The organism is Antrihabitans auranticaus (assembly GCF_016481275.1).
Taxonomy (GTDB): Bacteria; Actinomycetota; Actinomycetes; order Mycobacteriales; family Mycobacteriaceae; genus Antrihabitans.
This window is the reverse complement of record NZ_JAEMNW010000003.1, coordinates 683472-798814: the sequence shown is the minus strand read 5'-3', so window position 1 is coordinate 798814 and position 115343 is coordinate 683472. Positions and strand designations below refer to the sequence as shown.

The 115343-nt window shown below is 64.8% G+C and carries 103 protein-coding genes and 2 pseudogenes (2 of these 105 cut by a window edge); 51 read left to right on the top strand and 54 right to left on the bottom strand.

From position 1 onward, the window contains the following. The 3 genes from JGU72_RS17935 to JGU72_RS17925 all read left to right on the top strand — a co-directional run. Nucleotides 1–1159, top strand: the 3' portion of a protein-coding gene (locus tag JGU72_RS17935; protein WP_199685277.1) for a fumarate reductase/succinate dehydrogenase flavoprotein subunit. The gene continues 779 nt to the left of window position 1, outside the view; 1159 of the gene's 1938 nt are visible here — the last part of the coding sequence; the start codon falls outside the window, past its left edge; its stop codon occupies nt 1157–1159. Then, the gene (locus JGU72_RS17930; protein WP_199685276.1) at nt 1156–1902 is read left to right on the top strand and encodes a succinate dehydrogenase/fumarate reductase iron-sulfur subunit; all 747 of its coding nucleotides are present in this window, start codon (nt 1156–1158) and stop codon (nt 1900–1902) included. Before JGU72_RS17935 ends, JGU72_RS17930 begins: the two co-directional genes overlap by 4 nt. Before the next feature lie 66 nt (nt 1903–1968). Continuing rightward, a complete protein-coding gene (locus tag JGU72_RS17925; protein WP_199685275.1) occupies nt 1969–2190 on the top strand; it encodes a hypothetical protein in 222 nt (73 codons plus the stop codon). A 12-nt stretch (nt 2191–2202) separates the two neighbouring features. On the opposite strand, the gene JGU72_RS17920 is transcribed toward JGU72_RS17925, so the two are convergent. Further along, nucleotides 2203–2403 (bottom strand): hypothetical protein, encoded by a 201-nt coding sequence (locus JGU72_RS17920; RefSeq protein WP_199685415.1) that lies wholly within the window; start codon nt 2401–2403, stop codon nt 2203–2205. A gap of 158 nt (nt 2404–2561) precedes the next feature. Here JGU72_RS17920 and JGU72_RS17915 point away from each other — a divergent pair, with 158 nt between their 5' ends. The 4 genes from JGU72_RS17915 (at nt 2562) to fabG (ending at nt 8341) form a co-directional block, all read left to right on the top strand. Next, entirely contained in the window at nt 2562–4109 is a 1548-nt protein-coding gene (locus JGU72_RS17915) for a DHA2 family efflux MFS transporter permease subunit (RefSeq protein WP_199685274.1), read from the top strand. Between the two features lie 82 nt (nt 4110–4191). Then, a complete protein-coding gene (treS, locus tag JGU72_RS17910) occupies nt 4192–6063 on the top strand; it encodes a maltose alpha-D-glucosyltransferase (RefSeq protein ID WP_199685273.1) in 1872 nt (623 codons plus the stop codon). Further along, nucleotides 6060–7424, top strand: coding sequence for a maltokinase N-terminal cap-like domain-containing protein (locus JGU72_RS17905; RefSeq protein WP_199685272.1), 1365 nt, complete (start codon nt 6060–6062; stop codon nt 7422–7424). The genes treS and JGU72_RS17905 overlap by 4 nt, the downstream gene beginning before the upstream one ends. Nucleotides 7425–7591: 167 nt before the next feature. Then, complete coding sequence (gene fabG / locus JGU72_RS17900; RefSeq protein WP_199685271.1) at nt 7592–8341, top strand: 3-oxoacyl-ACP reductase FabG; 750 nt, start codon at nt 7592–7594, stop codon at nt 8339–8341. 115 nt (nt 8342–8456) lie between these two features. Here the strand turns inward: fabG and JGU72_RS17895 are convergent, their stop codons facing one another. The 4 genes from JGU72_RS17895 to JGU72_RS17880 form a co-directional block, all read right to left on the bottom strand. Further along, nucleotides 8457–9380, bottom strand: coding sequence for a DNA-3-methyladenine glycosylase family protein (locus JGU72_RS17895; protein WP_199685407.1), 924 nt, complete (start codon nt 9378–9380; stop codon nt 8457–8459). A 69-nt stretch (nt 9381–9449) separates the two neighbouring features. Then, entirely contained in the window at nt 9450–9812 is a 363-nt protein-coding gene (locus JGU72_RS17890; protein WP_199685270.1) for a glyoxalase, read from the bottom strand. A gap of 35 nt (nt 9813–9847) precedes the next feature. Continuing rightward, the gene (locus JGU72_RS17885; RefSeq protein ID WP_199685269.1) at nt 9848–10843 is read right to left on the bottom strand and encodes a pirin family protein; all 996 of its coding nucleotides are present in this window, start codon (nt 10841–10843) and stop codon (nt 9848–9850) included. Nucleotides 10844–11054: 211 nt separating this feature from the next. Then, nucleotides 11055–13856 carry an FAD-binding and (Fe-S)-binding domain-containing protein gene (locus tag JGU72_RS17880; RefSeq protein WP_199685268.1) on the bottom strand — a complete coding sequence of 934 codons (2802 nt, stop codon included), beginning with the start codon at nt 13854–13856 and terminating at the stop codon, nt 11055–11057. Nucleotides 13857–13972: 116 nt separating this feature from the next. Between JGU72_RS17880 and JGU72_RS17875 the strand changes: the two genes are divergently transcribed. Continuing rightward, the gene (locus JGU72_RS17875) at nt 13973–15868 is read left to right on the top strand and encodes an ABC transporter ATP-binding protein (protein WP_199685267.1); all 1896 of its coding nucleotides are present in this window, start codon (nt 13973–13975) and stop codon (nt 15866–15868) included. A 1-nt stretch (nt 15869) separates the two neighbouring features. On the opposite strand, the gene lon is transcribed toward JGU72_RS17875, so the two are convergent. Next, entirely contained in the window at nt 15870–18194 is a 2325-nt protein-coding gene (gene lon / locus JGU72_RS17870; protein WP_199685266.1) for an endopeptidase La, read from the bottom strand. A gap of 227 nt (nt 18195–18421) precedes the next feature. Between lon and JGU72_RS17865 the strand changes: the two genes are divergently transcribed. Beyond that, a complete protein-coding gene (locus JGU72_RS17865; RefSeq protein WP_199685265.1) occupies nt 18422–18853 on the top strand; it encodes a hypothetical protein in 432 nt (143 codons plus the stop codon). A gap of 4 nt (nt 18854–18857) precedes the next feature. On the opposite strand, the gene JGU72_RS17860 is transcribed toward JGU72_RS17865, so the two are convergent. Then, complete coding sequence (locus tag JGU72_RS17860) at nt 18858–19502, bottom strand: superoxide dismutase family protein (RefSeq protein ID WP_199685264.1); 645 nt, start codon at nt 19500–19502, stop codon at nt 18858–18860. Between the two features lie 59 nt (nt 19503–19561). On the opposite strand from JGU72_RS17860, the gene JGU72_RS17855 reads away from it, so the two are divergent. Both JGU72_RS17855 and JGU72_RS17850 read left to right on the top strand, forming a co-directional pair. Continuing rightward, nucleotides 19562–20530, top strand: coding sequence for a squalene cyclase (locus tag JGU72_RS17855; protein ID WP_199685263.1), 969 nt, complete (start codon nt 19562–19564; stop codon nt 20528–20530). Then, on the top strand, nt 20527–21966 hold the full coding sequence (locus JGU72_RS17850) for a short-chain fatty acid transporter (protein WP_307828494.1): 1440 nt from the start codon (nt 20527–20529) through the stop codon (nt 21964–21966). Before JGU72_RS17855 ends, JGU72_RS17850 begins: the two co-directional genes overlap by 4 nt. A 9-nt stretch (nt 21967–21975) precedes the next feature. Here the strand turns inward: JGU72_RS17850 and JGU72_RS17845 are convergent, their stop codons facing one another. After that, nucleotides 21976–22434, bottom strand: a complete 459-nt coding sequence (locus JGU72_RS17845; RefSeq protein WP_199685261.1) for an SRPBCC family protein — start codon at nt 22432–22434, stop codon at nt 21976–21978. Between the two features lie 59 nt (nt 22435–22493). Between JGU72_RS17845 and JGU72_RS17840 the strand changes: the two genes are divergently transcribed. Next, nucleotides 22494–22706: a helix-hairpin-helix domain-containing protein gene (locus JGU72_RS17840; RefSeq protein WP_199685260.1), complete on the top strand. Its 213-nt coding sequence runs from the start codon at nt 22494–22496 to the stop codon at nt 22704–22706. On the opposite strand, the gene JGU72_RS17835 is transcribed toward JGU72_RS17840, so the two are convergent. Further along, complete coding sequence (locus JGU72_RS17835; protein WP_199685259.1) at nt 22703–23521, bottom strand: transglutaminase-like domain-containing protein; 819 nt, start codon at nt 23519–23521, stop codon at nt 22703–22705. The two genes, JGU72_RS17840 and JGU72_RS17835, sit on opposite strands and share 4 nt — an antisense overlap. Nucleotides 23522–23692: 171 nt before the next feature. After that, nucleotides 23693–24427 (bottom strand): maleylpyruvate isomerase family mycothiol-dependent enzyme, encoded by a 735-nt coding sequence (locus JGU72_RS17830; RefSeq protein WP_199685258.1) that lies wholly within the window; start codon nt 24425–24427, stop codon nt 23693–23695. A gap of 70 nt (nt 24428–24497) precedes the next feature. Between JGU72_RS17830 and JGU72_RS17825 the strand changes: the two genes are divergently transcribed. The 4 genes from JGU72_RS17825 to JGU72_RS17810 are packed head-to-tail and all read left to right on the top strand — an operon-like array spanning nt 24498 to nt 26551. Next, nucleotides 24498–24992: an RNA polymerase sigma factor gene (locus JGU72_RS17825; protein ID WP_199685257.1), complete on the top strand. Its 495-nt coding sequence runs from the start codon at nt 24498–24500 to the stop codon at nt 24990–24992. Continuing rightward, the gene (locus JGU72_RS17820) at nt 24985–25572 is read left to right on the top strand and encodes a hypothetical protein (RefSeq protein WP_199685256.1); all 588 of its coding nucleotides are present in this window, start codon (nt 24985–24987) and stop codon (nt 25570–25572) included. The genes JGU72_RS17825 and JGU72_RS17820 overlap by 8 nt, the downstream gene beginning before the upstream one ends. 2 nt (nt 25573–25574) lie before the next feature. Beyond that, nucleotides 25575–26015, top strand: a complete 441-nt coding sequence (locus tag JGU72_RS17815) for a hypothetical protein (protein WP_199685255.1) — start codon at nt 25575–25577, stop codon at nt 26013–26015. Beyond that, entirely contained in the window at nt 26012–26551 is a 540-nt protein-coding gene (locus JGU72_RS17810) for a carboxymuconolactone decarboxylase family protein (protein ID WP_199685254.1), read from the top strand. Before JGU72_RS17815 ends, JGU72_RS17810 begins: the two co-directional genes overlap by 4 nt. 24 nt (nt 26552–26575) lie before the next feature. Here the strand turns inward: JGU72_RS17810 and JGU72_RS17805 are convergent, their stop codons facing one another. Then, on the bottom strand, nt 26576–27667 hold the full coding sequence (locus JGU72_RS17805; protein WP_199685253.1) for an NAD(P)H-dependent amine dehydrogenase family protein: 1092 nt from the start codon (nt 27665–27667) through the stop codon (nt 26576–26578). A 71-nt stretch (nt 27668–27738) separates the two neighbouring features. On the opposite strand from JGU72_RS17805, the gene JGU72_RS17800 reads away from it, so the two are divergent. The 12 genes from JGU72_RS17800 to JGU72_RS17745 all read left to right on the top strand — a co-directional run bounded on the left by JGU72_RS17800 (nt 27739) and on the right by JGU72_RS17745 (nt 42967). Further along, nucleotides 27739–28476, top strand: a complete 738-nt coding sequence (locus JGU72_RS17800; protein ID WP_199685252.1) for an SDR family oxidoreductase — start codon at nt 27739–27741, stop codon at nt 28474–28476. Between the two features lie 166 nt (nt 28477–28642). Continuing rightward, nucleotides 28643–29449 carry a TIGR03084 family metal-binding protein gene (locus tag JGU72_RS17795; protein ID WP_199685251.1) on the top strand — a complete coding sequence of 269 codons (807 nt, stop codon included), beginning with the start codon at nt 28643–28645 and terminating at the stop codon, nt 29447–29449. Then, nucleotides 29446–31161 carry an acyclic terpene utilization AtuA family protein gene (locus tag JGU72_RS17790; protein WP_199685250.1) on the top strand — a complete coding sequence of 572 codons (1716 nt, stop codon included), beginning with the start codon at nt 29446–29448 and terminating at the stop codon, nt 31159–31161. Before JGU72_RS17795 ends, JGU72_RS17790 begins: the two co-directional genes overlap by 4 nt. Next, a complete protein-coding gene (locus JGU72_RS17785) occupies nt 31158–32303 on the top strand; it encodes an acyl-CoA dehydrogenase family protein (protein WP_199685249.1) in 1146 nt (381 codons plus the stop codon). The genes JGU72_RS17790 and JGU72_RS17785 overlap by 4 nt, the downstream gene beginning before the upstream one ends. Continuing rightward, nucleotides 32300–33898: an acyl-CoA carboxylase subunit beta gene (locus JGU72_RS17780; protein ID WP_199685248.1), complete on the top strand. Its 1599-nt coding sequence runs from the start codon at nt 32300–32302 to the stop codon at nt 33896–33898. Before JGU72_RS17785 ends, JGU72_RS17780 begins: the two co-directional genes overlap by 4 nt. Nucleotides 33899–33992: 94 nt before the next feature. Next, a complete protein-coding gene (locus tag JGU72_RS17775; RefSeq protein ID WP_199685406.1) occupies nt 33993–35969 on the top strand; it encodes an acetyl/propionyl/methylcrotonyl-CoA carboxylase subunit alpha in 1977 nt (658 codons plus the stop codon). Continuing rightward, nucleotides 35966–37126, top strand: coding sequence for an acyl-CoA dehydrogenase family protein (locus JGU72_RS17770; protein ID WP_199685247.1), 1161 nt, complete (start codon nt 35966–35968; stop codon nt 37124–37126). Before JGU72_RS17775 ends, JGU72_RS17770 begins: the two co-directional genes overlap by 4 nt. Next, a complete protein-coding gene (locus JGU72_RS17765) occupies nt 37126–37896 on the top strand; it encodes an enoyl-CoA hydratase family protein (protein ID WP_199685246.1) in 771 nt (256 codons plus the stop codon). Before JGU72_RS17770 ends, JGU72_RS17765 begins: the two co-directional genes overlap by 1 nt. Before the next feature lie 31 nt (nt 37897–37927). Beyond that, nucleotides 37928–38542 carry a TetR/AcrR family transcriptional regulator gene (locus tag JGU72_RS17760; protein ID WP_199685405.1) on the top strand — a complete coding sequence of 205 codons (615 nt, stop codon included), beginning with the start codon at nt 37928–37930 and terminating at the stop codon, nt 38540–38542. Between the two features lie 130 nt (nt 38543–38672). Further along, nucleotides 38673–40985, top strand: coding sequence for a putative bifunctional diguanylate cyclase/phosphodiesterase (locus tag JGU72_RS17755; RefSeq protein WP_199685245.1), 2313 nt, complete (start codon nt 38673–38675; stop codon nt 40983–40985). Between the two features lie 70 nt (nt 40986–41055). Next, nucleotides 41056–42285, top strand: a complete 1230-nt coding sequence (locus tag JGU72_RS17750; RefSeq protein ID WP_199685244.1) for a tryptophan 2,3-dioxygenase — start codon at nt 41056–41058, stop codon at nt 42283–42285. 301 nt (nt 42286–42586) lie between these two features. After that, a complete protein-coding gene (locus JGU72_RS17745; protein WP_199685243.1) occupies nt 42587–42967 on the top strand; it encodes a nitroreductase family deazaflavin-dependent oxidoreductase in 381 nt (126 codons plus the stop codon). Here JGU72_RS17745 and JGU72_RS17740 read toward each other — a convergent pair. Further along, nucleotides 42954–43577: a TetR/AcrR family transcriptional regulator gene (locus JGU72_RS17740; RefSeq protein WP_199685242.1), complete on the bottom strand. Its 624-nt coding sequence runs from the start codon at nt 43575–43577 to the stop codon at nt 42954–42956. The two genes, JGU72_RS17745 and JGU72_RS17740, sit on opposite strands and share 14 nt — an antisense overlap. Nucleotides 43578–43661: 84 nt before the next feature. Here JGU72_RS17740 and JGU72_RS17735 point away from each other — a divergent pair, with 84 nt between their 5' ends. Next, nucleotides 43662–45146 (top strand): flavin-containing monooxygenase, encoded by a 1485-nt coding sequence (locus JGU72_RS17735; protein WP_199685241.1) that lies wholly within the window; start codon nt 43662–43664, stop codon nt 45144–45146. Here the strand turns inward: JGU72_RS17735 and JGU72_RS17730 are convergent. Next, entirely contained in the window at nt 45143–46492 is a 1350-nt protein-coding gene (locus JGU72_RS17730; protein WP_199685240.1) for a TIGR01777 family oxidoreductase, read from the bottom strand. The two genes, JGU72_RS17735 and JGU72_RS17730, sit on opposite strands and share 4 nt — an antisense overlap. A 43-nt stretch (nt 46493–46535) precedes the next feature. Here JGU72_RS17730 and JGU72_RS17725 point away from each other — a divergent pair, with 43 nt between their 5' ends. Beyond that, on the top strand, nt 46536–47096 hold the full coding sequence (locus JGU72_RS17725) for a dihydrofolate reductase family protein (protein WP_199685239.1): 561 nt from the start codon (nt 46536–46538) through the stop codon (nt 47094–47096). Here JGU72_RS17725 and JGU72_RS17720 read toward each other — a convergent pair. Beyond that, complete coding sequence (locus JGU72_RS17720; RefSeq protein WP_374101123.1) at nt 47077–48276, bottom strand: metallophosphoesterase; 1200 nt, start codon at nt 48274–48276, stop codon at nt 47077–47079. The genes JGU72_RS17725 and JGU72_RS17720 overlap by 20 nt on opposite strands. Nucleotides 48277–48366: 90 nt before the next feature. Between JGU72_RS17720 and JGU72_RS17715 the strand changes: the two genes are divergently transcribed. After that, nucleotides 48367–49074 (top strand): Clp protease N-terminal domain-containing protein, encoded by a 708-nt coding sequence (locus JGU72_RS17715; RefSeq protein WP_199685238.1) that lies wholly within the window; start codon nt 48367–48369, stop codon nt 49072–49074. Nucleotides 49075–49077: 3 nt separating this feature from the next. Here JGU72_RS17715 and JGU72_RS17710 read toward each other — a convergent pair whose 3' ends face one another. After that, the gene (locus JGU72_RS17710) at nt 49078–49614 is read right to left on the bottom strand and encodes a dihydrofolate reductase family protein (protein WP_199685237.1); all 537 of its coding nucleotides are present in this window, start codon (nt 49612–49614) and stop codon (nt 49078–49080) included. A 40-nt stretch (nt 49615–49654) separates the two neighbouring features. Further along, a complete protein-coding gene (locus JGU72_RS31270; RefSeq protein WP_199685236.1) occupies nt 49655–50326 on the bottom strand; it encodes a winged helix-turn-helix transcriptional regulator in 672 nt (223 codons plus the stop codon). Nucleotides 50327–50443: 117 nt separating this feature from the next. Between JGU72_RS31270 and JGU72_RS17700 the strand changes: the two genes are divergently transcribed. Next, nucleotides 50444–51589, top strand: a complete 1146-nt coding sequence (locus JGU72_RS17700; protein ID WP_199685235.1) for an acyl-CoA dehydrogenase family protein — start codon at nt 50444–50446, stop codon at nt 51587–51589. A 4-nt stretch (nt 51590–51593) separates the two neighbouring features. Here the strand turns inward: JGU72_RS17700 and JGU72_RS17695 are convergent, their stop codons facing one another. Then, the gene (locus JGU72_RS17695; RefSeq protein WP_199685234.1) at nt 51594–51986 is read right to left on the bottom strand and encodes a hypothetical protein; all 393 of its coding nucleotides are present in this window, start codon (nt 51984–51986) and stop codon (nt 51594–51596) included. A gap of 101 nt (nt 51987–52087) precedes the next feature. Beyond that, a complete protein-coding gene (gene pip / locus JGU72_RS17690; protein WP_307828493.1) occupies nt 52088–53041 on the bottom strand; it encodes a prolyl aminopeptidase in 954 nt (317 codons plus the stop codon). A 52-nt stretch (nt 53042–53093) separates the two neighbouring features. Here pip and JGU72_RS17685 point away from each other — a divergent pair, with 52 nt between their 5' ends. Next, entirely contained in the window at nt 53094–53600 is a 507-nt protein-coding gene (locus JGU72_RS17685; protein ID WP_199685232.1) for a pyridoxamine 5'-phosphate oxidase family protein, read from the top strand. Here JGU72_RS17685 and JGU72_RS17680 read toward each other — a convergent pair. The 9 genes and pseudogenes from JGU72_RS17680 to JGU72_RS30760 form a co-directional block, all read right to left on the bottom strand. Then, entirely contained in the window at nt 53576–54085 is a 510-nt protein-coding gene (locus JGU72_RS17680) for a pyridoxamine 5'-phosphate oxidase family protein (protein ID WP_199685231.1), read from the bottom strand. The genes JGU72_RS17685 and JGU72_RS17680 overlap by 25 nt on opposite strands. After that, the gene (locus tag JGU72_RS17675; RefSeq protein WP_199685230.1) at nt 54075–54224 is read right to left on the bottom strand and encodes a hypothetical protein; all 150 of its coding nucleotides are present in this window, start codon (nt 54222–54224) and stop codon (nt 54075–54077) included. Before JGU72_RS17675 ends, JGU72_RS17680 begins: the two co-directional genes overlap by 11 nt. Nucleotides 54225–54364: 140 nt before the next feature. After that, complete coding sequence (gene recD / locus JGU72_RS17670) at nt 54365–56161, bottom strand: exodeoxyribonuclease V subunit alpha (protein WP_199685229.1); 1797 nt, start codon at nt 56159–56161, stop codon at nt 54365–54367. Continuing rightward, the gene (locus JGU72_RS17665; protein ID WP_199685228.1) at nt 56158–59394 is read right to left on the bottom strand and encodes a UvrD-helicase domain-containing protein; all 3237 of its coding nucleotides are present in this window, start codon (nt 59392–59394) and stop codon (nt 56158–56160) included. Before JGU72_RS17665 ends, recD begins: the two co-directional genes overlap by 4 nt. Further along, nucleotides 59391–62654, bottom strand: a complete 3264-nt coding sequence (gene recC / locus JGU72_RS17660) for an exodeoxyribonuclease V subunit gamma (RefSeq protein WP_199685227.1) — start codon at nt 62652–62654, stop codon at nt 59391–59393. The genes JGU72_RS17665 and recC overlap by 4 nt, the downstream gene beginning before the upstream one ends. Nucleotides 62655–62686: 32 nt before the next feature. Beyond that, nucleotides 62687–63406, bottom strand: coding sequence for an energy-coupling factor ABC transporter ATP-binding protein (locus tag JGU72_RS17655; protein ID WP_199685403.1), 720 nt, complete (start codon nt 63404–63406; stop codon nt 62687–62689). Beyond that, on the bottom strand, nt 63406–64167 hold the full coding sequence (gene cbiQ, locus JGU72_RS17650; RefSeq protein ID WP_199685226.1) for a cobalt ECF transporter T component CbiQ: 762 nt from the start codon (nt 64165–64167) through the stop codon (nt 63406–63408). Before cbiQ ends, JGU72_RS17655 begins: the two co-directional genes overlap by 1 nt. Then, a pseudogene (locus JGU72_RS30765) lies at nt 64164–64475 on the bottom strand (PDGLE domain-containing protein); the annotation flags it as partial. The gene cbiQ and the pseudogene JGU72_RS30765, both read right to left, overlap by 4 nt. 30 nt (nt 64476–64505) lie before the next feature. Beyond that, a pseudogene (locus JGU72_RS30760) lies at nt 64506–65147 on the bottom strand (energy-coupling factor ABC transporter permease); the annotation flags it as partial. A gap of 369 nt (nt 65148–65516) precedes the next feature. On the opposite strand from JGU72_RS30760, the gene JGU72_RS31265 reads away from it, so the two are divergent. Then, nucleotides 65517–69440: an nSTAND1 domain-containing NTPase gene (locus JGU72_RS31265; protein ID WP_199685225.1), complete on the top strand. Its 3924-nt coding sequence runs from the start codon at nt 65517–65519 to the stop codon at nt 69438–69440. Between the two features lie 6 nt (nt 69441–69446). Here the strand turns inward: JGU72_RS31265 and JGU72_RS17635 are convergent, their stop codons facing one another. Then, complete coding sequence (locus JGU72_RS17635) at nt 69447–70721, bottom strand: DUF445 domain-containing protein (protein ID WP_199685224.1); 1275 nt, start codon at nt 70719–70721, stop codon at nt 69447–69449. Nucleotides 70722–70777: 56 nt separating this feature from the next. Between JGU72_RS17635 and lhgO the strand changes: the two genes are divergently transcribed. Both lhgO and JGU72_RS17625 read left to right on the top strand, forming a co-directional pair. After that, entirely contained in the window at nt 70778–71971 is a 1194-nt protein-coding gene (gene lhgO / locus JGU72_RS17630) for an L-2-hydroxyglutarate oxidase (RefSeq protein ID WP_199685223.1), read from the top strand. 320 nt (nt 71972–72291) lie between these two features. Continuing rightward, nucleotides 72292–72810 (top strand): ribonuclease H family protein, encoded by a 519-nt coding sequence (locus JGU72_RS17625; protein ID WP_199685222.1) that lies wholly within the window; start codon nt 72292–72294, stop codon nt 72808–72810. 19 nt (nt 72811–72829) lie between these two features. On the opposite strand, the gene JGU72_RS17620 is transcribed toward JGU72_RS17625, so the two are convergent. The 12 genes from JGU72_RS17620 to JGU72_RS17565 form a co-directional block, all read right to left on the bottom strand. Continuing rightward, nucleotides 72830–73747 (bottom strand): hypothetical protein, encoded by a 918-nt coding sequence (locus JGU72_RS17620; protein WP_199685221.1) that lies wholly within the window; start codon nt 73745–73747, stop codon nt 72830–72832. A gap of 119 nt (nt 73748–73866) precedes the next feature. Then, complete coding sequence (locus JGU72_RS17615) at nt 73867–74421, bottom strand: hypothetical protein (RefSeq protein ID WP_199685220.1); 555 nt, start codon at nt 74419–74421, stop codon at nt 73867–73869. Further along, nucleotides 74421–74951, bottom strand: coding sequence for a hypothetical protein (locus tag JGU72_RS17610; RefSeq protein ID WP_199685219.1), 531 nt, complete (start codon nt 74949–74951; stop codon nt 74421–74423). The genes JGU72_RS17615 and JGU72_RS17610 overlap by 1 nt, the downstream gene beginning before the upstream one ends. A 95-nt stretch (nt 74952–75046) precedes the next feature. After that, nucleotides 75047–76210, bottom strand: a complete 1164-nt coding sequence (locus JGU72_RS17605) for an MlaD family protein (RefSeq protein ID WP_307828492.1) — start codon at nt 76208–76210, stop codon at nt 75047–75049. Between the two features lie 13 nt (nt 76211–76223). Then, complete coding sequence (locus tag JGU72_RS17600; RefSeq protein ID WP_199685217.1) at nt 76224–77306, bottom strand: MCE family protein; 1083 nt, start codon at nt 77304–77306, stop codon at nt 76224–76226. Next, entirely contained in the window at nt 77303–78391 is a 1089-nt protein-coding gene (locus JGU72_RS17595) for an MCE family protein (protein ID WP_199685216.1), read from the bottom strand. Before JGU72_RS17595 ends, JGU72_RS17600 begins: the two co-directional genes overlap by 4 nt. Next, on the bottom strand, nt 78388–79461 hold the full coding sequence (locus JGU72_RS17590) for an MlaD family protein (protein WP_199685215.1): 1074 nt from the start codon (nt 79459–79461) through the stop codon (nt 78388–78390). The genes JGU72_RS17595 and JGU72_RS17590 overlap by 4 nt, the downstream gene beginning before the upstream one ends. Further along, nucleotides 79461–80507: an MCE family protein gene (locus JGU72_RS17585; protein ID WP_199685214.1), complete on the bottom strand. Its 1047-nt coding sequence runs from the start codon at nt 80505–80507 to the stop codon at nt 79461–79463. Before JGU72_RS17585 ends, JGU72_RS17590 begins: the two co-directional genes overlap by 1 nt. Beyond that, nucleotides 80507–81922, bottom strand: a complete 1416-nt coding sequence (locus JGU72_RS17580) for an MlaD family protein (RefSeq protein WP_199685213.1) — start codon at nt 81920–81922, stop codon at nt 80507–80509. The genes JGU72_RS17585 and JGU72_RS17580 overlap by 1 nt, the downstream gene beginning before the upstream one ends. 10 nt (nt 81923–81932) lie before the next feature. Continuing rightward, complete coding sequence (locus JGU72_RS17575) at nt 81933–82796, bottom strand: ABC transporter permease (protein ID WP_199685212.1); 864 nt, start codon at nt 82794–82796, stop codon at nt 81933–81935. 1 nt (nt 82797) lies between these two features. Continuing rightward, a complete protein-coding gene (locus JGU72_RS17570; RefSeq protein WP_307828491.1) occupies nt 82798–83658 on the bottom strand; it encodes an MlaE family ABC transporter permease in 861 nt (286 codons plus the stop codon). Between the two features lie 204 nt (nt 83659–83862). Then, entirely contained in the window at nt 83863–84873 is a 1011-nt protein-coding gene (locus JGU72_RS17565; RefSeq protein ID WP_199685211.1) for an adenylate/guanylate cyclase domain-containing protein, read from the bottom strand. Between the two features lie 100 nt (nt 84874–84973). Here JGU72_RS17565 and JGU72_RS17560 point away from each other — a divergent pair, with 100 nt between their 5' ends. Both JGU72_RS17560 and JGU72_RS17555 read left to right on the top strand, forming a co-directional pair. Beyond that, nucleotides 84974–85711, top strand: coding sequence for an NfeD family protein (locus JGU72_RS17560; protein WP_199685210.1), 738 nt, complete (start codon nt 84974–84976; stop codon nt 85709–85711). A 62-nt stretch (nt 85712–85773) separates the two neighbouring features. Beyond that, on the top strand, nt 85774–86430 hold the full coding sequence (locus JGU72_RS17555; RefSeq protein WP_199685209.1) for a chymotrypsin family serine protease: 657 nt from the start codon (nt 85774–85776) through the stop codon (nt 86428–86430). A gap of 75 nt (nt 86431–86505) precedes the next feature. Here JGU72_RS17555 and ilvD read toward each other — a convergent pair whose 3' ends face one another. Continuing rightward, nucleotides 86506–88209, bottom strand: coding sequence for a dihydroxy-acid dehydratase (ilvD, locus tag JGU72_RS17550; RefSeq protein WP_199685208.1), 1704 nt, complete (start codon nt 88207–88209; stop codon nt 86506–86508). After that, nucleotides 88206–89687, bottom strand: coding sequence for an MFS transporter (locus JGU72_RS17545; RefSeq protein ID WP_307828490.1), 1482 nt, complete (start codon nt 89685–89687; stop codon nt 88206–88208). The genes ilvD and JGU72_RS17545 overlap by 4 nt, the downstream gene beginning before the upstream one ends. Nucleotides 89688–89830: 143 nt before the next feature. On the opposite strand from JGU72_RS17545, the gene JGU72_RS17540 reads away from it, so the two are divergent. The 3 genes from JGU72_RS17540 to JGU72_RS17530 all read left to right on the top strand — a co-directional run bounded on the left by JGU72_RS17540 (nt 89831) and on the right by JGU72_RS17530 (nt 92051). Then, a complete protein-coding gene (locus JGU72_RS17540; RefSeq protein WP_199685207.1) occupies nt 89831–90202 on the top strand; it encodes a glyoxalase superfamily protein in 372 nt (123 codons plus the stop codon). Between the two features lie 152 nt (nt 90203–90354). Further along, complete coding sequence (locus JGU72_RS17535; protein WP_307828489.1) at nt 90355–90855, top strand: DUF6764 family protein; 501 nt, start codon at nt 90355–90357, stop codon at nt 90853–90855. 311 nt (nt 90856–91166) lie between these two features. Continuing rightward, a complete protein-coding gene (locus JGU72_RS17530) occupies nt 91167–92051 on the top strand; it encodes a L,D-transpeptidase (RefSeq protein WP_199685205.1) in 885 nt (294 codons plus the stop codon). 76 nt (nt 92052–92127) lie between these two features. On the opposite strand, the gene JGU72_RS17525 is transcribed toward JGU72_RS17530, so the two are convergent. From JGU72_RS17525 to JGU72_RS17510, 4 genes are all read right to left on the bottom strand, one after another. After that, complete coding sequence (locus JGU72_RS17525; RefSeq protein WP_307828488.1) at nt 92128–94104, bottom strand: M13 family metallopeptidase; 1977 nt, start codon at nt 94102–94104, stop codon at nt 92128–92130. A gap of 51 nt (nt 94105–94155) precedes the next feature. Beyond that, on the bottom strand, nt 94156–94926 hold the full coding sequence (locus JGU72_RS17520; RefSeq protein ID WP_199685204.1) for a pirin family protein: 771 nt from the start codon (nt 94924–94926) through the stop codon (nt 94156–94158). A 153-nt stretch (nt 94927–95079) separates the two neighbouring features. Next, the gene (locus JGU72_RS17515; protein WP_199685203.1) at nt 95080–96051 is read right to left on the bottom strand and encodes a pirin family protein; all 972 of its coding nucleotides are present in this window, start codon (nt 96049–96051) and stop codon (nt 95080–95082) included. A 107-nt stretch (nt 96052–96158) separates the two neighbouring features. After that, nucleotides 96159–96734, bottom strand: coding sequence for a dihydrofolate reductase family protein (locus JGU72_RS17510; RefSeq protein WP_199685202.1), 576 nt, complete (start codon nt 96732–96734; stop codon nt 96159–96161). A 78-nt stretch (nt 96735–96812) separates the two neighbouring features. On the opposite strand from JGU72_RS17510, the gene JGU72_RS17505 reads away from it, so the two are divergent. Continuing rightward, complete coding sequence (locus JGU72_RS17505; protein WP_199685201.1) at nt 96813–97403, top strand: TetR/AcrR family transcriptional regulator; 591 nt, start codon at nt 96813–96815, stop codon at nt 97401–97403. Between the two features lie 10 nt (nt 97404–97413). Beyond that, entirely contained in the window at nt 97414–98151 is a 738-nt protein-coding gene (locus JGU72_RS17500; RefSeq protein ID WP_199685200.1) for a lysophospholipid acyltransferase family protein, read from the top strand. Here JGU72_RS17500 and JGU72_RS17495 read toward each other — a convergent pair. Next, on the bottom strand, nt 98148–98462 hold the full coding sequence (locus tag JGU72_RS17495) for a GNAT family N-acetyltransferase (RefSeq protein ID WP_199685199.1): 315 nt from the start codon (nt 98460–98462) through the stop codon (nt 98148–98150). The two genes, JGU72_RS17500 and JGU72_RS17495, sit on opposite strands and share 4 nt — an antisense overlap. A gap of 75 nt (nt 98463–98537) precedes the next feature. Between JGU72_RS17495 and JGU72_RS17490 the strand changes: the two genes are divergently transcribed. Next, nucleotides 98538–99644 carry a glycerate kinase gene (locus tag JGU72_RS17490; protein WP_199685198.1) on the top strand — a complete coding sequence of 369 codons (1107 nt, stop codon included), beginning with the start codon at nt 98538–98540 and terminating at the stop codon, nt 99642–99644. On the opposite strand, the gene aroQ is transcribed toward JGU72_RS17490, so the two are convergent. Next, nucleotides 99637–100077, bottom strand: coding sequence for a type II 3-dehydroquinate dehydratase (gene aroQ, locus JGU72_RS17485; RefSeq protein ID WP_199685197.1), 441 nt, complete (start codon nt 100075–100077; stop codon nt 99637–99639). The genes JGU72_RS17490 and aroQ overlap by 8 nt on opposite strands. 79 nt (nt 100078–100156) lie before the next feature. Here aroQ and JGU72_RS17480 point away from each other — a divergent pair, with 79 nt between their 5' ends. After that, a complete protein-coding gene (locus JGU72_RS17480) occupies nt 100157–100567 on the top strand; it encodes a VOC family protein (protein WP_199685196.1) in 411 nt (136 codons plus the stop codon). On the opposite strand, the gene JGU72_RS17475 is transcribed toward JGU72_RS17480, so the two are convergent. Together JGU72_RS17475 and JGU72_RS17470 are read right to left on the bottom strand one after the other, a co-directional pair. After that, nucleotides 100509–102119 (bottom strand): ABC-F family ATP-binding cassette domain-containing protein, encoded by a 1611-nt coding sequence (locus JGU72_RS17475; RefSeq protein ID WP_199685195.1) that lies wholly within the window; start codon nt 102117–102119, stop codon nt 100509–100511. The genes JGU72_RS17480 and JGU72_RS17475 overlap by 59 nt on opposite strands. 204 nt (nt 102120–102323) lie before the next feature. Beyond that, a complete protein-coding gene (locus JGU72_RS17470; protein WP_199685194.1) occupies nt 102324–102875 on the bottom strand; it encodes a hypothetical protein in 552 nt (183 codons plus the stop codon). Nucleotides 102876–102961: 86 nt separating this feature from the next. Between JGU72_RS17470 and JGU72_RS17465 the strand changes: the two genes are divergently transcribed. Beyond that, nucleotides 102962–104260, top strand: a complete 1299-nt coding sequence (locus tag JGU72_RS17465) for an MFS transporter (RefSeq protein ID WP_199685193.1) — start codon at nt 102962–102964, stop codon at nt 104258–104260. Here the strand turns inward: JGU72_RS17465 and JGU72_RS17460 are convergent, their stop codons facing one another. Continuing rightward, a complete protein-coding gene (locus tag JGU72_RS17460) occupies nt 104261–104833 on the bottom strand; it encodes a pullulanase (protein ID WP_199685192.1) in 573 nt (190 codons plus the stop codon). A 170-nt stretch (nt 104834–105003) separates the two neighbouring features. Between JGU72_RS17460 and JGU72_RS17455 the strand changes: the two genes are divergently transcribed. After that, nucleotides 105004–105804 carry a hypothetical protein gene (locus JGU72_RS17455; RefSeq protein WP_199685191.1) on the top strand — a complete coding sequence of 267 codons (801 nt, stop codon included), beginning with the start codon at nt 105004–105006 and terminating at the stop codon, nt 105802–105804. Here JGU72_RS17455 and JGU72_RS17450 read toward each other — a convergent pair. Both JGU72_RS17450 and JGU72_RS17445 read right to left on the bottom strand, forming a co-directional pair. Further along, entirely contained in the window at nt 105791–106354 is a 564-nt protein-coding gene (locus tag JGU72_RS17450) for a hypothetical protein (protein WP_199685190.1), read from the bottom strand. The two genes, JGU72_RS17455 and JGU72_RS17450, sit on opposite strands and share 14 nt — an antisense overlap. Before the next feature lie 33 nt (nt 106355–106387). Further along, the gene (locus JGU72_RS17445) at nt 106388–107863 is read right to left on the bottom strand and encodes a CCA tRNA nucleotidyltransferase (protein ID WP_199685189.1); all 1476 of its coding nucleotides are present in this window, start codon (nt 107861–107863) and stop codon (nt 106388–106390) included. A gap of 74 nt (nt 107864–107937) precedes the next feature. Here JGU72_RS17445 and JGU72_RS17440 point away from each other — a divergent pair, with 74 nt between their 5' ends. After that, a complete protein-coding gene (locus JGU72_RS17440) occupies nt 107938–108531 on the top strand; it encodes an NUDIX hydrolase (RefSeq protein WP_199685188.1) in 594 nt (197 codons plus the stop codon). Next, a complete protein-coding gene (locus tag JGU72_RS17435; RefSeq protein ID WP_199685187.1) occupies nt 108528–110900 on the top strand; it encodes a DUF6049 family protein in 2373 nt (790 codons plus the stop codon). The genes JGU72_RS17440 and JGU72_RS17435 overlap by 4 nt, the downstream gene beginning before the upstream one ends. 48 nt (nt 110901–110948) lie before the next feature. Here the strand turns inward: JGU72_RS17435 and JGU72_RS30750 are convergent, their stop codons facing one another. Then, nucleotides 110949–111170, bottom strand: a complete 222-nt coding sequence (locus tag JGU72_RS30750; protein WP_233532680.1) for a hypothetical protein — start codon at nt 111168–111170, stop codon at nt 110949–110951. A 53-nt stretch (nt 111171–111223) separates the two neighbouring features. Here JGU72_RS30750 and murJ point away from each other — a divergent pair, with 53 nt between their 5' ends. Next, complete coding sequence (murJ, locus tag JGU72_RS17430) at nt 111224–114952, top strand: murein biosynthesis integral membrane protein MurJ (protein WP_233532657.1); 3729 nt, start codon at nt 111224–111226, stop codon at nt 114950–114952. 254 nt (nt 114953–115206) lie between these two features. After that, nucleotides 115207–115343, top strand: the start of a protein-coding gene (sigM, locus tag JGU72_RS17425; protein WP_199685185.1) for an RNA polymerase sigma factor SigM. It continues 415 nt past the right edge of the window; 137 of the gene's 552 nt are visible here — the first part of the coding sequence; it begins with the start codon at nt 115207–115209; its stop codon lies beyond the right edge, outside the window.

The following is a 115343-nucleotide window of genomic DNA, read 5'->3' as shown; positions in this document are numbered from 1 at the left end:
GGGCATTCTCGTCACCGAGGGTGTGCGTGGTGACGGTGGCGTCCTCAAGAACACCGAGGGCAAGCGGTTCATGTTCGAGTACATCCCGCCGGTGTTCAAAGGCCAGTACGCCGAGACGGAGGAGGAGGCGGACCAGTGGCTGAAGGACAACGACAGCGCTCGTCGCACCCCCGACCTGCTGCCGCGTGACGAGGTCGCCCGCGCCATCAACGAAGAAGTGAAGGCTGGGCGCGGCACACCCCACGGCGGAGTGTTCCTCGATATCGCGTCCCGAATGCCGGCGGACGAAATCGTGCGCCGCCTGCCCTCGATGCACCACCAGTTCAAAGAGCTCGCGGACGTCGACATCACCAAGGAGCCAATGGAAGTCGGCCCGACGTGCCACTACGTCATGGGCGGTATCGAGGTCGACCCGGACACCGCGGCCGCCAGCGTCCCGGGCATTTTCGCGGCGGGCGAATGTTCGGGCGGTATGCACGGATCGAACCGCCTCGGCGGGAACTCGCTGTCGGACCTCCTCGTGTTCGGGCGGCGCGCAGGTCTGGGAGCGTCCTCCTACGTCGAATCGCTGGATTCGCGCCCCGAGGTGTCCCAAGCGGCCATCGACGACGCAGCGAAGAACGCGCTAGCCCCGTTCGACCCGCCTGCAGACGGCTCGACCGAAAACCCGTACACGCTCCACATGGACCTGCAGCAATCGATGAACGACCTCGTCGGCATCATCCGCAAGCCATCCGAAGTCGAGGAGGCGATCGCGCATCTCGGCGAGCTTCGCGAGCGTTTCTCGCGCGCGACGGTCGAAGGTCACCGCCAGTTCAACCCGGGGTGGCACCTCGCAATCGATCTGCGGAACATGCTGCTGGTCAGCGAATGCGTCGCGAAGGCCGCGCTGCTGCGGACGGAGAGCCGCGGCGGCCATACGCGCGATGACCATCCCGGCCTCGACGCGGACTGGCGCAAGACACTTCTGGTGTGCTCGATCGACGAATCGGCGGGCGACAAGCTCGTACCCGGCGTCACCGTCACACCGAAGGAACAGCTCGAGATGCGTCCAGAGTTGCTGGCGCTCTTCGAGATCGACGAATTGCACAAGTACTACACCGATGGCGAACTCGCCGGTCATCCTGGCGCGGCCAAAGCGGAGGGGAGTGCCTCATGAGCTACGACGCGAAGTTTCGAGTCTGGCGCGGCGATCTCGACGGTGGTGAATTGCAGGACTACACAGTCGAAGTCAACGAGGGTGAGGTCGTTCTCGACATCATCCATCGGCTACAGGCAACTCAGACGCCCGATCTTGCCGTCCGATGGAACTGCAAGGCCGGCAAGTGCGGCTCGTGTTCCGCCGAGGTGAACGGTCGGCCGAAGCTGCTCTGCATGACGCGCATGTCGACGTTCACGGAGGAGGAGGTCATCACGGTCACGCCGATGCGGACGTTCCCCGTGATCCGAGACCTGGTCACCGACGTGTCGTTCAACTACACAAAAGCACGTGAAATTCCGTCCTTCACACCACCTCCCGACCTGAAGCCGGGCGAGTACCGGATGGCGCAGATCGACGTCGAGCGGTCGCAGGAATTCCGCAAGTGCATCGAATGCTTCCTGTGCCAGAACACCTGCCATGTGGTGCGTGACCACGAGGAGAACAAGGAATCTTTCGCGGGTCCGCGGTATCTGATGCGGATCGCGGAACTCGAGATGCACCCGCTCGACGTCGCCGACCGTCGCGATCTGGCGCAGGAAGAGCACGGCCTCGGCCTGTGCAACATCACCAAGTGCTGCACCGAGGTTTGCCCCGAGCACATCAAGATCACCGATAACGCCCTGATCCCGATGAAGGAGCGCGTCGCCGACAAAAAGTACGACCCGCTTGTCTGGTTGGGCAACAAGCTTTTCCGTCGCTAAAAGCCGTTTGACCTGCGCTCGTTCGGGGTATCCACGATTCACTCGAACGAGCGACAGGAGACCGAAATGTACGCGAGAAGCCGCGGTACCAGTATTGCGGCGGTGATTGTGTTGGTGTGGCTGATTATCGGCGCAATTGCCGCAGGACAGCGGGGGTACTACAACAACTCCGCCGAAGACTGCGCTGGCGTCGGAACTATCGCCGTGACGATCATTGCCGGACCGTTGAACTATGTCGGCGCGAACCCGAAGGTTAGCGACTGCGACCTGCCCGAGCCCAGCCAGTAACGGCGACGGCGGCTACAGCAGCGCCACGACCGCGCTCGCTGCTGCGAGCAGAACCAAGCCCACAATCACGGCCGATACGACGGAGCCAGTCAACAGGGCGACGCCGAGTGCCGCGGTCGCGCACAGCATTGCAACGATCAACCACTCGATCCAATCGGATCCGAGCAGCGAGAACTTGTACTTTGTGCGTCGCGGCTTCACTGCGCGGTCCATATGTCCGGCGTACCCCTCAGTGGAGAAACCAAACTACACATACATACTGAACGGTCTGCTGCGTGCTCGCAAATGTCCGAAATTTGCGGGTGGGTAGCGCTGTTCGCCCCGGGCACAAGGGGCTAGCGCACATCGGGCGAACCTGCCACGCTTAAGCGGTGACTCAGTCTCCGCATAGCGCTGCTGTACCGGCCATCGATCCTGACGACGACAAGCTCGACGCGCGGGTCTTCAAAATCGCCGGTGTTGTGGTGCTGAGCGCGATCATGTCGATCCTCGATCTGACCGTGGTCTCGGTGGCGATCCCGACGTTCAAGGACGTCTTCGACACGAGCTACCCGATCGCCGCGTGGACGATGACGGGTTACACGCTGGCCCTCGCGACCGTCATTCCGCTGACAGGTTGGGCGGCCGACCGGTTCGGCACGAAACGGCTGTTCATCCTCGCGCTGATTCTGTTCGTTGCCGGCTCGGTGCTGTGCAGCTTCGCCTGGGACATAACGTCACTCGTCGGATTCCGCGTCTTGCAGGGACTCGGCGGCGGCATGCTGATGCCGCTGGGCATGACGATCATGACCCACGCGGCCGGTCCACAACGGATCGGTCGAGTCATGGCTGTACTCGGCGTGCCGATGCTGCTCGGACCGATCAGTGGTCCGATTCTCGGCGGCTGGCTGCTCGAGGCCGCCAGCTGGCACTGGATCTTCCTCATCAACGTCCCGATCGGTGCCATCGCTCTGATCGCCGCGTTCGTGGTGCTCCCGTCCGACGATCCGTCGCCGTCGGAATCGTTCGACTTCCTCGGCATGCTGCTGCTGTCGCCGGGCTTGGCGCTGTTGCTGTTCGGCGTGTCCTCGATACCGCAGATGGGAACGATCGCGTCTGCGCGCGTCCTGGTGCCCGCAATTATCGGTGCGTTGCTGGTCATTGCGTTCGTACCCCATGCCCTGCGAACCACGCACCCTTTGATCGACCTCCACTTGTTCAAGAACCGCGGGCTGACGGTCGCAGTCGTATCGATGACGCTGTTCGCAATTGCGTTCTTCGGAGCAGGCCTGCTCTTCCCGAGCTACTTCTTGCAGGTCCGTGGGGAGTCGACGCTGCACGCCGGTTTGCTGCTCGCTCCGCAGGGTTTCGGCGCGATGCTCACAATGCCGATCGCCGGCAAACTCGTCGACAAGATAGGTCCCGGCAAGATAGTCATGACGGGCATTACCCTGATTGCCATAGGGATGCTGGCGTTCACACAAGTGGGCACCGAAACCTCGTACCTGCTCCTGTGTGGCTCCCTGTTCGTCATGGGACTCGGTATGGGCGCAACGATGATGCCGATCATGACGGCGGCGTTGCAGACCCTCACCCACCATGAGGTCGCGCGTGGATCGACCCTGATGAACATCGTCAACCAGATCGCAGGTTCCATCGGCACGGCGACGATGTCGGTCCTCCTGACCAACCAGATCAAGGAAAACCCGTACTCCGATCTCGCGACCTTGTCGTGGACGCAGCCGGATATCGCAAAACTGCTGAGCCCGGCTCAGATTGCGGACGGCCTCCACCACGCGGCGGACGCCTTCGGCAACACGTTCATGGTCGCGGTCGTGCTGATCGTGCTCACGTTGATTCCCGCATTCATGTTGCCGCGAAGCAAACATGTCGTGACGGCAGAACAGGGCGCGGAAGCCGCGAAAACGATGGTGCACTGACGCCTCGGGCGGACGTGGGCTCTAGGTCGCGCTAGGGTCGAGGGAGTACGGACCGACTGCCGAGCCGACCGCCGAGGTGCACATGCCCCTTGAAGATTTGTCGAAATCGCAGTACGAACCGCTCGGGCTGCACCGAGTTCCACCCGCGATAGCCCATGCCGATCACACGGCGGACGGCCATCTGGTGGAGGCGCAGGCCGAGGACTTCGCACATGCGAAACCACTACAGGTGGAACCTGATTGGTATAAAACTGCCGTGTTCTACGAGGTGCTGGTCAGGTCGTTTTCCGACCACAGCAACGACGGGACGGGCGACCTCAAAGGTTTGACCGACAAGCTCGACTACCTCGCGTGGCTGGGGGTGGATTGCCTGTGGCTGCCGCCGTTCTGCGACTCGCCGCTCCGGGACGGCGGCTACGACGTGCGCGACTTCCGCACGGTGTTGCCGGCGTACGGCACGGTCGACGATTTCGTCGAACTTGTCGAGCAGGCGCACCGGCGAGGAATTCGCGTCATCACAGACCTCGTCATGAACCACACGTCGGACACCCACGCGTGGTTCCAGGAGTCGCGCAGCGATCCGGACGGTCCGTACGGCGACTACTACGTCTGGGCCGACGACGACACCGGCTATCCCGACGCGCGCATCATCTTCGTCGATACCGAAACGTCGAACTGGACATGGGATCCGGTTCGCGGCCAATACTTCTGGCACCGCTTTTTCTCGCACCAACCCGACCTCAACTACGACAATCCCGAAGTCGCGGAAGCGATGATCGACGTGCTCCGCTTCTGGCTCGACCTGGGAATCGACGGCTTTCGCCTCGACGCTGTGCCATATCTCTATGCACGCGAGGGCACCAATTGCGAGAACCTGCCGGAGACTCACGCCTTCCTCAAACGCTGCCGCAGCGTGATCGACGAGGACTACCCCGGCCGCGTGTTGCTGGCAGAAGCGAATCAGTGGCCCGCCGACGTCGTCGAATACTTCGGCGAGGACACGGGCGACGAGTGCCACATGGCATTTCATTTCCCGTTGATGCCGCGCATATTCATGGCGGTCCGGCGGCAGAACCGGATACCGATCTCGGAGATCCTTGCGCAGACACCTCCCATACCGAGTTCGTCGCAATGGGGCATCTTCTTGCGTAACCACGACGAGTTGACGCTCGAAATGGTGACCGACGAAGAGCGCGACTACATGTACTCCGAGTACGCCAAAGATCCGCGGATGAAGGCCAACATCGGCATTCGGCGCAGGCTGGCACCACTGCTCGAAAACGACCGGAACCAACTGGAACTTTTCACTGCGCTGCTACTCAGCCTGCCGGGATCGCCGATGCTCTACTACGGCGACGAAATCGGCATGGGAGACAACATCTGGCTCGGCGACCGGGACTCGGTCCGTACACCGATGCAATGGACGCCCGACCGCAACGCCGGCTTCTCGCGCGCCGATCCGGCCCGCATGTACCTGCCCGTCGTCATGGATCCGACCTACGGATACCAGGCGGTCAACGTCGAAGCTCAGATGAACTCGACCAACACACTGTTGCACTGGACGCGCCGAATGATCCACGTACGCAAGCAACATCGTGCGTTCGGACTGGGTACGTTCACCGAACTGGGGAACAACAATCCGTCGGTGCTGTCGTTCCTGCGTGAACTTGCGCCGGAACCATCACACCGCCGCAACAGCGACGTCATCCTGTGCGTCAACAATCTCTCTCGGTTTCCCCAGGCTGCGCTGCTCGACCTGTCCGCCTTCGCAGGCCGAATACCCGTCGAGCTCACCGGCTCGGTTCCATTCCCGAAAATCGGCGCGGACGAGTACATGCTCACCCTGCCCGGCCACGGCTTCTTTTGGTTTGCACTGCAACCGGACCCGCATGCCGACGGTAACAGAAGCGGCTATCCCGGCAGCAGCGAACACGACCCGGGGGTGCGGACATGATCGCCGGCCTGCCTTCGGACGCCGACCTGGAAAGCTTGCTGGTTGGTTGGTTGCCGGCGCAACGCTGGTTCTCCGCGAAGAATCGAACGATTAGTGGTGCTCGAATACTGTTGCGACAGAATATGATCGATGACGACGGGTTCGTCGCAGAGCACACAATCGTCGACGTCCAGCTCGTCGACGCCCCCGCGCAGCGCTATCAGATTCCGCTGGCATTCCGCATCCATCCCCCGGAAGCCTTTATGCCCCATGCACTTACGGATGCGGCGGGAGCGGTGACGCCGTACGACGGACTCGCCGACCCCGAGGTGACGGCGCGCTACATTCACGCTCTCGCGCACTCCGAATCGGTCGGCGATTTGCGCTTTCGGACGGCACCCGGAGGTACGGTCGACCCCGCTCTACGTGGCCGAATACTCGGCGCCGAGCAGTCGAATACGAGCGTCGTATACGGAGAGCAGCTGTTGCTCAAGCTGTTTCGCCGGGTGGAGGCCGGACTCAATCCCGACCTCGAACTGCACCGTGCGCTCGGGGAGGTCGGCTGCGAGTTCGTCGCGCCGCTCGTCGGCTGGATGGAAACAGAAGTCGACTCGATCCCGACGACGATGGCCATCGCACAACAATTCATACCCAACGCCGCAGAGGGCTGGAGTATGGCTCTGACCAGCGTGCGGGATCTCTTCACAGAGGCCGACCTGCATGCCGACGAGTTGGGAACCGATTTCGCAGGCGAGGCGCAGCGGTTGGGCGAGGCGGTCGCGGCGGTGCACGCCGACCTGGCGCGCAGTCTTGGCACGGAGGTTCGGCCGGTGCCGACGGCGATGATGCGGCTGCGACTCGACGTCGCGGCCGAACAGATCCCCGAGGTCGCGGCGGCCCGCGACGCAGCGACGAAGATCTTCGACAGAGCCGAGTCCGCAGGTCCGACTCAGGTCCAGCGGATCCACAGCGACCTCCACCTCGGCCAGACGTTGCGCACCCCGCCGCGTTGGGTGCTAATCGATTTCGAGGGCGAACCCGTCAAGACGATCGCGGAGCGCCGCGAATTCGACAGCCCGCTGCGAGACGTCGCGGGGATGCTGCGGTCCTTCGACTACGCGGGCCACCACCCGCTGATCGAGTCGACCGAAAGCAACTCCGCACAGCGCGCGTTCCGGGCAAACGAGTGGACAGCCCGCAACAGCTCCGCGTTCTGCGACGGCTACGCGGCCGTCGCGCAGCGAGACCCCCGCGATGATTCAGCCATACTTCGCGCCTACGAGTTGGACAAGGCGATCTACGAAGCGGTCTACGAGTCGCGACATCGACCGAGTTGGCTGCCGCTGCCGGTCCAGGCGATTGCGCGGCTGGTCTCGCTGTAGCGGGCTGCGCAGGGCTCACCACCGCACGCCCAGCCACGCCAAGAGGAATTCGAGCCAGTCGGGTAGTTCTGGATCGCGGAACATCGGGTACCTCCTCCTGGCAATTCGTGCGTTCGTATGCTGCATCGGAGACGGGTACGAGTTCGTTAATTCACGAGGAGATTCCCATGAGCAGGGTTGCAGTTGTGTCCGGTGCGGCGCGCGGAATCGGTGCGGCAATCGCGCAGCGGCTCGCGTCCGACGGCTTCGCGGTCGCGGTGCTGGACCTCGACGAAAGTGCCTGTGCCGGCACGGTCGACGCGATCACGTCCGCGGGCGGGTCCGCGCTTGCGGTCGGCGCCAACGTATCCGACGAGGATTCTGTCGCTGCGGCGGTAGCCCGGATTGCCGACGAACTCGGCGGACCGACCGTCGTCATCAACAACGCAGGTATCACGCGTGACAACCTGCTGTTCAAAATGCCCGTGTCCGAATGGGATGCGGTGATGAACGTGCACCTGCGTGGATCCTTCCTGCTGACGAAGGCCGCGCAGAAGTACATGGTCGAAGCCAAGTGGGGACGAATCGTCAACATGTCGAGCGTTTCCGCGCTGGGTAACCGTGGGCAAGCGAACTACTCTGCGGCCAAAGCAGGCCTGCAGGGCTTCACGAAAACCCTCGCCATCGAACTCGGCAAGTACGGCGTCACGGCCAACGCGATCGGGCCGGGATTCATCGTCACCGAAATGACCGAAGCAACCGCCGCACGCGTCGGCGTCCCCTTCGAAGACTTCAAAGCTGCCGCCGCGGCCCAGACACCGGTCGGGCGGGTGGGTTACCCCGACGACATCGCCCACACTGTGTCGTTCCTCGTGAGCGAAGGTGCCGGCTTCGTGTCGGGGCAGGTCATTTATGTTGCGGGCGGTCCGCGGGATTAAGACCCCAGCCGCGCTACGCCGCTCGCGGTTTTGTTACCCGCTCTCGTTATAACGGCAGCGAGGAACAAAACGGCGAGCGTGGTCGGCGGGCCAGACTCAGTGCAGGGCCAAAAACTCAGTGCCAGCTATGGTCCGTGACCGCTGTGCGAGGTCCGAATTTCGGCTTGGTTGCGAAGCCCGCCACTTCGAGGAGGCGGATCGCCCGGTACCGATGCGGGCGGAGAGGCTCGAGGTACTCGACCATTCCGTCGTCGTCGAGGGGCCGTCCCAGGAGGGTCCAGCCGACCAGCGCAGCGAGGTGAAAATCGCCGACCGACACTGCGTCCGAATCGCCCAGCGCACGCTGCGCGATCTCTGCGGCGGTCCAGATGCCGATTCCGGGCACCGACCGGAGTCTCGCTTCGGCGTCGACCCGATTCATGCCGACCGCTTCTTCAAGCCGATCGGCGATCCGGGCAGCCGTGACGATCGTTTTGGCGCGACGTGGGTCGACGTTCGCGCGGTGGAATTCCCAGGACGGTACGTAACGCCATGTCTCGGCACTCGGTGACACGAACATGCCGTGCGGGGCCGGTCCCGGTGCTCGCTCGCCGAAACGGCGGACGAGTTGCCGCCACGACGCCCACGCCGCAATGCCGTGCACTTTCTGCTCGAGCACAGCCGGAACGAGCGACTCGAATACGCGTCCTGTGCGCAGCATGCGGAGGTCGGGGAATCTCCTGTGCGCTTCCGCGATCTTCGGATGGGCGGGCACAAAGTCGCTGTGGTCGTCATCGAGGCACAGCATCTTGGGAAAGCCGTCGAGCAACTCCTCGCTGCCCTCGCCCCAGGCTCGGACGTCGACCACGTTTCGGCCAGCCTGGGTCGCCCGGAACGTGACAGTGCCAGAGGGCATTCTCGACGCCCGCCAAACGGCACCGTCCGGGGTGCGCCGCTGACACGGGTCGCTCCCACCACGCTGCAGCGGCGCGAGCGTGAGCGCCACGTTCACCGGCGAATCGAGGCGGAGACTGCGCTCGAGCGCGGCCCCCGAGCCGATGGATTCGGCGGTGATAGTCAGCTCCTGGTCGAAGTCATTTCCTACTCTTGCGAGCGTATCGGCTCCGGCCTACGGCAACGAAAAATGCGGGTTGTGGATGAAGCCGACGATGCCGACACCGGGCACCCGGACCGTCGCGGTGACGATGCCGCCGCCCACCTCGCTTGCAGGCGTGTGCTCGGTCGCACCTGCAGCATTTGCGGCCGCAACTGCCTCGTCGACCGCCTCGACACCCCAGTACGTCAATGCGCCGTCAGCGGGATCTTGACCGGGCAGGAGGCCCAACTCGTATCCCGCCACGTTGAAGCCGACGTAGAACGGCTCGTCGAAATATGGTTGTTCGCCGAGCAGTTCGGCCCACCACGCCTTCGCCGCATCGAGGTCCGCCACCGGGTAGATGACCGTTCGCAGTCCCTGTAGTTCTATAGCCATGGACGCAGTCTCGCACCGGCCACCGACACGTTCAGCTAACCGCGAGGCTTGAGCGGCAGCGCCGGAATCGGCGGGGCTGGGATCCATTTGCCGCGATAGCCCTCGACCACGCCGAATTGCTCGGTCTCAGCGCCTTCGCCGGCACTGTGCGCGTCGAACTCCGCCTGCCATTGCTCGCGGTACGCCCTGATTTCCTCGTCGGATCGACCGACGAAGTTCCACCACATGAGAATCTGCTCGCCCAGCGGCTCGCCGCCCAGCAACAGGAAGCGCGACTGGTGCTTTCCGGGATTGCGCACGGTGATGGTGCTGCGGCCCGGCGCGAGGTACCCGAGTTCGGAACGATCGACCTGCGAACCACACAACTCGATCGGACCGAGGTCGACGAGCGCACCCAACTCGAACGACGGGTCGACATCGAGCGTCAGCACAGCTCCTGGCTCGAGCACGATCTCCGCACCGAGCAACGGAGTGAACGTGCGGACCGGCGACGTGTCGCCCGCGAGTGTGCCGAGGAAGACGCTGATCCGTGCACTGCCGACGGTGAACGGCTCGGGCGCATAGTGCTCGAATGTCGGCTCTGTGTTCCGAGCCGCCTTCGGCAGTGCAACCCACAGCTGCATGCCGTGTAGAACAGTCGTCTTCGCCGTCGATACCTCGGAATGCGCGATTCCGGCGCCCGCGGTCATGAGATTCAGCTCGCCCGGCCGGACCATGCAATGCGAGCCGACGGTATCGCGATGCTCAATCTCGCCCGCGAACAACCAGCTCACCGTCTGCAACCCCGTGTGCGGATGCGGCGCGACCTTCATACCGCCGGTCTCGGCTACATCGTCGGGACCGTAATGGTCGGCGAAGCACCACGCTCCGATGAGCGAACGCTGCCGCTGCGGCAGTGTTCGGCGGACCGGCATAGCCCGCAGACCGCCGAGCGGGACCTCTCGCGGCGTAAGGATTTCGATCGCCGACACGTCAGGGTGATCGGTCTCCCGACAGGTGACGATTGCGGTCGAGGCCTCGAGATTGCTCATAAGACTATTCTCAGCTCCGATTGCTACTTTGTAACGCGACAGTCGGCATCCGCGACGTTACTCCCGGTTCTAATGCCGACGCGCACGATGAAAGGTTCCTGGAGATGATCACCAATTTGCTCAACTGGCTGCTTGGCGCGTGGGGCGGCGTTTCCGCAGGTAGCAGCGGTTACCAGATCCCGCCGGGCACACTTCCGTTCGGCAGCTGACACTAATTTCCTTTCTGCCAGGTTCCCTTTTGCACGGCGTCCCACAAGATCTGGGCCAGGTGTACGCCGTTGCGACCACCGAGTTGCAAACCTTGTGTCCTGCAGGAGAATCCGTCAGCGATAAACACGCTCCCGCGCTGCGCGCCGCGCAGCGCGGGTAGCAGTCCGTTCTCCGCGATCGCCACGGAGACGTCGTAGTGGCCCAGTTCCATCCCGAAGTTGCCTGCAAGTCCGCAACACCCTGAGATCTCCGTCACATGCACACCTGCTGCTTCGAGCAGCTGCCGGTCCGGTCCGAAGCCGGTGACCGCATGTTGATGGCAGTGCGGCTGCACAACCGCCTCCAGCCCAGCCGACCGCGGCGGCGACCATTCCGCGTCGGTGAGAAATTCTGCGAGCGTTCTGGTCGCGTCGGCGACACGTTTCGCGCGCGGGTCGTCGGGCAGCAATTCGACCAGGTCCGATCGCAGCACCGCCGTGCACGACGGTTCGAGCCCGACCACGATGCCCCCCGCCGTCACATGGGCCTCCAGCGCGGCGAGTGTGGCCCGCAAACGCTTGCGCGCGCCGTCGAGCTGGCCCGTCGATATCCACGTCAGACCGCAGCACACCGGCTTCTCCGTGATGCGAACCCGGTAACCGGCGTGCTCGAGGAGTTCGACGGCGGCGATCGCGACCTCCGGACTGAATGCGTCGGTGAAAGTGTCGATCCACAGCAGCACGCCCTGGTCGGCGGGGTTCGTCCGGTTGTCCCGCCACCAACGACGGAAAGGCACGCGAGCCAGTTCCGGCACAGCGCGACGCGGATCCATTCCCGCCGCCCGCATTCCCGCCCGCGTCAGAACGCCGACTCCGGTAAGTGAATTGGCCACGCGCGGCAGTCTTTTCGCCACCCTGAGCCAACGCGGCAACCACCCCAGCGCGTAGTGGTCGAGCGGCCGTCGCCGACCTTTGTAGCGACGGTAGAGGGCTTCGGATTTGTAGGTCGCCATGTCGACGCCCGCCGGGCAATCCGAGGCGCACGCCTTGCAGGACAGGCACAGATCGAGCGATTCTTCGACCGCTTCCGAGGACCAGCCGCCCGCCAGCAGCGAGCCGTTGACGACCTCCTGAAGCACACGCGCACGGCCACGGGTGCTGTCCTTTTCGTCCTTCGTCGCGAGGTACGACGGGCACATGAAGCCACCCGTCGCAGAACTGTCGGCCCGGCACTTGCCGACGCCGACGCAACGGTGAACGGCCATCGAGATGTCACCGCGATCATCGGAAAGCGAAAAGCCGCCTACGCCTTCGACTTTTGCCACGCTCGCAAGACGAAGGTCGACGTCGATCGGGCTCGGTGCGACAAGGACTCCAGGATTCAGGAGGTTGTCGGGATCGAACACCGCCTTGAACCCGGCGAACGCCGACAACGCCTGCGGCGAATACATGAGGGGCAGTAGCTCCGACCGCGCCCGACCGTCGCCGTGCTCGCCGGACAGCGAACCGCCGTACTTCGCGACGAGGGTCGCAGCGTCGATGAGAAACGATCGAAAGCGTTGCGGTGCTTCGGCAATGGGGAGATCGAGGCGGACATGGATGCAACCGTCGCCGAAATGTCCGTAGAGCAGTCCCTCGACGCCGTGCTCGTCCATCAGGTCGTCGAAATCCCGCAGGTAGGCGGCCAGATGCTCCTGCGGAACGGCGGCATCTTCCCAGCCTGGCCAGGCCGGCTCGCCTTTTCGCGTCCGACCTGACAGGCCGGCGCCATCGGCGCGGATTCGCCACAGCGCGGCCGACTCGGCTGCGTCGGAAACCACCCGCCATTCGAGCGCGCTCGCCGTCGCACACATCGACTCTGCAGCTGCGACTGCTTCGGGCACGGTCGAACCCGCCATCTCGACGAACAGCCAGCCAGCGCCGCGGGGAAGCGGCGGCACGCTGCGGCGGTGTGAACGCACGACGTCGACCAGTCGCGCGTCGATTCCCTCGATGGCCAGCGGTTTTGCCAGCAGCAATGCGGCGACGTCCGCCGCGGCGGTCGGCATATCCGCGTAGCCCAAGACCGCGAGCACCGACGCAGGTGCCACAGGCACAAGATCCACGGTTGCCTCCAGCAGTACGCCGCAGGTGCCCTCTGTGCCGACGAATGCCTTCGCGACGTTGTGGCCGCGCTCGGGCAGGAGGTGTTCCAGCGCGTAGCCAGAAGCCTGCCTGTCGAACTGGCCCAGCTCGGTCCTGATCGTGCCCAGGTTGGCTCGTACGAAGCGCTCGAGTCCAGGCATCGCGGCGAGGTCGGCTGCCAGTGAACGCGGGGTTCCCGAACCGTCGAGAATGCGGAGTCCGCGGACGTTGTCCACAGTCCGGCCCCATGCGACCGCACGCGGTCCGCAGGAGTTGTTACCGATCATTCCGCCGATGGTGCAGCGGTTCTGCGTCGACGGATCGGGACCGAACCGCAAGCCGTGCGGAGCGCCCGCCCGTTGCAGTGTGCCGAGCACGACGCCGGGCTGCACCACGGCCGTTCGTGCTTCGGGATCGATCTCGACGATCTGGTTCATGTGCTTGCTGAAGTCGAGGACAAGCCCCGGCCCGATCGCATTGCCCGCCACAGACGTACCTGCTCCGCGCGCGGTCACGGAAAGCCCGGTCGACCGCGCGAACTCCAGGGTGGCAGCAACGTCGTCGCCATCGTGCGGGAAGACGACCGCGGTCGGGACGACTCGATAGTTCGACGCATCCGACGAGTACTCGGCACGGCGCCGCAGCGAATCGTCGACGACACCGGAAATGCTCGCGCGCAACACGTCGAGCGAGTCAGACATGGTTCAACAGTAGTTGCGCCGACCTGAACGACTTGATCTCAACCGCACTCGAGGTCGTAGTGTCGGTGCCGCGTGCTTGGCTTGTCCTCGCACAGCGCGATCGAGGGGAGACAGCGATGAGCATGGAAATGGTCGCCTGGAATCAGATGTACATGGCGATGACGGGGCCGAACGAGAAGCGGCCGTTCTCCCGCGCGACGCTGCGCCGGATTCTGGAATTCGCCCAGCCACACCGGAAGCTGCTGATCGGCTTCCTGATCCTGAGTGTCGCGACCGCGATTCTCGGTGTGGCAACGCCGGTTCTTGCGGGCCGGGTCATCAACGCGATCGTCGACGGTGATGCCCCGCGAGTGGTCGTGATCCTTGCTCTGATCATCGGTGCCCTCGCGATTGCGGACGCCGCCCTCGGCCTGGTCACGAGGTGGCTGAGCGCACGTATCGGCGAAGGCCTGATCCTGCACCTACGGACCGCGGTGTTCGATCACGTCCAGCGGATGCCGATTGCCTTCTTCACCCGAACGCGAACAGGAGCCCTGGTCAGCAGGCTCAACAACGACGTGATCGGTGCGCAGCGCGCGTTCAGCGACACTCTTTCGGGCGTGGTCGCCAACTTCGTGACGCTGCTGCTGACCCTGGTCGTCATGGTTCAGATTTCCTGGCAGGTCACGCTGCTGTCGCTCGTGCTGTTACCCGTCTTCGTCCTGCCCGCGCGTCGGATGGGCAGCCGGCTCGCGTCACTGGAGCGGGAATCCGCCAATCACGATTCGGCCATGAGCACCCAGATGACGGAACGGTTCTCGGCACCCGGTGCCACGCTGGTCAAGTTGTTCGGGCAGCCGAAGCGCGAATCTGCCGAGTTCGCCGCGCGAGCCAGTCGGGTCGCGGACATCGGCGTTCGAATCGCGATGGCCCAGACGATCTTTGCGACGGCTCTGACGCTCGTGTCGGCACTCGCGATCGCGGTCGTCTACGGCCTCGGCGGCTTCTACGCCCTGAAGGGTCAACTCGACCCCGGCGCCGTCGTTTCGCTCTCCCTGTTGCTGACCCGCCTGTACGCACCGCTGACTGCCCTGGCGAATGCGCGCGTGGAGGTCATGAGTGCGATGGTCAGCTTCGAGCGAGTCTTCGAAGTACTTGACCTGAAGCCGTTGATCACAGACAAGCCGGGGGCGCAACGCGTTCCCGAGGGGCCGGCATCACTCGAGGTCGACGCCGTCACGTTTGCCTATCCGTCCGCAGACAAGGTGTCGCTGGCGTCGCTGGAAGAGGTCGCGACGCTGGACACCCGTGGTGGTGACGTTGTCCTGCACAATGTTTCGCTGCGGGCAGATCCTGGACAGGTTGTCGCGCTTGTCGGGTCGTCGGGCGCAGGGAAGTCGACCATCGCTCAGCTGGTCTCCCGGCTGTACGACGTCGACGACGGTGCCGTGCGAATTTCCGGGGTCGACGTTCGCGATCTCACGGCCGAATCGATCAAGCAAACCGTGGGCATGGTGACCCAGGACGGCCACCTGTTCCACGACACCATCCGCGGAAACCTGCTACTCGCCCGCCCCGAGGCGACCGAGGAAGAACTGTGGGATTCGCTCGGCCGCGCGCGGTTGGCGACTTTGGTGCGATCGCTGCCCGACGGGTTGGAAACAGTCGTGGGTGAACGCGGATACCGCCTCTCAGGGGGCGAGCGCCAGCGGCTGACGATCGCCCGACTGCTGCTCGCACGGCCGCGGGTCGTCATTCTCGACGAAGCCACCGCGTCCCTGGACTCCACCTCGGAGAAGGCTGTTCAGGAAGCGCTGGGCGAGGCCCTCGAAGGACGCACCGCTTTGGTGATCGCGCACCGGCTCTCGACGATCCGCGCCGCCAACGTCATCCTGGTGCTCGAAGACGGGCAGATCGTCGAAAGGGGCACACACGCCGAACTGCTCGCCGCAGGTGGACGCTACGACGAGCTGTATCGGACGCAATTCCAGACGGACGTTGCCGACGACGAGAAAGTCGCCGCGCCCTCCTGACCTATGCGGCTGCGGTGGCGGCAACCTTTGCGGGTTCGATCGCCGCCGCAACGATGTCGGCGACGTCCGAAACGAGGTGCACCTCCAGGGCTTCCAGCACCTCGGCCGGAACGTCATCGAGATCGGGTTCGTTGCGCTTGGGCAGGAAGACCGTCTTCAAGCCGGCACGCTGCGCCGCGAGCAACTTCTGCTTGACGCCACCGATCGGCAACACCCGACCGTTCAGCGTGACCTCACCGGTCATGCCGACGTCGGACCGCACCGGCCGACCGAGCGCAAGCGACGTCAGCGCGGTCACCATCGTGACACCGGCCGAAGGACCGTCCTTCGGCACCGCACCGGCCGGAACGTGCACGTGGATGCTGCCGTCCAAGACGTCGGAATCCAACCCCAACTGATCCAGGTGCGATCTGACGTAGGTCAACGCGATCTGCGCCGACTCCTTCATCACGTCACCCAGTTGGCCGGTCAGCGTCAGACCCGGCTTGCCTGTCGCAGCATTCGCCTCGATGAAGAGGACGTCACCGCCCAAGCCGGTCACGGCAAGACCCGTCGAAACACCCGGAACCGCAGTCCTTTCCGCCGACTCCGGTGTGAACCGAGGCCTGCCGAGGAAGTCCTTCAGTTGGGGCACGTCGATGACGATTGCGGACTCCACGTCCTTCGCCAGCTTTGTCGCCGCCTTCCGCAGTGCCTTGGCGACCAGGCGCTCCATCTGCCGCACCCCGGCCTCCCGGGTGTAGTTGGCAGCAACCTCGCGAAGTGCTTCGTCGGTCAACGTGACCTCGTCGGGGGTCAGCGCCGCCCGCTCGAGTTGACGCGGGACCAGGAAGTCCCGGGCGATCGCAACCTTGTCGTCTTCGGTGTAGCCGTCGACGGTGATCAGCTCCATGCGGTCCAGCAACGGTCCAGGGATGGTGTCCATGACGTTGGCGGTCGCGATGAACAGAACATCGGAGAGGTCCAGGTCCAAGTCGAGGTAGTGGTCGCGGAACGTGTGGTTCTGCGCCGGGTCGAGCACCTCGAGCAGCGCCGCCGCAGGATCGCCCCGGTAGTCGGCACCGACCTTGTCGATCTCGTCCAGCAGGACAACCGGATTCATCGCACCCGCTTCCTTGATCGCGCGAACGATGCGGCCCGGCAGTGCGCCGACGTACGTGCGCCGATGCCCACGGATCTCCGCCTCGTCGCGAACACCGCCGAGCGCGACACGAACGAACTTGCGGTCCAGCGCCCGTGCGACGCTCTCACCGAGCGACGTCTTGCCGACACCGGGCGGACCGACGAGGACCATGACCGCACCCGAACCACGTCCGCCGACGACCTCCAGGCCGCGCTGGGCGCGGCGAGCCCGCACTGCGAGGTACTCGACCATGCGGTCTTTCACCTCGTCGAGGCCGTGGTGGTCGGCATCGAGAACAGCCCGAGCCGCGGTGACGTCGGTGTTGTCGGTCGTCTTGGCAGACCATGGCAGTTCGAGGACCGTGTCCAGCCAGGTCCGGATCCAACCGGTCTCCGGGCTCTGATCGCTCGACCGCTCCAGCTTGCCGACCTCGCGCAAGGCCGCCTCGCGAACGGCTTCCGGGAGGTCCGCTGATTCGACGCGGGTCCGGTAATCGTCGGCGCCGTCAGGTTCGCCCTCGCCGAGTTCCTTGCGGATCGCCGCGAGTTGCTGGCGCAAGAGGAACTTCCGCTGCGTGTCTTCGAGGCCTTCGCGGACGTCGTTGCTGATCTTCTCGGTGACCTCTGCCTCGGCGATGTAAGACTTGGTCCACTCGATCAGGCTCGTCAGACGTGCTGCCACATCGGGGGTTTCGAGCAGTTCACGCTTCTGTTCATCGGTCAGGTAGGGCGCATAGCCGGCGGTGTCAGCGATGGCCGACGGGTCCGTGAGCCGGTTGACCGCGTCGATGATCTGCCAGGCTTCGCGCCGCTGCAGGACTGCCACGACGAGCTTCTTGTACTCGGCGGCGAGGTCCGTTGTGCGACCGTCCGCGGTGGTCGCCTCGACGGTTTCGGCCTCCACCCACAGCGCCGCGCCCGGACCTGTCACGCCGTGGCCGATCTTCGCGCGCTGCTCGGCTTTGAGCACCGCAGCAGGTTTGCCACCAGGCATCCGCCCGACCTGCTCGATCGTCGCGATGACGCCGTAGGCCGCGTAGCGATCGTCGAGTCGGGGCGCGATCAGCACCTTGCTGTCGCTGCCCGCACGCGCTGCGTCGATTGCCGCCTGGGCAGGTTCGTCCAGCTCGATCGGCACGACCATGCCGGGGAGCACGACAGGATCGGTGACGAACAGCACCGGCAAGTTCATTGTCGATTTCATCTAGTTTCAGCCCTTCCAAAGTTGAGCGATACCTACTCAACCCCGGCTGCCGATCGATTGTTCCGACCCGGCGTTCGCCCTCAGCGGACAGGCAAGGGCGATAACGAATCCGTTACTTCGGTAGCGAAACTACCCGTCTCGACGACTCACCCGGCAGCGTCGATCACAAGGGGTCGATCACAGGGGGCCGATCACCGCGCGCCCACCACCCAAAGGAGTCGAATCGAATGCGTTTCCCGATTGCTGCCACCGGATTGGCCTGCACCGCTGCCGCGGCGGCACTTGTCGTATCGACCGGAACAGCGGCTGCTGCCGATGGAAACACGAAGACGACGATCTATACCCTGGCCAACCCCGGGATCTGCGGCGGCATCATCGACGCAGGTGTGGGCCATTACCCAGGGTCAGCGGCGTTGGGGCTCACAGGCGTATTGGTCGGTGTAGGCCCCTGCTCGGTCCAACTGACGTTCAATTTCAAGCGCCAGGGCGATGGCGCGGTCGCGTCCTACACCCGCACTCTCAACGGTCCGGGACCGGTCGGGACGTCGAAGGACGTCGTCGGCCCGGGCATCGGAATCTGGGACGTCACGGTCACCAGCAACGCCCCGTCCTTCGGCGCGCAGCCAATGCTGCTGGACATCCAGCCCTACCAGGGCTGAGTGCTCAGAAGTCCTCGTCGATGCAGGCGAGGCGGTCACCGGCCATGCCGGCCTCGCCCGGCGCGGTCATGGTGTGCTTCGCATGGACCACTACCGAGTTGGCCTCGTCGTCGCGGAACTCCCAGGCAACGGTCGTCGACGCCTGGGCCTTCCCGTTCGCATCGGTGGTGATGTCGAGCCAGACCTCGTTCAGGGCGTTCGCGAACGCCGGGTCCGACGATGGGGTCTCCGGCGTCGCCGCGGGGTCGATCGAGTTCTGATAGTGCGGCCCCGAATCCGCCGGCTCCGAGCCGCAGCGTTTCGTATGCACGTGCACCCCGTAATCCCGGCTGGGTGCCAACCCCGTCGCGTTGAGCGAGATGGTTGTCCGGCCGTCTTCCTCCTCGGATTCGATATCCAGTACCGAACCGACCGGAACGGCTGCTTCGTCGTAGGTGAATGCGTTGTCGTCACCACTCGCACCGCCAGGCACCCGGAACGGATTTCCTGCGACACCCGGCGGCGTGGAGCTGCCAGTGGGAGACGCTTCGACCGACGTCGGCGCGGTCTCGACGGTCGCCGGCGCATCAGAGTCGTCGCTACCGCATGCGGCGGTCACGAGGGCGATCAAAGACGCACCGGAAAGCAGAATTGTGCGGCTGTTCTTCATAATCGGGCAGTACCCAGTTACGGGGCCGGTAAATCCGTGTCCAGCTAGAGTCGATCAATGTGACCAGGCCTCTCATCGCGTGGCTGAGCGACTCCGATCCGGCACTGCGTTGGCAGGTCGAGCGCGACCTCGCCGGTGCACCACCGGCGGTGTGGGAAGCGACCCGATCGAGGATCGCCACCGAAGGCTTCGGCGCGCACCTGCTCGAATTGCAGGATCCTGACGGCCAGTGGGCCGGCGGCGCGTTCTTTCCCGCGGGCTTCGACGGTTCCGGGGAAGGCCAGCCGTGGACCGCAACGACGCCGGTGCTGACGTTGCTCCGGGAGTGGGGTCTCGACCCGGCCGTCCTGCGCGAACGCCGGACCGCTGAACTGCTCGCCGAGAACAGTCGCTGGGAGTACGACAGCCTGCCCTACTGGGGAGGCGAGGTCGACTGCTGTATCAACGCAACGACGGTCGAGAACGGGCTGTGGCTCGGCGCCGACATCGGCGGCATCGTCGACTGGTTCGTCGAACATCGGCTACCCGACGGCGGCTGGAACTGCGAATGGGTCGAGGGCTCGACCCGCTCGTCGGTCCACTCGACGCTCAACTCGCTGAAGGCATTGCTCGCTCACGAGATCGCGACGGGCGGGACCGAAGCGACGCGAGCAGCCAGGCAGTCCGGCGAGGAATATCTCTTGCAGCGCAGCCTCTTCCGCCGACTCTCGACGGGCGAACCGATCGCGAACTGGGTCGCCCGATTCTCCTACCCCTTTCGGTGGTTCTACGACGTGCTGAACGCAGCCGAGTACTTCCGCGATGCGGCGTGCTTCGAGGGCACCACACCCGATCCGCGCATGGCGGACGCCATCGAACTCATCCGCGCAGCGCGTCAGCCGGACGGCACATGGTTGCAGTCGCGACGGCACCCTGGGGCCGTGTGGTTCGAGGTCGACGTTCCGGCCGGTGAACCGTCGAAATGGCTGACGCTCAGCGGAACACGAGTGCTTTGCTGGTGGGACGAGCAGAGGAGAACGGTGCCGTGACAGCAGCAGTGGAAAGCTCCGAGTCCGAGAAGGGGCTGGCCAGGATTGCGCAGGCACTGGCCCGATGGACCGAGAAGTGGTTTCCGGACGCATACGTCGTCGCGCTCGCCGGAGTCGTCATCGTTGCCGTCGCCGCGTTCGCCAACGGTTCGTCGCCACAGACGGTCGTGGATTCGTTCGGGAACGGCTTTTGGGATCTGACGGCGTTCACACTGCAGATGGCCATGGTGGTGCTGACGGGTTACGTCGTTGCGACGTCGCCCCCGGTGGCGCGACTGATCGACCGCCTGGCCGACCTCCCGCAAAGCGCCCGTACCGCAGTCAGTTTCGTGGCGTTTCTTTCGATGTCGGTTTCGCTGCTGAATTGGGGACTCAGTCTGATCTTCGGCGGACTCCTTGCCCGCGCGATCGCGGGCCGGACCGATTTACGTGTCGACTACCGGGCCCTCGGAGCAGCAGCCTTCATGGGCCTGGGCGCAGTGTGGGCGCTAGGCATGTCCTCTTCCGCCGCGCAGTTGCAGGCGACCGCCTCCTCGCTGCCGCCGGCGTTGCTGCAGATCACAGGGGTTCTCGACTTCGGGACGACGATCTTCACCTGGCAGTCGATGGTCATGTGCGCCATCATCATTGCGCTGACGGTGGTTATCGCTCACTTCTCCGCGCCGCGGGGTGCAGCAATAAAGACCGCCGACGATCTCAGCGTGGACGTACACGACGCGCCCGAAGAGGTACCACCGCGCTCCCGACCTGGTGAATGGCTCGAGTACAGCCGAATTCTGCCGATCTTGGCCGGACTGCTGACGTTGGGCTGGTTGATTTCCCAACTTCTCTCGAAGCCGGTTCTCACTGTTGTCAGCAGCCTCAACGGTTATCTGCTCGTCTTCCTCATGCTGGGCCTGGTGCTGCACGGAACGCCGCGGAAGTTCCTGCAGGCTGTGTCGCTCGCGGTACCTGCGACAGCCGGCATCCTCGTCCAGTTTCCGCTGTACGCAGCGATGGCGGCGATCCTCACGAAGGCAGAGGGCCGGGGCGGCAACACTATCTCCGAACACCTCGCAGAGTTCTTCACCAGCATCGGCGGCGGCGGAAGCTTCGCCGTCGTCATCGCGGTCTACACGGTCATTCTCGGCGTGTTCGTTCCATCGGGCGGCGGCAAGTGGCTGGTCGAGGCGCCGTACGTCATGCAATCTGCGACGGACGTGCAGATGAACCTGGGCTGGACGGTCCAGATCTACAACGTCGCCGAAGCCCTGCCGAACCTGATCAATCCGTTCTTCATGCTGCCGTTGCTCGCGGTGCTGAAGCTGCGCGCCCGCGACCTCGTCGGTTTCACGTTCCTGCAGTTCATGTTCCACCTGCCCGTTGTCCTGCTGCTGGTGTGGCTGCTCGGAATGACATTCGACTTCGTTCCGCCGGTTGTTCCCGCGTCGCCGTAGCCGAGTGAATCAGCCCGCTTCGACGACCTTCTTGATCCGGTTCAACGTGGTCAGCATGTCGTCGTGATTGCGCTTGCCGCGCGCCCAACCGAGCACGGCCCAATAGAGCCGCAGCGGCAACACGCCCGCCAGCTCGAAGAATTCGGTGACGTCCGTGCCACCGTTGCGTTCCTCCAGCCTGTAGCCCCATTTGTTGACAGTGATGCCGCCCGGGCCGAGCACTACGAACGCGAACTCGCGGCCCGGCTCACAGGCAACGACCTTGCAGGTCGTCCAATAGATCGGTCCGACCTGGTTGCGTTTGACGTGTCCGCGGAACTTCGCCCCCAGAGCCGGCCCGGTTGCCTTGCCGCGCCACTCGGCCTCGAACGTTTCGGGACTGAACTCGCCGATTCGGGTGACATCGCTGACCAGATCCCACACCTGATCGGGCGTGGCGGACATGTTGACGGTTACGGAGTCGCGCATGTCACCCGACGGTACTAGGTCACACTTGTCGGGTAGCCACCGCGCGAAACGGAGGGGCGATGCCTGAGGACGCCGCAGTACCGACCGAGTATCCACAGCGACTCGGCAAGACCGCCCGCCGCGTGCTGGCCGAAGCGGGATACACCCGCTACGACCAGTTGCCGCACGTAACTGCCAAGCAGCTGTTGAAGATTCACGGCGTAGGTCCGAAGGCAATCCGGATTCTCACCGAGGAGCTCGACGAGCGTGGGCTCGCCTTGGCGGCGGATTAGGTGATCGAGACCAGCTCGCCGATGTCGTCGATCGGCAGCTCGCCGTCGACGACTGCTGTGACAACCGAGCTGTTCAGGGTGATTGCACCTTTGTGGTTGGTGAGGAATGCCGTGTCGGCAGCGTCACGACCCGTCGCAATGCGGACGAGGGTGGATCGCGGCGCCAGCAGAGTTGCATCGACGACGCGCCACTGGCCGCCGACGTACGCCTCGGCAACCGCGTGGAAGTCCATCGGATCGCACCCCGGCGCGTAGACGGCCACCAGGCGGGCAGGCACCGTGACCGCTCGGAGCATCGCCACCACGAGATGTGCGTAGTCCCGGCACACGCCCCGACCCGCGAGGAGCGTATCGACGGCACCGTCGATCGGGTCGCTGCTGCCCGGCACGTACTGCAGACGAGATCCGACCCAGGCGGCGATCTTCTCCAGCAGCACCTCCGAATCGGCGTATGCGCCGAATTCGGTTGCGGCGAAACCGTAGAACTTGTCCGCCTCGGCGTACCGGCTCGGGCGCAGGTAGACGGAGCGATCGTGCAGGTCGTACGGCGCGGGACCCGTGTTTCCGAGGACCGTCGCCGAATAGTTGACCTGCAGGTTGCCCACGGCGCCCTCGAAGACGTGGATCCGGTTGCCGTGCGAGCCGCTCACCTCGGTGAACTCCACCGGCTTGCCGTCGAGTTCGATCGTCAGCGACTCGGTGAAGCTCGTTCCCGGGTGGGGCGCGATCGCGATCTGCAACTCGATCGTCGTGGGATCGGTGATGTCTACGTCAAGTACTGCTGATACGTCGCGTTTGAGACCTACTTCGGGCACAAGGGTTTCCTTCTCTTGAAAGAGTTTTAGATGAGCGTCGACCGCCGTCGGTGGAGGAAGAGATCTCCTACAGAGATGCTGTACCCAATCTGGGCAGCACGTCACACGTTCACGCGTGAGACGCTGAACACAGGCGAAGCGCGGGGGCGTCCATACCTCTCATGATCGCACCTACTGCGTCGCGACCTGCAGGAACTTTCGGAGCTGTGCTGCGTGCTGGGCATTTCCGCGCACTGACGCGGCGCCACCACGACCCCACAACCAACTGACCACGTCGACCGGCTCGCCCGACACGGTCGCCCCGGCATCGCGGCCGTCGTCGACGATTACTCCCTCCGGCGTCTGCCGAACAGTGAACGACGAATCGCCGACGACGATCGTCACCGGCTCTGCGAGGTGTCCGACCGCGGCGAAATCTTCGGGCCACCCGTCGTATCCATAAACCAGCATCGTCGTCAGCGCTTCGTCGACGTTGTCCGCAGCGAGGTCGGCAGCGACCGGACTGACAGTCGAACCCGCCGACCGTTCCGCATCGATTCTGTGGACGATCGTCTCGTGGACCATCCGCCTGATCCAGAAGCCCACGCTCTGATCGGGTTCGTACCAGGTCGGGGAAGGTTCTTCGGGCGGTCTGGTCGCCAGCTCCTGCGCGAGTTGCGCGTACGCGCGGTCCAGCGCAGCGAGCGGTTCTTCACCACTGAGGTCGGGCGGCCAGGGCTCCGGCGACTTCCCGCGCCGCATCGACTCCGTCTTGTGCAGGTAGACGTGTGTGACGTGAGTGATAAGGTCCGCGGCGGTCCAGCCAGGGCAGTCCGGCACCGGTGCGGTCGGCGAGGCTTCCCGTGCCGCTGCGGCAAGCAACGCGAATTCTTCTGCAAGGCGCTCCCGAAGATACGTCGGCTCCATGACTCCACTGAACCACTCTTTTGCTGATCTAGCGTTACGGCAGACTGTCCGGCGGGGAAGAAGGGGGGACATGGCAGAGGGCTTCGGCGAGGTCTACCGCGAACATGTGGCGCCCATCTGGCGTTACGTGCGTACGCGGCTGCCTTCCGACACCGACGCGGAGGATGTGACCAGCGAGGTGTTCGCAGAGGCGATCCGTTCCTGGGACCGGTTCGATGCCGGTCGCGGGACGATCGGCGGCTGGCTGGTCGGGATCGCACGTCACGAACTCGCCGACTGGTGGCGAAAGCGCGGCCGCGAGGTCCCCGTCGAGGACGCGGTCGTCGAAGGCATCGACCCGGAGGGCGACCCCGAAAGCTGGGCGCTTCGCCTCGACGGCACCGACGTCCTGCGGCGAAATCTCGGTCTGTTGTCACCGCGCGAGCGCGAGGCTGTCGCCCTTCGATTCGGCGCGGAGCTTTCGTCGGAACAAATCGGTTCGGCGATGGGGATCTCGGCGACGGCAGCCCGGATGCTCGTGTACCGAGCCGTCGGAAAGTTGCGGGAGGTGACGGCACATGACTGACGACCTCGACCGACTCGATCCCGAAGACGCCCGAGCCGCTGAACTGCTGGACGCGGAAATCACCGCCGCACTGCACGGCCACGCTGAGCCGGGGACCGATCCGACCGTGCTGTGGCTCGCGACCGCGATGCGCGTCTCGCCGCCGGAATCGACGTTCCGCAAGGTCGCCGACCAGGTCAGCGCCGCTCGCCGGCGACGTTGGCTGCCGGTCCAGATGGCAGCTGCGGCGCTGGGACTGCTGCTCTTCTGGCACGGGCTCAGCAACGTCTTCATGGGCGAGTGGCTGGCGTCGCAACTGGGCGAGCCCTACAACCCGCACGTGGTCTTCGAAGGCGGAATCGCATTCGTCGCCGCTGGACTTGCCGTCCTGGCAGGTGCGTACCGAGCACGCTGGTTGCCGGTCGCAGTCGCAATCGGCGCACCGTTCGGCATCCTGCTCGCGGCCAACGGCGCACACGAGGTCACCGAGTTCGCGCTCGGCGCGGTGCTGCATCTTGCGGAGGGTGCGTTCGCAATTGCGCTCTTGGTCACATGGTGGCTCGCATGGCGTTACGGGAGGCGCGACCGCCGGGAAGAGTAGGCATGAAGACGTCGTCGGCACCCGAGTGGTCGCGCTGGGTCCTTGCGGGATTGGCCGTCCCCCAACTGGTCACGGGAACCTGGGCAGTCGTGAATCCGGAGCACTGGTACCGCTCCTTCCCTGGATTCGGTCCGATGCTCGTCGCGGCAGAACCACCGTTCAACGAGCACCTGGCCAGCGACGCGGGATCAGGTTTCCTGGCGACAGGCGTGATCGCGCTCCTCGCCGCGTTGTGGGGTGAGCGCCTGATCGTGGCAATCGCCGCCGCGGGACTGCTCGCGTTCGCGATTCCGCACTTCGTCTTCCACGCGGGCCATCCCGCGGAGTCCCTCAGCGACACCGTCAACTGGGTCAATTTCTTTGTACTACTGGCTGCAGTGCTGGTGCCGCTCGCCATCGTATTCGTCAACGCACGCGTCACAACCGAAGGGGAAACCGAATGAGAGCCATCAAGCGCATGTGGAGCTACCTCCGCGTTCTCGGCAGCGCGAACAGGAACCGGACAGATCTGATGGGCTGGCTGGTCCGTCGGCCGTTCGTGCTCCTCGCCACGATGTTCTACGAGACAGCACTGCTCTTCAGCAATCGTCTCGACCCGAAGCTCAAGGAACTAGCTGAGCTCAAGACCGCTGGTCTGGTGAACTGCGAGTTCTGCCTCGATATCGGGTCCGCGCTCGCGAAGTCCAGCGGGGTAACCGAACAACAGATCGTCGACCTGCCCAAGTACATGACGAGTGATGCGTACTCGGATCTAGAGAAACTGGTCATCGGTTTCGCCGAAGCTATGACTGCCACCCCAGCGGTCGACCTCGAGGGTCTGCGAACGGATTTGCTTGCGCACATGACGCGCGGCCAGCTCGCCGAGCTTGCGGCAACAGTCGCCTGGGAGAACCAGCGTGCACGGCTCAATCAAGCGCTCGGCGTTCGGCCCACCGGCATGGCCGATGGGATGGCGTGCGCGATACCGGAAAGGGCGTAACTACCCGGCGCGCGGTTGGCGAGTCTACGGATTCCTCAACCGCGCACAGGGGCGTAGCCCGTGACCGGTCGGCAACGGCAGATCCAGAGTGGTCCGGATACCCGGTTTTGCTGCCCGGACGTCGGGGATAGCGTTCACGATCCGGCCGCACGCTGCGACGATCGACGCGTGGTTGTGGTCGCCGTGCGCACTGCTCGGGACGATATCGACGAGAAAGTTGGGTTCGCCGGTGATCTCCACCCGGTAGGACCCGCCACCCGCGGCCGGCCGTGCCCAGTCCGGACGAAGGTCGTCGCGGGTTCGGGTGACATGTTCGACGACGATCGCGGGGTGGCCGGCAACCATGCCGGATATGGAGAATTTCAACGCCGCGATAGTGCCCTTCTCGATCCGTCCGGCACCGATGTCGTAGGACTCCGGCGCGGGTTCGGCTTCCCAGTGCTCGACAAGTTCGTCGACCTCGACCCCCAGACCCGCTGCGATCATCCGGATCGCAGTGCCCCAGGCGAAGCCCAGAACTCCGGGCAGGAACAGCAGCGGAGTGTCGGTGATCGGCTTACCGAAGCCCATCAGATCGAACATCACTTCGGCGCCGTCATAGGTCGCGTAGTCGGCGATCTCGTAACACTTGATCTGCTCGATCCGCTGGCACGTGCTGGCGAGCGCGAGCGGAATCAGGTCGCTCGCGAAGCCCGGATCGACGCCCGTGATAAAGATCGTGGACCCGCCGGCCTGGGCAGCGGCCTCGACCTTCGCAATGACCTTCTCGGGCATCGTGCCCCAGGGAAACTGCAGGGTGCCCGGCGCGGAGCCGACCACGTCGATGCCGGCCTCGAGGATCTTGCGCACATCCTTGGTCGCCTCGACCGGCCTGGTGTCGCCCATCGCGCAGTAGACGACACATTCCGGCTGTGCGGCGATGAGTTGGTCGAGGTCACCGACCGCCGCGATTCCCGTGTGCACGTCCAACCCCGCCAATTCGCCGGCATCCCTGCCGACCTTTTCCGCGTTCGAGACGCTGACCGCAACCAGCTCGAACCGGTCGTCGTCGATGAGCTGACGCAGGGTCAATCTGCCGGCATTGCCGGTCGCGACCTGGGCGACACGAATCGTCATGAGAAATCCTTCAAGTCTGCGGAATTTGTAACGTGTTCTACTTTCTCGAAATCGATGTTAACTTGTCCGGCATGGGACGCGTTGCTGGAAAGGTCGCCCTGATCAGCGGGGGCGCACGCAATATCGGTGGCGCCAGTGCGCGCATGCTGGTTGCCGAAGGTGCGAAGGTCGTCATCGGCGATCTGCTCGACGACGAGGGGAGCGCGCTCGCCGACGAACTCGGCGATGCGGCGCGATACGTGCACCTCGACGTGACGAGCGACGCGGACTGGCGCAGTGCGGTCGAGTTCACGGTTGCCGAGTTCGGCAAACTCGACGTGCTTTTCAACAACGCCGGCATCTTCAACGGCGGTCAACTGCAGCGCTATAAGACCGAACAGTGGCAACAGATGCTCGACGTCAACCTCACGGGCGCGTTCCTCGGCATGCGCGCGGCCGCAGACGCCATGATCGCCGCCGGCGGTGGCTCGATCATCAACACGTCGTCCATCGAGGGACTGCGCGGAACGCCGTGGGCGCACGGCTACGTGGCCTCGAAGTGGGGGCTTCGTGGATTGACGAAATCCGTCGCGTTGGAGCTCGCGCCACACGGGATTCGGGTCAACTCGTTGCACCCGGGCCGGATCAGCACGCCCGCCACCGACGCGATGCCTGCCGACCTGATTCCCATACCGCTGGGACGACCCGGCCTGCCCGACGAGGTTGCGTCGTTCGTCCTTTTCCTGGCCAGCGACGAGTCGTCGTTTGCGACGGGGTCCGAGTTCGTGATGGACGGCGGGACCGTCACTCAGATACCCACCAAGACCTGACTCGGGCCTTTCGACCCCCCGAGTGTGCACCTTTCGCCGCCTCCACTCGGGCGATGCGACAGCAGATGCACACTCGGCGGGCTCGTATATATTTAACAAGCACGCATGATTGCTTTTTTCTCGAACCGGTGCGAGACTCGTCGCCAACGACGTAGGGAGAAGCACTGTGGCGGAGCTCGGACCGATACTCGACGACCTCGCAGCGGAAGGCGATGACCTCGATCGGCTGGTTGCCGATCTACCTGCGGACCGGTGGGCGACGCTCACTCCCGCGGACGGTTGGACGATCGCGCATCAGATCGCGCACCTGCTCTGGACGGACGCGGTTGCGACCCTGTCGGCCAATGATCCGGTCGCGTTTGCCGAGGTCGTCAAGGAGGCGTGGACCAAGCCGACGACGTTCGTCGACGAGGGCGCAGAAGAGCTCGCCGGCCTTCCGGCCGACGTTCTTCTCGCACGCTGGCGCTCGGGTCGAGCGCAGATTCTCGAAGCCCTCTGCGCCGTCGCACCGGGCCGCAAACTCGACTGGTTCGGTCCGCCGATGGCAGCGGGCTCGATGGCCACCGCCCGAATCATGGAGACGTGGGCACACGGCCAGGACGTTGCCGACACCCTCGGTGTGACCCGCACGCCGACCGCGCGCATCAAGCATGTCGCCCACATCGGCATCCGGGCCCGTAACTTCGCCTACGGCGTCCACCAGCAGCCACCGCCGAGCGAGGAGTTCCGCGTCGAACTCGAAGCCCCGGACGGGTCGGTGTGGACCTGGGGGCCCGACGACGCCACGCAACGGGTGGCCGGTCCGGCGCTCGATTTCGCGCTTCTCGTCACGCAACGACGACATCTCGACGACCTCGCCGTGAAGGCCGTCGGTCCCGACGCCCAGCACTGGCTCACCATCGCTCAATCGTTCGCGGGAGCGCCCGGAACGGGCCGCACCCCGGGACAGTTCGCGGGAGCACTGAACTCATGACGGCACTTGCAACCGATCCGAACGTGATCCGGATCGGCAACTGTTCCGGTTTCTACGGCGACCGCATCAGCGCGGTCCGCGAGATGCTCGAAGGTGGGGAACTCGATGTCCTGACCGGCGACTACCTCGCCGAGCTCACAATGCTCATCCTCGGTCGCGACCTCATGAAGGACCCCAACCTCGGCTACGCCAAAACCTTTGTGCGCCAGATGGAAGATTGCCTGGGACTCGCGCTCGACCGCAACGTTCAAGTCGTCGTCAATGCGGGCGGCCTCAATCCCGCCGGCTTGGCGACCAAGCTGCGCGAGGTTGCCGAGAAGCTCGGAGTCACCGCAAAGATCGCACACGTCGAGGGCGACAACATCTCCGCGCGCGCTGCCGAATTCAACCTGGGTACCCCGCTGGCGGCCAACGCCTACCTCGGCGCGTGGGGAATCGTGGAGTGCCTCAATGCCGGCGCGGACGTCGTCGTGACCGGACGTGTCACCGATGCGTCGGTGATCGTCGGTCCTGCCGCCGCCCATTTCGGTTGGGGACGAACCGATTACAACGAGCTAGCCGGTGCTGTCGTCGCAGGCCACGTCATCGAGTGCAGCACCCAGGCGACCGGCGGCAACTACTCCTTCTTCACAGAGATCGCCGACCTCACCCGACCCGGATTTCCGATCGCGGAGATCCGCCGGGACGGTTCCAGCGTCATCACCAAGCACGAGAACACCGGCGGCGCAGTCACTGTCGACACTGTCGAGGCGCAGCTGATGTACGAGATTCAGAGCGCCCGCTACGCCGGACCCGACGTGACGACCCGCCTGGACACGATCGCGCTCAGCTCGGACGGCACAGACCGCGTACTGATCAGCGGGGTCGTCGGCGAAGCGCCGCCCCCGCAGTTGAAGGTCTCCCTGAACACGCTCGGCGGTTTCCGCAACGAGATGGAGTTCATCCTCACCGGCCTCGACATCGAGGCCAAGGCCGAGCTGGCGCAGAAGCAGCTCGAATCGTGGCTCACCGTGCGTCCGGCCGAAATCGATTGGACGCTGGCGCGTTTGGATCGACCGGACGCCGAGACCGAGGAGCAGGCCAGCGCGCTGCTGCGCTGCGTGGTCCGCGATTCGGACCCGAACAAGGTCGGACGGTCGTTCTCGAGCGTCGCCGTCGAGTTGGCACTCGCGAGCTACCCGGGGTGCAGCTTCACGTCGTTGCCCGGCAACGGTTCGCCGTACGGGATCTTCACCGCCGGTTACGTCGACGCCGACAAGGTGCCGCACATTGCAGCGCTCGCCGACGGCAGTCGACTCGACATCGCACCGGCGTCGGAGACCCTGCCGTTGGCAGCCGTCGACGAGCCGGAACTACCGGAACCTCTGCCGGCTGGTGCAACCCGCCGGGTACCTCTGGGCACGATCGCCCTCGCTCGCAGCGGGGACAAGGGTGGCAACGCGAACATCGGCGTCTGGGTACGAACCGACGACCAATGGCGTTGGCTCGTCAACACATTGACCACCGACGAGCTGCAACGGCTACTGCCGGAGGCTGCGCCGCTCACGGTGCAGCGGCACGTTCTGCCCAACCTTCGGGCGATCAACTTCGTCATCGAAGGACTGCTCGGCAAGGGCGTGGCATACCAAGCCCGATTCGATCCACAGGCAAAGGGACTCGCGGAGTGGCTGCGGTCCCGGTTCATCGAAATTCCAGAGGAGCTACTCCCTTGAGCATTTGGACAGATGACGAGCGGAAAGCGCTGCGCGCCACCGTTCGCGGATTCGTCGAACGCGAGATTCTTCCCGACCTCGATCAGTGGGAGCGCGAAGGCGAACTGCCACGCGAACTGCACAAGAAGGCCGGTCAGCTGGGCCTGCTCGGGCTTGCCTTCCCGGAATCGGTCGGCGGCTCGGGTGGCACACGCGTCGACGAGTGCACGCTCGTCGAAGAGGCTCTCTACGCCGGAGTCTCCGGTGGCCTCTGGGCATCGCTGTTCACCTGTGCGATCGCTGTTCCGCACATCATCGCGTCGGGCAATCAGGATCTCATCGACCGCTATGTAAAGCCGACGCTCGCAGGCGACATGATCGGCTCGCTCGCGATCACCGAGCCCGGCGGCGGTTCGGACGTCAACAACATCACGACGACGGCCAAGCGCGACGGTGACCACTACATCGTCAACGGCTCGAAGACCTTCATCACCTCCGGTGTGCGCGCCGACTTCGTAACCACTGCCGTACGGACCGGCGGCCCTGGCGCAGGCGGCGTCTCACTGCTTGTCGTCGACAAGAACACTCCCGGCTTCACGGTCTCGCGCAAGCTCGACAAGATGGGCTGGCTCGCGTCCGACACCGCCGAGCTGTCCTACGTCGACGTCCGTGTCCCGGTCGAGAACCTCGTCGGAGCCGAGAACAGCGGGTTCGCCCAGATCGCAGCGGCATTCATGTCGGAACGCATCGGGCTGGCGGTGCTCGCGTACGGGCACGCACAGCGCGCACTCGACCTCGCCGTGGCGTGGTGCCGCGACCGGCAGACCTTCGGCCGGCCACTGATCAGCCGCCAGCACGTCCAGATGAAGCTCGCGGAGATGCAGCGCAAGGTGGACGTCGCGCGTGTCTACACCCGTGCGCTGGTCGAGCGAGCCGAAGCGGGCGAGACCAACCTCATCACCGAGGTGTGCTTCGCCAAGAACACTGCCGTCGAGAACGGCGCCTGGGTGGTCAACGAAGCCGTCCAGCTTTTCGGCGGTATGGGCTACATGCGGGAATCCGAGGTCGAGCGCATCTACCGCGACTTCCGGATCATCGGAATCGGCGGCGGCACAGACGAAATCATGACAATGCTGGCCTCGAAACTGTTGGGGTACCAGTGAGCATTCTGCGAACAACCCTCGACCCGAACTCCGCGGACTACGCCGCTGCTGCGGAGGCCATGACAGCCAAGCTCGCGGAGGTCGAGACGGAGCTCGCCAAGGCCATCGCCGGCGGCGGACCGGACAAGGTGGCCCGGCATCGCAAGCGCGGCAAGCTGACTGCCCGCGAGCGGATCGAACTCCTCATCGACGAGGACTCGCCCTTCCTCGAACTGTGCCCGCTTGCCGCCTACGGCAGCCAGTTTCAGGTCGGTGCGTCGAACATCGCAGGTATCGGCATAGTCGAAGGTGTCGAATGCATGATCGTGGCTCCGGACCCGACGGTCAAGGGCGGCACGTCGAACCCGTGGACACTGCGAAAGACGTTGCGTATCAACGATATCGTCCGTGAGAACCACCTGCCGGTGATTTCGCTCGTCGAGTCCGGCGGTGCCGACCTGCCGACGCAGAAGGAAGTCTTCGTCCCAGGCGGGCAGATGTTCCGCGATCTCACGCGGGCATCGGCTGCCGGAATCCCCACGATCGCACTGGTTTTCGGCAACTCGACGGCCGGCGGCGCATACATCCCCGGCATGTCGGATCACGTCGTGATGATCAAGGAACGGTCGAAGGTGTTCCTCGGCGGACCGCCGCTGGTGAAGATGGCGACCGGCGAAGAGTCCGACGACGAATCCCTCGGCGGCGCAGAAATGCACGCACGCAAGTCGGGTCTTGCCGACTACTTCGCACAGGACGAGCAGGATGCGATCCGGATCGGTCGATCGATCGTCCGGCGCCTCAACTGGCGTAAACGCGGACCCGCGCCGCGCGCCGAGGTCATCGATCCGCTCTACAGCCAGGACGATCTGCTCGGCATCGTGCCTTCGGATCTGAAGGTTCCGTTCGATCCCCGCGAGGTCGTCGCCCGCATCGTCGACGGTTCGGATTTCGACGAGTTCAAGCCGCTGTACGGCGGCAGCCTCGTCACCGGATGGGCTGAACTGCACGGCTACCCGGTCGGCATCCTTGCCAACGCACGCGGTGTCCTGTTCTCCGAAGAGGCGCAGAAGGCAACGCAGTTCATTCAGCTGGCAAACCGGTACGACACCCCACTGCTGTTCCTGCACAACACGACCGGCTACATGGTCGGCAAGGAGTACGAGCAGGGCGGCATCATCAAGCACGGCTCGCTGATGATCAACGCCGTCGCCAATTCGACTGTGCCGCATATTTCTCTGGTCATGGGCGCGTCCTACGGCGCGGGTGCGTACGGTATGTCGGGTCGGGCGTACAACCCGCGCTTCATGTTCACCTGGCCTAGCGCGAAGTCCGCAGTCATGGGCGGCGCACAGTTGGCGGGAGTCATCTCGATCGTCGCGAAGGCTGCCGCCGAAGCCCGCGGTCAGGCCTGGGACGAGCAGGCCGACGCCGGCATGCGCGCGATGGTCGAGCAGCAGATCGAGAAGGAATCGCTGCCTATGTTCATGTCGGGAATGCTCTACGACGACGGCGTCATCGATCCCCGTGATACCCGCACCGTTCTCGGAATGTGCTTGTCAGCCATTGCGACCGAACCGATCAAGGGCGCCGAACGCTTCGGCGTCTTCAGGATGTGAGAGGGATGATGAGCTGTATTGCATTGACACGTATGTGTCCGATCTCCGTTCGTCGCGGCGCTCCGGTACTCGCTGCGATGATCGATAGGACCCAATCGTGATCACATCAGTCCTCGTCGCCAACCGCGGCGAAATTGCCCGCCGCGTCTTCGCGACCTGCCGCAAGATGGGCATCAGCACCGTCGCAGTGTTTTCCGACGCCGACGCGGATTCACCGCACGTCGCAGAAGCGGACGCCGCTATTCGCCTCCCGGGCAACACACCCGGCGAGACCTACCTGCGCGGCGACCTCGTCATTGCGGCAGCCAAGGCCGCCGGAGCCGACGCGATTCACCCCGGTTACGGCTTTCTCTCGGAGAACGCCGATTTCGCGAAAGCGGTGCTCGATGCCGGTCTGACCTGGATCGGTCCGCCTGTCAAGGCGATCGAGCAGATGGGTAGCAAGGTCGAGTCCAAGAAGATGATGGACGCGGCCGGTGTGCCCGTTCTCGCCGAACTCGATCCCGCTCAGGTCACCGCCGCGGACCTGCCGGTCCTCATCAAAGCGTCTGCGGGCGGAGGCGGGCGCGGCATGCGGATCGTCCGCGCGCTCGACGAACTGCAGGACCAGATCGCCGGTGCGCGGCGCGAAGCCGAATCTGCGTTCGGCGACCCCACGGTCTTCTGCGAGCGTTACCTGGAGACCGGGCGCCACATCGAGGTTCAGGTGATGGCCGACACGCACGGCACTGTGTGGTCGGTCGGCGAGCGCGAGTGCTCGATCCAGCGTCGGCACCAGAAGGTGGTCGAAGAAGCGCCGTCACCGCTCGTGGAAAAGATCGACGGCATGCGCGACCGCCTGTTCGACGCAGCACGTCTGGCCTCCGAGGCGATCGGCTACGAAGGCGCGGGCACCGTCGAATTTCTCGCCGACGAGAAGGGCGACTTCTTCTTCCTCGAGATGAACACGCGCCTGCAGGTGGAGCATCCGGTCACCGAGTGCACAACGGGTCTCGACCTTGTCCGGTTGCAATTGCAGGTCGCGGCAGGTCTGCCGCTGCCGGTCGAGCAGCCCGCGAAACGTGGTCACTCGATCGAGGTCCGGTTGTACGCCGAAGACCCCGCCCAGGATTGGCAGCCGCAGAGCGGCACTGTCCACCGCATCGAGATCCCCGGAACCGTCACGGAATTCGACTTGCTCGACCGACCCGGCGTGAGGCTGGACACCGGCGTCGTCGACGGTTCGGTCGTCGGGGTCCACTACGACCCGATGCTCGCGAAGGTCATCTCCTACGGCGAATCACGCTCCGATGCGGCGCACCTGCTTGCTACCGCCTTGCAGCGAGGCAAGATCCACGGACTCGTCACCAACCGTGCCCTCCTGGTGCGGGTACTGCGCCATCCCGCCTTCCTCGCGGGCGACACCGATACCGCCTTCTTCGATACCCACGGCCTCGACAAGCTCTCGGCGCCGTTGGTATCCGACGCAGACGAGACGGTGTCGATCGCGGTCGCCGCACTTGCGGACGCCGCGGCAAATCGCCGGAAAGCCAGCGTCGGCGGCGGACTACCCAGTGGTTGGCGCAACCTGCCGGCCCAGGCGCAGACCAAGTCCTACGAGAGCCGGACGTCGGGAACCCACGAGGTCAAGTACCGCAACACTCGGACAGGTATCGAGGTCGACGGGCTACCTGGTCTCCAGGTTGTCGAGGCAACTCCCGATGTCGTGATTGCCGACGTCGACGGAGTCCGCAGGCGGTTCGAGGTCGCGCGCTACGGCGACCTCGTCAGCATCGACTCGCCGCTGGGTCCGGTGGCCGTGCGGCGGTTGCCGCGCTTCATCGACCCGACCGAGCAGGTGGCAGCGGGCTCCCTGCTCGCCCCGATGCCGGGAACGGTCATCCGACTCGGTGCCGCAGCGGGCGACACCGTCGAACTCGGCCAGCCGATCCTGTGGCTCGAGGCCATGAAGATGGAGCACAAAATCGCCGCTCCCGCCGCGGGCGTGCTCACCGAATTGAACGTCGCAGTCGGCCAACAGGTCGATGTCGGAGCCGTACTGGCAGTAGTAGAGGCAGAGGAGAAGGAATGAGCTTCATCGAGACCGAAGAGCAGAAGGAACTGCGCGCAGCGGTTGCCGGCCTCACGGAGAAGTACAACTACCGCGACTACGTGCTGCCGAAGGCTCGCGCCGGCGAAGCGCTGAGCGAACTGTGGGACGAGGCGGGCAAGCTCGGCTTCCTCGGCGTCAACCTGCCCGAGGAGTACGGCGGCGGCGGCGCAGGCATCTACGAGCTCGCTCTGGTCCAGGAAGAGATGGCAGCCAACGGCGCAGGCCTCCTGCTCGTCGTCGTCTCACCGGCAATCTGCGGCACCATCATCACGAAGTACGGCACAGACGCGCAGAAGGAAAAGTGGCTGCCACGCCTGGCCGACGGGTCCACCAAGATGGTCTTCGCGATCACCGAACCGGATGCCGGCTCGAACTCGCATCAGATCACGACGACTGCGCGCCGTGACGGCGAAGACTGGATCATCCGCGGTCAGAAGCACTACATCTCGGGTGTCGACCAGGCCGAGGCGATTCTGGTCGTATCGCGCACCGAAGACTCGAAGACCGGTAAGCTCAAGCCGGCGCTGTTCATCATGCCGACCGACGCCGAGGGCCTCGTCAAGACGCAGCAAGAGATGGACATCATCGAGCCGGATCATCAGTTCTCGTTGTTCTTCGACGACGTCCGGCTCCCGGCCGATGCGCTGGTCGGTCAGGAAGACGCTGCCATCGCACAGCTGTTCGCGGGACTGAACCCCGAACGCATCCTCGGCGCGGCCATGGCCGTCGGCATGGGCCGATACGCGATCGCCCGCGCCGTCGAGTACGCCAACGAGCGCACAGTATGGAAGACCACGATCGGTGCGCACCAAGGAATTTCGCACCCGCTGGCACAGGTGAAGATCGAGCTCGAGCTGGCGAAACTTATGATGCAGAAGGCAGCGCACCTCTACGACAGCGGCGACGAATTCGGGGCCGCCGAAGCTGCGAACATGGCGAAGTACGCAGCCGCCGAGGCGAGCATCAAGGCGCTGGACCAAGCAATCCAGACGCACGGCGGCGCCGGACTCACGAAGGAGTACGGCCTCGCGTCGATGCTGGCGGCCGCGCGCATCGGCCGGATTGCACCGGTCAGCCGCGAGATGGTGCTGAACTTCGTCGCGCAGCACACTCTCGGCTTGGGCAAGTCGTACTGATGGCAGACCGCTACGTTCGCTACGACGTCGACAGCGGTTTCGCGACGCTCACGCTCGACTCGCCGCACAATCGCAACGCGCTGTCGTCGAAGCTCGTTCGTGAGTTGGTCGAGGGGCTCGAGCAGGCCGCCGGTGATCCTGCTGTTCGCGGGATCGTGCTGACACACGCAGGCAATACGTTCTGCGCGGGCGCAGATCTGAGCGAAGCGAGCAACGCCGATCCGGCAGTCGCAGCCGATGATCGGACCCGCGCGATGCTGACATTGCTGCGGCAGCTCATCGAGGTCCCGAAGCCTGTCGTCGCCGTGATCGATGGGAACGTGCGGGCGGGCGGCATGGGCATCGTTGCGGCGTGTGACATCGTGATCGCCGGCAGCGGTAGCTCGTTCGCGCTCACCGAAGTTCGGCTGGGGCTCGCCCCCTTCATGATCTCGTTGACGCTGCTGCCACGACTGAGCTCACGCGCTGCGAGTCGGTACTACCTCACCGGCGAGAAGTTCGACGCCGCGGAGGCAGCGCACGTCGGGCTCGTCACGATCGCCGTCGACGACCCGCAGGCCGAGCTTGCGAAAGTGCGCGACGACCTCCGCAAGGGTTCGCCGCAGGGTCTCGCCGAGAGCAAGCGGCTGGTCACCGCGGCGATGTTGGCAGAATTCGATCGGTCGGCCGACGAGCTTGCGGCACGGTCGGCGAGCTTCTTCGGTACCGATGAGGTTCGTGAAGGCATGATGGCCTTCTTGCAACGGCGACAGCCGAGCTGGGCCCAGTAGGCGCTAGCTGTAGGAAAGGACGGTGAGTGGCGTGACATCGGTGCGTGAACCGAAGCAGGACCGCAGTCGCGCCACTCGCCAGCGCCTGCTCGAGGCGACGATCGATTGCCTTGCCGAAATGGGCTGGTCCACGGCGACGGTTTCTGTGGTCGCCGAGCGGGCCGGAGTCTCACGCGGCGCCGCCCAGCACCATTTCCCGACCCGCGAAGACCTGATCCTCGCAGCGCTCGAGTTCATGTTCGATCTGCGGATCGTCACGGCGCTCAAGGAATCCGAGACGCTCGACGGCATCGAGCCGGGCACACACCGGACCGAGGCGATCGTTGTCTCGCTGGTCGAGTCCTTCGCCGGTCCGTTCTTCAAGGCCGCACTACAGGTGTGGGTGCAGGCTGCCGCAGATCCGGTCCTGCGCGAGCAGATCGTGCCGTTGGAGGCCCGCTTCGGCCGGGCGGTCCACCGGATCACCGTCGAGGCGCTCGGCGTGAACGATTCCGACCCGGTCGCACACACCCTTGTCCAGGCAACTCTCGATATGGCACGCGGCCTCGGCCTTGCCGATGTCCTCACAGACGACTCGGTCCGGCGCAGGAAGATTGCCCGTCAGTGGGCGGCCACGTTGGATGACGCCCTCGAGTTATCGAGCTGAGCCGTCAGGCACTCGCGGCTCTGGCCTAGTCAATATTCGATTAACCGTGCGAGAATGCGGAAATCGGCATTGATATTGAGGCGGCCATGCGGAAACTCGGGCGAAATCCTATCGCCGCGCCAGGTTTGTGATGGCGGCACTCACGCGACGACGCGCCTCGGCCCAGGGTGCCCTGCTGGTCGTCATCGGCTCCTTCCTTGTGACGACGCTGCCCCCGCTGCGCAATTCGCGTGACTACTCCTGGCTGATCGACGGCGTCTGGCAGAACCTGGCGTTCGCCGCCTGCGCCGTCCTCTGTCTGGTCCGGACACCGCGTGCTGCGTTCGACCGAGCTGCCTGGCGGATCCTTGCACTCGGACTGCTCTGCCAGGCGATCGCGAACACGTACTGGTCATGGTTTGTGAGGCCACTGCACCCGGAGCCATACCCGACGATCGCAGACGGCTTCTGGCTCGGCTTCTACCTCTGCGTCTTCGTGAGCTTGTTGCTGATCGTCCGCGCTCGCCTGCGGCGGTTCACGCTCAGCCTCGCCCTGGACGCGCTCCTCGTCGGCCTCGGCACGGCAACGGTGACGACGGCGCTGATTTTCCCGGCGGTCCTCGCGCAACTCGGCGGATCGTTCGCGGCGATCGTAGTCAACCTCGCATATCCCGTTCTCGACGTCGTCCTGCTCGCCGCGGTCCTCACCGCATGCGCGTTGTTCCGGTGGCGCCCACCCGCAGGCCTCTGGTGGATGGGGCTCGGACTCGCGCTCGCGGCTCTGGCCGACTCGCTGTATCTCATCGAGGCCCCGACCGGCGGGTACCGCTCCGGCGATTACGTCGATGCGGCATTCATTCTCGCGGTCGCAGTCACCGCCCTGGCGCCCTCGCGTACGTGGCACCCGGTCATCGACTACACACAGCGCACGCCACCACTCGCAGCGCCGTTGGTGGCGACCGGTGTCGCGGTATCGATGTCCGTGCTCGACAACTACTTCCAGATCACCCCCGCAGCGTGGTATCTCGCCGCCGCGACGATCATCGCGTCCATGGGTCGGCTCGCACTCGCCTTCCACGAGATCCGCCGCGCGGGCGAGCACGCGCAATTGGCGCGAACGGACGACCTCACGGGCTTGCCGAATCGGCGCGGGTTCTACGAGCACGCCGGCAAACTTGTATATACACCTATTTCGGAGGACGAAGACTTCCCGACCGCCGCACTGCTGCTCCTCGACCTCGACCACTTCAAGGACGTCAACGACTCGCTCGGGCATGCCGCGGGGGACGACCTCCTACGGGTGATAGCGACCCGACTGCGCAGAGCGCTGCGCGAGGACGACGTACTCGTCAGGCTCGGCGGCGACGAGTTCGCGATCCTGATTCCGAATGCCGACGAGCGCGAAGCGCGCGGTGCAGCCGAGCGAGTCCAGGAGGTCCTTTTCGAGCCCGTACAGCTGGAGGGCCTCCACGTCCAGATCGGCGCGAGCGTCGGTATCGCACTGAGCCCGGTTCACGGAGTCGACATCGGAACCCTGCTGCGGCACGCCGATATCGCCATGTACCGCGCGAAACGACACGACGCGGCGATTCACGTCTACATCCCGGGAGTCATCGACCCGTCGGGACGGGACAACACCCGCGACGGCATGCGGCTACTGGAACAACTCCGGTCCGCCATCACCGAGCGGTCGCTGTCGGTCCACTACCAACCCCAGGTCGATATCCGCACCGGAGCGATCGTCGCGGTCGAAGCGCTCGTTCGCTGGGAGCACCCCGAACGCGGACTGCTCTTTCCCAATCAATTCCTGCCGATCGTGCAGCAGAACGGCTTGATGCACCGGATGACCGCGGTCGTACTCGATCAGGCACTCGACGACGCGGCACGGTGGCACGAGCTGGGTTGTGCGATCCCGGTCGCCGTCAACCTGTTTCCGCCGAGCCTCGGTGACCTCGACCTGCCCGCACGCATCGCCGACGAACTTGCGCGACGCGGCTTGTCGCCGAGCGCCATTCACGTCGAGATCACCGAAGACTTCCTGCTCGGCAACATGGACCGGGCAGGCAAGGTGCTCGACGAGTTGCACAGCCTCGGCGTCCAGATCGCTATCGATGACTTCGGCACCGGATACTCGGCGCTCTCGTACCTTCGTGAGCTGCCGATCGACACGGTGAAACTCGACCGTTCCTTCGTCGTCCCGATCACCGGTGATCAGCGCGCCGCGGCAATCGTGCGAGCCGTGATCGACCTCGCGGTGACCCTCAACCTAACGACCGTCGCCGAGGGCGTCGAGAATGCTGACACGTTCGCAGTTCTGCGGGAGTACGGCTGCCCTGTCGCGCAGGGATACCACTGCGGCAGGCCCATGGCGATCGACGAACTGCTGTTCGTCCTCGGCGCGATTCCGGCCTCGGCACCTGAAGCCGCTGCCGCACCAACCCAGCATCAGGTGGCTGCGGTCTAACCGTGGAGTGGGCATGAGTCACCCCTGTGGGGGGTAACGCGCCGCGCGCAGCAGGCAGACCATTTATCCCATGCACGAACTCGCCGCCTGGCTCCGCCGACCAGATCCCGTCACGTTTCCATACGACGCGGTGCTCGACAGAGTTCACAGCGTCGGAAAACATTTCGTGCCGCCGAACCTGCTCGCTTCGTTGGACCGAGCCCGCGCAACCTTGGGAACTCCGGTCGACAGCGCCGGCCAGCGGCTCGCCACATTCCTGAGCACCGCCCTCGACAAGTGGGACAACCGTTTCGACAATCCCAGCTACCTGGCGTTCGAGCAGTTGCCGCTGCCTGGGACTGGCTACCGTGCCGGCTGTCCGAACCAGGCCGCGCTCCAGCACGACCGTCTCTTCGTTCTCCTCGTTGCGGACCTCCTGCGATTCGAAATCGAAGTCGCCGACGGCGCGACCTGGCTTCCCGAGATCGCACCGGACGCACGGATCACCGCGAAGCGCTGCCGCCTCGGGGTGCGCGCCATGCGACCGGCGCTCGCGCGCATGGGTGTGGAAGTCGAGCCAACGAGCGGCGATCCGATCGAAGTCGCCCGTCAGGTGTGCGCCGCGATCGCGTCCGACACGACACCCAGCGAACGCCTCACCCTCGACCTCAGTGCACTGCCGGTGAGTCTCGTCCACGACGAGTACATGTTCATGCGAGTGCTGCAGGCCTACGAGTCGACGTTCGCGATGGTCGCGGTTCAGCTGTCGGCGGCGATATCGGCGATCCAGCGCGGTCGGGCAGGAGCCGCCGCACTGGTGCTCGCGGAAGCAGAACGCGCGATGGGTGAAGCGGGCCTGCTGTTCTCGATCGTCGCCACGATGCGCACGGAAGCCTTCCTGACCTTCCGCGAATTCACCGACGGAGCGAGCGCAATTCAGTCTCGCCACTACAAGCTCATGGAGAGCCTGTGCCGGCGGCCCGACGCACCGCGTCTCGATTCACCGGCCTATCACTCGGTGCCCCCGGTGCGTGCGCGAGTACTTGCGGACCAACCCACCGTCTCGAGCGCGTTGGCTGCGGCTCGTACGGCGGGCGTCCTCGATCCGGAGCTCGACGCCCTGCTCACCGCGAGCATGGAGCGTTTCGAAGCTGTGCTGCTGCGATGGCGAAAGACCCACTACCGCTTGGCAGTCCGCATGCTCGGCGAGCGTCGCGGCACGGGCTACACCGAAGGTGTGCCCTACCTCGACGGAGGCCGGGGGATCAGCGTCTTCGGCGCGGGATGTCCAATGGCGGGGAAGTTGGACTCTGCCGCTTGAGCGAGCCGCCTAACCAAGACCCTGGCCAACCAACACCCCAGCCAGCCGACGCCCCCGCCAGCCAACGCCCCCGCCGCACCGACTTTCGGGACACGCACCGAAATTCCGGCCCAAAATTCGGTGCGTGTCCCGAAAGGGGGTGCGGCGGGGTAGGAAGCGGGGACGAACAGGCGGGGACGAGCAAGCGGGACGAGCAGGCCGAGTGCGGACCGCTGATTCGCGCAATTCGGCCGTAGCCACGCAGACTCCACCGCGTATATCCTGAGTGTGAACTCAATAATTCACGCTCAGGAGCATCGCTATGACTGCACCCACCCGCAAGCGCCTCCCACGCGGCGCGAAAGCGTTCAACAAGATCGCACTTCCGCTGTCCCGGCACCTTCCGATCTGGGCCGAATTGACGCACGTCGGCCGCAAGTCCCGACGCGAGTACAAGACGCCGATCGCGGTCGTCAAGAAGGATGACGTCTACAACATCGGACTCGCGTGGGGCAAGGAAGCAGACTGGGTACGAAACGTCATGGCCGCAGGCGAATTCACCATAATTCAGCGCGGCAAGACCATCGTCCTCACGAATCCGCAGATCCTGCACGATCCTGCTGTCAGTTGGGCACCCGCAATCGGACGTCCGATCTTGCGCCGCCAAGGCGTAACGGATTACATCGCCGCTAGTCCGCGCTGATCCCGTCGAACATCAGCCGCTGAGTGGCTAGGTTCAGAGCGCGAATCGCGGCCGGATCCGAGTTTCGAATGCCGTGGATGATGTTCGCCATCATCATTCCGGTGAGGGCCCGCGCAGAATTCACAACGTCGAGGTCCGTACGTAGGTAGCCTGCTTCGACGCCGTGCCGGAAGTACTCGACCGTCATCGCATCGGCCATGTCGAGCAGGCCGTACAGGCGGTCCGTGAGCTCGACATCGATTCCCGTCGCTTCGAAGAGCAACAACTGCGGGACTCGTGGATCATCGAGCAGGATGGCCGTCAAAGCATCGGAAACCCGCCCGACCTGCGCACGGTACTCCGCGAGCGACGTCGGTGCGTCGGGTGCGTTCTCCGCCGACAGGGCTGTCATGATCCGGCCGATGACGTCGTCGACAACGTGGTCGATGATGTCGCGCTTGTTCTCGAAATAGCGATAGAACGTGCCGTGGCCGATCCCCAGATGCGTTGCGATATCAGCGATTCCGGTTGCGTGGTAACCGCTTTCGGCGAACCGCTCGAAGGCGGCGTCGATGATCTCGCGCCGCAGCTCCTCGCGCTTGCGTTCAGCACGAGTTATTGGCTTGGTCACCCGGCAATGATAGCGTGTTCCAAAACGGAATACCGTGTCAGTTAATGACGTGTCATTCGGGACGCGTTCTACTCAGGAGGTTCCATGGCGGCACCGCAATTCGATGCTGTAGTAGTCGGCGCAGGTTTCGGCGGGATGGGCGCAGCCATCCAGCTCAAAGAACTCGGCCTGAACAACATCGCGATCCTGGAGCGTGAAGACGATCTCGGCGGCACCTGGCACGTGAACCGGTATCCCGGTCTGGCAGTCGACATCGCGTCGGTCACGTACTCGTACTCATTCGAACCCAACCCGTACTGGTCGCGTTTGTTCGCGCCGGGGCGGGAACTCAAGCGCTACGCCGAGCACGTCGCCGACAAGTACGATCTGCGGCGTCACATGCGTTTCGGCAAGGTCGTCGAAGGCGCACGCTGGGACGAGGAGTCCGGCTTCTGGGTCGTCAACGTCGCAGGTGAGGGCTCGATCAGCGCCCGCTACCTGCTCACCGCGACCGGATTTCTTTCCCAGCCGCACAGTCCCGACATTCCCGGAATCGACACGTTCGCAGGCAAGATAATCCACACGACAGCGTGGGACGACTCGTACGACCTCACCGATCGCAAAGCCGCGATCATCGGGACCGGCGCGACTGCGGTTCAGCTCATTCCGGAGGTCGCGAAGAAGGTCTCCGCGCTGACGGTCTACCAGCGCACGCCGATCTGGGTCGTCCCGAAGGTCGATACGCCGATTCCCGGCCCAGTACAGAAGCTGTTCGCACGCGTTCCGACGGCGCAGAAGGCCGCGCGCCTCGTCAATACCGGGCTGCTCGAAACGATGATGGTCAGCGCGGTCCTGCACTACAAGCAGGCCAAGGCCCTCAACTCCGGTGCGGCGGTGCTCGCCGCGGCGCACCTGCGCGCACAGGTTCGCGACCCCGAAACCCGGCGCAAACTGACCCCGCACTACAGCTTCGGCTGCAAGCGCCCGACCTTCTCGAACGAGTACTACCCGACGTTCAACAAGAAGCACGTGCACCTCGAGACCAACTCGATCACACGCATCGAGGCCGACGGGATCGTGACCGCCGACGGCCACAAGACCGAGATCGACACACTGATCCTCGCGACCGGGTTCAACCTCTGGGACGTCAACTTCCCAGCGATCGAGATCATCGGTCGGGAAGGCCGCAACCTCGGAAAGTGGTGGCGCGACAATCGCTTCCAGGCCTATGAGGGCCTCGCGGTTCCGCAGTTCCCGAACTTTCTCACGCTCTCGAGCCCGTACTCCTACAGCGGGTTGTCGTACTTCACGACCATCGAGACGCAGATGAAGCACATGAAGCGGCTGTTCGGCGAGATGCGGTCACGGAAGTCCGAGTTCTTCGAGGTGACCGAGAATGCCAACGCGGACTTCCTCGATCGGATGACGGAGAAGCTGGGCGACTCGGTCTTCTACGCGGGTAGTTGCGAGGGATCGCGAAGCTACTACTTCAACCAGCACGGCGAAGCTGCGATTCTGCGGCCGACGTCGACGATCAACGCCTATCGCGAGGCAGGCAGCTTCCCGCTCGAGGATTACGTGTACGCCTAACGCGCACGGCCCAACTGGTGGCGGAGGGATTCCTCCAGGTTCGGCCGCCGGAACTGGTGTCCCGCAGCGGAAAGCACGTCTGGGACGACCTGCTGATTGGCCAGCGCCAATTCCTCGACGCCTTCCTTGCCGAGCATGAGCCGTGGCCCGAAGCTCGGCACCGGCAGCACCGCAGGACGTTTCAGCACGTGCGCAAGGGTCTTCGTGTAGTCGATGTTTCGAACAGCCTCGGGTGCAACGGCATTGACGGGTCCGGTGATGGCGTCGTCGAACAGCGCACGGTGGTAGATATCCAGGAGATCGTCGAAATCGATCCATGACAGCCACTGCTGACCGTCGCCCAACTTGCCGCCGAGACCGGTGAGGAACAGCGGGCGCAAGAGCTGCAACGTGCCGCCGCCGGGCGACTGCACAATTCCGGTGCGCACGTTCGCAACCCGGATACCGGCCCGTTGCGCCGGAGCGGTTGCGTCTTCCCAGTCCGCGACGAGGTCGGCAAGAAAACCTTCGCCTCGAGCGCTTGTTTCGGTGAGCTGCTTGTCGCCGCGATCGGCACCGTAGAACCCGATTGCCGAGGCCGAGACGAACACCCGTGCCGACGAATCCGCAGCGAGTGCGGCGAGCCTGCGAGTCGGCTCTATGCGGCTGTCCCGAATGACGGCTTTGTGCTTGTCGGTGAAGCGCCCCGCAATGGATGCCCCCGCCAGGTGGACGACCGCGTCCACGCCGTCGAGCAGATCACGGGCCGGGTTCTCCGGATCCCAGGTTCGTTCGCCCGAGTGCCGCGCGGGATGCCGGACCAGTCGGATAACGCTGTGCCCACCCGTGCTCAGGAACGCCGCGAGAGCACTGCCGACAAATCCCGACGCACCCGAGATCGCGACGGTCGTCGGGCCGATGCCCCGATCCGCGGCCCAGCGGTGTGCTGCCAGATCTTCGGCGAGCTGGCGGTGCCGATAAATGAATGTGGAGTTGAGCAGCGCCGCGGGAACCGGCGTCTCGACGTGGTCGATGACCCGCGTCCTGTCGCCGTCGACCTCCTCGAAGTCGTGCACATGCCGCCACGACAGAACAGCCTTCGCGGGCAGCGACGCCAAACCCGAACTGCTCAGCGTGTCCACGAATCGTGCCGGCGGATCGTAATCGCCGGCCTGATGCTGTGCGACCCACCTCAGCCCGGCCGGCATACCGAGCACGGCCTGCCCGTCAGCGACCGAATCCGCCTCGCTGACCAGCCGCAACGGTTGCCAGGGCGGCGACAGGCGAGTGAAGGCGCCTGGCCTCGTGTGCCAGGCGAACACGTCCGCGCGGGGTGAATCGACGACGCTCGAAAACTCGATGCCCATATCCGACAGTAACGGTTTCGCCGATGGGCGACACCAAGAGAGCATGACCAAAGTTCTTCTCGACATGGCAATGTCGCTCGACGGGTTCATTTCGACCAGCGATGGGAGTGACGCCGGCCTGTACGACTGGTATTTCGACGAGTCGAACCCCGTCGACCAGGCGGCCGTGAAAGAGATCGTTGCGATCTCCGGTGCGATCGTCCTCGGCCGCGGAGCATTCGGCCTCGGCGAGGACTCGGGTGGATTCGACGACACCCCGTACGACGTCGACCACTTCGTCATCACTCACCGGCCGCCGGCGACACCGCCGGGGAATCCCCGAATTCGGTTCGTCACAACGGGCATCGAGGACGCCATCGCGGCAGCCAAGAAGTCCGCAGGCGACCGGTACGCGACGGTGGGCGGCGGCGCGGACATCGCACAGCAGTTGCTCGCGGCTGGACTCGTCGACGAGATTGCGCTGCACATCGCGCCGATCGTTCTCGGCACGGGGCTGGCACTCTTCACCGGATTACCCAACCGCCTGGACCTGCGCCAGACGCGCACGATCGCAGGCGAGCGCGCGCTCCACGTCTGGTACGAGGTTACGAAGCGCGCAACGTGATCAGCGTGATCTCGCTCGGTGCGAAGATACGGAACGGCGGACCCCAGAACCCCGAGCCGCGACTGGTGTAGAGCTGGGTCCGCTCGCCGAACTTCGCGAGGCCGTGCACGACCGGCTGATCCAGGCGCACGAGGAAGTTGAACGGCCACATCTGACCGCCGTGGGTGTGCCCTGCGAGCTGCAGGTCGACGCCCGCTGCTTCGGCTTGCTTGACCTGCTTGGGCTGGTGGGCGAGCAGGAGAATCGGCGAGTCGGGGTCGGCGCCGCGCAACGCCTCGGCGAGATTGGCGCCGTGGCCCTCGAGTCCCGAACCGCGCGCTGTCGCATCGTCGACACCGGCGATGACCAACTCCGAACCGCCCTTGCCGACCACGACGTGCCGGTTGTGCAGCGACTCCCACCCGATCTCGGTCATGTAGTCGAGCCAGCCCTGCGCTTCGCTGAAGTACTCGTGATTGCCCGTGACGTAGACCTTCGCCAACCGCGCACGAACAGATGCCAAAGGCTCTGCCTGCAGACGTCGTTGGGTCACCGTGCCATCAGCGATGTCGCCGACGTGGCAGACGATGTCGGCATTCAACTCGTTGACGGCCTCGACCACACCGGCGGACCACTTGGCCCGGTCGATCGCGCCGTAGTGCGTGTCGGTGATCGCAACAACCGTGGTGCCGTCGAGGTCACGACCCAATCGGGGAATTGTCACGTCCAGCCGCACGACTCGCGGAATTCGCATCGCCTCGACGAACCCCCAGGCAAGCAGCACGACAACAGCGACGAGCGTGAAAATCGCGACGATTCGCGAACGTGCCGGGTTGTCGACACCGCCGATGAGCAGCGCGAGCCGCAGCAGATCACCGATGAGCGTCCACACGAAGAGCACCCAGACCACGCCCAGCAGCGCATCGCCGAGGCGTGCGGCCCAGTCGAGATGACGGGGGCCGTGCCCGAGGAACATGAAGGTCGGCAGAGCGATCAACATCGCAACGAAGACGAGGGTGCCGACCGCGACGACCGGCGTCGGCCAGTCGGTGCTCGAATACACCAACGCCCACCACGGCAGCGCAAACAACAGCGCGAGGATCGTCAGGACGACGGTGGTGAACACCAGACGCCGGACGACGACGCGCCGCCGCAGCACCGGTTTCTGTGCCGCTGGGTCTTGGTCTACTCGTTGACTCACAATTCGGAAACGTACCGGCAGGCCGGGCGGTTCCCGAATCTTCGTCAACCGATGGTTGACGATTGCGCTGCGTCAACCTATGGTTGACGCATGACCGAACCAACCCGCATGAAGAACCCCGTCCGCCTCGACGACCTGATCGAAGCAATCAAGAAGGTGCACACCGACGTCCTCGATCAACTCTCCGACGCCGTGATCGCCGCGAACCATCTCGGCGAGGTAGCCGACCACCTGATCGGCCACTTCGTAGACCAAGCCAGGCGCTCCGGGGCCTCGTGGACCGAAATCGGCCAGAGCATGGGCGTCACCAAGCAGGCCGCGCAGAAGCGGTTCGTCACCAAAGACCAGAACGACATCGATCCGAACGAGGGCTTCAGCCGGTTCACACCGCGGGCGGCCAACGTCGTCATGGCCGGACACAACGAGGCACAGAGCGCGCGCAACGCGCAGATGGGGACAGCGCATCTGATCCTCGGATTGCTGTCCGAGCCGGATGCGCTCGCCGCCAAAATGATTGCAAGACAAGGGGTTACCTTCGACGCGATCCGCGCAGCGGTCACGTTGCCGCCCGCCGTCGAGGACGCGCCCGACCTCGTCCCGTACGACGCCGCCGCCAAGAAGGTCCTCCAGCTGACGTTCCGCGAAGCGCTTCGCCTCGGCCACAACTACATTGGAACCGAACACATCCTGCTGGCGCTGCTCGAGGACGAGGACGGGTCCGGGCCCCTGCACACCGTCGGATTGGACAAGGCCAAGACCGAAGCCGACATCGTCGCAGCGCTCGAGGTCTACAAGTAGGTCCTACGAATCGACCTCGTAGGAAAGCAGCGCGACTCCGGACTCGAACGCCTTCGTCTCGAGCAAGGTCACCGTCGGTGCAAGTCCTGTCGGAAACAGGGTTCGACCGTGGCCTTGCACGATCGGATACACGAACAGGCGGACCATGTCGACGAGCCCCGCCCGCAACAGCGAATCGACCAACGTGACGCTGCCGGTCACCGTGATGTCCTTGCCCTGTTCGGCTTTCAGGTCGGCGATGGGATCGAGGCTCGAGACGATCGTCGTGTTCACCCAGTCGGCCTGTTCCAACGACGTCGACACGACGAATTTGGCAACGCCGTCGAGGTACTCCGAGATCGGATCGCCTTCGCGCCCCGGCCAGTAGCCTGCGAACTCCTCGTAGGTGGTCCGGCCGAGTACGAGTGCATCGGCTGCCGCACCGTGCGCATTCGTGGTGGCCAGCAGCTCTTCATCCGATTTCGTCGGGTCGAACCAGTCGCCGATCGGTGAAACTATGCCGTCGAGGGTGACGTTCTCGGTAACGATGAGTTTCCGCACGGTGTAGGCCTACCCCCGATCGGTGCTCACCAAGCAGTCTCTAAGCGCGCACAGCAGCACTGACCGCCGGTGCCATCGGGCTCATCTGCAGGATCGACGAGATGCGCCGCGTGAAAGCGCTCGACCCGACCACCTCGATTTTCCCGGCGCGCAGCGCGTCGTTCACCGACAGCTTGCCCAGCCAGACTTGATACAGCGCCGCGACATCCGCGATGAGTGTGACGTCGGTGTCGTACCCGGGATCGGTCTTGCAGATCGACGGATCACCCGCCTCCACCACCACCCAGTACAGACGCGGGTCGTCGGTGAACCGAATGTGGACGACGTGGCGCCTGCCGGGCAACCCCGACGTGTCGATGCGGCTGTGCATCCACCAGACGAGCAATTCCGCGTCGAGCTCGGCCGGTTCCGGATCGCCGAACGCGAACTGAGCTCCCCACTCGCCGAGACCGAAGACGATGGGCTCGAGCGCCTGGCCGGCTTTCGTCAGGACGTAGTGGGAGCCGGTTCGTTCGACGAGACCCGCCTGCTCGAACTGCCGAAGCCGCTTCGTCAGCAGACTCCGGGAGATTCCAGGAAGGCCGCGCGCCAAATCGTTGAAACGCGTTGTCCCGATGATCAAGTCGCGAACGATCAGCAACGACCACCGCTCGCCGACCACGTCGAGCGCACGGGAAATCGGACAATACTGCCCATAACTGACATCCGCCACAACGCCACCTCACTTCGAACGCCGCCTCGGCGCTAGGCACCCTAGGTCTATTTTTCGTACCGGTTGAGTGCAATTTCTAGACTATCTGCAGGTCGCGACCGTTCATACCGTTGATGCATGACGACTTTTGCACAACCTGAGACCACCTTCCCCGCCACCGACTGGGCCGCTGTCGCCCGTGAGATCGGCCCGGCCCTCTACGCCGAAGCAGCCGAACGCGACCGCACCGGAGAAATCTCCTTCACGGCGTTCGACACGCTGCGCACATCGGGAATCACCAGCGCATTGGTGCCCGTCGCCTTCGGCGGCGGTGGTGCGACTCATGCCGAGATGGGCGCTGTACTCCGGGAACTGGCTTCTCACGACCCCTCCACCGCGGTGTCTCTCGCGATGCACACCCACCTCGTTGCCACCCAGGTCTGGCGGCACAACCATGGCATGGACGCCTCGAAGGTGTTCGGCAAAGTGGTAGGCGACCACGCCGTCCTCGTCAGCACGGGCGCTTCCGACTGGGTCGTCTCGAACGGCAGTGCCGTCCGCGTCGACGGCGGCTACCGGGTGTCGGCGCGGAAGGCTCCGGCGAGCGGTTGCGAGGTCGGCAACGTGGTCGTGACGAGCATCCGCTGGGAAGACGCGCCCGATGGCGCGAAGGTCATCCACTGTGCGATCCCGTTGCGCGCAGACGGTGTCCGAATCGAATCGACTTGGGACACAATGGGTCTGCGCGCTACCGGCTCGCACACCGTGATTTTCGAGGACGTCTTCGTGCCCGACGCGGCGGTATCGCTGATCCGGCCGGCGGACGCGTGGCCGCAATTGCTGAACATCGTCGTCGGCGCCGCGATGCCGTTGATCATGTCTACCTACCTGGGAATCGCGGATGCTGCAGTCGAATTGGCGCGCAAAGCGGTCGTCGGCAAGACAGAGGCGCACACCTATCAGCTCGTCGGCGAGATGATGAACGCGTACACGACGGCCGAGGACCTCGTCGCCGCCATGTTCGCCGATTCCGACAATCTCCAGTTCGCCAACACCGACGCCTACGCGAGCCGGATCCTGAGCCGGAAGACCGTCGCTGCCGACGCACTGATCGACACCGTCCGGCTTGCGATCGAGGCGACCGGAGGTCTCGGCTTCTCGCGGCACAGCGACATCGAGCGGCTCTACCGCGACATCCACGGCAGCCTGTTCCACCCACTGCCGCGCGCGAAGCAAACCCAGTTCACCGGACGTGTGACGCTCGGTGTGAGCCCCGTTTCCTGACGCGCTAGAACACCCGGCAGGTCGTGCTACCGGTGTTGACGCCGGTACCGACCACGACCAGCGTCGTCTGCACGTTGTCGCCCTGCGTTGCCGTCAGCAGGTGGGATCCCGGCGCGTTCGGCGTCCAGTTCACGGTTGCACTACCGCCCGTTGGCACGACCTGCGCGGCCGGCGTGAAACTCGCGCCGGCCGCGTCGGCAAATGTCACCGGCACGTTGGACGTCGTCCACGCTGTAAGGGTGTAGGTGCAACTGGCACCGAAGCCGTTGCTGTTGCCCTGCAGGAGGTCCAATTTGGCGACCGCTGCGCTGGCCTGGCCGGGCAGGCTGAGCACGGCCGTCGCAAGCAAGAGACCGGCAACTGCCGGTGCGGAAATCCTTCGAATCAAGACAACCATCCCGAAACACCCGCTACTACCGACCCGCACTGTGCGCTAACGGTGAAATGCCTGCACAACTGGTATGACTATGCCAGATTTGGCTACCGAACGACCATCGTTCACAGGCGATTGGCAGCAAACCGGTTGGTTGCGGCAACCATGTGCGCGGTGATCCCCGGACCGCCGTGCCCGTCGTCGTCGACAAGGTGCAATTCGGCGTCCGGCCAGGCTTGCGCGAGCTCCCACGCCGTGTCCGGCGGACCGCTCAGATCCAGGCGTCCGGTGATCAGAACACCGGGGATTCCGTTGAGCTTCGTGACGTCCCGAAGCAGCTGACCCTCCGGGAGGAAAGCTGCGTGGCGCCAGTAGTGCGTCGTCAAACGCACGAAGCACAACCGAAAGGCGGGGTCGTCGAACTGCTTGAAGTGTCGACGCTTCGAGCCGATTCCGACGTGGCTGTCCTCCCACTCGCACCACGCTCGGGCAGCCTCATCGCGAACTGCGGGATCCGGGTCGGCGAGCAGGGCGGCGTAAGCGTCGACCATGCTCCGGTCGCGGAGAGCCGCGGGCACCGCAGCACGGAACCGCGCCCATTCCTCGGGGAACAATCGCCCGACAGACCGCGTGATCCAGTCGACCTCGCGGGGCCCGGTCGTCGTGACGGATGCGAGCACCACCTCGGTCACGCGGTCGGGGTGCGCCTCCGCATATGCCAGCCCGAGCGTGGTTCCCCATGACCACCCGACCACCATCCACCGAGCGACCCCGAGGTGCCCGCGCAACAGCTCGATGTCGGCGATCAGGTGCTCGGTGGTGTTGGTGGAGAGGTCGGTCGCGGGGTCACTCGCGTGGGGTGTGCTGCGACCGCAACCGCGCTGATCGAGCATGACGATCCGATAGAGCGCAGGGTCGAAGACCTGCGCCATGCCCGGCTTGCAACCACCACCGGGTCCGCCGTGCAGCAAGACCACCGGCTTGCCGTACGGATTGCCGCGCACGTCCCAGTAGACGAGGTTGCCGTCGCCGACGGCCAGACTTCCCGATTCGTGCGGTTCGGTCACAGGGAACGTCACCACGCCACCGTATCGGTGTGTCGACGCGCGCCCGCGTGGGTACACCCCCCGAATGCAGCCTGCCGACGTCATCGAAGTCCTCGAAGAATCCGCGGCCCGAGCGCTCCTGGCAGCCCCGATTCCCGCGCGGCTGGCGTATACCGCGCTGGACCAGTCACCGCGGGTGCTGCCGGTCGGCTTTCACTGGACGGGCACGGAGTTCGTCGTCTGTGCCGATCCCGATTCTGCGAAGGTCGCGGCGATGCGCGCCAACCCCGACATAGCGCTGAGCCTGGAGTCCCCCAAGGAGCGGGACATGCTGCTGGTCCGCGGCAGAGCGCAGATCAGCCTCGTCGACGGGATCCCCGACGAATATCTTCTCGGCGCCAGGCGGTTGCTCCAGCGCGACCAGTGGCGAACGTTCGAAGCCGACGTCAGGTCTCGTTATCCACGGATGGCCCGGATCGGTGTCGCACCGGACTGGGCGCGCGTTCTCGACTTCGACTCGCAGAATCCGAAGGCTGTCGCCAAACGAGTTCGGCTGCGCCAGCTCGCTCAGGATTGTTCGCGGAATTCGTAGCGTGTCTGGCTGTACGGAACTTTCCCGAAAGCGAAGGCGACCCGCGGCGTGACCGCGAAGACCCAACCGTCGTTCCGGCCGCTCGGGTCGATCAGCACGCCGTCGCCGACCGAGAAACGCCAGGTCTCGCCGTACTTGCCCAGATAGGCCTCGGCAATTCGCCGCAGTGTGTCCTGATCGGTTGTCCGGATCGCATCGCCCTCGACGACGACGTCGAGGCCGTCGCTCAGGGTGTTGTTGCCGGTGGTGACGACGACTTTCGAGTTCTCGCGAAGGTTTCGAGTCTTTCGTTCGCGGGGACCAGCGGTGAAGTGAATCGCACCGTCGAGCCAGACCGTGATCAGCGGCGTCACATGCGGTCGCCCCGTCGGCCGTACGGTTGCCAACCACGAGGTTTCGGCTTCGGTCAGAACTTTGTCCGCCACCGACCAGTCGATCGGTTGCGCCGTCTCCTCGCTGAATTCCGGATCGAGTTCAGTCCTCATGCCGGTTGATTACCCGCATACCGCCGCCGGAAACCGGCTGGTAATCAGGCATTTCGATAGCGGTCGCAAACCAGTCGGTCAGCTTCATCATCAGCCAGAGAGCAGGACGGAACTTGAAGGTCCAGTTGCGCAACCGCATCCGCAGTTTTGTCGATGGCGCGAGGAACCCGCCGGCGTCGCCACTGCACCACCACCTCGCTCGCGACCTTGTTCCACGCTCGCGTTATATCGCGAGCATGGATCGAAACGGCGAGCAGCGCGAAGGAACTGGGATCCGACTCAGTACTTGCGCAACCCACTGGCTCGCAGGACCTGCCGTTCCACCCCAGCCAGAAAAGCCTCTTCGGTCCCGACGACACGCACGTGAGTGCGGGCCCTGGTGATGGCTGTGTAGAGCAGTTCGCGCGTCAGCAGGGAGGAATTGGCGTCGGGGAGCAGCACGGACGCGGTGTCGTACTGGCTGCCCTGACTGCGGTGGATCGTCATCGCATAGACGGTCTGCAACGCGGGCAAGCGACTGGGGTGTAGCAGAATCGGCTCCCCGCCGCGAAGGAATGCGGCCATGAGGTCGCCCGATTCGGTCGCCACGATGACACCGGTGTCGCCGTTGTAGATCCGGATCTCGTGATCGTTTGCGGTGACCAGCAGCGGCTGACCTGCTTGCAACCGGGTCGGGTCGATATGGGCACCGATCCACTCCGCCGCCTGCTTGGTCCAGTGCGCAACCCCGAACGGACCGTCCCGGTGGGCACAGAGCAAGCGATGGGTTTTCAACGCTTCGAGCGCAGCCCTTGCATCCCCGGCCGACGCCGCCGCTGTCACCGCGGAATCTGTCGCAATGACGTTCTTACGCAACGCGTCCACATCGTCGTAGGACACGAACGAAACCTCGTCGGACCCACTCGTCAACAGCTCCAGCGCTTCTTGGCTCCGGCCCTCCCGAACGGCCGCAGCGAGGTCCGCGATCACGCCACCGAAACGACGCCCCTCTGTCAAGCGGACTACGCCCGCGGCCAGGCGGTCTGCAGTATCGGGCGCAGCGGCCAGATCCGCGGCGACAAGCTCGGTGAACGCCGGATTCGCCTGTGTACGGACCGGTCTCGCAACGAGGTCGGCAAGTACCGCACCCGCGTCGACGGACATCAGCTGGTCGGGATCGCCGACCAGCAACAGCCGCGCGTCCGGCCGCACCGCCTCGAGCAGCCGGCACATGAGCGTCAGCGACACCATCGACGTTTCGTCGAGCACGACGACGTCGTAGGGCAACTTGTTTGTGGCATCGTGCCGGAAGCGCGTACCCGACCCGCGCGAGCCAAGAAGCCGATGCAGCGTCATTGCGCGCAAACCGGCTGGCAGCCCGAGCAATTCGGCCTGAGCATTCACCGCTTCCTCGAGCTGCGCGGCAGCTTTTCCGGTCGGCGCGGCGAGTCCGACGCGCAATGCCGGGCCATGTTCGGCGAACAAGAGCGCGAGAACGCGAGCGACGGCGTGTGTCTTACCTGTGCCAGGACCACCCGCCACGATCGACGTCCAATGCGTCGCCGCGAGGGCCGCTGCGATCCGCTGCCGGTCGGGTGCGGGGGAGGAGAAGTATTCCTGCAACCCTGTCGCCAGTTTCTCCGCATCGACGGCCGGGAATCGGGTTGCCCGATCGTCGAGAACCTGTCGGATGCTCTGCTCCTGGCGGAAATAGCGGTCGAGGTACAGCAGCGCGCCGTCGGCCGTATCCAAGAGCCGCAACGGCCGCAGCGGACCTGCCGTCCCACCGACCACGAGCGGACTGCTCCGCAGTCCGGACAGAATGTCCTCCGTTGCAGGCCAGGGCAATTCGTCGAGTTCTTCTTTCGACGTCTCGTCCACGCTGACGTCGCGGATGCGGTCCAGCTCGACGCACACGGAACCGAGGCGAACGGCACGCACGGCGAGGGCGGCGGCAAGCAGCACGCTCTCGTTCTCCTCACCACCGAGCTTCGACAGACGCGACGCCACGTGCACATCGGCAGCGACGAGCACGCCCGCTTCGTTGAAGACCTGAAGCAGTCCCTTGGCGCGTTTCGCTATCAACGGGCCGTTCATCGCACGCCCGCCAGCAAATCCGACAGTGCCACAATGAGATCCGCCGGTGGCTCCCAGTCGAAAACGCCACAACCCGGCGGGGTGTCCGGACCGATCATCCCGCGCACGAACAGATACTGCACTCCGCCGAGATGCCGGTGCGGATCGTAGTCGGTGAGCCGCCAGCGCAGATACCGATGCAGAGCAACCGAATACAGCAACGCCTGCAGCGGATAATGCGACCGCAACATTTCACCCGCCATCGCCGCTCGGTCGAAATGCAGCACCGAAAGTTCGCCGTGGACGATCCTGTTCGTCTTGTAGTCGGCGACGACGAACCGCTGATCTGGGGTCCGGACCACCAAGTCGATACTGCCGGAGAGATATCCGCGCAGGGGAGCCGCGTCCACAGTTGCGAGCATTCCGGCGTAGGGCGCCAACACGTCGTCTGCCGGTAGGTAGCGGCGTAGTAGGTCCGCGATCCGGACGAGCGTCACATGCTCGACGGTCGGATTGTCACCGCCTGCCAGTGGGAGTTCGAAATCCAACTCGGCCAATCGATCTCCTGGCCGGACCTCCGCAAGCGTCCCATAGCCGAGGGGTGTCTGCATGACCAGTTCGAGAGCAGCCGCGAGGTCCGCGGGTTCGATCGCGGCAAGGCTCGCGGCGATCGCCTGCCTGGACTTCGTCAGCAACTCGTTCGATAGATTCGGCACCGAGGTGTCGACCACCTCGAGAACCTCGTGTACGAGCGTGCCGAACGCGGGACCTGGTGGGAACCCGTTCATCGGCGACGGCGGCCCGTCGACGACCGTCTCGTCGAGCGCGACCTCGTCGGGCTCGTCGGTCGTACCCGGCTCTTCGGCTTCACTGCCGACGTGCCCGGTTTCGTGAACCGTCGCGGTGAGAGCCGAGTAGGAGGTCCGGCGCCAGCCCATATCGAGCTCCCGCGTGAACATCGCTGCAGCCAAGGCAGTTTCGCTCGAACCGCCGGGACTCCACCGGGTCGTGTCCGATGCACCCGGCGGAACGGGCTCCACGGATATGACGTCGGCGGCCGCGTCGCCCCAAGCGGCGAGTCGGGCGGCGGCCGTCACGTCGTCGGGCACCGTCGCGCGGAGTTCGACTTCGGGGGAATCCGCGACCCGTCCCATGACGAACCGGTGCAGCGGCGAAATACCTGTCGAGAATCCGGGCACCCACCATAGGACCACCTGCGACATTGCCCGCGTAACGGCTACGTACAGCAGCCTCAGTTCCTCGCCGGCTTCCTCGATATCGCTGCGCTGCTGTCGTTCTCGATACCCCGGACCGGTCTGCCCGCCGACATCGAGGATCCGTTCGCCGGCCGCGCCGTGCAGAAGGAGCGTGCTCGGATTCGGATTCTTGGCACCGTCCCAGCCGTACGGCACATAGACGACGGGAAACTCCAGGCCCTTGCTGGCGTGCACGGTCGCGATCTGCATTGCGGCAGCGTCGCTGTCCAACCGCCGCACCCGGTCCAGGGATCCACCCGACTTCGGGTCCTCGATACGGTCGGTAAGCCAGCGTGTGAGGGCGATCAAACCCAGCGACTGTTCCACCGCAACGCGATTGAGCAGCTGCGCGATGTGGCGAACGTCCGTCAGAACCCGCTCACCCGCAACGACCCCCAGCAGCCGACCGTCGAGATTTGTCTGCGCCGACAACCGCTCGAACAAGGCCGCGAAACCGGACAACGCAAAGAGTGCAGCCCACTCCCGCAGCTGACCGCTGACTTCGGCGACGATGTCGTCGCCACGCGCATCGAGTTCGGCCGCCGTGAAGCCCAGCAGCGGCGTCAGCGCTGCCAAACGAATCCGATCCTGCCGGTGCGGCGCGGCGAGTGCCTGCATCAACCAAAGCCAATGTGTCGCAGTGTCGGTCGCGAAGACGCTCGTACCCCCGGCGAGAACCGACGGCACGCCGACCGCGTCGAGCGCGTCACGAATGAAGGGAATGTGCGCCCAGCGGCGAGCCAGCACGGCGATGTCGCCAGGCTCCACCGAACCGTCGAGCCGGGCGACCACGTCGGCGGCGAGGTCCGCGGCGACCCGCCTGCGCAGATCGGCGGCACTGGCGAACCCACTCTTGCCGGTCGGACCCGAACCCGTCCGCGGTAGGTAACGCACCCGCAGGGGTTTGCCGCTTGCGAGTCTGCTCTTCGCCGGATCGCTCGGATCGACCTGATGCACAACGATTTCCGGGTGCCCCAGTGCGGCTCCACCGTAGAGGTGGTCCAGGGCAGTCAACAGTCCGGCGTCACTGCGGAAGTTCTTGGTCAGCTCTTGCCGGCTGTCTGCGAGGCGCACCGCACTCAGGTAGCTCGAGACTTCGGCACCGCGGAACGCGTAGATCGCCTGCTTCGGATCGCCGACGAGCACCAGCGTCGTCGAACCATGAAACGCACGGCGCAGAATTTCCCATTGGATCGGGTCCGTGTCCTGGAATTCGTCGACCAGAACCACACGATAGCGGTCACGGATCCGGCGGCACGCCGCGTCGCCATGCTCGGGGTCGGCGAGGGTGTCACGAAGCAGGACCAGGAGGTCGTCGAAATCGCGAATGCCACCGATCCGTTTGCGCCGCTCCACTTCCTGCCGAACCGCCGCCGCGAAGGCTGCGCGCTGCGCGGCTTCCGAGTCTTGGCCCGCATCCGGTGCCAGGTTCGCGTGGCGATCGGTGATCGCCGCAAGCGCAACACGGCGGGCATCCTCGAGCCTCATGCGCGGCCGCTCGCTGCTGTACACGCGCAGGTACAGGTCTTCGACCACCTCGGCGACGAGATCGTCGACCGATTCGACCAGCGACACATTGGGTTCCCGCTCACCGGCAATGCCGAGCGCATCCAGCATGCGCTGGCAGAAACTGTGCGTCGTTGCGATCGTCGCGGCGTCGAACTCCGACAGCTCACGCAGGAGGCGCTGGCGCACAATGGCAATCGCCGCGTCGTCACCCTGTGCCAGCAATCGCACGAGGTCGTCGGTGTGGGTTCGCGCCGAGTCGGGATCCGCGAGCGCGGTCGCCGTGAACGTCAGACGTTCGCGCGTACGTTCGCGCAACTCCTGGGTCGCTGCGCGGCTGAACGTCACGAGCAAAAGCTCCGACAGCCGGACAACCCCTTCCGCGACGTATCGCGTGGCGAGGCCCACTATGGCGTACGTCTTACCGGTTCCCGCGCTTGCTTCGAGGACGGTGGTACCCGTCGGGAGCGGGCCGTACAGATCGAAACTCATGGCTGCCTAACCGATTCCGACTCGAGAAGGGGAATCCACAGCCGGCACGCGAGGGCGCCGAACCGACTCGGATCCGGACCCCAGGCCTGCTCGTCGGGCAGTGGCGGCGCTGCGCTGAACGCACCGAAGCTGGGCGCAGGACCGTACAGGTAGGCCAGAATTCGATCCGTGTTGTCGCCGTAGGTTCCACTCCACGTCTCGCGCGCGGCGTCGAAGGCTTCGTCGACGCTGTTGCCCGTGTGCCGGCGCTCGGCGTAGACGGCGGACGCGTTCGTCGAAATCGGAAGTGGCGCTTGCACACCCCTGTCGCGTAGATCGACGAGTCGACGAAGCTGCTCCACCGGATCCGATGGCGCGACCAGCGTCGACCGGCGCAACGCTCGCCGGTAACCCCGTCCGGTCGTGATCGCCTCCCACGGTCCCGGGCGCGCGGCGGCGACGGCAAGCAGGTTGATCCACGCCTCCAGGCGATGCTTCGCGGCCAGTTTCGAATAGTAGGTCGCAGCAACAACATTGCCGTGTACCCCGCCGACCGTGCCGACGACTCTGCGACCGTCGCCGAGTTCGATGGCGACGTCGACCATCTCGGCCGCGCCCGTGTGGACCGGTTCTGAAACACGGACGAGCGCCTCGACCGACTGCGCAACATCGTCGAGCACCGCCGTCCCGAGTTTGAACGGGGGGAGCGTTCCGCGGCGCCATTCGGCTGCGCACAGGTCCTCGAGCGAACCGCCGCCGAGTCTGGCGGTGAGCAAACGGTCGCCGATGCTCCATTTCGCGAGCCCGTCCAGCTCGGCACTGAGCACATCCACGACGTCCTCGTCCAACTCGGGCACACGAACACGCAGGCGTTGATACAGGAACGCCTGAGTTGGATGCCGAAAGAACGCAACAAGATCCGCGACGCTGACGTCCTCGCTCGGCGCCGGTGCAAGCGCCGCCGACAAGAACGGGGCGACCTGCCGCGGCGGGCCAACGTTCGCGCGCGCACCGACCAGCGCGCGAGCGTCGAAGCTGAAGGGTTTCACGGCATCGAAATTCTTGGGATCGAAACCCTGCAGCGGATGCTCCGTGACGACCGACCCCGCGACCAAGGTTCGCGAGACGCAGTCGAGGAACTCGCCGACGGGCACGGCGGGCGGTCGCGTGACGCCGGTTACCGGATCCCTGCCGGTGTAGAAGACCAGCAACCGCTCACCGGCCGACAGCACCGCGTCGAGTAGGAGCTGCCGATCTTCGCTACGCGGATCCCGTTCGCCGACACAGGGATTGCGGCCCAGAATATCGTCACCGTCGGGACCCGCGGTGCGCGGGTAGACCTCGTCGTCGAGCCCGAGCAGCACGACCACCCTGTGCGGCACCGAGCGCATCGGCACGAGCGTGGCGACCGTAAGGTCGCCGGTCCGGAAGTTGGCGCGCGTCGGCCGACCCGCCAACCGGTTCGCGAGCATCGCCCGCACATCGGAGAGCCGCATTGCCACATCGGTGCCGTGCTCGGTCGCCGCCGCGAGCTCGCGGTGCGCCTGACCGAGTTGCCACGCATCGGAGTGGCTCACGTCGACGAGCAGATCGAGGGCGCGGGTCAGCGCTGCGATCCAATCCGGTGCCGGTCGAGTCCCACTCAAGCTGTGCAAGACCACGGCGACGCGGTCGACGAACTCGGCGAACCGGCCGGCCAAGTCGATGTCGTTGCTTTCGACGTCATCGAGCGGCAGGGTCCGGTCGAGCCAGCCGAGGTCCGATTCGTCGGCCGTGATGCCCAGGAGAATTCGGTCGAGGGCGGCGTTGAACGTGTTCTGCGGAAAGTTCTCCAAACCGAACGCGGCACGCTGTCGCTGCGAAATGCCCCATCTCGCACCGGCTTCCCCTGCCCACTCACGCAGCCGCTCCAACTCTTCGTCGCTGAAGCGGAACTGCTTGCGGACCGGGCCGGTCCCGGCGAGGTCGAGAATCTGGCTGGCGGTGGCACGACCGTCGGCAAGGTGCAGCAACGTCGCCAGCACGTCGAACAGCGGATTGGTCTGGCGGAGCGCACGATCGGCCATTCGGACGCGAAGCTTGTGGCCGGGATGGTCGAGCACACCCTGCCCGAACGCGGCGCGAACCAGTGGCGCGAAAGTCTCGACATCCGGGCACATGATCAGAACATCCCGGGGTTCCAGCGTCGGGTCGTCGGCGAACAGGTGCAACAGGGCTTCGCGCAGCACCTCGACCTGACGGGACGGGCCGTGGCACGAATGCACCGCGACCGTTCCGTCCGCCGGCGCAACTCCCGCCGGCGCGCGGTCGCCCGCGATATCGGCCTGCACCTGCGCCAACAACGAATCGGGCGGCCGGTCGACGGTCTCGTCGGTGACTTTGGCGATGCTACCGAGCCGCTGCTGGACCTCACGGACGTCGCGGGCGAGGCTCGCCAGCAGCGGATGGGAGGCCAGCAGTGCCGAGTCGTCCGCGTCACGTCGAACGACGGCGGGTAGGTCGGACAGTTTCTGCCACAGCGCCGGACTCGGATGCGGAAGCCACAGGTGAACCTCGCGATTCGCGCCGAGGGCAGCCAGGACTCGGAGCTGTTCGGTCGTCAGCCGCGTCGGTCCGAAGAGCGAAAGTCGAGGTGGGAGGTCCACGATGTCGGGTTCGGCACGCAAACGCGCACATCCGTCGTCGAGGCGCTCGGCCGGACTCGGGACGCCTATGCGCTCGCGGAGGCCACGCCACAGTTCCGCCTGCCACAGTTGGTCACCGTCGAGCGGCCGATCGACACCGTCCGTATCCCGCCCCGCCGCCCATTCCACGAGCATCTGCGGTCGGTCGGCGCTATAGCCCCGGAACAGGTCGGCGACATGTGCAGCTGTGCCGTAGCGCCGACCGATTCGATGACCGTCCCGGCCACGACCGAGGTGCTTCGCGATCACCGCGGCCCAGGGCTCGTCGAGCGACTCGTCGATCACCCTGAGCACGGACCACAAAACGCGGCCATGCGACCACGGATCGTCCTGCGCGGTGTATCCGCCCGCGGCAGCAATTGCCTCTTCGACGAGCCGCGCCGGACTCGGGAACAGAATGTTGGCTGCGACTCCATCCGAGTTCGCGGTAGCGGCGCCGAGTTTGCAGGACAACCGCTGGCTCAACCAGCGCTCGACACCCTTGGCCGGAACGGCAACGACCTCGGGCGCGAACGGGTCGGGGAGTGGCGTCGACAGCAGGTCCGCGAGCCCGTCGGCAAGAGTGCTCGACCGCGTCGCACGATGCAGCCTCAGCACAGCGCACCCCCGGTTCCGATCGACGACCTCCTTCAAACTAGACGATGCCGCGCGAGCAACGCCGTGTCGCCGAGAATTTCCGCGATGGGTCCGTCGGCAACCACGCTGCCGCCGTCGAGAATCACAGCTCGCCGGCAGATCCGCGCGGCGTAGGGCAGGTCATGAGTGACCATGAGGAGAGTCGTGCCCAGCCCGAGCAGGACGTCGGCGAGCTCACGGCGCGCGACCGGATCGAGGTTCGCTGCCGGCTCGTCGAGAACGAGGACGTCCGGTCGGCACGCGAGCACCGTCGCCAGGGCCGCGCGGCGCCGCTCGCCGATCGAGAGATGCGCGGGGGAACGCTCGCGGCTGCCCGCCATACCGACCGCGCCGAGCGCGGCCTCGACGCGCTGGTCCAGTTCAGCGCCGCGCACGCCGAAGTTCGCGGGTCCGAACGCGACATCCTGTGCGACGGTCGGCATGAACAGCTGGTCGTCGGGATCTTGGAAGACCAGACCGACCCGTTGCCGAATCTCGCGCACGGACTCTGAGGTGAGAGGCGTCTTCCCGATCCGGACGGTACCCGCGTCCGGCGTCAGCACGCCGTTGAGCTGCAACATCAGCGTCGACTTACCCGCACCGTTGGGTCCGAGAATCGCGACGCGCTCGCCAGGCGCGATATCCAGGGTCACCGCGGTCAGCGCCGCGGTGCCGTCCGGGTAGGTGTAGGTGAGGTTCTCGACGCTCACCGCTGCTGCGAGGTCGGTGTGGATCACAGCGACCACCACCCGCCGAGGCAGACGACCACGGCAAGCAACGCGGGGATCATGCCGATCGCCCACACGCGCGGGGTCGCAATCGCGCACCCGTAGTCCGGCACCGAACCGGTGAAGCCGCGCGACAACATCGCGACGTGGACTCGTTCGCCGCGTTCGTAGGAGCGGAGAAACAGCGCCCCCGCGCCACGCGCGGTGGCCGCCGCCTGCGCAACATTGCGCGGATCGGCACCGCGTGACACACGCGCGAGGCGCATCCGTCGGGCTTCGTCGACCAAGAGGTCGACGTATCGGAGCATCAGCACGACGATCGTGACGATCAGCCCGGGCACCCGCAGTTTCGACAACCCGCCGGGCAGGTCGCGCACGCTCGTGGTTGCCGCGAGAGTCAAGGAAATAGCGACGCCCAGCGTGCCTTTGACGAGGATTCCCCACGCCGCGATCAGCCCGCTCGTCGACAGCGTGAGGCCGAGGACATCGGTACGTGGGCCGTCGGCCGCGAACGGCAACAGCAACGCAAGCACGACGAACGGCAGCTCGATCGCCATCCGCGGGCCGATCCACCGCAACGGGATTCTCGCCCAGCGCCACACTGCCAAGACGAGCACGGCGTATACCGCGAACGGCCAGACCAACTCTCGTGGCGTCGCCACCACGGCAAATACCGCGACGATTGCGGCAACGATCTTCACCTCTGCCGCGGCCGTGTGCAGCGGTGAGTGCCCCGCCAGATACAGCGAGCCGTGGGACCCGCTCATGGGCGGGGTGTTCGAGTCCGAATACCAGCGACAAGCGTGGCTAGCGCGACGAACGCCGCCAGGACGCCGAGCACGCCGGCGAGTCCGGTGAAACGGTTGTCGCCGTCGATCGTGTAGTCGGCCAGCGGCGACTGCGCCAGGTGGTGATCCTGCGCATTCTGCGCAATGCATTCCCCGTTCAACTGCTCCGCGCCGTTCACTTCGGACACGGTGCACCCACGCTGGGTCGTCGCATCGAGACCGTCGGGCTGGGAACTCGCAAAGTAGGAGAGCAGACCCGCGCACAACAGCGTCGCCACGCCGAACGCGGCGAAGAACGCGGTCCGCGACCGCGCGCTGTCGACCTGCTCGGCCCGTAGGAGATACACGAGATCGGGGCGCGCCTTCGCCACAGCTCCGACGGTGATCGCGGTGATGATTCCCTCGCCGATTCCGATCAGCGCATGCGTGCCGAGTATGTACCAGGTGACCTCGCCGAGCGTCGATCCCGACGCCCCGCCGATTGCGTACTCGACGATGAAACCGGCCGACGCGCACACGGTTCCGAGCAGCGCGGCCACGAACGCGACGACCGGTAGTCGACGCACAATCGGAAGCAGCAGTCGCGCGGCCGTGTAACCGACAGCGACGCCGATCAGCGCCATATTGGTGATGTTCGTCCCGAGCGCGGTGAGGCCGCCGTCGGCGAAGAGCAGTGCTTGGACGACGAGAACGATTGCGACGCAGAGCACGCCGACATAGGGACCGACGAGTATCGCGGCAAGCGTGCCGCCGAGGAGATGCCCGCTGACACCCGGCAGGATCGGGAAGTTGATCATCTGGACCGCGAAGATGAACGCGGCAACCAGACCGGCCATCGGAGCGGCGCGTTCGGTCAACTCGGTTCGGGCCTTCAGGGCGGCGAACCCGAGGCCGACGATTGCGATTCCTGCGAACAACAACGACGTCGGAGCATTCACGATGCCGTCGCTCATGTGCATTGCGAGCGAAGTGTCCCTCACCCGAAGGACATTACTCTCTACATCTGATCAGGTGAACAGATGAACAGACCGAATCGAGTCGGGGAGAGTCCCCCAACGACCTCTCCCCGACTCGGGCCGAACTTCGAAACAGTCGCCGAGAACTGGCACACGGTCACCGTTGACCCTGGCGGCCGGCTCGCGCTCATCACCCCTCGAAGATGAACAGCGGACTCGGGACTCCACTTCGTACCGTCCCAGGCTCGCCCACAGTGGCGCGCGCACACAACCGGACCGGACAGAATGGCGCTCGTAGAACCTGGTCAAGCGACTAGAGTCAGTTGTCCGGACCGGACAGACACACCGACCGGAGGAGGTCGTGCGTTGGGGGTGAGCGCCAAAGCCGTGTTCGCCGAGCAGTTTCGCCGGCTCTACATCGCGGCAGGCGATCTACCGCTGCGCCGGATTGCCGACGCCGCGGCGAACCACCCCGCCGCAGTTCGCGGTCGCGGATCGACCCCGTCAGCGCAACGAATCAGCGACTGGAAAGCGGGGACGAATGTCCCCGCATCTTTCGAAACCCTGTCTCCGGTACTCCTCGTGCTGATCGATCGGGCGAAACGAACACACGCCGCAGACCCGGTGCTGCTCGACGCCCGACGGTGGCGACGTATGTGGGAGGCCGCGGGCAAGCCCGATACGACCACCCCGGAATCCGCCGACACGCACCCGCTCTGCCCCTATCTCGGACTCGCGGCGTACACGCGGGCCGACGCCGATTGGTTCTTCGGACGAGCTCGCCCGACCAGGGAACTGGCCGGCATGGTCGCAACCGCGGCAACCCAGGGCGGGCTGACGATGCTCGTCGGCGCATCGGGCGCCGGAAAATCGTCGCTGCTCGAAGCCGGCCTGATACCCGCATTGTCGGCCGCCGATTCCGCCATCCCGCAGGCCGCCGAGTGGCCGATCGCGACGCTGACTCCCGGCGCGAAACCGCTCGCGTCCCTGCACGACGCCATCCCCTGTCTGAAGTCCGTCGACGACGGCGGTGACGGAGAGCGCGTCCGGGCGGCCGTTCGCGCATGGGCCGGCGCGACGCGCGGGCTGATCATCGTCGATCAGAGCGAGGAACTGTTCACAGTGTGCGAGGACGAGACGGAGCGCGAGGCGTTCATCGCCATGCTCACCGCTGCGTGCGCAGCGGAGGAGAACGGTCCACCGGCCGTCGTGATCATGGGAATCCGCGCCGACTTCTACGCCCGCTGCCTCGACTACCCCGAGCTCGAAGACGCATTGCAGCACCGCAGTCTCGTCCTCGGTCCGATGCGGATTGCGGAGGTTCGCGAAGCCATCGCCCGGCCCGCACGCGCTGCCGGTCTGAAACTCGAGCCAGGTCTGGAGGATCTGGTCATCACCGATCTCTGCGGGATCGGCGGCGGCGTCCGGCGGCGCGAAACCTACGACCCGGGCGCGCTACCTCTCCTCTCGCACGTCCTGACCGGGACGTGGCAGCACCGGCGCGGTGGGAAGCTGACCGTTGCCGGCTATCGAGCGGCAGAAGGTGTCGCCGGTTCAGTCGCGGCGACGGCGGATCACGTCTGGGCCGAACTGGACAGTTCAGCGCAGCGCGCCGCGAAACGCATACTGCTGCGGCTCGTCCAGGTTGGGGACGAGAGCCGTGACAGCCGACGCCCGCGTACCCGCACCGAACTGCTCGACTACGTCGGCGACGACCGTCCCGCAGCGCTCGAGGCGTTGGAGGCGCTGACTCGATCGCGCCTGATCACGGTCGACGCCGGAACCGTCACGCTGACCCACGAGATCGTCATCGACGCGTGGCCGACCCTGCGCGGCTGGATCGACGAGGACCGCACCGGCAACCTTGTCCGGCAACGACTCGAGGCCGACGCCCAGGAATGGCACAGCCGCGGACGCGATTCCGGTCTGCTCTACCGCGGCAGCCGCCTCGAGGCGGCGACCCAGCACGGCGATGCGACCGTCCACGACATCAGCCGCACGGTCGGCGAATTCCTTGACGAGTCCACCCAGACAATGCGCCGTGCCGTCCGGCGTAACCAAGCCACCCGCACAGGTCTCATCCTCCTCTCGGTGGTCGCGGTGATCGCAGCAGGAATCGCGGCGTTCAACGCTCGCCAGGCAAACTCACAGCGCGACCAGGCCATATTCGGGCAGGTCACGGCCGAGGCAGACAAAGTCCAGACGAGCGATCCATCCCTCTCGGCGCAGCTCAACCTCGTCGCCGCGCAGCTGCGACCTGACGACGAGTCCGTCTACACACGTTTGATCTCGACGCAGAACGCACCGCTCGCGCGGCAACTGACCGGACACATGGGCGCTGTCTACATCGTCGCGTTCAGCCCGGACAGCAAGACCCTCGCGTCCGCGAGCTACGACAACACGGTCCGCCTCTGGGACATCGCCGACACGGCTCACCCGCGACAACTCGCCACTTTGCAGGGTCACACCAGTTGGGTGTCGTCGGTGGCGTTCAGCCCCGACGGCCGCACGCTGGCGAGCTCGAGCGACGACAACACGGTGCGGCTCTGGGACCTGACCGACCGGGAAAGCGTCACCGAGCTGGCGGTCCTGAACGGTCACACGGCGACGGTCTTTCTGGCCGCCTTCAGCCCCGACGGCAAGACGCTCGCGACGGCGAGCTTCGACGAGACCGTCCGACTCTGGCAGGTGTCGGATCCACGTCGAGCCGTACCGATCGGCCAGCCGCTGACCGGTTCCGACGGCCCTGTCCGCGCAATCGCCTTCAGCCCGGATAGCGCCACGCTCGCCAGCGGCGGCGGCGACCGAACCGTTCGGCTGTGGGACGTGGCGGACCCCGCCAACGCTCGACCACTGGGCCAGCCGCTGACCGGACATACCGACGTCACGCACTCCCTGGCCTTCAGCCCCGATGGCCGCATGCTCGCGTCTGCCAGCGACGACCGCACGGTCCGGCTCTGGAACGTCACCGACCGTGCGGCACCGACGCTCATCGGCCAACCGTTCACCGGTCACACCGGACCGCTGTGGTCGGTGGCGTTCAGCTCGACCGGCGGCACGCTCGTCACCGGCAGTCTCGACGGCACCGCCAAGCTGTGGAACCTCGCCGACCCGGCCGCGCCGATTCAGCTCGGTCAGACGCTCGCGGGGACGAACGGCAGCATCTACTCGGCGGTCTTCGCACCGAACGGTGAATCGATCGCCTCCGGTGGCGCGGACGGCGTGGTCAGGCTGTGGTCCGTCCCGTCATCGGTACTGACCGGGCACGCCGGACGGGTGAGCAAGACCTCGTTCTCGGGCGACGGCGCGCTACTGGCCACCGGCGCATCGGACGGGACCGTTCAACTGTGGGATATGTCGGACCCGGCGCAGTCGATGTTGTTCGGCCGTATGCAGGACGAGTTGCGGCGCAGCGTGTTCGATCTGTCCCTGCGGCCGGACGGAAAGATCCTGGCAACCGGACTGAACGACGGCACGCTGACGCTGTGGTCGGTCGGTGCCGATGGCAGATTGGACCGGTTGGGTGTGCCGTTGACCCTCGGCACGCGGTACGTCTTGCACACGGTGTTCAGCCCCGACGGCCAGATGCTCGCTACCAGCAGCACAGACGAATCGACGCAACTGTGGGATGTCCGCGACCCCGCGAACCCACGGCAGGTCGGCGACCCGATCGCCGGGCAATCGAGCTGGGCCACCGCGGTTGCCTTCAGTCCGAACGGCAAGTCGATCGCAGTCGGCAGCGCCGACCACACCGTGCGGCTCTGGGATATCAGCGAACCTGGGCAGCCCAAGCCGCTCGGTGCGCCGCTGACCGGGCACACGGGTGCGGTCAACGCCGTTGCCTTCAGCCCGGACGGGACGATCCTCGCGTCTGCGGGCGACGACCAGATGATCCGGCTGTGGGACGTCGAGGATGCCGGTGATCCAGTGCCCGGCGCCGAGTTGTCCGGCCACACCAGCACCGTCCGGTCGCTGTCGTTCAGTGCGGACGGCGCGACGTTGGCTTCGGCAGGTGACGGTCAGACGGTCCGGATCTGGGACGTCGAAGATTCGGCGACCGCGACCTCGATCGGCGACTCGCTCATCACGCCGGGTACCGGCCGCTGGTATGCGGCGTTCAGCCCTGCCGGGCCGATCCTTGCCGCCGGCGGAGACAACAGCGCGCTGGCGATCCTCGATCTCGACGAAGACCATGCGAAGGACAGGATCTGCCGCTACACGAACGACCTGGTCAATCGAGAGCAATGGGCAGCACATCTGCCCGCACTGGACTTCGCGCCGCCGTGTACGGCGTGAGTGGCATCAGACTCCAAATATCGCTAGATGCAGGAAGCCCGCGAGTCCGCCCAATATGCCGCCATGGAGGAACAAGAGCCATTCGTCCTGTTTGACCGCACCGCGCAGGATGGACTGGAAGTCCTCGAGGCTGAGTTTGGTCATCTGGTCCTGGACGAAGAGGTCGATCTTCCCGCGCTGCGCGACGACGAATTCGTCGTCTGCCGAAACCTGCGGAATCATTTCCATCGCCGCCGGTGCGATCGCCGCTTTCAAACGCTCGTACTGGTCGGCGCCGACGGCTGTGCGAACCAGAATCCGCGCACGTCCTACCGCCGAGTCGACGGTCTCGCGCATCACCTTGTCGAGCATCAGAAGCGTGCGGTCCGAGCGCGGTCCGTGCAGGAGTTCGTTCATGATGTTGTCGAGCGTCATGACGTGCGTCGAAATGATTCCCGCGTAACCGACGATCACCTCGGGCCGGCGTTTCAACATCAAACCCTGACGCCAGGGCACCCACCGGCTGCGATGAACAGGCTCGAAGATGATCGTGATGCCGAGGTAGTTCACGACCCAGCCGAGAATCGCTCCGCCTACGGGCAAGACCCACCAGTGCGGAAGTACCTGCAGGACAGCGACGAGCGTGAAGCCCATCGGGTAACCGAAGTAGGCACCGAAGTTCACCATGAACTTCAGTTCCTTCTCGCCGAACTCACGAAAGACATCGTTGAGCAGCTTGGGATGGCTGACGAGGAAGCTGATCGCCATCGATTTCGCGTCGACGAGTTCGTCGAGGTGCGCGACGAATTCCTCGTTGATACGAGCGGCGTTCTTCGGAAGGTCCTCGTCGACCTTGCGGTAGACGAACTCCTTCGCGAAGTCCGGCAGGCTGTTCCAGAGCCGCGGATTTTCCTGCGTCATAAGTCTGTCGACGAGTCGGGGAATCTCCGGCCGGGCGACCTCGACGAAGTGCTCGGCAATCGCGTCGGGATCGAGCTGGGCATAGAAATCCCCGATGTTGCCGACCTTCGCGAGACTGCGATCGATCGCAAGACTGGCCATCTTTTCAGCCCGTGAAGGGACCATGCCCTGCCAGCCGAGTTTCTCGCCGTCCTTGAAGATCGGCAGGACTTGGATCCGGCGCGGGAAGAACGGAAACAGTGTCTTCAGCCCCGGCATCCGGAAGCCTCTGAAGTCCAGCGTTTCGAACAGCATGAGCACGCCGGTCCAGTTGGTGATGTAACCGATCGTCCCGGTAAACAGCGGGACTGTAATCAACTCCATCACCAGATGGCTGTCCACGAATGCTCACCTCCCGAGTTCAAACCGAACAGTACATCGACCCTAAGGTTGGTGAGATGTACGACTACTGCGTGATCGGCGGGGGGATCGTCGGCGTAGCCACCGCCCATGAAATTCTGCGGCGGCGGCCCGGCGCGAGTCTCGTGATTCTCGAAAAAGCCGACGGCCTCGCCACCCACCAAACCGGTCACAACAGCGGGGTCATCCACTCCGGCATCTACTACGAGCCGCGCAGTCTCAAGGCGGAGCTGAGTCGCCGCGGCGCCGCACTGACCAAAGAATTCGCTGCCGAGCACGGCATCCCCGTCGACGAGCGCGGCAAACTCCTCGTCGCGACGGACGCAGCCGAAGCCGTGCGGATGACGGCGTTGCTCGAGCGGTCCAAGATCAACCAGCTGACGGTCGAGTTGCTCGACGCAGCCGAGTTGCGCCGCCGGGAACCGAACGTCACCGGGGTGGGCGCGCTGTTCGTGCCGACGACCGGAATCGTCGACTACCGCCGGATTACAGATACGCTCGCGGACCTCGTGCGCGCGGCGGGGGGCGTAATCGAATTCGGCGCGCGCGTGACGGCGATAACGGAGTCGACCGACAAGGTCGAGGTGTCGGGCGACGGTCGGTCCTGGTCGGCGCGCCACCTTGTCGTGTGTGCGGGTCTGCAGGCCGACCGCATGGCACGGCTCGCGGGAATCCACATGGACTTCCGGATCATTCCTTTTCGCGGCGAGTACTACCGGTTGCCGACCGAACGCTCGAAGCTCGTTCACCACTTGATCTATCCGATTCCGGATCCCGAATTGCCGTTCCTCGGCGTGCATTTGAGCCCCACGATCGACGGCGAACTGACAGTCGGCCCGAACGCCGTTCTCGGCATGGCGCGAGAGGGCTACCGCAAGTTCAGTTTCCGTGGCGCCGACGTCTGGGACTATCTGAAATTCCCCGGCTTCTACCGGGTCGCACGCGCAAACGTGCGAACCGGCGCCCGTGAAATGCGCAATTCGCTGTTCAAGCGTGGCTACCTCGCCGAGTGCCGGAAGTACTGTCCGGAATTGACCCTCGCAGATCTGTTGCCGAAGGAAGCGGGCATTCGAGCCCAGGCCGTGCTGCGTAATGGGACGCTCGTCCACGATTTCATGATCGAGCGAACCCCACGGTCGGTACACGTTCTGAACGCGCCCTCGCCAGCCGCAACGGCTGCACTTCCGATCGCCGAGACGATTGCCGACAAGGTGCTGGAAGGTGCTTACTGACGCCGGACGAGCGTGTGCGACAGGATGGCGATTCGATTGGAAGATGCTGCGCGCCAATGCTTTTGGGTGAACCCCGTTCGTCGCTTCACGGTAACAAGCCGGTAACGCAAAACCCTTCCAATTCACCTGCTGGGTGTAGTACGGTCATCCGGCACCCGAACGAGAGGTAGCACACACGCAACATCGGCAACTCCCGTTACAGAGCGGTACGGGTTCGCGGTGCACTCAACCTTTTTCGGGACTAGATCTTTGCGAGAAAGTCCAGCCAAACCGAAGTCAGCTACGCCGACTTGTCGGCGGGTCCAATTAAGGTCGGGGACATGATCATTGTGAGTACCGATGGGTCTTGCCTGCGCAATCCGGGTGGTGCAATCGGATGGGCATGGGTCGATCACACCGGCCCGCACGCCAGCGGGGGCGCGGCGGTCGGGACCAACCAGATCGCCGAGCTGCGCGCTGTCATGGAGGCGATAGTGGCGCACCCCGGCCCGGAGCCGTTGCTCATCGAGAGCGACTCGCAATACGCGATCAAGTGCGCCTCCGAGTGGTTGCCCGGTTGGAAGCGGAAGAACTGGCGCACGTCAGCAGGTGAAGAGGTCAAGAACCTCGAGCTGATCCAGCGAATAGATCGCGCCATCGCGGAACGGTCCGGCCCGGTGCGCTTTCGCTGGGTCCGCGGCCACGTCGGCAATTACTACAACGAACTTGCCGACGCGCTAGCCGGCGAGGCGGCCCGCGAAGCTGCCGCGAGTGCGGCGGTACTCGAGACGAAGGCACCCAAGAAAACGACCAAACGCCCGGCACAGAATGCCGAGCGTGAGGTCATGACGCTGTTCTGACCGCTAGGGCCTTCCACCGCTAGGGCGCGGGCGGTGCCTCCGGTGCCGGCGCCTCGCCGGGTGCGGGCTGGCCCTCGGTAGCGGGCGGTTGTTGCCCTGCGTTGGGGTCCACTCCCGGCTGTGAACCCGGCACACCACCGGGCTGCTGGCCCGAAGCCGACTTCACGGGGCTGAGGTCACCCGCCAGCCAGCGGCCGTCGACCTTCTCCAGATCGACGTACAGTTCCGCCTGCTCGGACTGTTCCTTGCCCTGGGTGTCGATGCTCGACGACATCTGAGTCGCCGTGACCAGCACGCGCGTCGTTTCGTCGCCGGACATGACGACCTCGCACTCGACGTTCTCGGGCCGCGACGTGACCTGCCCCTGCATGAACATGTCCCGTAGCGCGGCACTGTCGGCTGCGAAGCCGCGGCCGAAGGTCCCCGTCGTCACCTGACGCACGTTGTCGAAGAACTCGTCGACGTTGTTGTAGTCGTACGTCAGCAGCTTGGTCGCGATGTCACACCCAGCGTCGCGGGCGGCATCCTTGTCGGCTTGCTGATCGTCGAGCAGACGTCCCGCCTTGCCGCTGAAAACCGGCAGGCCCTTTTCCGGACCGAACCACGGGTTCCAGTTGATGAACATACCGATCAGGAGCACAACGAGGACGCCACCGAGCGCAGCAACGGCCCAGACCGGTGCCTGACGGGCACCCGTTGGCGCGGCCGGCTCGGTCGAGTCTGCTGTTTCGGCGGCTGCAGCGTCGGGCGCATCGGCTGCAGTGGTCTCGGCAGCAGTGGTCTCGGCAGCAGTGGTCTCGGCAGCAGGGGCCGGATCGGGATCTTGCTTCGACGGCTTCGCGAGACTGGTCTTCTGTTCGGTCTCTGTCGTCGCATCCACCTCGACTAGGTCGTCTGCATTTGCGTTGGCCTCGTGCGCGTCGTCCTTGGAACCCATGCGTCTCGAACTTTCCCGGCGCAAAGCGCCGTGTCGTCAAGCTTGCGTGCGCAAGCCGGTACAGCCAGCCAATCGGTACGGCCGGGGGTGTGGTGCACGTTCGGCCATGGCTGGATCCTTCAGCCCCCGTTGAGCGACGTTACTAGCTTGTCGCAAAACCACTTGCCGCCGTCGTTCACCATCATCGCGACCATGTATACCTGGCTATTGCTCGGCGCGCTCGGAGGATCTCCGCTGACAATGCTCTGAGCTGCGACGATGACGACTGTCGCGCTCGACTCGTCACCTTCGACCAAGCCACATTGGACGTCGCCCGCAGATGCGACCGACCGACTGGCAGTTAGCGAATCGCGCGTCTGCGCGATGCTCGACTCGAAGTTCGCCTTCCAATCGCCCGACGCCCCGTCGGCAATCCGGGTGAAGTAGGTGTCCAACGAGCGGTAGTCGAACGACACCAACCTGGCGGCATACAGACACGCTTCCCGGCGCGCACCCTCCGCGGCTACCGCGGCGTCGTTCTTGTCGGATGCGGTTCGGTACTTGGCGTAGAACGCTGCCGCTGCAATCGTCATGACGACGATCAGCACGCTCAATACCGCGACCGCGACGACAAGGGCTCTCGGCTTGGTAGCCGTCGGCTTGACCGGTGTGCGCTTCGCGTTGTCGGGAGCCATCAGTACGGAGCGAGGATCGGTAGATCGACCTTGGTGATGGACCACGAATCGCCGGCGCGTTTCGTCTCGCCGGTGATGGCGAACTGCTCTACGAACGTGCCCTCCGCATTGGTCGATTTCGCGACCAGGAAAGCAATGAAGTCGACGCGGTCGCTGCTTTCCGACTTCACTCCGCAGTCGTTGCTGAGCACTTCACGCCGCAGCTGTGACGCAGTGACCGCATCACGAGTTTCCTGGCTGCCGAAGTTCCGCTCGACGGTCTCTTTCGCCTCGCCAGAGGTCTTGCCCGAGATCGAGGCGAAATACCCGTCCCAGTCGTTGTAATCGAGCGTGATGAGTGACCGCGCGAAGTCACAGAACTGCTTCTGCACCTCCGAAACATCGTCCTCTTTGTCGTTCGGCCAAAAGAGTCGGGTTGCGGCGACCGAGAGCCCGATCAGCAGCAGCGCGGCCAGCAGCAGTGCGCCATACCGTTTCTGCTTCGGACCGAGTCCCCTCGACTTCTTCGAACTCACTTTGGCTTCAGGCATGAATACACATCAAACTTTCTTTCCAATCCGCAATTGCGGTCACATGACACGGCAACACCCCCAGCGAGTATGCCCGCTGGGGGTGTCGCGGTCGATCAGTTGCCCGGTTCGGGAATCGACATCTCGTCACCGGTGATGCCAGGCGGCGGACCCGAGGTGTTGTCGGGAACATTGGGCCGCGGTGCGTTCGCCGAGCCACGGACCTGCGTCGTCGGGTCTGGATTGATGCAGTAGTTCTTGTACAGGTAGACGCGCTGATCCTGCTGCGCATCCGTTGGGTTCCGCATCGGCGCGGCGTACTGGCAGGAGGGTCGAACCCAGATGTCCGCCATGACGTGGAACTCGTTGTTGTAGGACGGCTGCTGCAGTCCGAGTCCAGCGTCGCGGAGCGCGGGGAACAGTGCCGCCAACGCCGGAGCGCGCGAGCTACCGGCGCTGAAGATCCGGTCGAACTGCCCCGCCAAGTTCGTGACCGGGTCGTTGATCCGGTCCACGACCCCACCGAGGGATGACAACTGTCCCGGCGCCGCATCGAGGAACGCATTCAGCTCGGCGTTCGCCGCTGACAGCTGTGCGAACAACGCGTCCGAGTTCTGGGTCAAGATCCCGAGGTCGGGTTGCGCCAACGACGTGGTGCCCATGATGGTTCGCAGGTTGGCGACCAAACCGGTCGTCTGCGGCAGGATGCTGTCGAGACCGGCGGCGGTCTCGCTGATTCCCTTCATCACTGTCTGCAGCTGTACCGAACCACCCGCAAGTGCGATGTCCAGCTGATCGACGATGACCTTGAACTTCTCCGGGTTGACCTGGTTGATCAGCGTGCTCGCGTTGTTGAGCACCTCGGCGAGCGGCGGCGGCGTCTTGACGTTCTCGGGGTTGTACTCGATGACGTCACCGTCCTCGAGGTACGGCGCACCGTCGGATTCCGGCTGGAAGTCGATGTACTGCTCACCGGCGGCCGACAGCGCCTGCACCGATACAACGCCGCCGGCAGGAATCTGCGCGGACTTGTTGATCTCGACCTCTGCCGCAACGCCCGTATCGGTGATCGTCAGCGAGTTCACCTTGCCGACGCGGAACCCGCGATAGGTCACGTCGTTGTTCGGCTGAATACCACCGGAGCGATCGAGGTTCACGGTGACGTTGTAGGTCTCGCGGAACGGATTGATTCGCATGATGCTGACGACGAGGTAGCTAGCCCCCAGCAGCAGGATAAGAACCAGTCCGACGTTGGAAACCAACGTTTTGTGCTCTCGCACCCAGGCGCCCATGTTAGTTGCCCCCAGTCGTAATACGTTGGTACACATGGCCGAGCACCTCGGTGAGGCTCACGACCAGCGCGTTGACATCGGACAGATCCGGCCACCGGCTTCCTGAATCCCACAGCGGCCCGATGCTCAGGCTGTCGATGATCAGGTCACTGTTGATGGCACCCGCCCGAGTCGCAGAGTTGATCTTCGGCGTGAGGGTGTGGACGATGTCGCCGAATTGCTCGAGCTTGTCCTGCCAGCCGGTGATGCCCGTCATGACGTTGTCGACACTGCCGAGAAGATCGTTGAGCTGATCGCCCGACGTATTGGCGAAGTCACCGAGCGCGCTGCTGGCCTCTGCTGTTTTCGCGAGCAGGTCGCCGATCGTCGCATTGTTCTGCGCGAGCACCGAGATCATCGACGGGATGGAGTCGGCAATCCGACCGAGATCGTCGGAACGTTGATTCAACGTCGCCAACAGCGTGTCGGTCTGCTTCAGCGTTCCGTCGAGTGCGTCGGTGCGCTCGTTCAGTGTGCCGACGACGCTCGTCAACTTCTGGATCAGGTGCTGAATCGTCGGTCCGCGGCCACTGACCATGGAGCTGACCTCGGACATGATCCGTGCTGCTTCGGTCAGCGCACCGCCGTTGATCAACGTGGTCGCAGACATCAGCAGCTGCTCGACTGTCGCGCCCGCCGATGTCTTGGTGATGGTGCCGCCGTCCTTCAGCAACTCCTCACCGGGCTTGAGCTTGTCGAAGGAGATGGCGATGAAGACGTCACCGAGGGGAGTCGCCTGCCGCAGCTCGGCCCGTGTTCCCTCGGACGGCAGCTCGACGACGCTCTCGATCTCCATCGTGACGTTGGCTTTGAAATCCTTCGTGGAGATTGCCGTCACCACGCCGATGTCCGAACCGTTGACCTTGACCTTGGCGTCGGCCGGCAGGTTGAGAGCGTTGTCGAACTCCGCCTTCACCTCGTAGGCATCGCCGTCGACTCCCGGCTTGGGGAGCGGCAGGCTGTCGACCGTCAGTCCACAACCTGTCGCACTGATTCCGGCGACCAGTACCAGCGCCGCTACTTTCGAACTTCGCGTAAAGGTCATTTCGTAATCCCCAGCATGGCCTCGGTCAGTCCGAAATCCGGCCCGAAATCGATCATCTTTCCGGTCCGGCAGCCATCGGCCTTCATCTGAATTCGCTCGCAGAACAGCGACACCAGTTCGCCGTCCAGAATCGAACGGTCCAGAAGCGCGTGAACGCGGATCTGATGCGTGTCGTAGCTGATCGCGTTGTTGATGTTCTGGAACAGCAACGGACCGACATCGATCAGCTCGGTCAAATTTCGAGCGTTCTCACGCAGGAGCTCAGCCGTGCTGCCCAACCGGACCAGCGAACCCGTCAACTGATCCTGATTCTCCGCCAGCACCGTCGAGGTGTTGCGCAGGAACGCATCCAGCTGATCGAGAACAGCGTTCAGTCCGGGTGCCTGATCGGCAAGGATGCCGGTCAAATTCGTTACGTTCGAACTGAACTCACGCAAGGACTGGTCGTTCTCCGCAACGATCGTCGTCAGCTCGTTCAGCTTGACGATCGAGTCGGTGACCGCATCCCTGTTGTCGATACCGATCTGCAGTGCCGTCGACAAAGACTGGATGGTGTCCCTGAGCTTGTCGCCGTTTCCGTTGAGCGCGTTGTAGAGAATGCGTCCCGAGAGCGGTCCGGGCGCGCCTTCTGGACCGGTCCCCTGTAGGTCCGCGGTGATCCGGTCCAGGGACTTGAGCACGCGGTCCAGCGAAACGGGTGTTCGTGTGCGCTCGAGCGGGATGTGGTCGCCGTCAGCGAGTGTCGGCCCTTCGCCCGAGTAGGCGGGGACGAGCTCGATGTGCCGGTTGGTGACCACGGAGGGGGAGACCTCCGCCGCCTTCACATCGGCCGGAATCTTCACGTCGCCATCGACAGTCATTTCGACGCGAACGAGGCGACCCATCGGCTCGATCTTGTCGATCGTGCCGACCGGCAAGCCCAGGATGGCGACCTCGTTGCCCTCGTACATACCCGCGACGTTCGCAAAATCCGCGGTGAACGTGATCTTGTCGCCGCCGAGCGAAGCCGGAAGCATCGAGCAGGACGTCGCGAATGTTGCCGACGCGCAGACCACCATTGCTGTTGCTATCGAGCGAACCCTCATCCCTGGCACCCTTCGATTACGTGCGCGAAGCACAGCCAGTTATCCGGGAAGAGCCAACCTGTGCTTGCGTTGACGTAGTTGCCGTCGCCGAATGCGTTGTTCGCTTGGCGCGCGGTGACCGGGAAGATCTGCAGCAAGCGCGCGAGCTGATCTCTGTTCTTGTCCAGGCCCTCGGAAAGCGTGTTCAGCTGCTGGATGAGTCCACCGAGCTGGTTGTCGTTCTCCAGGCCCATCTCTTCGAGCTGACCCGACAGCGTCGCGACGTTGTTCAGCAGCTCACGAATCAACGTCTGCCGCTGCATGACTCGCTCGGCGATCTGCTGGCCCTGCGTGATGACAACCAGAACGCCGTTGCGGTTGTCGCTCAGCACCGTGCTGACCTGGTCGAGGTTCTTCAGAAGCGCGTCGAACTGGTCCTTGCGCTCGGAGATGATTCCGGCGAGCACACCGACGCTGTCGAGCGACTGCGAAATCAACTTCGCGCAGAGTGCCGGCTCGTCGGGCGGGTTGTCGGCGTTGACTTCCTCCGGGCACGCGGCCGGATCACTGAACTGTTGATTCAGCACTTCCAGTGACTGCGCGAGCTGCTTCGTGTCGATCTGTTCGAGCCGGTCGAACTGGTTCTCGTACCGCGGATCGGACTCGTTGACGACCTTTGCGAGGCTGAACGGCACCTTGGTGTTCAGCAGACGGCCTTCGAGCTCCCCGTTGTCCGGGTTGCCGGGATCCAGTGCCACGTACTGCGTGCCGAGGATCGTCGCCATCTTGATCTCGGCCGTTGCGTCGGCGCCGAGCTCCAGACCCTTCTCGATGCTGAACGTCGCGAGAACGCGATTACCGTCGAGCTTCAGGTCCTTCACTTGGCCGACCTCGATACCGGCGACACGGATCTTCTGACCCGCCGTCATGCCGGCCGCCTGCTCGAACTCGGCGTCGATCGTCTTTTCGCCGATTCCCGCTTCCTTGAACAGCGTGGAGCCGATCACCAGCAAGAAGATCAGCAGAGATCCGATGATCCCCAGCCAGAAGTTCTTGTTCCCGTGGAACCGCGATTTCAGTTTGCTGACCATCAGCGGCACACCTCCGAATGGGCGTTACCGCCGACTTGGGTCCACAGATTTCGTGGGAAGAGCACTCCGTAGAGCGAGACATCCAAGAGGCAAAAATACAGCGTGATCCAGCCACCCTCGGACGTTGTCCGAGCGAGGTCGGTCAGGACCGCGGGACCGTCGTAAGCAAGCTGATCCATCTTCGGGCCGGCTGCAAGCAACAGGTTCAGCGCCTGCGTCGTCGAATCCTGGGCTCGGTCCAAGGTCGGACGCACCTTGTCCACCAAGCCGACGAGTGACGTGGTCGCGTCCGCGATGCGGACCGTGGAGCCTTGCAATTCCTGGCCCTGGACGTACAGGCCTGCGACGAGCGTTCTGGTCTGCGCCAGCAGTGTTTCGAATTGACCGCTGCGTGCCGCCAACCCGTTGACCACGCCGCTGAGGTTGTTGATCACGTCGGTCAGCAGCGCGTCACGATCGTTGAACGTCGTGGCAAGCGCCGCGGCCTGCGTGAGGAACCCGCTGAGCGAAACCTGATCGCCTTGCAGCGCCTGAATGAAGGTTTCGGACAGCGAGTTGATCTGGTCCGGTTGCAGCACCTCGAAGAGCGGCTGCAGGCCACCGAGCAGGGCAGATACGTCGAACGAGGGTTCGGTCTGCTCCAACGGGATCTCGCCGCCGCTTTCGAGCGGGGTCCGCTCGCCGATGGGCTGGTCGGTCTTCTTGTCTCGCGGATCATCCAGTGCGACATACCGCTGACCGATCAGGTTCTGGTACCGCACCAGTGCCCGGGTGTTGCGGAATATCTCCTGATCCGACTGGACGGCAAAGTCGACCTTGGCGAGGTTCTCACCGGTCAGTTCGATCTTGTCGACACGACCGACGCGAACACCGGCCATACGGACGTCGTCGCCGGCCTTGAGGCCGAGAACGTCGGTAAAGGTCGCCGAGTACGAATTCGTCTCGCCGTCCACGCCCCGCTGGAGCGTCGCCCAGATAACCCACGTCAACAGCAACGCTATTACTGCAAACAGACTGAAACCGATCAGAGGCTTACGGATACTCATCAGCGTTCACCTCCTCCGGATGTCGAGTTGACCTGCAGCGCAGTTCCGCGCAACGCGGAACCGAGCAAGAGCATCTGCATGAAGTCCGGCTTTTCGCCGACCACCGCGGTCACCGCGGCCGGACCGACGTAGGACGCCGCGGGAATCACGCCTGGAACCTGGGTCGAGGCCGGGGTTGTCACACCGGGGATCTCGATTCCGGGCGGCAACTGCAACCCTGGGATCTGCGGCATGCTCGGCACACCCGGCAGGGGTGGGAACGCAATCACAGGCGCGGGTCCAGCGGAGTCGAGCCGCCGCGGCCACAGCTGCGGGGGCAGGAAGCCAGGATCGGCGACGGCCGGCGCGGTCGCGCAGTTCGGTCCGACCATCGAGCCGTAGCGCGGGCAATCAGCCTGCGTGTAGGGCTTGAAGGGGGTGAACGACGCCTGAATCGTGAGCTCGATGTAGTCGCGAGGCCGGCCCGGACCCGGCTTGATGACGCTGTTGACACCCGTGAGCGCCTTCGCGAGGTTCGGGATCGACCCTGCGATCGCGCCGGAATCCGAACCGAGGGCACCGAAGATCGTTGCGCCGTTTCCGACGAGCGACTTGCCCACATCCGGGTTCCGCGCGAACAGGCTGTTCAGCGAGTCGACTGTCAAACCGCCACCGAAGAGCACGGCCTCGAACTGCGCCTGCTTGTTCGTCAGCGTCTGGGCCGTCGTGACGGCCTCACCGAGAACATTCAGCAGTTCGGGCGCAGATTCGTTCAGCGCGCCGATACCCGCGCTCATGTTGCTCAGCAGATCCTCGCCGGTGGGAGTACCGGTATCGATCGCGGTGATCAGGCGGTCGAGGCGTTCGATGGACGAGCCCGCTACGCGGTAGGACGGGTCCAGCCCCTGGGACAACGTCGTCAGTACCTTGCCGAGCCGCGCCGGATCGATCTCGTCGAGAATCGTCCGCAACGTGGTCAGCGTCGTCTGCAGCGCGATGGACTCCTTGCTCGTGTCCTCTTTGATTTCGTCGCCTGCGGACAGTTTTTCGGACGCCGGATCGCTCGGATCGATGAGTTCGATCGACGTCACCGCGAACACGTTGCTGGGAACGACTCGGGCCGTCACGTTCGCCGGGATATCGCTCGCGTAGTCGGGGTTCAACAGGATCTTGACCCGTTGTTCCTCGCCCTTGGCCGCGATGTTCACGCCGTCGACCGAACCGACAAGGACGCCACGGAACTTGACGTCGGCGTTCGGATCCAGACCGTCACCGGTCGAATGCATGATCGCGTCGATGTCGACGGTGTCCTTGAAATAGCCCGTGTAGCGAAGCAGCAGTAGGCCGAGCAAAAGAGCAACGACTACGAAAAAGACGATGCCCGCAATCACCAGCTGGCGCATTGTCGGACCGCGTCCGCTCGGATCGATGATCATACTTTGTTCCTCATCCCGAGATCCTGATGCCGGGCTCAATACCCCAAATTGCAAGTGTCAGGAACATATTCATGAAAACGACCATGATGAACACCATCTTGATGGCGCGTCCCGCGGCCACACCCACGCCTTCGGGACCACCCGAGGCGAAGAAGCCGTAATAGCACTGAATGAACGTCGCCACACCGACGAAGATGATCGCCTTACCTAGCGAATAGATGAGGTCGGTGCTGATCAAGAACGTGTGGAAGTAGTGCATGTAGGTACCGCCGGCGGTGCCACCGACAAGCGTGACAGTCACCCGGCAGGACAGATACGCGACAGCCAGGCCGATGCAGTACAGCGGCACGATCGCGATCATCGCCGCGATCATGCGCGTGCTGACGAGGTAGGGCAGCGGCCGGATGGCCACCGACTCGAGTGCGTCGATCTCCTCGGCGATGCGCATGGACCCGAGTTGCGCGGTGAATCGGCAACCGGCCTGGGCCGCGAAGGCCGCGGCCGCCAGCAGCGGACCGATCTCGCGGGTCGTTGCAAACGCGGAAACACCGCCGGTCAACGGACCCATACCGAGGAGGTCGAGCGCGGTGAAGGCCTCCAGGCCGACGGTGATGCCACCGAACGCACTCAGAATGATGATGACGCCGATCGTTCCGCCACCGACGACGATCGAGCCGTTACCCCACGTGACGTCGGAAAGCAGTCGCCACACTTCCTTCGGGTACTGCTTCACCGCGATCGGCATGGAGCCGATGGACTTCACCAGGAAGAAAAGCTGATGTCCCGCTTTGGCGATAAGACCCTTCGGCGCGCCCGCGGCGCTCTTGAGCGCATACAGCGGCCGTAGTAGCGGAGGTACATAGGTAGTAGTCACATCACACCAACTCTGTCGGGAAGAGAGTGTTGTAGATCTGGGTGAGGATGATGTTCACCGCGAAGAGCATCAGCGCCGACGTGACGACCGCTGAGTTCACCGAGTTGGCGACACCGCCCGGGCCGCCGCGGGTGTTCAGCCCGCAGTCACAGGCGATGATCGCCGTCAGCAACCCGAATATGAGAGCTTTCAGCAACGCGACTATCAGGTCGTTCGCCACCGCGAATGCCGCGAACGTCGAAACGTACGAGCCCGGAACTCCGCCCTGCACAAAGATGTTGAACAAGTAGCCCATCAGGAAGCCGACGAACACCACGAAACCGCAGAGCAGGACGCTGACCAGCATGGCCGCGGCAAGCCGGGGTGCGACGAGCCGCCGCATCGGATCGACACCCATGACCTTCATGGCGTCGATCTCTTCTCGAATAGTTCGGGAGCCGAGGTCCGCGCAAATGGCGGACCCCACCGCCCCGGCGATCATCAACGACGTCACCAGCGGCGCGCCCTGCCGGATGATTCCCAGACCGTTCGCAGCGCCGAGGAACGACGTGGCACCGACCTGGCCGACGATCGCGCCGAGCTGAATCGACACCGTCACGGCGATCGGGATAGCCACGAGAAGCGTTGGGAGAGCGGCGACGTTCGCCATGAACGCGCACTGCTTCACGAATTCCTGGAACGGGAACTTCCGCTTGAAGATATCCACCGTCAGCTCGGAAAGCGCCTGGCCACCCATGCTGATCTGGCGGCCGAACGTCTCTAGCGAGCGCTTCGGATGATCCTGGTAGTACCCCTTGGCCCATCGCCCCGCGGAGGCGACCGACGACTGCTTCGGCTCCCGCCGGTCCTTCGTCGCGACCACGACAACCTCACTTCCTCAAACGAACACGTAAGCAAGGCACTCGCGCACCCACGCAGCGCACCCTACTATGCCGTGGGCCACGTCGACGCCCCATGGGTGAGCTGAGTCAAATCAAAGCACAGCGATTGTCGGTCCATGGATACTTCCGCATGAACTGTTCCAGTACCGATGCTTGCGCGGGCGCGCCTAACCAAACTCGGCGTGTCAATCCCGGCGCAGAACATGGGCACGCAGTCGGCTGATACCACGCACCCGAACAGGTCGAAGCGAAACCAGCCGCGCTCCGGGCACTTCCGTGAGCTTCGACGCGAGGCCTGAGTCCACGAGGATCGTGCCCGGACGGGCGACACCCGTCAACCGGGCGGCGATATTGACCACCGGACCGTACAGATCGCCGAACCGCTGCAGCACCGGGCCGTAGGAGAGACCGATTCGCAGCGGCGGAACCGCGACGTCGCCGTGCTCGGGATCCATCCGCTGATCGGCGAGCCCGAACGCGATCGCTGCGATATCGGCCGGACGCTCGGCGGCGAACATCACTTCGTCGCCGACGTTCTTGATGACCCAGCCGCCGTTGCCGGTGATGGTTTCGGTGGTGCCGGACTCGAATGTTTCGATCAGCGCTGCCAGTTCGGCGGTGTCGAGATGACGGGTCAACCGCGTATAGCCGACAATGTCGGCGAACCCCACTGCGAGCGTGCGGTTCTCCGAGTCGGTCTCGAGATCGTGGGTCGACCGGTCGGCCGCGGCGGCGAGGTGCCGACGCCACGCATAGTTCTGCAATTCTTGCAGCGACGAGATGGTTTGCCGGGCAACCGCTTCGCCGTCCTTCGGATCGGCCTGCTGCGCGAGATGCGCATTCAGCACGTCGACCTGCCATTCCGCGACCCGGGCCATCGAATGGCCGAGCGTTCGTGCGATCGCGAGTTGGGTTGGGTCGTCGACGATTCCCTTCTCGACCAGGTCCGCCATCACCTGGAACGCGTCGACGTCGGCGGCGGTGAACATTGCTGCCTTCGGGTCCGGATCGACAGTGAAGCCGAGCGCCATCCAGAGGCGACCGCCGCGCGAACGTGAGATCCCGACCCGTGCACAGACATCGTCCAGCGTGTATTCCGCTGGGCCGCCTAACAAAACCGGCTCGACCTCGGCGGCAAAGGCTGCCGACCACTTCCCGGCGCCAGACCCGCCCGGCGGGTCCTGCGGCTCGCTCACGTGTTGCTCCCCTCACTGTCGGCTGCGGGGTCATCGTATGTCGGTCGGTTGTGCCAGGGTGTGGGCAACAAATTGTTCGCCGAAGAATGAGGTTCGTGAAATGCCACCCCGTCGCCGGTCGGGAACCGAAGCAGCGCTGACACCTGACGATGTCGCCACGCTGCAAGCCGCGCTTGCCTCCGGCAAGCGCGCGACTGTTTATCTACGCGATCCGATGCCGAGCCTCGACCTCCCAGCCGGGACTTCGGCTCGCGTCGTCCGAATCGACGGTTCGACGGTGATCGTCAGCCCGCGCGGAGTCGACGACGAATTGCCTTTCGAGCTCGACGAGATCCGACTCACCCGCCTCGCCCCGGCGCCCAAGCAGGAACGTAAGCCGGCGCCACAACCGAAAGCGGTAGCCAAGCCGGTGACTGCACCCAAGCCCGTGCCGACTACAACTCCTGCGCCGGCGCAGAAGCCTGCGCCGACTGCCGAACGAAGCCCTTCCGACCCGACCCCAGATCCGGTCCCACCTGCGGATCCCAAACCGAAACGTGGTGCCGCGCGCGTGCCCAAGAAACTGCAGGACGGCGTGCTCGTCACGATTCACGGTGGGCCGGAAGACAATTGGACGGTCAGCGTCGCCTACGGACCTCGCCCACCGGGCAAGGCAAATCCGGTGAAGCCCGAAGCGGTGGAGCGCGCCGTCGCCGAATTGGACGACAGCACAGCCCGCGATGCGGTCGACGCCGTGTTGTCTGCCGCGCGGACAGCTGTAACGAATCGCATCTCGGATCTGAACCGACAGTTAGAGGAGGCGCGCGCTGCACTTGCTGCGTTAGGCTCTGCCGATTAGATTGGCGCGGCCCCTCCCGCAGCACCGTGTTGGTATGGTTCGGGGCGACGTCTGGAGGGACATTGATCAAGAAACTCGTGTTGCTTGTAGCTGGGCTCGCCGCTGCCGCAACCCTACTCGGTTCCGGTATCGCAGCCGCCGCACCCGTTGCGGTGATGGGCGGCGGCTCGGGCATCATCATCGACGACAAATTCGAATGCACCCTGACGACGATCGGGAACGACGGCGCAGGCCGCCTCGTCGGAATCACCGCTGGCCACTGTGGTGGCCCGGGATCCGTGGTGAAGGCGGAGAGCAACACAAGCCTCGGCGTCATCGGCCGCTTCACCTCGTCGATCGAGGAACTCGACTACGCGGTCATCGAGTTCGACCGGTCGAAGGTCGTACCCGTCAACCGGGTCGGCAACGCCACGATCACCGGCATCGGCCTCCCGGCGGCGTTCCCCAACATCGTGTGCAAGGAAGGCCGCACCACCGGAAACACGTGCGGGCTCGCCTACGGTGACATCTTCGGTTCCAACGTCGAGACCTGGTCGCAGATGTGCGTGATCGAGGGCGACTCCGGTGCCCCGGTCGTCATCGGCTCCACGCTCGTCGGAATGGTCAACGCCTACCTCCTCGCACCGTGTGTCGGTCCCGAGGTCGGCACGAACATCACGACCATCCTCGACGACATCAATGCTCGTGGTGGCGTCGGCGCTGGCTACCGGCCTATCTGACCTTCTTACAGAACTCGGGCTCGATCAGCGGATTCCGCCGATCGAGCCCGAACTGTTTTCTGCCCCGCTTTGCTGCTAGCCGCAGACCGCCCCGTAAGACGCCGAGCCGACCAGTTTCGAGTACTTCGCGAGAACGCCGCGGTTGTAGCGCGGCGGCAGGGGCGCCCATCCTTCCCTCCGCTTCGCGATTTCTGCCTCGTCCACGAGCACGTTCAAGGTGCCGTTTGCGACGTCGAGTTCGATCTGGTCACCATCCCGTACGAAGGCGATCGGTCCGCCGTCGACCGCTTCGGGCGCAACGTGCCCGACGCACAGTCCGGTCGTGCCGCCCGAGAACCGGCCGTCCGTCAGTAACAGCACATCCTTTCCGAGGCCGGCACCCTTGATCGCTGCCGTGATGGCCAGCATTTCGCGCATTCCCGGCCCGCCCTTGGGACCCTCGTAGCGGATGACGACCACGTCGCCGTTCGTGATCGTGCCGTCCTCGAGTGCATCCATTGCCGCCCGTTCGCGGTCGAAAACGCGTGCGGTCCCGGTGAATACGCTCGAGTCGAAACCGGCGGACTTCACGACAGCGCCGCCCGGCGCCAGCGAACCGCGCAGGATCGTGATGCCGCCGGTCGGATGGATCGGCTCCGACAGTGCTCGGAGCACCTTTCCGTCCGGGTCGGGCGGCGCAATATCGGCGAGGTTTTCCGCGACGGTCTTGCCGGTGACCGTCAGACAGTCACCATTCAGCAGTCCTGCATCGAGCAGTGCCTTCATCATCACTGGCACGCCGCCGATGCGGTCGATATCGGTCATGACATGGCGGCCGAACGGTTTCACGTCGGCGAGGTGCGGCACCTTCGCACCGATCCGCGCGAAGTCGTCGAGGGTGAGAGCGACTTCCGCTTCGTGCGCGATCGCGAGCAGGTGGAGTACCGCGTTCGTCGATCCGCCGAAGGCCATGACGACCGCGATCGCGTTCTCCAAGGCCTCTTTCGTCATGATGTCGCGGGCCGTGATTCCGCGGCGAAGCAGTTCGACGACCGCCTGACCGCTACGACGAGCGTATCCGTCGCGGCGACGATCCGTCGCGGGTGGTGCGGCGCTGCCCGGCAACGACATTCCCATCGCTTCGGCCGCGCTCGCCATCGTGTTTGCCGTGTACATCCCGCCGCAGGCGCCTTCGCCCGGACAGATCGCGCGTTCGATCGCGTCGACGTCTGCGCGACTGATCAGTCCGCGAGCACATGCCCCGACGGCCTCGAAGGCGTCGATGATCGTGACTTCCTTCTCGGTGCCGTCGGACATCTTCGCAATGCCCGGCAGAATCGATCCGGCGTAGAGGAAGACGCTCGCGAGGTCGAGACGCGCTGCCGCCATGAGCATTCCGGGCAACGACTTGTCACAGCCGGCCAGCAGCACCGATCCGTCCAGTCGCTCGGCCATCATCACCGTCTCGACGCTGTCGGCGATAACCTCTCGTGAGACGAGCGAGAAGTGCATTCCTTCGTGGCCCATCGATATGCCGTCGGAGACGGATATCGTCCCGAATTCGAGCGGGTAGCCGCCGCCTTCGAAAACTCCGTCCTTGCATGCCTTCGCCAACCGGTCCAGCGAAAGGTTGCACGGGGTGATCTCGTTCCACGACGACGCGACGCCGATCTGCGACTTGGCAAAGTCCGCGTCGCCCATGCCCACTGCACGCAGCATGCCGCGGGCCGCGGCCTTTTCCAGTCCATCTGTGACGTCGCGACTCCGCGGTTTGATATCGGGCTGGCCTGTGGTGGTCATCGAACTCCTTCGGTCAGGGTCGAGCGGGGCTGAATCGCTGGACCGTTGATGCCGCAGTGCGGTTTGCAATCGACGCAATCGGGCACTTCTTCGCGTGTGGGCTTCTTGATCATGGTCGCTGCCAGGGCTCCGCCTAGCAGCAACAGTCCCACGCAGATCATCATCGCGACCCGGAATCCGTGGGCGAACTGGTCAGTGTCACCGAATGCCGACCCGGTCAGGCCCGCGAGACCGGGGAGGGCAGCGACAGCCAGGAGCTGGCTTGTTCGTGCCACAGCGTTGTTGACGCCGGATGCGATACCGGCTTCCGCAGTGGGCACCGAGCCGAGTACCGCGCCGGTCAAAGGCGCCACAAGTATCGAAAGACCGAGACCGAAGACGACGATGCCCGGCAGCACATCGAGCCAGTAGGACGCGTCGGTGTCGATCCGGAGCATGAGCAACAGGCCGACCGCGGCGACCACTGGTCCGATCGTCATCGGCATCCGTGGTCCGACGCGCTGGCCCCAACGCCCGGCACGAGCCGACAACGCGAGCATCAGCAGCGTGATCGGGATCGTGGCGACACCAGAGGCAAGCGGCGTGTAACCCGCGACCAATTGCAACTGCAGCAACAGTAGGAAGAACACCCCGCCGAGCGCCGCGTACACGGCAAAGGTGACGAGGTTCGCTGCGAGAAAGATGCGCGAGGCGAACAGGCGCGGCGGCACCAGTGGGTGGTCGCTGCGCAGCTCGATAACGACGAAACCGATAAGCAGCACAAGGCCGAGTGCCGAGTACGCGATTGCCGCGTCGATCAGCCCGTATGTCAGTGCGCCGAGGCCGAGTGCGACGACGAGCGCACCGAGCATGTCGAGCTTTCCGGGTGGGTTCGGATCTTTGCTCTCCGGCACATGGCGAATCGCCACCAGTACGACCGCGACGCACAACGGCAAATTGAGGAAGAAGACGGATCGCCAACCGGCGACCTCGACCAGTGCGCCGCCTAGCAGCGGACCGATTGCGCCCGCCACACCGCCGAGACCCGACCAGATTCCGATCGCCGCTCCGCGATCTTCCCGATCGATCGAGGCCGAGATCAGTGCCAGGCTGCCGGGCGTCAACAGCGCTCCCGCAATGCCCTGCAGAATCCGGGCTGCGACGAGCACTTCGATGTTCCAGGCAAGACCGCAAAGCATGGATGCGATGGCGAATCCGATAGTGCCCCAGACGAATACTTTGCGCCGCCCGAGCCTGTCGCCGAGCGCGCCGCCCAGGAGAATGAACGAAGCGAGCGTGAGTGTGTAGCCACTGAGGGTCCATTGCAGGCCTGCGACATCGGCATCGAGGGCCTCGCCGATCCTGGGCAGCGCGATGTTGACGACGGTACCGTCGAGCATCGCCACCGAGGAACCGAGCACGGTCGCGGCGACTATCCAGCGCCCCGATGCCGAGCTCAGACGCGGGAGCGTTCCCGTCGGCGGCTGTGCGGTGACCACGGCCTCCAAATCTACGCCCGGAGTCACCACAACTTGTCGGACCGTCCCTTTAGTCTGATCACGACAAGTTGGACACTCGCACAACTGTCGAACACCGCAATTGGGACACCGCAATTTCACACGCAGCTGAGGGGAGCTCTGCAATGGACTGGAAACTCGAACTGATCTCGGTGCCCGTCTCGGACGTCGACCGCGCTAAGGCGTTCTACACGGAGAAGGTCGGTTTCGTCGCCGACCACGACCATCAGGTCAGCGACGACGTTCGCTTCGTACAGCTGACGCCGCCGGGATCGGCCTGTTCCATATCGATCGGCACCGGACTGTCGGATGCCGCGCCGGGCTCGGTGCGGGGCATGCAGATCGTGGTCCCCGATATCGACGCCGCGCGAGCCGAACTCGCCGGACGGGGTGTCGAGGTAAGCGAGGTCGAACGCTATCCGTGGGGAAACTTCGTGTTCTTCAGCGACCCCGATGGCAATACCTGGGCGATTCAGCACATCCCGGGCAGAGAGTGATCTGCTAGCTGTCGACGATCGACGGCGACTCCGCTGAGCCTTCACATATTTTTCTGATCTCGAGTTGCCACCGGTCTGCACAACGCGGTCGGGGTGGTCTTGCGGCGTGAGTAAGCTGGACCCGAGGCGGTGCGAATCGGGGAGTGGCGCTTATGAAGGTTCTTGGTTTAGTCGTGTGCGCAGTGGCCGCTTCCGGCGCCGCTGCAGTCGCGCCTGCGTCAGCGAATGCCGTTGCACTGCAATGCATTTCCGATCGTGGGAATTATTCGATGCAGATCGACCAGGCCGCGGCCTGCGGTTCGGCGTCGAGTCAGTCAGGGCGAGGACTTGCCTACGCTCTCGACGGCATCGGTTACGCGAACGGCGAGGGAACGGCGAATTCGCTGGGTATCGGCGTGAACGGCGGTGTCGGCGCCAGCGAAGGTGACAGTGGCATCCCCACGGCCATCGGCGTCGGTCCTGACAGCGTCGCGATCACCTCCGTCGACGGTGGCACCTTCTCGATCGCTTTTGCGGTGAACGGGTCACGAGCGCTCGTTGCGGGGACGGCCGAGGAGGGGGTGCTGTGCGAAGGCACGGCAGCCCTGGCATTCGACGCTCGCAGCGGTCGCGCATGCTTTGCGACGCCGTTCGGAGCGTTTCCGATCGGCTGAGCGACGCTTCGATCGAACCGTGTCTCGGCACGTCCAAACCGGAGAAACAGGGCGTCGGCCGCAATTGCTCACAATTCGGCAACAGCGCCACGCAGGGCTATTCGCTTCACGGTAATTGACAAGCTTCCCAGTGCTGTCGAACCACGGGTAACACCAGTCACACGTGCACCTACTGTGCTCGCAAATACATCGCTTTGATTGGCCTGTAACGCTGACATATGTGTTAATTGATAGGGGACGTGACACAGTCGTTATTGAATGTTGGCTCGCTTGTGCGTGCAGACAACGAGTAGGGATGGCAGGAAACGGGTATGAGAAGCAACCGTGAGAACACGGTGACGACGTCGAATCGATCCGGTCGAAGCCGTTGGGGCGCTCGCGCCACGCTCGCTGCGCTCGGAGTTGTGGCGACCGGCCTCGCAGTGGTCACACCGGTCAGCGCCGACCCACTCTGGCCCGGCGGGCCAGACATTCCGGGGCTCCCCGCGCTGATCGCTCCGGTACCGCCCGGCTCGACTCCGCCGCCGCCGTTCGCGATCCCCGGTAGCTTCACACCGACGGTCGGACCGGCCGCAGGCTCCGTCGTCGGCGGTCACCAGCCGATCGACATCTTCTACAAGTCGCAGATCGTCGATCGTGTCGCCGCGGAGAACTCGGTCCACATCGCACCTTCGACCGGCGTCCCGGGCGATTTCCAGTGGGTCGACGACCGCCACCTGCAGTGGGTGCCGGCCGACTACTGGCCGCGCGGCACCGCAGTCAGCGTCGAGGTTGCCGGTGCACGCACCGTCTTCCAGGTGAGCGACTCGTTCACCGCGGTTGGCGATGCGGCAGCGCACACGTTCGTCGTCAAGCTCGGAAACGACGTCATCCGCACCTTCCCGGCATCGATGGGCAAGCGCGGACACGAAACTCCGAACGGCACCTTCCCGGTGATCGAGAAGAACCGCGACATCGTCATGGACTCCTCGACCTACGGCGTGCCGGTCAACTCGCCCGAGGGCTACAAGGTCGACGTCGAGTACGCCACGCGCCTCACGTGGAGCGGAATCTTCGTCCACGCGGCACCGTGGTCGGTCGGTTCGCAGGGCAACTCGAACGTCAGCCATGGCTGCATCAACCTGAGCACCGAGAACGCGGCGTGGTACTTCAACAACGTCCGCCCCGGCGACACCGTCGCCTTGGTCAACGGCTGATCTGACATCTGAGCAAAAAGGGACCGCCCGAGGAGAAATCCTCGGGCGGTCCTTTCGTTTCAGGCGGCTGACCCCGCTACCAGATCCGAACCCGCTGCTCGGGCTCGAGGTAGAGCGCATCACCCGGCTCGACATCGAACGCGTCGTGGAAGCTGTCGAGGTTGCGAACGACCCCGTTGCAGCGGAACTCCGGCGGTGAATGCGGGTCGATTGCGAGGCGGCGTATTGCCTCTTCGTTGCGGGCCTTGGTGCGCCAGACCTGCGCCCAGCCGAAGAACACCCGCTGCAGACCGGTCAGCCCGTCGATGGTGGGCGCTTCCTTACCGTCCAGCGCGATTTTGTATGCCTCGAGCGCGATCGACAGACCGCCCAGATCGCCGATGTTCTCGCCGATCGTGAACTCACCGTTCACCTTGTGCCCGGGCAGCGCCTTCGGCTCGAACTCGCCGTATTGCTGGATCAACGCTGCCGTCCGCTTACCGAACTCGGTGCGGTCGTCATCGGTCCACCAATCGACCATATTGCCGTCGCCGTCGTACTTCGCGCCCTGGTCGTCGAAACCGTGCCCGATCTCGTGACCGATCACGGCGCCGATTCCGCCGTAGTTCGCGGCGTCGTCCGCATCGGCATCGAAGAACGGCGGCTGCAGGATTGCCGCTGGAAACACGATCTCGTTCATGCCCGGGTTGTAGTACGCGTTGACGGTCTGCGGGGTCATGAACCACTCGTCGCGATCGACCGGACCACCCAGCTTGCCCAGGTCACGGTCGTACTCGGCGGCGTAACCCCGCCTGTAGTTGCCGACCAGGTCGGCGGCGTCGATCTCGAGGCCCGTGTAGTCGCGCCACCTGTCGGGATAGCCGATCTTGGGTGTGAACTTGTCGAGCTTCTCGAGCGCTGCCGACCGCGTTACCGGACTCATCCATTCGAGGTCGGCGATGTTGCGCCTGTACGCCTCCTGCAGATTCTCGACCAGCTCGAGCATTCGCACCTTCGCCGCGGCAGGGAAGTGCCGCTCGACGTACAGCTTGCCGACCGCTTCACCCAGCAGGTCCTGGACGAGCGAGACGCCGCGCTTCCACCGTTCGCGATTCTCCTCGGCACCTGTGAGCTTGCGGCCGTAGAAGGCGAAGTTCTCGTCGACGACGGCGCCCGTGAGATAGGGGGCACGCGAATGGATGAGCCGCCAGGTCAGCCACGCTCGCCAGTCCTCGATCGATTCCCCTGTCCACAGCGCGGCGAACTCACGAACGAAGCTGGGTTGCCGCACGACGATTTCGGCAAAGTCTTCCGACGACGCGCCGAGTGCACTGACCCAGGCGATCCAGTTGAAGCCGGGGCTTCCGGTCACGAGGGCGTCGAAGGAGACGAGGTTGTAGTTGCGTTCCGCGTCGCGGCGCTTCACCACGTCCCAGTGGTGCGCGGCGAGCTTGCGCTCGAGCTCGAGGACGGTCGCGGGGTCGTAGGAGACCCCTGCGAGCTCGAACATCCGCCCGATGTGCGCGAGGTAGCCGGCGCGAATCTCGTCGTATTCGTCTGAGCGGTAATAGGACTCGTCGGGCAAGCCGAGTCCCGACTGCGCGAAGTGCATCAGGTAGCGCGTCGAATCCTTGGCATCGGTATCGACGTAATGCCCGATCGCACCGCCGACACCGGTCCGTTGGAGCCGGCCGAGGACTGCCGCCAGCGTGTCATGGTCGCCCGCGTCGCGAATGGCTGCGAGCTCTTGCGCGATCGGTTCGAGCCCCGCGCTCTCGACGGCGTCGACGTCCATGAAACTCGCGAACAGATCACCGATCCGCGCTGCATCGGTGCCGGGTTCGGCCTTGGAGTCCGCTGCTTCCTGGATGATCGTCTGTACATCGATCTCGGCCTGGTCGTAGAGCGTCCGGAAGGCACCGTCGACTGCGCGGTCCGCAGGAATCTTGTACTCGTCGAGCCAGCGCCCGTTGACGTGGACGAAGAGGTCGTCTTGGACACGGGTCACCTCGTCGCGATGACTGAGATCGATCCCTGATTGCACGGTCGGTTGCTGGGCTACGTCAGACGTCACGGGTTCCAGTATGCCGAGACCCACCGACTCGTGCCCGCCGGGCGCCGTCGCCTAGGGCGATCCAGCCAGCCGGGCGTGCATTTCCCAGACCAACACTTCCGCGGGAGCCTGCGCGACTATCCGCTGGCCGCCGGTATTGCCCAACCGCACGGCATCGCCCGCGTACAGCGTCCCGACCGCTTCCATAGAAACCTCGCCGCGCGTCACGAAGACATGTAGGAACGGTGCGTCCGGTAGGACGATCGGTTTGCCGGGCTGTAGCCGGGCCGCGTGCAGCGCGGCATGCCGGTTCCTGATCCCGATTGCTGCGAAGTCCCGGTAGCGGTCCATCCCGGACGCTATGGCGATCAGATCGCCGCCTGCAAGGTCCGGCTCGACTTCCTGCTGCTGATAGCCGGGCGTGCTGCCGGGCTCGTCGGGTGCGACCCACATCTGCACGAAATGCACTGGATTGGAATGAATTTCGCCGCTTAGCCGCCACGAGTCGTTCTTCTCCGAGTGCAGGATGCCCGATCCAGCGCTCATCCGCTGCGCAAGCCCGGGGTAGATCACGCCCGAGTGCCCGATCGAGTCCTGATGTACGAGGCTGCCCTCGAGCACCCACGTCACGATTTCCATGTCACGGTGCGGATGAGTGTCGAAACCTTCGCCCGGCGCGACGATGTCGTCGTTGTTGACCAGCAACAGGCCGTGATGGGTGTTGTCCGGATCGTAGTGTTGCCCGAACGAAAACGAATGCTTGGAATCGAGCCACGCGACACGGGTCTTGAGTCGGTCACCGCCGCGATGCACATCGATGTGCGGTGTCGCTGGTGCGGCCATGCCGTTCTCCTTCCGGCGCTACCCTGCCCCGCAAGCCTACGATCACTTTCCAAGATCGTCCGCGAATTGCCTCACGTGCGTCGCGCGTCGCTTTCCGGGTCGGCCCCCACGGCGACCCGGAAATGTGCGAAATGCTAAGCAGAGCAGACGAATTCAGCGCTGGCGGTGCGGCATGATCGCGCCGTCCGGAATCACACCGAACCGTCCCGATTGGTAGTCCTCGACCGCGGCGATCAACTCCGCACGGGTGTTCATTACGAACGGTCCCATCATTGCGACGGGTTCACCGATGCGCTGTCCACCGAGTAGCAGGACCTCGAGCGCCGGCCGGTTGGAATCCTGAGATCGGTCCGCCGCGAGGGTGATTCGGTCACCGGCACCGAGCACCGCCAGTTGGCCCTGGCGAATGGGCCGCTGTTCGGCGCCGACTGTCCCCGCGCCGGACAGCACGTAGACGAGTGCGTTCTGCAGGGGCGACCACGGCGTCGAAAGCTGCGCGCCGGGCTGGATCGTTGCGTGCGCCAACGTGATCGGCGTGTAGGTCGAACCCGGACCCGCATTGCCGCCCAACTCACCGGCGATGATCCGCACCAGGGCACCACCGTCGGCGGAGCTGACGAGAGTCGCCTGGCCACCGCCGATGCTCTGATATTTCGGTGCCGCGAACTTCGCCGACGACGGCAGGTTCACCCACAGTTGGACGCCGTGGAACACACCGCCCGACATGACAAGTTCTTCCGGCGGCGTCTCGATGTGCAGAATGCCGGACCCCGCCGTCATCCACTGGGTGGCACCGTCCTCGATCAACCCGCCGCCGCCGTGGCTGTCCTGGTGCTGGAAGCGTCCGTCGATCATGTAGGTAACTGTTTCGAAGCCACGGTGCGGGTGCCAGTCGGTGCCCTTGGGCTCGCCCGGCGCGTAGTCGACTTCACCCATCTGGTCCATATGAATGAACGGGTCGAGGTCTGCCATCGGGACGCCGGCGAAGGCGCGGGTTACCGGGAAGCCCTCACCCTCGTAGCCCTTGGGGCCCGTCGTGATGGATTTGACGCGCCGTTCCTGGTCACCGAGCGTGGCCTCGGACAGCCGCGGCAACGTGAGCGTATCGGCGGTAACTGCAGCCATGATGGCCTCCCAAACTAGTTCAATGTTCAACTACCTGTCGAAAACGACGCGCTGCGACCGAATATTCCCGACCACTATCGCATCGATCTTATCGACCGGGAGCGCAATCAGACAGCGCGGCGGTAGCTGTTGAAGACGACGCCGTTCGTGTGCGTCTTGGTGTCCACCAGCGCGAACGGCAGCGGGCCGTGCGATCCAGCGAACATCGGGATGCCCGCGCCGAGGACGAACGGATAGCACTTCACGACGAGTTCGTCGATCTCGGGCAGCAACTGTCCCGCAAGGTCGGCGCCGCCGCACAGGTAGATACCCAGGCCTTCTTCCTGCTTGAGCCTGCGGACCTCCTCGATGGGGTCGCCGGCGACAACCGCGACAGTCGGATCGTCTATTTCCAGCGACCGCGAGAAGACGTAGCTGCGAAGATGCGGAAAAACGTTGGTGAAGCCCGCGGCGATCGTCGGCTCGTAGGTCTTGCGACCCATCAAGATCGTGTCGAAACGCCTGTTCGGGGCGTCCTCGGGCACACCCAGAGCCGAGCGCACATGGACTGGGAGCGTCTCCGGGTACTCCGCAGCAATGGTTTCCAAGTGCTGACCCGTCACCGGAAGCGCGTCGGGCGAGCCGTCCGGCGCAGCGATGAAGCCGTCGATCGTCGTCGCGATGTAGTAGGTCAGGGTTCGCAAGGTGCCTCCAGGTCTTTAACTACCACTTCTGTTGTGGTTAAACTACCACGGCTGTTGTGGTTCTGCTAGTGTCGCCACATGGTGGCCAATCCAGAACGGCGCGCGCATTTGTCCGATGCTGGACTGCGGGTACTGGCCAATGCCGGCACCCGTGGTCTCACGCACCGGGCTGTGGACCGCGAAGCGAGCGCTCCCGAGGGCACAGCGGCAAATTACTTCCGCTCCCGCGACGAACTTCTCGGCGCGCTGGGAGAGCGCATCTTCGAGCGCCTCGCGCCCGATCCGCAACGACTCGAGCAACTCGGCGCGCGCCAGCCGAGCATCGACCTCGCCACCGACTACGTCCGCTACATCGTCGAGCGCACCACCGCCGAACCCGATCTGATGCGCGCACTCTTCGAGTTGCGGCTCGAGGGAACACGCCATCCCGGGCTGGCCAAAGTGCTTCGCGAGACCCTGACCAGGGCATATCGGATGGATGTCGACTACAACCGCGACGCCGGACTACCCGGCGGCCCGTTGGAGATCGCCCTGTTGCACTACGCGGTCGACGGTCTGCTGTTCGACCTGCTGACCACGTCGATCGGAGCGGACTACTCCGCGGACGAGGTCCTGCCGATCCTGGTGCGCCGCATCCTCGGCCCGGCGACCCCGGGCGACGCATCGTAGAGTCACCGCTATGGAACCACCCGAGGTCATACTCGAGAACAGCGACGCGGTCTACGACTACTACCTGGCGCACAAGCAGAACTGGCTGCGGGCTCAGGCGTCGTACGCGATTCTGGGGTTCAAGTACCGTCCACGGATCGAGTACCGCGAAGGCGCGAAGGCGAAACTGAAAGAACTCGTGAAGTCGAACTCGCGCATCATCGTCGCGGTCAATCACCTGAGCACGAGCGATCCGTACACCGTCGCTGCGATGGCAGCGCGCAGCCCGCTGCGGCCGACCATCGGCAAGTCCCGCGTGCTAGCCAAAGACGAACTGTTCGAGGAGCCCGAGCAGCGCGGAAAGGTCGACATGATGGGCGGGATTCCCGTCTTCCGCGGCAAGAACCACGGCATCCGCGCGGTCAACGCGGCAGGCCAGCGCATGATGGACATCTGCGCCGAGCGGATGGCGCGCGGCGACGACCTCGCAGTGTTTCCCGAGGGCACGTGCAATCTCGAGGACCCCACCAAGGTGCAACCGGTCGGCAGCGGTATCGGGCACATCGCAGCCCGGGCGATGAAGCTCGGCGTGAAGCCGACATTCGTCTACATCGGGCTGAGTTACGGGCCCAAGCAGGAAACGTTCAAGTCGGCGAGCTTCTTCATCGACACACCGAACTCCGACCTGCCTGCCCGTCCGCTCGACATCACTCGTGAAGTCGCGCGGGGCATGCAGGTCGCGCTCGACGAAGCAGTCGCCAGGTACTAGGCGGCCGGCAATCCCAGGCGCTCCCGCGCCCACTTCGGCACTAGCTCCAGGTACTCCGGATTCTTCGAAACGTACCTGTGGACGAATGGACAGAACGGCAGGACACCGAGTCCATCGGCGCGCGTCTTGTCGAGCGCGTCCTTGATCAGAATCTTCGCCAGGCCCTGGCCCTCGAACTGCGGATAGACCTCGGTGTGCACGAATGCGCGGTTCGCATCGGCGTTCTCGTAGGCAGCAAGCCCCGCCAGCTGGGTGCCGACGTAGATCTCGAAGCGCTTGTGGTCCGTGTTCTGTTCGACCCGTGTGTCCATGCCCCCAGACTTTACCGGTAGGTCCCGACGGGGGCGCCGAGTTGAGACAGCGCGAGCCGCCCCGCAGACTTAGCCATGATCGTCGTCATCGCACCCGACAAATTCAAAGGCTCGCTGACCGCGGCGCAGGCCGCCGACGCGCTCGCCGCGGGCATCGGCGAAAGTCACCCGAACGCGACGATCCGCAAGGTACCTGTTGCGGACGGCGGCGATGGCACTGTCGCAGCGGCGCTCGCCGCAGGCTGGGAGGCCGTCGACGTCGAAACGGCCGGACCGACGGGCGAGCCCGTGACCTCGGTGTATGCGATCCGCGGCGACACGGCGGTCATCGAGTTGGCGAACACGGTCGGGCTGGTGCTACTGCCGAACGGGCGAATGGACCCCCTCGGTGCGAGTACTTACGGTCTCGGAATCGTCATTGCCCACGCGCTGGACCGCGGCGCCCGCACCATCGTGATCGGACTGGGTGGCAGCGCCTCGACCGACGGCGGTGCGGGGATGCTGCAAGCACTCGGCGTCCGGATACTCGACGCCGGCGCTCAGGAGGTCGAGCGCGGAGGCGCGGGCTTGCTGCGCGCGGACCGACTCGACCTGTCCGCGCTACATCCCGCCGTTCGAGACAGTCGATTCGTCATGGCCTGCGACGTCGACAATCCGCTCCTCGGCGATTCGGGTGCAGTCGCCGTCTACGGACCGCAGAAGGGGGCTGGCCGCGATGACCGCACAACGCTGGAGGCAGCGCTGACGCACTGGGCCGGCCTGGTCGCGCGTGTGACGGGAACGGACTCGCGCACCACTGCGGGGGCGGGTGCCGCCGGCGGAACCGGATTCGGCGCGATCGCACTGCTCGGCGCGCAGCAGCGGCCAGGCGCCGACTTCGTGCTCGAGCTGGTCGGTCTCGCGGACGCACTCGCCGGCGCCGACCTCGTCATCACCGGCGAAGGCTCACTGGACGAGCAAAGCCTCTACGGCAAGGCGCCGATCGGTGTGGCCGCACGGGCGCACGCGGCGGGCATACCGGTCGTCGCTGTCGCCGGACGCAGCATCTTGACCGCCGACCAGACCGAGGCTGCGGGATTTACCGCGATCCACACCCTTGCTGAGATCGAGCCGGACCTGGCGAGGTCCATGGCCAACGCCGCCGACCTGCTGCGCGAGATCGGTTCTCGAATCGCTATGTGATCTGCGCGAGCCGCTCGATAGCGGCCACGTAACCGTAGACCCCCAGCCCGCAGACGACTCCGCTGGCGATCGCGGAGACGAACGAGCGATGCCGAAACTCCTCGCGCGCGTGGACGTTGGAGATGTGGACCTCGATGATCGGCACCTCGGGGATCACCAGCGCGTCGCGTAGCGCTACCGACGTATGGGTAAGGCCACCAGGGTTGATGACGATCGCGGATACGGCGCCGCGGGCCTGGTGAATCCGGTCGATGAGCGCGCCCTCGGAGTTCGACTGGAACGACTCGATTTCGCGGCCGTGCCGAGCGGCCGCGTCCTTACAGAGTTCGACGACGTCGCTCAGGGTCTCCCGGCCGTAGACCTCGGGCTGCCGCGTGCCGAGCATGTTGAGGTTAGGTCCGTTGAGGACGAGGATCGGTCCCTTCTCAGGCATGGGGGAACAGTACCAGCGGGAACAATTACCGTACGATGTACGTTAAAGGCGTGACCGCGCTCCTACAGTTGGGAATCCCATGAAAATTTCGTCGTCCGCAATCTCGATCAACGTCGCGAACCCGGAAGCGTCGGCCGCCTTCGCGAAGACACATCTCGGCTTCATCGAGGACATGGCGGCGGACGGGTTCGTGTCGTTGTCGCGCCCGGACGCTGGGTTCAACTTGATCTTCCTGCGAACCGGACTCGGCTCGTTCAAGCCCGCGACCCATGCGGGAAACGGCGGTGACGGGCTGCTCATCGCGTTCGTCGTCGACGCAATCGACGCCGAATACGACCGCTTGCGGGGCGAAGGTGTCGAGATTGCGACGCCGATCGAAACCGAGCCGTGGGGCGAGCGCTATTTCCAAATGCTCGACCCCAACGGCGTGGTCATCCAGTTAGTCCAATGGGTGTCCGATCCGGCGGAGTACCAAGCCCCGACTCAGTGAGCTCGACCCATCTCGTGACGCCGATCTCGCGCAGAAACGCCAGGTCATGGCTTGCGACGACCAACGCGCCGCGGTAGTCGTTCAAGGCCTGGGTGAGGTGCGCGAGGCTCGGCAGATCGAGATTGTTCGTTGGTTCGTCGAGAAGTAGCAACTGCGGCGCGGGCTCGCCGAGCAGCAGCATCGCCAGCGCCGCACGCAGTTGCTCACCACCGGATAGGGCACCTGCAGGCTTGTCCGCATCGCTTCCCCGGAACAGGAACCGCGCAAGCTGTGCGCGTATCTGTTCCGTGGATGCGTGCGGTGCCTGCGCCGCGACGTTCTCGACGACGCTGCCTGCATCGTCGAAGATGTTCAGTCGCTGCGGCAGCATTCGCCACGGCACCTTCGGTCCGGCGTCGGCAATCTCGGTCAGCAACGTCGTCTTGCCGATGCCGTTCCTGCCGATCAGAGCAATTCGCTCGGGTCCCGTGATCGTCAGTGACACGGTCGGTCCGTTGCGCAGCGCGCGTTCGCTCAGTTCGATGACCGCGTTGCCCGGATACAGCTGTGTCCCAGGCATATCCACTCGAATCTCGCGATCGTCGCGGATGGCCTTCTGGGCTTCCGTCAGCTGAGCCTCGGCACCGGCGAGTTTGTCGAGATGGTTGTTGCGCAACTTGCCGGCCGATTCCTGCGCCGCCATCTTGCGCAGCCCACTGATGATCTTGGGCACACGCTTCTCGTCTTCTGCCTTCTTCGCGAAGCGCTTGCGCCGGTCCAGTTTGATCCGCGCTTCGACCAGCTCACGCGATTGCCGCCGCACGTCGCCGCGCGCATCGCGCACCGAAGCGCGCGCTGCCTCCTGCTCTGCCTCGATGATTCGCTGGTATTCGCCGAAGTTGCCGCCGAACATGCGGATCGCGCCGTCTCGCAACTCCGCGATCGACGTTGCCCGATCGAGCAATTCCCGATCATGGCTGACGACGATCACCACGCCACCGAACGCAGCGACGGCGTCGTACAACCGATGCCGCGCGGCGAGGTCGAGATTGTTGGTGGGTTCGTCGAGGAGCAGCACGTCCGGCTCCTCGAGCAGCACCGCGCACAGCGACAACAGAACGGCCTCACCACCGGACAATGTCCCGATCGTGCGAGCCAACTGCTCCGGCCGAGCAGCAATGTGACCGAGCCCGAGCCTGCCGAGTACCGCAAGTGCGCGCTCGTCGATGTCCCACCGCTGTCCGACGACGTCGAAATCGTCGACGTCGGCGGAGCCTGCTTCGATACGCTCGAGCGCCCGCCTGATCCCGTCGATGCCGAGCACCTCGTCGATCTTGCGTTCGGTGTCCAGCGCGACGGTCTGGCGCAGGTACCCGATCGAGCCGGCAACGGTCACCGACCCGCGTTCCGGGACGAGGTCGCCGGCTATGAGTCGCAACAGCGTCGATTTGCCCGCGCCGTTGCTGCCGATCAGGCCGGTGTGGCCGGCGGGGAACACCGCATCGAGCCCTGCGAACGCAGGGTCGCCGTCGGGCCAGGAAAAGGTGAGGTCGGAAATGGACACGGAAGTCATGGGTCCTCCAAAGGGGTACTCAAAGGAACGCGCCGTAGCGCCTGCCTGCGGTATCACTTCTGGAAGAGCACGACTCCGACTCCGATCATTGGCCGTGCGCGGGTGGAGAGTCTGCGGGTGGAGAACCTAAGGACTCGCTAGCCGCGCACAGGGGCGTAGACCTAACTTAGGCCGCACCTTTGCGTCGGGCAAGCGAATTAATTCTCAGAGCTCGGGACCCTCGGTACGCAGATCGTCGACCTTCTTCATCGCATCGCGGAGTTCGGCCAGCCAGGCCTCCGCGTGCTGCCCGGCGAGCTTGACGGTCCAGGCGAGCGCATCCGACCGCGACCGCGCGACACCTGCATCTACCAGCGTGTCGAGCACTTTGCGCTCCGGCTGCCGCAGCCTCGTCATGACCGGCACAGCCATGTGGGTGAAGAGCGTCTTCTTACCGTCGACGGTCACGCCCCATGCGACTTTGCGGCCATACCTGGCCTCGGCCTCGTCCGCTATTTGCATACGAGCCGAGCGCGTCGTTTCACGGAAGCGGGCGACCACGCCGTCCTTCGTCGCATCCGAATCGGAGTCGGGTAGCGGAAGGTCGCCAACCACGACGATCTCCTCACGGTCGACCTCCACCGACGCCGGACCTGTGAACCAGTCGGCCGGGAGTCGGCCCGCAAACCAGTCCGGCGCGTCGTCCGCTGCAGGCGCATCGGCCTGCTGCCAGCCGCCGGGACGGCCGAATCCATGTCCTCGAGGTGAATGTTTCATGGCAACTCCTATTCGTTTGTAATGATGATTACAACGTTACACCGCAAACCTGAGTGGCGCCCGTACCTCGACTAAGGTCGACAGCCGTGGTCGAAACCGAGTCCGGACACAACTTCGGGCGGCTCGGTGCCCTCATCAAAGAAACCCCGGACCTGCGCCGTCTCGCCGTGCTGCGGCTCACTGGTCAATTCGGCGACGGCATGTTCCAGGCCGCCCTCAGCGGGGCGATCCTTTTCAATCCAGAGCGCGAAACCGACCCGTTCGCCGTCGCGGCCGGCTTCATCGTGCTGCTTCTGCCGTACTCGATACTCGGCCCCTTCGCCGGCGCACTACTCGACCGCTGGGATCGCCGGCTCGTCCTGATGTATGCAAATGTCCTGCGGGCAATCCTCATTGCCAGCACGGCGACGGCCCTTCTGTTCGGGATCGGCGAAGGAACCCTGTTGCTTTTGGCACTGGCTGTCGTCGGCGTCAGCAGGTTCGTGCTCGCCGGTGTCTCAGCGGCACTTCCCCTGGTGGTTCGACCGTCGTGGCTCGTTCCGATGAACTCGGTACTCGCAACGGTCGCCTCGGGATTCGCGGGACTCGGTGCGGCAACGGGAGTCGCTGCGATCGCGCTGATCGGTGAAGGCGACGTAGGTTCCGCGGTCGCGGTATTCGGGAGCGCATGCGGATCGATCATCGGTGCGGCCGCCGCGATTCGATTCGCGCCCCGCCGACTCGGACCGGCCACACCCGAAACCGCACCGACCACAGGAGCGGTAGTCCGCGCGGTCGCGTCCGGACTGCGGACCGGTGCGCTCGCCGTATGGCGAGCACCCGGCGTCACCACCGCGATGATCGGAATCGGTGCGCATCGAATCGTCTTCGGTGCCAACACCCTCGTCATGGTGCTGATCCTGCGTGAACCGAATCAAGGCGACGCTATGCCCGGCGGCCTCGTCGGCTTCGGCGTGGCAATCGCAGCTACAGCGACCGGGATGCTCATGGCCGCGATCGTGGCGCCGTTCCTCATTCCACGCCTCGGCCGGTCGCGGACGATCACCGTGGCGGTGACGTCCGCGTTCTTCGTTCAGATCGGGCTGATCGCGACGCTGTCGCACCAGCTACTCCTGGTCGGCGCGTTCCTGCTCGGTCTTGCGGGCCAAACCATCAAGCTCACCGGCGACGCAGCGATGCAGATCGACATCGACGACTCCCGCCGCGGCCAGGTGTTTGCACTACAGGACACCGTTTTCAACATTTCGTTCGTGCTCGCACTCGTCGTTACCGCGGCCAGCGTCCCACCGGACGGGCGATCGCATGTGGTGGTTGTAGCGTTCGCCGGTGTGTACGTGCTCGGATTGGTCGCTATCGCTTTCAACCGGCGCAGAACTCCGAGCTGATCAGGACTGGTCCGCGTCCAAGACGGCATCGAGAATCCCGTCGCCGTCTGTATCGACGAGTGCGATGTCGGGTTGACCGGTCACCACCAGCGAATCGAACCGCTTTCCCGAATCGCCCGTCGACCCCAGCAGAATTCCGTCCGCCCGGAGGTCGTGATCGGTATCGACGACGGCATCCGTCGCCGAACCGTCACCGTCGTAGTCGACCAGAGCAGTCGCAGCTTCCTCCGCTGCGATGAGGTGCCGATGTCCGGAGCTGTCTCGCCATTCGATGCCTGCCGCGGGCTCGGCGACGGACGTCGGCCGAAGTACCGCGTCGTTCCAGATTCCGGTTCCCGTCGGATCGGCGTAGAACACGTCGACCTCGCCGTCGTCGTCAAGATCCAAAGCCGCTGTGTCGGCAACGAGGTCGTGGTCCGAATCCCACATCGCGTCGTCGATCAGACCGTCACCGTCGAAATCCAGCGCGACCGCGTCCGGTGCGCCGAGTTCACCGAGATCCCGATCCGGCGCCGACGACCACGACGTCGGGTCGTCGGGTCCAGTACCGAACGAGTACTCGATTCCGCCCATAGCTTCTTGGACGCACGCGGGCGTCGTTCGGTTCCAAGGTCGAGGATCGGCCGTGCGTTAATCCGGGTACCACGTAAATTCACGCTCCACCGCAGGTCACAGGACTGTCACAGAGATCGCAGCTCCGACACGCGGCGGGGTTAACCTCTGGCACGTATTGTCGTCGAATCATGACCTCGTATTTCGATCCGAAGTCCTGGTCACCTTTTCGTGCCGCCGAGGTCGGCAAGTCATGGTTGGACCAGTGGGTCGCCGTCACGTCTTCATGGGTCGATCCGGTAGCGACGCTCGGCGCGGGAACCGTCACCGCCTTGCTGCCCGACGTGATCATGACGATGCTCACCGACGGCATCCTCAGCCGATTCCTCGGGCAGGAAATCGACATAACCGTGCACGGCAGGCGGGTCGAGGGCATCCTGCGACTTCTCGCCGTCCGCAGACGGGGTGCGCTGTTCGAGGCGGAAATCGAACTGACCGACGTCGATTGGGACAACTATCCGATCGAAGAAATTCGCGTCGTCGCGAACGGCATACGGCTGGTCCCGGGCGTCCCGACGCGCATCGACGCCGAGCAGCTCGACCTCGAGGGCGTCGTCAGTGTGTCCGCGGTCGTCGCATGGCTGAATACGCGCGGTCTCGACTGGGAACTCGAGGCGCAACGCAACGGTTTGATCAAAGCAACCAACCGGGATCGACGCTTCGTCGCCGTGGTCGATGCGTCCGTCCGCGACGATCTCGTCCGGATCGAGGTCCAGAGCGCGCGCTGGTTCGGCCTGCCGATGCCGGGGAACATGATCCCCAAGCGACATATTCAGCTCGCGCATCTTCCCAACGACGCCCGGATCGTTCGCGCGGTCCGGGACGGGTCGAAGATCAAGTTCAAGATCGACGTTCCGGACGTCCGCGGAGCGGTCGATCTCGGTCAGATCCGCGGCGCGATCCTCGCCGGCACAGCCCTTATTTTCTGGTAGCTGAATCCGCCGTCAACCAGCGCGTCTGGCGATCGCCGAACATCGACGCGGCACCCGCGACAAGCAGGACCGCCTGAAGGGCGAGGATCGCTTCGTGGGCTGCGTCGTTGTCGGTGAACGTCACGTAGTACCACGCCGCGAGAACGAGGATTTCGACAACCGCGAGACCTGCGAGCAACCCGCGAGCCGCGCGACTGTGCCGCACGATCAGCACCGCGACCAAGCCGAGCTGAAACACGACCAGCATCAGAACGACCGCAGTCACACCCTTCGGTAACGCATCGGTGATCGCACGCGCATTCTCCAGGTCCTGCGGATCGATGTCCTTCGCCATGTCTTCGAACAACGCGACCGAGTTCTCCTCGAATCGTCCCGCCGCATAGATCGCGGTTGGGATCGCGAGTAGTCCGGACAGCAACCACAACACCGCGGACACCAGCAGCAAGACCGGCCGTGTCTCCGAACCGGCGACGTTCAGCGGCCGCACCGCGATCGGCGGTCGCGGCGGGGGACCGGAACGGGTGCTCGAACCAGGTTCGGGGGACTCCACTGATCCAGTATCGGTGCCGAACGGTCTCCCGTGTCAGCCGCCACGCGGGCGGTCTTGCCACCACTGGACGAGCGCGGCCTCGGCCTCGTCGCGGTCCAACGGTCCGCGATCGAGGCGCAGTTCCTTCAAGAACCGCCACGCTTCGCCGACGAGCGGACCCGCCGGAATGTCGAGCAGTTTCATAATTGCGTTGCCGTCGAGATCCGGGCGGACCCGTGCGAGGTCCTCCGCCTCCTGCAACCGGGAGATCCGGGCCTCGAGGTCGTCGTACGTCGCTTGCAGCGCCGCCGCACGGCGCTTGTTGCGTGTCGTGCAATCGGCACGGACCAGCTTGTGCAGCCTGGGCAGCAAATCGCCGGCATCCGTGACGTATCGGCGCACCGCCGAGTCGGTCCACTGACCCTTGCCATAGCCATGGAAGCGCAAATGCAGAAACACCAGCTGCGCAACGTCTTCCATCAGATGCTTCGGATACTTCAGCGCACGCATACGGCGCCGCACCATCTTCGCTCCGACGACTTCGTGGTGGTGGAAGCTCACGCCGCCGCCGTCCTCGAGCCGGCGCGTATCGGGTTTACCGATGTCGTGCAGTAGCGCGGCCCAGCGCAAGACAAGATCGGGGTCACCATCCTCGAGGTCGACCGCTTGCTGCAGGACCGTCAGCGAATGCTGATAAACGTCTTTGTGCTGGTGGTGCTCATCGATCTCGAGCTTCATGGCCGGTACTTCCGGCAGCACCCGTGCAGCCAGACCCGTTTCGCACATGATGTCGATTCCGTCGGTCGGATGTGCGCCCAGAAGCAACTTGTCCAGCTCGGTCCTGACCCGCTCGACCGTGATGCGATCGATCTGTTCGGCCATCTCGACGATCGCTTCCAATACGCGCGGTGCCAGCGAGAACCCGAGCTGGGACACGAATCGCGCCGCGCGCAACATGCGCAGTGGATCGTCGTTGAACGAATCCTGCGGCAGCGCCGGAGTGTCGAGCACACCCGCGAGCAAAGCGCTCATGCCGTCGAGCGGGTCCACGAACTCTTGCACGCCGTCCGCACCGATCCGCACGGCCATCGCGTTGACGGTGAAGTCGCGACGGATCAAATCGCCCGCGAGTGTGTCGCCGTACGCGACGATCGGGTTGCGGGACACGCGGTCATAGGCGTCCGTCCGGTAGGTCGTGATCTCGACCTGGTGGCTGCCCTTCGACGCGCTGACCGTTCCGAAAGCCAAACCGCCCGTGTCCCACAATGCGTCGGCCCAGCCGCGCAGCAGCTCCTGGACCACTTCTGGGCGGGCATCGGTGGTGAAGTCAAGATCCTCGCCGAGCCTGCCCAGCACTGCGTCGCGCACCGAGCCGCCGACCAGGTACAGCTCGTGACCGTTCGCCGCGAACAGCTCGCCGAGCGGGGTCAGAACGTCGGACATACCTCGCAACGTGATTGCCGCGGCCGCCAAAAGCCGGTTACGCCGTTCGCTATCGGGCTCGGGTACTACTGATCGGGGGTCGGGCACGACTGTGCAGCTTACCGGCGCACTTCAGTGCGTCGTGTGAGGTCGAGGGCGATGACATAGCTAGAATGGATCGGGTGTCTCCCGCCGAACGCGCGAACAATCGCCGCCGCCAGCCGCGGCGGCGGAGTGCGGTCGGGCAGTCGGCAAAACAGCGACTGAAGACGGTCCGCGAAACCTCCGCCGGCGGCTTGGTCATCGATGGACTCGATGGCCCACGAGAATCGTTGTGCGCCGCCTTGATCGGCCGTACGGACCGGCGTGGCAGGCTGCTGTGGTCGCTGCCGAAAGGGCACATCGAACAGGGCGAAACCGCCGAGCAAACCGCCATGCGTGAGGTAGCGGAAGAGACCGGAATCCGGGGCGCGGTCATGGCCTCGCTGGGGAGCATCGATTACTGGTTCGTGGCCGAGGGCCGCCGGATTCACAAGACTGTTCACCACTATCTATTGCGTTCGCTGGGCGGCGAACTGTCCGATGCGGACATCGAAGTGACCGAAGTCGCATGGGTTCCGCTGTCGGAACTCGAAAGCCGGCTTGCCTACGCGGACGAGCGCCGACTGGCCGAACTCGCTGGAAAGCTCATCGAAGACATGGAAACGCCGCCCGGCGGCATTCCGGTGCAGAAGCCCGCGCAATCCACACCCGTTCCCCACGCCGGCAAAGAATGACCCTTCGCTGGACTCGCACCGCATGTGCGGCACTGGCCGTCGTCGCGCTCGGGCTGGGCCCGGCCGGGACGCTGGCCGTCGCGACCCCCTTCATCGAGGCGCCCTCGTCCGACGCCCCCGAATTCCTCGACCTGACCATCGACGCGGTGACGCCGAGTTCTGTCACCACCACCAGCGATCCCACCGTGACTGTGACCGCGACGGTGACCAACGTCGGCGATCGGCCGGTGACGGATGTGAGCGTCCGGATGCAGCGGGCACCCGCGGTCGCGACCGCGGCGGAGTTGCGCACGTCGTTGACTCTCGATCAGCACAACTTCGATGTGGTCGGCGAGTTCGTCACGGTCTCCGAGCGACTCCCCGCAGGTGAGCACCAGAGGTTCTCCCTCGAAATGCCGATGCGGGCGGCCGTTGCTGCGCCGGACAAACCCGACCTCGAGATCACCGCGCCGGGCGTCTACCCGATGCTGCTCAACGTCAACGGCGCGCCCGAATTCGGCGACGACGCCCGCCTCGACGACGCGCGCTTCCTCCTTCCCGTTCTCGGCTTGCCAGCGGACCCGACCGCGCCGGATCCGGCCAGTCCCGAAGCGCGGCCGATTCCGCCGTCGACCGCAAATCCGGTAGCCACGACCCTGCTCTGGCCACTCGCCGACCGGCCACGCCTCGTCGCGGGCCGCCCCGGTTCGCTCGACGAGTCGGTAATCCTCGTCGACGACGACCTCGCGACCTCACTGGCCAAAGGTGGCAGGCTCGATTCCCTGGTGAGCGCTCTCGAGTTCGCCGTCGAACCTGACGTGGACCGGGAAAAAGAACTCGCAGACAGCACGTGCATCGCGATCGACCCCGACCTGCTCGTCACCGTCTCGAACATGACTCGTGGCTACCTCGTCCGCGACGACGCGAACGACGCCAACAGCGACACCCACGAGGGCACCGGAGCGACGGCCGCCGCGGAGTGGCTCGAGCGGGTCCGGGGGCTTGCGTCCGAGATGTGCACGATCGCGCTGCCGTTCGCGCAGGTGGACCTGCCCGCGGTACGCGCCGTCGACAACAAAGACCTCAGCACGAGCGCCGTCGTCGCGCCTTCCGACGTGGTCGACAATCTGCTTTCGACGACCTCGATGCGTGGCGTGACCTGGCCCGACTCCGGTTCGATCGACGACGACACCGGCGCGTTTCTGCATGACCTAGGTACCGACACGCTGCTCCTTGCGCGCAACGCGGTCGACGCTGCCGAACCGGTACCGGATCTCGTACGCATCAACTCCACCGCACCGACCGAACCGAAGCCCGGCGATCAAGGTGACGAGCTTCTGCACGCCGCGACCTTCGACGTCCAAGCCGCGACCGCGCTCGCCGCCGTGGGTCCCGCGCCGCAGACGCCGTCGTTCACGCCGTCCAAGAGCCGCTACGAACTGCTGGACGATTCACCGACGGCGCGCCTGCAGGACGCTCTCGGCGCAATCACGTGGCCCGCGATCTCACCGCCGAACGACCGGCCCCGCTCCATGCTGCTTGCGCCACCTCAGGAATTCGGCGCGAACCGTGACGAAGCCGGCGCGATCCTCTCCGAGGTGTCCACGTTGCTGAGGTCTGGACTGGCTGTGCCGCGCAAGCTCGCCGACCTCATCGCCCGACCTCCCGACCCGCAACCGGTCGACCTCGTCTACACCCAGCAGGCGGTGGACGACGCAATACCCGACGACTTGCGCGACGCCGCACGGACTCAGGCTCCGCGAGTCGGGGCGTTGCTGAGCTCGCTCGTCGAAGATCCGCAGACGCCACTGACGCCGCGCCTGTTCGGTGCGCCCCTTCGCGAGGACCTGCTCCGCGCGATGTCGCTCGCAGGACGCAGGGACGACACCAAATCCGCAGCTGAGGAGGCCGCCCGGGAGCGCATCAGCGAGTCCGTCAGCGCAGTCGACGCCATGTTCGACGCCGTGACGATCATCTCTCCGGGCGGCGGTTACACCCTTGCCAGCGAACAGAGCCCACTAGTGTTGGTCGCGCGAAACGATCTACCGATCGGCATAAACGTCCGGTTGCGCATCGACGCGCCGCCGGTCATGAAGATCACCGACATCGGCGAACAGCAACTACCCGCGCGTGGCAGTCGCGCTTTGCGGGTACCGGCCGAAGTGAGCGACACCCGCAACCTCTTCGTCGATGTTGCATTGACCACACCGAGCGGTCACGAATTGGGCGAACCGACAACAGTTTCGGTTCGATCGAACGCATATGGGCAAGCGTTGGCAATAATTACCGGATGCGCGGGTGGGTTGCTGCTCCTGCTTGCCGGGCGGCGTTTGCTGCATCGGTTCCGGGGCCAACCAGATCCGGCGGACGAAGGGCATGAACGCATATGACGGGTAGCGGCTACGGCGGAGGTAACGCCGCTGACGAGCCGCGCGCGGTCAGGTCCGCGCCCTGGGAGCGCGCGCCGGGTCGACCGGTCCGCCGCTCTGCACCCGTTCTGCCGCCGCCTCTGGTTCCCGCGCCACCGCGCGCACAACCCGTGCGGATACCGCCGGGTCGCCCGGCCCCTGCACCGCAGCGTCGCCAGCCACCCCCGCAACGACCGCAGGGGCCCCCGCCGCAACCTCAGTTCCGACCGCCGCCACCCCCACAGTTCCCACCTCGGCAACCCCCTCCCGAGCAGTTTCGACAACCGCAATCCCAGCAACCACCGCTGCCGAAGGCACCGCCGGTTCGCCACGAACCCGCCGCCGAAAAGAAGCCCCCCGACTCGTCGAACCGCTCGCTGCTCGCATCGACCGGTTCGATCGCGATCGCGACGCTGATCAGTCGCATTACCGGGTTCTTGAAGCAGATGCTCTTGCTGACGGTCCTCGGTGGCGCGGTAGCGAGTTCGTTCACCGTCGCAAGCCAGATACCGAACATGATCTCCGAGCTCGTGCTCGGTGCGGTGCTCACGGCAATCGTGGTTCCGGTCCTGGTCAGGGCGGAGAAGGACGACCTCGACGGTGGCGCAGGGTTCACCCGTCGACTCGTCACTTCCGCCGTCCTGTTACTCGGTGCGGCGGCACTGCTCGCAACCGCCGCGGCACCACTGCTGACGACCCACGTCTTTCTTTCCGACGACGGTCAGGTCGACACCGAGCTGACCACCGCGTTGTCGTTCCTGTTACTGCCCGCGATCCTGTTCTACGGCATGACCGCGCTGCTCACAGCGATTCTCAACACCCGTCAGGACTTCAAACCGGGCGCGTGGGCACCCGTCCTCAACAACATCGTCGTCATTTCGGTCCTCGGCATCTATCTGCTCGTTCCGGGCGACAACGACCTCAACCCGGTCCGGATGAGCGACCCGAAACTGCTGGTGCTCGGTGGCGGTGTGACGCTCGGCGTGATCGTTCAAGCGCTGAGTCTGGTGCCGGCAATCAGGCGTCAGCACATCGATCTGCGACCGCTGTTCGGAATCGACGCCCGCCTGAAGCAGTTCGGCGGCATGGCACTCGCGATCATCGTGTACGTCCTGATCAGCCAATCCGGCTTCATCTTCGCGACCCGCATCTCGTCGCACGCGGACAAAGCGGGACCTGCGATCTACAACAACGCGTGGCTGCTGTTGCAGCTGCCTTACGGTGTCCTCGGCGTTACTGTGCTGACCGCGATCATGCCGCGTCTGAGCCGGAACGCGGCCGCGAACGATACCCCCGCGGTCGTCGACGATCTTGCGATAGCTACGCGGTTGACAATGATCGCGCTGATTCCGGTCATCACCCTGCTGACGTTCGCGGGTCCGGAGGTCGGCCACGCGCTCTACGGCTACGGCAACTTCGGCGAGGGCGATGCCGCTCGGCTCGGTCACGCGGTCAGTTGGTCGGCGTTCACATTGATTCCGTACGCAATGGTCTTGATCCACCTCCGTGTCTTCTACGCCCGCGAACAGGCCTGGACTCCGACCTGGATCATCTTGGGGATCACGGCGGTGAAGATCGCGCTGTCAGCGCTCGCTCCTGTCGTCGCCGACAGCGACGAGCAGGTCGTCAGCTATCTCGGTGTCGCCAACGGGCTCGGCTTCTTCACCGGTGCCGTGATCGGGGGCCTTCTCCTGCGTCGCCAACTGGGTCACCTCGAAATGCGCAGCGTCGCGAAGACGGTCTGGCTGGTGCTCGTCGCTTCGTTGGCGGGCGCCGGTGTCATGAAACTCGCAGATTGGGGATTGCACCTCGACAACCTGTCCGCGCGGTTCGGCGGTCCGGGTTCGGGGATTCGCGTCGCGATCGGCGGGATGCTCATGGCGGTGACGACGTTTACAATTCTCCGGGTCGCGAAGGTCGAGGAGATCGTCGCGATAACTGTGGCATTGCGGCGCCGGCTCGGCGGTGGAAACGACGATGTCGCGCCCGAACCGGCCCATGATCCATTCATGGATGCCCAGACCATGGTTATTCCCGTGATCAGGGCGAACGCAGTAGATATCACTGGCCTAGGTGAGTTCCCGTACCCTGTTCGACAAAGGGCGGGTGCGAAACCCTATGGGGGACAGTCATGGGGACATACTCGTGAAGGAGTGAGGATGAGCGACGACTCGATCGCTGGCGCACCGGCCGGCGGTTACGCCGCGGATGCCTCGGAACCCACCCGAACGGGACAATCGACGGGCGGTGTGTCGACCGACACTGTGAGAACAGACACAAGCGCCGAAAAGCCGGACGCAGGCCCTGGAAATGGGCCGACGGCGCCCGTGAGTACAGGCGCACGCCCACCCGCGCCGCGCCCACCGGCAGCCGCAACGGGTCGTCCGCCCGTTGCTCCGAAGCCCGAGGATCAGGACGCGACGCGGCAGACTCCGGTCACCGCGAAGCCGATTCCGGCACCGCAGAGCGACGGCCAGGCGCGTCAGCCGCGTGGGCCGAAGTTGATTCCGGGCGCGTCCGTCGCCGGCGGTAGGTACCGCTTGCTCCAGCCGCACGGCGGTGCCCGCGGCCTGACGTTCTGGCAGGCCCGCGACACCAAGCTCGACCGTGAAGTTGCCTTGACGTTCGTCGACGCGGAACAGACCGCGCGACCGGACGACACCGGCCCGGACGGTCCGCAGGCAATTCTCTCCCGCACGCTCCGGCTCGGCCGCGTCAATTCGCCGGGCCTGGCCAGAGTTCTCGACGTCGTCCGCGGCAGTTCCGGTGGCATCGTCGTCGCCGAATGGACCGCTGGACGGTCGCTGCAGGAGATGGCGAAAACGACGCCCTCGCCCGTGGGCGCGGCACGTGCGATCCGCGCACTCGCCTCGGCAGCCGAACTGACCCACCGCGGCGGCGGAGCGCTCTCGATCGATCATCCTGATCGAATTCGGATCAGCGTTGCCGGTGACGCGGTTCTTGCGTTCCCGGGCACGCTTGCCGATGCCGACGCGCAATCGGACGTTCGTGGACTGGGCGCGATGTTGTACGCCCTCATTACCGCGAAGTGGCCGCTCGGCAAAGCGCCGGGTGGCGTAACCGGTACTGCGATCAGCGCGCCGACCGTGGGCGGTCTGCCGCTCGCCGAGCATGGACCCGACGGTGCGCCCATCGAACCGCGCGAGCTTCGCCCCGAGGTTCCGTTCGAGATCTCGGCAGTCGCCGTCCGCGCACTGGAAACCAACCGTGGTGTGCGGACCGCCGCTACCGTCCAGCATGTCCTCGATCAGGCGACTGTCGTGGATGTGAAGACGGATCTCATGCCCGCTTTGCGACTCGGCCAGCGTGCGCCGGGTGCCACCGGTCACGCGCTCGCTGATCCCGAGGAGGTCGAGGCGCAAAAGGCTCGGTCGCAGCGGACCATGCTGATGATCGCCGGACTCGGCGGGTTGATGATCGTTCTGCTTGCCACGATGGGCTGGTTCCTCGCCAGTTGTGTCGCCGGACCGACGAGTGACGATTCGCTCGCAGATCAGATTGCCGGCCTCGGCGGCGAACCGTCGACGTCCGCAGCTCCGGCCGCGGGCACTCCTGCGCCCGCTCCGGGGGTACCGGTCGAGATCACGTCTGTCGCCGAGTTCTCGCCCGAGGGGACCCCCGACAACCCGACACAGGCACGCAACGTCAACGACCGCAAGGCCGATACTGTATGGCGCACTTCGGAATACACGCAGAACTTCCCGAATGGCACCAAGGACGGCATCGGACTCATCGCGACACTGCCGGACGCTGTGAAGCTCGAGCAGGTATGGATCAACTCACCGTCTTCGGGCGTCAAGGTCGAGATCAGGTACACCGACGACCCGACGCCCACTTACGCGGACACCGAGGAAATCGCGACTGCAGAGTTACAGCCCGGAGTCACCGAGATTCCCATCAACAGTGACACGAAGACTCGTTACGTCCTCGTCTGGATCTCGGGACTGGGCAAGAATCGGACGAACCAGTACGAGGCGGTCATTGCGGACCTCGGTATCCAGGCAGCGCCCTGATCCCGGGTCGCGACGCTTCGTTACTCCTGCTAAAAGTAGCTGACAGTTTGCCACCTGATTTTGGTTCCGTGTAGGCTCAGCTCGCAACTCTTGCAGCTTGGGACGCTGCCGCCGCGGTCATTGCAGATCGCTCCGGGTGACAACGGGTTGTTGGTATGCCGCTGGGGGGCATACCAACAAAGGCACCTTTCATCGCTCGTCGAAAACAATCTCGGATCAAAGCTGCGGATCAGTTGAGGGGGGTCGGCGGAACCATGCTTTCTGATGCCGATCTACTGGCAGCTCACGTCGAGGGAAGCCCGACGGCGTTTGCCGAATTGCTGCGCCGGCATTACGACCACCTGTGGGCTGTTGCGTTACGGACCTCGTACACGCGCGAGGACGCAGCCGA

What these genes read in the sequence shown, in the direction of transcription:
- JGU72_RS17930 (WP_199685276.1), top strand. Translation starts at nt 1,156, where the DNA reads ATGAGCTACGACGCGAAGTTTCGAGTCTGGCGCGGCGATCTCGACGGT.
- JGU72_RS17925 (WP_199685275.1), top strand. Translation starts at nt 1,969, where the DNA reads ATGTACGCGAGAAGCCGCGGTACCAGTATTGCGGCGGTGATTGTGTTG.
- JGU72_RS17920 (WP_199685415.1), bottom strand. Translation starts at nt 2,403, where the DNA reads ATGGACCGCGCAGTGAAGCCGCGACGCACAAAGTACAAGTTCTCGCTG.
- treS (WP_199685273.1), top strand. Translation starts at nt 4,192, where the DNA reads ATGCCCCTTGAAGATTTGTCGAAATCGCAGTACGAACCGCTCGGGCTG.
- JGU72_RS17905 (WP_199685272.1), top strand. Translation starts at nt 6,060, where the DNA reads ATGATCGCCGGCCTGCCTTCGGACGCCGACCTGGAAAGCTTGCTGGTT.
- fabG (WP_199685271.1), top strand. Translation starts at nt 7,592, where the DNA reads ATGAGCAGGGTTGCAGTTGTGTCCGGTGCGGCGCGCGGAATCGGTGCG.
- JGU72_RS17890 (WP_199685270.1), bottom strand. Translation starts at nt 9,812, where the DNA reads ATGGCTATAGAACTACAGGGACTGCGAACGGTCATCTACCCGGTGGCG.
- JGU72_RS17885 (WP_199685269.1), bottom strand. Translation starts at nt 10,843, where the DNA reads ATGAGCAATCTCGAGGCCTCGACCGCAATCGTCACCTGTCGGGAGACC.
- JGU72_RS17880 (WP_199685268.1), bottom strand. Translation starts at nt 13,856, where the DNA reads ATGTCTGACTCGCTCGACGTGTTGCGCGCGAGCATTTCCGGTGTCGTC.
- JGU72_RS17875 (WP_199685267.1), top strand. Translation starts at nt 13,973, where the DNA reads ATGAGCATGGAAATGGTCGCCTGGAATCAGATGTACATGGCGATGACG.
- lon (WP_199685266.1), bottom strand. Translation starts at nt 18,194, where the DNA reads ATGAAATCGACAATGAACTTGCCGGTGCTGTTCGTCACCGATCCTGTC.
- JGU72_RS17865 (WP_199685265.1), top strand. Translation starts at nt 18,422, where the DNA reads ATGCGTTTCCCGATTGCTGCCACCGGATTGGCCTGCACCGCTGCCGCG.
- JGU72_RS17860 (WP_199685264.1), bottom strand. Translation starts at nt 19,502, where the DNA reads ATGAAGAACAGCCGCACAATTCTGCTTTCCGGTGCGTCTTTGATCGCC.
- JGU72_RS17845 (WP_199685261.1), bottom strand. Translation starts at nt 22,434, where the DNA reads ATGCGCGACTCCGTAACCGTCAACATGTCCGCCACGCCCGATCAGGTG.
- JGU72_RS17840 (WP_199685260.1), top strand. Translation starts at nt 22,494, where the DNA reads ATGCCTGAGGACGCCGCAGTACCGACCGAGTATCCACAGCGACTCGGC.
- JGU72_RS17830 (WP_199685258.1), bottom strand. Translation starts at nt 24,427, where the DNA reads ATGGAGCCGACGTATCTTCGGGAGCGCCTTGCAGAAGAATTCGCGTTG.
- JGU72_RS17825 (WP_199685257.1), top strand. Translation starts at nt 24,498, where the DNA reads ATGGCAGAGGGCTTCGGCGAGGTCTACCGCGAACATGTGGCGCCCATC.
- JGU72_RS17820 (WP_199685256.1), top strand. Translation starts at nt 24,985, where the DNA reads ATGACTGACGACCTCGACCGACTCGATCCCGAAGACGCCCGAGCCGCT.
- JGU72_RS17815 (WP_199685255.1), top strand. Translation starts at nt 25,575, where the DNA reads ATGAAGACGTCGTCGGCACCCGAGTGGTCGCGCTGGGTCCTTGCGGGA.
- JGU72_RS17810 (WP_199685254.1), top strand. Translation starts at nt 26,012, where the DNA reads ATGAGAGCCATCAAGCGCATGTGGAGCTACCTCCGCGTTCTCGGCAGC.
- JGU72_RS17805 (WP_199685253.1), bottom strand. Translation starts at nt 27,667, where the DNA reads ATGACGATTCGTGTCGCCCAGGTCGCGACCGGCAATGCCGGCAGATTG.
- JGU72_RS17800 (WP_199685252.1), top strand. Translation starts at nt 27,739, where the DNA reads ATGGGACGCGTTGCTGGAAAGGTCGCCCTGATCAGCGGGGGCGCACGC.
- JGU72_RS17790 (WP_199685250.1), top strand. Translation starts at nt 29,446, where the DNA reads ATGACGGCACTTGCAACCGATCCGAACGTGATCCGGATCGGCAACTGT.
- JGU72_RS17770 (WP_199685247.1), top strand. Translation starts at nt 35,966, where the DNA reads ATGAGCTTCATCGAGACCGAAGAGCAGAAGGAACTGCGCGCAGCGGTT.
- JGU72_RS17765 (WP_199685246.1), top strand. Translation starts at nt 37,126, where the DNA reads ATGGCAGACCGCTACGTTCGCTACGACGTCGACAGCGGTTTCGCGACG.
- JGU72_RS17755 (WP_199685245.1), top strand. Translation starts at nt 38,673, where the DNA reads ATGGCGGCACTCACGCGACGACGCGCCTCGGCCCAGGGTGCCCTGCTG.
- JGU72_RS17750 (WP_199685244.1), top strand. Translation starts at nt 41,056, where the DNA reads ATGCACGAACTCGCCGCCTGGCTCCGCCGACCAGATCCCGTCACGTTT.
- JGU72_RS17745 (WP_199685243.1), top strand. Translation starts at nt 42,587, where the DNA reads ATGACTGCACCCACCCGCAAGCGCCTCCCACGCGGCGCGAAAGCGTTC.
- JGU72_RS17735 (WP_199685241.1), top strand. Translation starts at nt 43,662, where the DNA reads ATGGCGGCACCGCAATTCGATGCTGTAGTAGTCGGCGCAGGTTTCGGC.
- JGU72_RS17730 (WP_199685240.1), bottom strand. Translation starts at nt 46,492, where the DNA reads ATGGGCATCGAGTTTTCGAGCGTCGTCGATTCACCCCGCGCGGACGTG.
- JGU72_RS17725 (WP_199685239.1), top strand. Translation starts at nt 46,536, where the DNA reads ATGACCAAAGTTCTTCTCGACATGGCAATGTCGCTCGACGGGTTCATT.
- JGU72_RS17715 (WP_199685238.1), top strand. Translation starts at nt 48,367, where the DNA reads ATGACCGAACCAACCCGCATGAAGAACCCCGTCCGCCTCGACGACCTG.
- JGU72_RS17700 (WP_199685235.1), top strand. Translation starts at nt 50,444, where the DNA reads ATGACGACTTTTGCACAACCTGAGACCACCTTCCCCGCCACCGACTGG.
- JGU72_RS17695 (WP_199685234.1), bottom strand. Translation starts at nt 51,986, where the DNA reads ATGGTTGTCTTGATTCGAAGGATTTCCGCACCGGCAGTTGCCGGTCTC.
- JGU72_RS17685 (WP_199685232.1), top strand. Translation starts at nt 53,094, where the DNA reads ATGCAGCCTGCCGACGTCATCGAAGTCCTCGAAGAATCCGCGGCCCGA.
- JGU72_RS17680 (WP_199685231.1), bottom strand. Translation starts at nt 54,085, where the DNA reads ATGAGGACTGAACTCGATCCGGAATTCAGCGAGGAGACGGCGCAACCG.
- JGU72_RS17675 (WP_199685230.1), bottom strand. Translation starts at nt 54,224, where the DNA reads ATGCGGTTGCGCAACTGGACCTTCAAGTTCCGTCCTGCTCTCTGGCTG.
- recD (WP_199685229.1), bottom strand. Translation starts at nt 56,161, where the DNA reads ATGAACGGCCCGTTGATAGCGAAACGCGCCAAGGGACTGCTTCAGGTC.
- JGU72_RS17665 (WP_199685228.1), bottom strand. Translation starts at nt 59,394, where the DNA reads ATGAGTTTCGATCTGTACGGCCCGCTCCCGACGGGTACCACCGTCCTC.
- cbiQ (WP_199685226.1), bottom strand. Translation starts at nt 64,167, where the DNA reads ATGAGCGGGTCCCACGGCTCGCTGTATCTGGCGGGGCACTCACCGCTG.
- lhgO (WP_199685223.1), top strand. Translation starts at nt 70,778, where the DNA reads ATGTACGACTACTGCGTGATCGGCGGGGGGATCGTCGGCGTAGCCACC.
- JGU72_RS17625 (WP_199685222.1), top strand. Translation starts at nt 72,292, where the DNA reads ATGATCATTGTGAGTACCGATGGGTCTTGCCTGCGCAATCCGGGTGGT.
- JGU72_RS17620 (WP_199685221.1), bottom strand. Translation starts at nt 73,747, where the DNA reads ATGGGTTCCAAGGACGACGCGCACGAGGCCAACGCAAATGCAGACGAC.
- JGU72_RS17615 (WP_199685220.1), bottom strand. Translation starts at nt 74,421, where the DNA reads ATGGCTCCCGACAACGCGAAGCGCACACCGGTCAAGCCGACGGCTACC.
- JGU72_RS17610 (WP_199685219.1), bottom strand. Translation starts at nt 74,951, where the DNA reads ATGCCTGAAGCCAAAGTGAGTTCGAAGAAGTCGAGGGGACTCGGTCCG.
- JGU72_RS17600 (WP_199685217.1), bottom strand. Translation starts at nt 77,306, where the DNA reads ATGACCTTTACGCGAAGTTCGAAAGTAGCGGCGCTGGTACTGGTCGCC.
- JGU72_RS17595 (WP_199685216.1), bottom strand. Translation starts at nt 78,391, where the DNA reads ATGAGGGTTCGCTCGATAGCAACAGCAATGGTGGTCTGCGCGTCGGCA.
- JGU72_RS17590 (WP_199685215.1), bottom strand. Translation starts at nt 79,461, where the DNA reads ATGGTCAGCAAACTGAAATCGCGGTTCCACGGGAACAAGAACTTCTGG.
- JGU72_RS17585 (WP_199685214.1), bottom strand. Translation starts at nt 80,507, where the DNA reads ATGAGTATCCGTAAGCCTCTGATCGGTTTCAGTCTGTTTGCAGTAATA.
- JGU72_RS17580 (WP_199685213.1), bottom strand. Translation starts at nt 81,922, where the DNA reads ATGATCATCGATCCGAGCGGACGCGGTCCGACAATGCGCCAGCTGGTG.
- JGU72_RS17560 (WP_199685210.1), top strand. Translation starts at nt 84,974, where the DNA reads ATGCCACCCCGTCGCCGGTCGGGAACCGAAGCAGCGCTGACACCTGAC.
- ilvD (WP_199685208.1), bottom strand. Translation starts at nt 88,209, where the DNA reads ATGACCACCACAGGCCAGCCCGATATCAAACCGCGGAGTCGCGACGTC.
- JGU72_RS17540 (WP_199685207.1), top strand. Translation starts at nt 89,831, where the DNA reads ATGGACTGGAAACTCGAACTGATCTCGGTGCCCGTCTCGGACGTCGAC.
- JGU72_RS17535 (WP_307828489.1), top strand. Translation starts at nt 90,355, where the DNA reads ATGAAGGTTCTTGGTTTAGTCGTGTGCGCAGTGGCCGCTTCCGGCGCC.
- JGU72_RS17530 (WP_199685205.1), top strand. Translation starts at nt 91,167, where the DNA reads ATGAGAAGCAACCGTGAGAACACGGTGACGACGTCGAATCGATCCGGT.
- JGU72_RS17520 (WP_199685204.1), bottom strand. Translation starts at nt 94,926, where the DNA reads ATGGCCGCACCAGCGACACCGCACATCGATGTGCATCGCGGCGGTGAC.
- JGU72_RS17515 (WP_199685203.1), bottom strand. Translation starts at nt 96,051, where the DNA reads ATGGCTGCAGTTACCGCCGATACGCTCACGTTGCCGCGGCTGTCCGAG.
- JGU72_RS17505 (WP_199685201.1), top strand. Translation starts at nt 96,813, where the DNA reads ATGGTGGCCAATCCAGAACGGCGCGCGCATTTGTCCGATGCTGGACTG.
- JGU72_RS17500 (WP_199685200.1), top strand. Translation starts at nt 97,414, where the DNA reads ATGGAACCACCCGAGGTCATACTCGAGAACAGCGACGCGGTCTACGAC.
- JGU72_RS17495 (WP_199685199.1), bottom strand. Translation starts at nt 98,462, where the DNA reads ATGGACACACGGGTCGAACAGAACACGGACCACAAGCGCTTCGAGATC.
- JGU72_RS17490 (WP_199685198.1), top strand. Translation starts at nt 98,538, where the DNA reads ATGATCGTCGTCATCGCACCCGACAAATTCAAAGGCTCGCTGACCGCG.
- aroQ (WP_199685197.1), bottom strand. Translation starts at nt 100,077, where the DNA reads ATGCCTGAGAAGGGACCGATCCTCGTCCTCAACGGACCTAACCTCAAC.
- JGU72_RS17480 (WP_199685196.1), top strand. Translation starts at nt 100,157, where the DNA reads ATGAAAATTTCGTCGTCCGCAATCTCGATCAACGTCGCGAACCCGGAA.
- JGU72_RS17475 (WP_199685195.1), bottom strand. Translation starts at nt 102,119, where the DNA reads ATGACTTCCGTGTCCATTTCCGACCTCACCTTTTCCTGGCCCGACGGC.
- JGU72_RS17470 (WP_199685194.1), bottom strand. Translation starts at nt 102,875, where the DNA reads ATGAAACATTCACCTCGAGGACATGGATTCGGCCGTCCCGGCGGCTGG.
- JGU72_RS17460 (WP_199685192.1), bottom strand. Translation starts at nt 104,833, where the DNA reads ATGGGCGGAATCGAGTACTCGTTCGGTACTGGACCCGACGACCCGACG.
- JGU72_RS17455 (WP_199685191.1), top strand. Translation starts at nt 105,004, where the DNA reads ATGACCTCGTATTTCGATCCGAAGTCCTGGTCACCTTTTCGTGCCGCC.
- JGU72_RS17435 (WP_199685187.1), top strand. Translation starts at nt 108,528, where the DNA reads ATGACCCTTCGCTGGACTCGCACCGCATGTGCGGCACTGGCCGTCGTC.